The sequence below is a fragment of the Legionella dresdenensis genome (genome assembly GCF_042649825.1).
In the GTDB taxonomy this organism is placed as follows: Bacteria; Pseudomonadota; Gammaproteobacteria; order Legionellales; family Legionellaceae; genus Legionella_C; species Legionella_C dresdenensis.
In genome coordinates this window covers 17,280-132,622 of the sequence record NZ_JBHSAB010000023.1, presented here as the reverse complement: position 1 = coordinate 132,622, position 115,343 = coordinate 17,280, and the positions used below count along the sequence as shown (strand labels likewise).

Genomic DNA, 115,343 nt, shown 5'->3' with positions numbered 1-115,343 from the left:
GATAACCGCCTAAATCATGCGCTACCCAGTGCCCATTATGGAGGGTTTCCACGTAGGTATGGCAATCATTATCTACAATTCGTGTTTGAATTTCCGGATATTGCTTGTTTAGCAGATGGCAAAAGGCAAGCGCGCGATGACGGCAAGCGCCCGCTGTCTGTTGCTCAATGGCATCGAGATATTGCTTGCCTGTTAGCGAATGGGAGGGCAGCTTTAGTTCTTTTTCATGATACTTTCTGATTTTTTTCGCCAGTGTTTTTACTGCATTAGGCACTGCAATGTTAGTGTTGGGAACTTCTATCAGAAAATCAAGTACAGTCTCGACTGGTTTTCCTTTGGTACGAATATAATATAAATTGTCTCGTTGCGAATAGGCTATTTCTACAGGCCCGGGATCGACATGATAATGAGTCATGACTTCATTAGCTGACCGGGAACCAATAGCCTGCCATTCATGAGTTAGGTTTAAGACTTGTTTGCCGTAAAAACGCTGGCCGTATTTAACTTTAGGAAGCGATTTACCGAAGAAAAAAACATCTTCCTGACAGGCAGCCATTGGCCGTTCAATAAGGTCAAGGCCACCCCTGTTAAATAAATTGAAAGCATCTTTAACTACGCAGGGATCGGGGTTTAAACTATAGGCATTAAATACAGCTCTGCGATCGTGATTCACCGAAGGCGCTGGACTGCCATCAAGGGTATGAAAAATACGTTCTACTTTAAATGTTTTATTCGGATCGGGTTTGGTATCTGCATCGAGCTTGTGCTGGTTGTTTTCGAGTATTGGCGATGTTTCTGAGGAAGAATATACCTTCGGCATCCAATCTTTAAATTTATTTACTAAATAGTCAATGTTGTCGTAACTATATCCTTGCTTCTCAATCTTTGCACTCAGTTCGGCAGAGATACCAGGGCATGACATAATCTCAATTTTATATAATTTGGGCGCTTTAGCCAGAATAGTTAATAAGGCTTCGTCATTGATATCACAGCCGTGGAGGGTGAGCTCTTCCAGGTTACCAAGATCGAGATTGTTTAACATTTCCGAGGCTAGAGCGACCTTGTTGAGGTCAAGTCTTTTGAGACGTGTTGTGCCAATCAGGATATTTTGCAGATTTTGTATGGAAAGATTGGTTTCGCTAATTGTTAACTGCTCTAATTTTTGCAGGTTTAAAGAGTTAAAATTTAAATCTGGCGCCTCTATTTTTTCTAAGCTAAGTACACACAAATTAGAAGCCTGGCTCAATATCTTTCTTAAGAGATCGGGTGCAATAGGAGTATTTGTAATCTGGAGTTCTTCAAGCTTATTTAAAGAAAAATCGGTAAGCTCTGCCTCTGCCAAACCTCGGCATCTGGAGATATCCAGACGCTTAATATTGGGAGCGGCGCGTAAAAGAAGCTGTAAACTCATTGCAGGAATAAGGCAGTCCTTAAATGATAAACGGTTGATCGCGGGCCGTTCAGTCAGTGATTCTATTAATGGAATATTCGTGGATAGCCATTTATAAGCCTGAATATCCGGTAAAAAAAACTCTCCTTCAGCTGTAGTTAGTATTCCAGTTGTAGCCAGTACGTTCGGGCCTCTAAGTAAAGGTACTAAATTCAAATTATTGGCGCTGAGATTGGCTTGTGTGAAAGCAGTTGCTTCCAATATTTCTTGTTCGCTCTTAAGCTGCGCGCAATGCAGGAGATTAATCTTTTTAAGCTTTGGGCAGTCTGTCAGGAATGTCTGAATTTGAGCCCGATTGATGACGCTACTTTGAAAATTTAATTCTTCCATATTAGGTAATGAAAGAATGGTATTTCCATTGGTTTTAACCTCGCAATCAGGAGCCTTGAATTTTTTAAGGCTCTGAGCGTTAGGCGCAACCAGATTATCAATAAAATTATCGTTTATTGTACCGCCGTTTTTGAATATAATGTTTTCAAGGCATGGAAGAATAGTGCGTTCTGTTAAATTAAAATCATCTATCTGTATATTGAAAATGAGTGTCTTTAGTTTTGGGGTTTTTAGTAGAAGCTGAGTCAGGTCTGGCATTGCCTCACTGTCCAAAAGCGACAGCTTTAGCTGTTCAATATCAGCAAGCTGTTCAAGGGTAAATGTCGAGCCATGGTATACAAGAGTCCCTGTTTGCAAGAGGATTATTAAGCTAGTCTGGTTAAGCTCAAGGCTTTTAATTTGCGTCAGGCATTCTGCCTGGGGAAGTAATCCATTTAGTTGCTTGATTAGGTCATTTGCATTATCGCTAAACTGACTATGGATTATTGTGGTAACAGGAGGGATGCTTGCAGGTAATACTGCCGCCAGGTTTTTACTTAAATCAGTTTTAAATCTGCTATATTCCTTGGGGGGGTTATGGTTCAGAACATCCTGAACGTCAAGATTATGCTTCGCGGGATCATCCTGTTCTTCAAGCAAGTAATCAAGCCAATAATCATTAATAATATGAACCTGATCGTGACCAAGCTTATAATCGGCCGCTGTTTTTTTTATAATGTCTTTATTCTGATCAGGTGTAATATTTTTCCTGATGCGCTTGTCATCCAGCAGGTCTATGTTATCCGTGGTTATTTTTAACAGATGGGATCCTTGCCAGATATAGATGGGAAATTGTTTTTCCAGTAGTATTTTAACCAGGTGCTTGGTTTTTTCTATTTTATCTTCAGACCAACTCCCAGCGCGCCAGTCAGCTAATACCAGAGCCTTCGGTTTTAATTTGGTCGCCGGCGAATTAGTACGCCAGTAACTCAGCCCTCTCAGCAAGCGGTCAATGTCGATGCTTCCTTTTGGTGTGGCACTGTATTTTAATTTGCTGGTTTTTTCTTTTAAATATAAGCGTGTCAGGTCAGTCATTTGATTGGATTAAATAATTATCACTTTGTATATTATATACCAATTACGCCATCATCAGATAAGCTTTGTTAAATAAATCAATATTTGGCAAAGCCTGCGAGAAGAATCAGATTAAGAACCCTTACAAGTCTCTCCAGTAATCCCTTTCCTCTAAAGGCTTTTTGCAAACCCTCAGATGCCAGGGATGGCATCTGGGAGCGTCAGGATGACATCATGCGTGTTTGCAAAAAGCCTTTAGAGGAGAGGGATTACTTGCTCTGAACTTGCAAGGCATGAGTGCATGCATGCGCGATAGAAACCTTGATTACGCTCCGCTGCATCAAGGCTACTTTTTATTCAACAAAGCCATATGGGAGAGAGAGAGCTGCCAGAGAGATATACATCCGCCGCTACCTATTGCAATTATTACGTAAGCTGTTTAATATAAAAGCTGGTCATCAGCTATATTTTCGAGAATTACGCATGATAAATTGCCATAATTTGCCTTATCAAATTTATCAAAGCCTTCTGCGCCTCATCCTCCGCTAAGGCGGATACTACTTTTCTTTTAAAAAAATTAGCTTTTACTTAGAACCAATTATTAATAGAGAGTTTATTATGCCTGTATCAAATCCCGTTGCCTGGGTTATATGGATGATCGCTTCCTTGTTTTATGCCTATCAATATATTTTGCGGGTAATGCCCAATATCATGCTTAACGATATAATCCAGCAATTTCATATCGATACGACTGTATTTGGACAGTATTCAGGCATTTACTACATTGGCTATTCTTTAATGCATTTACCCATAGGGATTATGCTCGACCGATTCGGACCGCGCAAGGTAATGACTGGTTGTATCCTGCTTACCGTAATTGGTTTGTTACCTATCCTGTTTGCAAGTCACTGGGTTTATCCGGTGATAGGACGATTGCTGATTGGTATGGGATCGTCAGCGGCAATTTTGGGCACTTTCAAAATTATTCGCATGATTTTCGCAGAAAACCGTTTCACTCGTATGTTAAGCCTGTCGGTGACAATCGGTTTGATTGGAGCTATCTATGGCGGCGGGCCTTTAAGTTATATGTGCAGTACTTTAGGTTATAAACCCGTAGTCCAGATTTTTGCCATATTTGGCAGTTTATTAGCGCTGGTAACTTATTTTACTGTTCCTGATTTACCCGGTAACAGCAATAGCACCATAGTTGCCGATATCAAAGAAGTATTTACTAATAAAAAAGTTATCTTCCTTTGCCTGTGTGCCGGCTTAATGGTGGGACCGCTGGAAGGCTTTGCCGATGTATGGGGCTCAGGCTTCTTGCATCAGGTATATGGTTTTGATACCACAGCCGCAAGTTATTTACCCTCAATGATTTTCGTTGGTATGTGCTTTGGCGCGCCTGCGTTAAGCTTTGTTGCGGAAAGGCATGGCAATTATCTGGCTGTTATATTTGCCACGGCATTAATCATGGCCAGTGTCTTCTTTGCTCTGGTTTTCAAGTTGTTGTCAATGGATAGCATTATTATCAGCTTCATTGTTGTCGGCGTTTGCTCTGCTTATCAGATTCTCGCTATTTATAAAGCATCAACTTATGTTTCCGAACAAGTTGCCGGATTGACCACGGCCGTTGCCAACATGATCATCATGAGCTTTGGCTATGCGTTCCATTCAACTATTGGTTTCGTGGTTGATACCTTTGGCGGTACAACAGTAACTAAGGCTTATGTTTACGGCGTAGGTATTATCCCGGTAACGCTGGCATTGGGTGGTTTGGGGTTCCTGATATTAATGTGCAGAGACAAGTAGGTTGGGTCGTTTGACCCAACAAGGGTTTCTCAAATTACTCATACAAACAACGGCTGACACAACGGATAGGCGTACCGCTCCAGCGATCGACAAGACAACTTCGCTGACATAGCATGCCATGGTTGTAATAAGGGCTCCATCCACCCCAGAACGTACCATGACGTGGGCCGTAATACATATAGCCCGGCCGGTAATAATAAACGCCGGCAGGCGGCGGATGATGCCAGGCGACCTGTGGCGGTTTCAGCTGAGGAGGGCCGGCATACGTTTTATCTGACCAGATAAAAGCAGCTGCAAACAATAGAAGAATGCTGGCAAGGGTTGTTGGCAAGGTCAGTCTTTTTATAGAATGCGTTTCCATATGCTTGTTCCAAAATAGATCAATAGTCTAAATTATAGACAAATCCATGTTGTTTTGCCGAGAGCCGGCCAATATTTTTAAGAGGAATACCCATGATAAATTTTCAGGAAATGACGGTTAATGAATTTTTAACTGAATATTGGCAAAAGAAATTTCTGGTAATCCGTAACGCGCTTCCTGACTTTGTAAATCCAATCAACGCTGATGAACTGGCAGGCCTTGCTCTGGAAGAAGAGATAGAAAGCAGGCTGGTATTACAACAACCGGGCAAAAATTTATCCTGGAACCTGAAACGTGGGCCGTTTGAGGAGCGGGATTTTCAAAAATTGCCGGCAAGCCATTGGACTTTACTCGTGCAGGGCGTGGATCGGTTTGTTCCTGAGGTCGCTGATTTGCTTGGGTATTTCCATTTTTTGCCGCAATGGCGGTTTGATGACGTTATGATAAGTTACGCGGTAACTGATGGCGGAGTAGGGCCGCATTATGATCATTATGATGTTTTTCTTTTTCAGGCGCAGGGGCGGCGCAAATGGCAGTTAAGCACAAAAAATTGCCGCCTGGATAATTATCAGGAAGGGCTTGATTTACGGATTATGAAGCAATTTGATATCGAGCAGGAAATTATTCTCGAGCCGGGCGATATGCTTTATTTGCCGCCGCACGTTGCTCACAATGGCATTGCGCTAAGTGATGATTGTATGACCTATTCTTTTGGTTATCGCAGTTATGAGGGGCAGGAGCTATGGGATAGTTTTGGCGAGCATCTGGCAGGCAACGCCAATCAGATCTGGTATCGTGATCCGGATTGGTCAGGAATTAAATCCAGTGCAGAGTTGCCGCAAACCGCGTGGCTACAGGCAAAAAATGCCCTGCAACAGCTTCTTGATGATGAAGAGAATTTAAAAAAATGGTTTGGCTGCTTTGCAACCAGTATTGATCGCCATGCTGAATCGATATTGCCTATGCCGCTGGAGGCGGATGAAATTATCCCTATTGAAGAGTTCAGAACCGGCTTGCTGCAAGCCGAGGAAGTGATAAAAAGCGCTGTCTGTCGATTTGCCTTTATACCAGAAGGCAGTCAGATGAAATTGTTTATTAATGGCTGTGAGTGGGATAATAACAATATCACAACCGGGCTTGTCAGACTGGTTGCTGAGCATAATACGATAGCGCCTGTTGAATTAAAACCATATCTTGGCAATGACGCCGACCTTGAATTTCTTTATGAGTTATGGAAATTACAGTGGCTGGAGATTGTTGAAAAATAATCACGGCATAATAATTGCATTTCTCGTAATGAGGACTCCGCAAGCAAGGATGCTTGATGATAATTTAAAACGAGGGATTGCCAAATGGTCACTAAAAGTTTGCTTACTTCTATACTGTTGGGAATGACGGCTTTTTCTACATGCTATGCGGAAGTAAAAGAAATCGCGATAACAATCGATGACCTACCGTTTGTCGGCTCAACTAATAATGATCCTAATAAATTGCGCCGTGAAAATGAGCGATTTATGCTAATCCTGCAGGCGTTAAAAGATCATAATGTACCTGCTACAGGTTTCGTTATTGCTGGTTCCATTGAAAAAGATCAATGGCAATTACTGGAAAAGTTCCGGGATGACGGCTTTGTCCTGGGAAACCATACCTATACCCACAAAAGCCTGAATAACGTCAGTGCAGAAAAATATATTGATGATGTGGACAGGGCGGATAGCAAACTGGCGCCGTTGATGACTGGCCAAAAATATTTCCGTTATCCTTATCTTGCTGAAAGTAAGGGCGAGAAAAAACAGGCTGTCTATGATTATCTGGCGCAACACAATTATAAAATCGCTCCAGTTACCATTGATAGCAAAGACTACCGTTTTAACGAGCAATTGTTTGCCATACCTTACCGTTTACGGCCGCAGAATCTGAACCAGATTAAAAAACGTTACCTGGGATATATCTGGAGCCAGACCTTAAGGGCTGAAGCGAAAGCGAAAAAAAATAACGGCGAAGGCAGCAGGCAGATTTTATTAATCCATGCCAATTTGCTCAATAGCCATTTCTTGGGCGATATTATCGAGATGTATCAGAAGAACGGGTATAAGTTTATTACATTGAGTGAAGCTCTGGAGGGAACGGCGCCTTCAATCGAAAAGCCAATTAATGATACGCCAAAAAATGAAGATATCAGTGATATGATGAGTTTGTTACTGGAGTCTAAATAAGGTAGGTTGGGTCGTTTGACCCAACACTCCCAATCTTCAAGCATTCTTAAGCGGTTTTGCACGTAGCAACCAGGACGTGCTCGCCATTATTGACCAATTCAACTTTAGCAGCAGATTCGGCTTTCAGTTTCAACACTTGATTGTTTCGGACCAGTACATCCAGCTCTTCATTGGTTTTAAGCTTGATGTTATCAATTTCACCAGAACGGTTTAATGCTCGAACGTGAATAATATCAGCGTCATCTTCAGTGTTGATTGTGCACTCAGCGTTAATAGTCCACAGGGTGAAGTTGGTTAAAACCTCTGGTTGACCTGGCTCAAGAGTATATTTTAACGTCATACGCGGTGCCAGTTCGTGGACTCGGGCTACTGCTGTATCGGTGGCCAGTAAAGCTCCCGCGCATAATAGTCCCAAACCAATTTTTCGCAACATGTAAGTCTCCTAATGTGTAGAAATAATGCAATAAGATACAGATAAATTTCCTATGAGGCAAATTTTAATAAAGAAAGAAATAGTAATGTATTGATTTTTTTATAAAAAGTCGAGGAAATAAATTTACCAATATGAAAAAAACACTCGTTACCTGGATTCGTTCGGCCTCTCCGCCAGTAAGTTAAGAAATTTGTCATCCTCGCGAAGGCGGGGATCCATCCATCAAACAAGGTAAGGAGCCAACTTGAGAAATGGATTCCCGCCTTCGCGGGAATGACAGGATTCTTAACTTAATGGCAAAAACCTATAACGCAGCTAGCGCCTTGGTAATCGATTCTGTCATTACCTTGGCATCGCCAAATAGCATATACGTATTGTCCCGATAGAATAAATCGTTTTCAACACCCGCATAACCGGCTGCCATACCCCGTTTAACAAACAAAACGGTTTTAGCTCTTTCAACTTCTAATACCGGCATACCGTAAATGGGTGAAGAGGGATCGGATTTAGCAGCTGGATTGGTAATGTCATTCGCTCCAATCACAAAGGCTACATCACAAGCTGCGAAATCCTGATTAATTTCACTTTGCTCAAATACAATGTCATAAGGAATATTGGCTTCCGCCAACAAAACGTTCATATGCCCCGGCATCCGTCCGGCAACCGGGTGAATCGCAAAGCGAACGCGAATATCACGTTTTCTGAGCGCATCAACCAGTTCCTTCACGGCGTGCTGCGCATGCGCTACCGCCATACCATAACCGGGAACAATAATTACGTCTTTGGCATTACTTAATAAAAATGCTGCGTCTTCGCCATTAGCCTGATGCACCTGCTGGCCTTCACGGCTGCTGCCGGCCTGGCTGGCGCCACTGCTTTGGATACCGCCAAAGATAACATTGAAAATAGAGCGGTTCATCCCAACGCACATAATATAACTTAAGATAGAGCCGCTGGCGCCGACCAGAGCGCCGGTTATTACCAGCAGATTATTACTTAAGGTAAATCCGATGCCTGCAGCCGCCCATCCTGAATAGGAGTTCAGCATTGAGATAACCACCGGCATATCGGCACCGCCAATAGGAATAATCAGCAATATCCCAATTAAAAATGATAACGCAGCCAGGATTAAGAATAAGGTAATGCTTTGTTGCAGGATGAAAGTAATTAACAAGGCCAGTATCGCAAGGCCAAGAATTAAATTCACGATACTGTGCCCTGGAAAACGTACTGGTTGTCCTGACATAATCCCCTGCAGTTTCATAAATGCGATCACTGAGCCTGAAAAAGTAATGGCTCCGATAATCAGACCAAGACTCATCTCAACCAGACTGGCAGTCTCAATCGCTCCAGGCTCGCCGATATGAAATGCAGAAGGGGAGAGGAACGCACAAAATGCTACCAACACTGCTGCCAGCCCCACCAGGGAGTGGAAAGCCGCAACCAGTTGCGGGATAGCGGTCATGTTGATTTTTAAGGCGATAAATGTTCCGATTATGCCGCCTGCAATGATTAGCGCCAGCAGTTGAAAGTGATGATTCATGTTCGGCATCATAAGCGTGGCGCCGACCGCAATCACCATTCCGGTAATGCCGTATAAATTACCTCGCCTTGAAGTCGAGGGGCTGGCCAGACCTTTAAGAGCAAGGATGAAGCATACAGCGGCAATTAGATAAAAATAAGAAACCATTGTCATCATGACTGAATCATCCTTAATTATTTTTTATACATACGGAGCATGCGTTGAGTTACCACAAACCCGCCAAAGATATTAATCGCTGTAATGAAAATCGCCAGTCCGCCTAAAATGCCGATTGAGCTATGATAAGTGGTACCTACGGCGATTAACGCGCCCAGAATGATGATACTGGAAATGGCATTAGTGACCGACATGAGCGGTGTATGCAATGCAGGTGTGACTTTCCACACAACATAATATCCTACAAAGCAGGCCAATATAAAAATCGTAAGAATTGTTACATACATGTTATCCTCCTTGACCATGTTGGAAAGGCATATATTGGCCATTATGAGTAAGCATGGCCTGTTTGATGATTTCATCTTCCGGATTAAAGACCAATGCACCGGGCGCGGATACCAGTAATCTCACCAGATTAACCAGGTTGGTTGCGTAAAGTTCGCTAGCTGTAGCTGGAACCAGTCCTGCCATATTACTGTAACCGACAATCGTTACCTGATTAAACTGACTCACTTGATCCTTGACGCTGACTTCGCAATTACCGCCGCGCGAAGTTGCCAGATCAACAACAACTGAGCCGGGTTTCATTTGTTCCACAACCTGCTTCGGCAGCAGGACAGGCGCTTTCCTACCGGGAATAAGCGCTGTACAGATTACGATATCTGACAGTTTTGCGTATTTGGCAATTAATTCGGCCTGCAATTTTTTATATTCTTCACTCATTTCACCCGCATAACCGCCGCTGGTTTCGTTATCCTGTCCTTCGTCTACCTCAATAAATTCAGCGCCCAGACTCTCAACCTGTTCCTTGGCCGCACGGCGGACGTCGAATGCATACACTACCGCGCCAAGACGTTTGGCCGTCGCAATCGCCTGCAACCCGGCAACGCCGGCACCCAATACCAGAATCTTGGCAGGGTGGATCATACCTGCGGCAGTCATCATCATCGGCACTGCACGGTGAAAATGATTAACGCCTTCAAGAACCGCACGATAACCGGCAAGGTTAGCCTGAGACGACAGGCTATCCATGCTTTGTGCGCGGCTGATGCGTGGAATTAACGTCATTGAGAATAAATCAACCTGTTGCTTACACGCCCAGGTGAGAAGTTCGCTTTCCGGATTATTATCAATATGGGCAACAACCAGTGCACCGGCAGGCAGCGCCGACAACATGGCTGGAGTAGGCTCGTTAACGCAAGCTACAATATTAGCCAGATGCAGAACTTCGCTGCGATTGGCAGTGATTTTCGCGCCAGCCTGCTCATAATCTTCATCAGAGAAGCCTGAGCCATTACCAGCGCCTGATTCACAGAATATCTCAAATCCAAGCTTGCTGTATTGTTTGACAGCGCCAGGCGTAATTGCCACGCGTGTATCTTCTGGGCTTTCATTAAGTGCAACTATAATCATAGGTAATTGTCCTTTTTACCGGGGATAGATCTATCCTATTGGAATATGACAGATTTTTCTATCTTTTTTATACTTGTATCTCAACAAGCTTTCCTATAAATTACCGCCCACATTACAAGTCCAACTGAAAATTTATGGAAATTCTCTGTTATCTGGCAGGGACAATCTTCTTTTATACCAAGTCGGTTTATAGCCTGATTTTTGTCTGTCTTTGCCTGTTTTTCAAAGCCAACTGGAAAATTATCATTTGGTTCGCTCTGGCATGGGCTATGGCATTTATCCATCAAATTATTATCGCCGATCAAGGAATGCCGGAATCAAAGGTGATTCAAAAGGCCGAAATTGAAGGCAGCGTTACATCAATTCCTATCGACAAAACGACCAAAACCCAATTTGAATTTGCACTGGATAATTTCAACGGCAAACCAGCGCAAGCCGCCATTTTACTCTCGTGCTACCAGAAATGTCCGGTATTCAGGATTGGCCAGCGCTGGCGATTCATGGTTAAACTGAAACAGCCTGAAAATCTTGGTAATCCAGGCCATTTTGACTATCAGGGATTATTAGCTTCACGGCATATCCAATGGACCGGTTATTTAAAAAATGGTAAATACTGGCAATTGCCCGCATCCGACTCAACATTTAATCTTCTTGCCATCCGCAACAAACTGGCAGGCTCCCTTACCGGAGGGTTCTCATCAAAAGAAGCGTTAGGCATAACTCAGGCGCTGACCCTGGGAATAACCACCAATCTTGGCCAGAAACAATGGGATTTATTTCGCCGGACTGGCACGACCCACCTGATGGTAATCTCCGGTTCGCATATTGTTCTTGTTGCAGGATTACTTTATTGGCTTGTTTATTGGCTATGGTCGCGTTCAAGCCGTTTATGCCTTTATAAACCCTCGGCGCAGGCTGCCGCTCTGATTGCGGTTTTAGCTGCTATTGCTTATGCGCTGATTGCAGGTTTTGCGGTACCAACCCAGCGTTCACTGATCGCTTGTCTGATTGTATCTGTCCGCCATTTTGTCAGCCGCCGCTATACAGGCTGGCAGGCATGGCGTTATGGTTTGTTAATTATTCTGCTGACAGAGCCGCATGCTGTGCTCTCGGCTGGATTTTATCTGTCGTTTCTGGCAGTCGCGATTTTATTTGCTATCAGTCAGCGTCTTGATTGCGGCACAGTTAAAAAGGCAATCGGAATTCAGGCAGCCTGCCTTTTCGGACTGATGCCGTTTACGTTGTACTGGTTTTCCTATGGGGCGCTTAATGGTTTTTTCGCGAATTTGGTCGCAATCCCGTTGGTTGGGTATATTATTGTGCCTTTTGCCTTGTTCGGTTTATTGGTTAATCAGATTGTTACCCTGCCTGTAGTGTTATTGCCTGTTGATTATGCAATTAAGTGGCTGATGATTTTTCTGCAGTGGATAGACCAGTATGAAAAGTTGAATTTTAATTATCCTGTAACCACCGTTTTCTTGCTGTTTGCTTTAATGACTGCAATGGCGGTTTTATGTTTTTTACCGTTACGGGCATTCATTCTGCCAGCATTAATTACTCTAGGCGCTGCCGCCATGCCGGCAAAGTTGAGCATAAGGCCCGGGGAGGCAAGAGTCGATGTGCTGGATGTAGGGCAGGGCCTGGCCATCGCTGTTAGTACAGCGCATCATACTTTGATTTATGATACCGGGGTGAAGTTTTACCAGGGCAGTGATATGGCGCAGTTGGTTATCCTGCCTTACCTGGAGAATATCGGTATCAATAAGGTTGATAAGATTGTTATCAGTCATCCCGATCTGGATCATCGCGGCGGCCTTTCTTCACTGCAGCAAAAATTTCCTAAGGCGGAACTGGTTGTCGATAATGTGGCGTTTTATCGGCAGGGCAGCAATTGCCACCAGTATCCCGCCTGGCAATGGGATGGCATACATTTTCAGTTTTTACCGATTAAACAGGCATTCAGAGATAAGAATAATTCGTCATGCGTATTAACAATTTCCAATCAGTCCGGCAGCATCCTGTTTACTGGTGATATTGAAAAATATGCTGAAAACTATCTTTCGGCAACCTATGGCCAGAAATTGGCTGCCGAAGTGCTGGTAGTTGCACATCATGGCAGTAAAACCTCTTCGACTCCCGCATTCATCCATAATGTCGCGCCGCGCTATGCAATTATTTCCGCAGGTTTTGATAACCGTTACCATTTCCCCCATGCCCAGACCATCACGACACTACAGGAGCAGGGCAGTGCAATCTATAACACCATGGACTGTGGAATGGTAACGGTCAGATTAACCCGCGCCTCTATTGAAAAACCAAAGTGCTATAAGCAATTACGCGCTATCAAACCAAAACTGCCCAACTACCTGATAAAAAAAGTTTACTGATTCCGCTACATCCTGTATAATGTGCAAAATTTACTCAAGTCCACTCCTGCTTATGCGCTTAATTGCTTTGTTATTTATTCTTTTTTCCTTTGCTGCGCCACTGCAAGCATCTGTAACAAAATGTGAACAACAATACTGTGTCGCCATTGTCGATGTCGGCAGTACCGGCAGCAGGCTGCATATATACTCTTACGATTTGGACGCGACAAGTTCTCCCGTTGCCATCACTGAGCGATGGTCAAAAAAAATCAAGCCAGGTTTTGCAACAATTGAAGCAAACGCTGGATCAGTAGACGCATATTTATCAACTCTGTTTGCCGGCGCTCCTGATTATTCATTACCAGTTTATTTCTACGCTACAGCCGGCATGCGCCTGTTACCCCAACCGAAACAGCAGCAATACTATTCTCTGGTGCAATCGTGGTTTAAAAACCGTCAGGATCGCCAGTTAATAGAGGCGAAAACAATTACCGGCAGCGAAGAAGGGTTATTAGGATGGTTGGCAGTCAACTACCAGTTAGGCAATTTTACCAATACAACCAATCCAACCGGCGTGCTCGATATGGGCGGCGCATCAGTCCAAATTGTTTTGCCAGTCACTAATCCCGAAAATATCAATCCGCGCGATTTAAAACAATTTCAGCTCTATGGCCGTAAAATAACCCTGTTTATTCATAGCTTCCTGGGATTAGGCAGTACTGAAGTAACGCATCAATACCTGGATACCCCCAGTTGCTTCAGCACTGACTATCCTTTACCTGACGGGTTCGGTGCACAAGGAGATGCCTACCAGTGTGAAAGTGAAATCGCATCGCTCATGAACGCGGTACACCACGTTGATACAACAGTACAACCCGTTATTCAGGCCAATCCAGTCAAACAATGGTACACTCTTGGCGGCATCAATGATCTTGCTAAAAACCAGCCCTTAAATTTCGCCCAGCAATTTACTAATCAGGCATTGCTGGATGAGGCAAACAGCCAAATCTGCCAGCAACCATGGACAATATTAAGTACGGCTTATCCCAGTAATGAATACCTTTACAGTTCCTGTCTGTCGTCGGCTTATTACTACGCCTTGATAGTAGAAGGCTATGGCATTAGTTCTCAACAACAAATGAATTACCTTTCCGATGATAAACCGGGAGACTGGACGCTGGGAGTGGTTTTGAATCAGTCTGTGCAACTGTAGCAAGATTGGAATAATGGAACATTGGGCTAAACAAAGTACAACCCAACAATACCAGAAGACGGTTGCCAATATTTGTGAAATTTGAATAATATTTAATCTATGCTAATATAGAATAGTTTTAATACCGAGAATTCAAATGCCCAGGTTTTTAATGTTTGATCATGGCGGCGTGCTTGACGGCAGTATTGTTGAGGACAAAAATACTATAACCGCTAATGATCTTATATTAGAAGAATACGATTGGGGCGGCGCTCAGGTATTAAAAAATGGTGTCGGGATTTTTAGCACCATTAATAATCTTATTGAATATCATGATTATGAAGTTGTTTTCCATTCTAAAAATGACGAAAAAGATCAAATCAAAATCCTGGAGCAACTCCAACAAGCCTGTAAGAACAAAGGGTTGAAGTTCCCAATCATACGAGCAATGGCTGTCTATGATCCATCCCTTTATAACAATATACCAAGTTCAGCCCCAACAATAGCAGTTAACCAATATGGCATTTACATAGCTAATTGGGGGGCTGATGACTTAAACGGGAAAGCATCGGTACGGCGTGCATTAGAAAATTTGCTTGAAATCAATACAAAGGATCGAATGAATCATATTGTGTTTGATGATGGAGAGCCTAATGTAACCACGCCTATACAAGAAGGTTACCGGGCTTTTTTAATAGGATCAGGGGATAACTGTCTGCCGCTTGATATGGCTTTGCAACAGGTACTGGTGAAACATATTCAAGAACATAACGATAGCGCAGGAACTATAAGCGATTTAAAGTTAGCAAAAATCAAAGCGCTTTGCGCTCAATATTTAGGCCATGTCCAGGATGTCCGTCAAGGTGATTCAGCGCCATACTCCGCCGAGGATTTAAAAAACAAAGAAGCGGTATTTTGCCAGCTTTATCATGCTAAAAATATCCAGGAAGCCAAAACCATATGGCTTGCCAATCAGGGCATCCTTAATAAAAACAGAACGCCCTGGTCTATTTTAATTATAAAAGCGATCGCGGTAATTTTGACATTACCGGTATCGCTTCCAGCGCTACTAATTTACTCCGGCGTTAAAAGAGGTACGTGTAATTTTTTTAAGCCGGATAGTCAAATAGCGTCGGATAAAATTGCTGTTGAGTTTTCGAAAAAGCAGGATAATAATTAATATCAAATAATGGAGGTAAATAAACATGAGTACTGATGCAAGAAAATATTTAGAGAAATCAGTAGGGCAGAGGTCAAAGCAGCATAATATGATCACGATACCCAACTTAAACTAACACATATTTTATCATAGTATGCCTGTAAAAAAGACGAAGGCGATACAAAAAAATGTATTACATGAAGAAAGTTATAATGCATATAGCAAATACTATAATCTTTCAAGCACCGCTTTTTTATATTTCACCCAAGTTGAAGTTGGGAACAGAAAAACCACTGTTTTAAAACGCTTTTCCATTTCCAATTTAAAACTGGTTCAGGCTGAAAAACGGTTAGCAGGCTGTTATCGTCTTTTGTGTATATTTGATGATGGCGCTATCTTACTCCATAAAGAAGGTGATGGTAAGCAGCCTTTAATTAAGCTTTGCCCTGACACATTAAAGATATTGTCTTTTCAATTCTGGGAGCATCAAGGGGACGTGGCAGCTATCGGGAATAATCGTTTTTTTGTAATCACACATCAATCGTCGTTCCTTAGCAATAAACAAATACCCTATGATGTGGTATTTTATGAACAGCAAGAAAAGGTTTTTATTGAATCGCATACCGCTATGTTGCCATTAAAATCTCGTACCGCATGCGCCTTCATCAAGTCCGTGATAAATCTAGGGAAAAACCGGTATGGCTGTCATCTGTGCGGATACAATACCGATGAATTTAGCATTCAAATATTTGATATTCATTTTGATAATAAAACAATCACGCCTATAGGCATGATACAGCCTGTGAGGCAGTTTAGATCGGCGAGTTTCGTGGCGACAGGATGTATTGAACTTTTACCCAAAGGAAAAATATTAACTTATCATGAGCACGATAATAATGCGCAAATTTGGGATTCTCAAACCCTTGAATGTATACACGACTGGTCTTGGCCTGAATTAGGCTCCAAAATGCAAGCATTTTCTGTCTCGAACTTAAAGGCGAAACCTATTTTGCTCACAGGCAATGTATTACTGTATCAATTCGATAAGCTTTATCTGTCTAATATATATACCGGTATTACAAAAGCCATTCAATTAAATGGCAAGCCAAGTTATTATGGACCGCTTCATGTGTTGCCTAATGGTGAAGTATTAGCCTTTATCTATGATTATAATACTGTTTTACACTTTGATACGAAAGAACTAGCGGCTTATCGTGAACGTATGGGCAGCTATAATCTTAGCAAGCACCGCGCTTATCGATTTTTTGATAAGACTATCGAATTACCCGAGGAGTTAACTGAGCACATCATGTCTTATGCATTTACAACTGAAACATTGTCTGCCGCCTCTCAACAAGCCTCACAGGAAGCATTTGAAAATGACCATAACACTTGTGTAATCTTATAAACAGTTGAGGCAAAAAAATTAAGAGCACTCCCCTGCTATAAGAGGGGGGTTAGCACCTTCGAATAATTTAGCTAACGTCCTTAAAGTTATTTTTTTTATTTAAAGCACAGATTTTTAAATTTACCCATATCTGCCCCCTCTCCCGCGAAAGGAATTTGAATAGTATACAGATGGTTCATCGCGGGAGAGGGTTGGGGAGAGGGAAGTGGACAAATCGATACTGAGGCAACGCGCAAAGAAGTTACGCAGGCAAAGCACCCTTACAGAACAGCATCTATGGAATTACCTTCGACTCTTCTGCAGCGCTTAATTTTTTGAAATAAACATTCAACGATATTTCTCTCTTTATAGATATGTGGATCATGCTCTATTGGGTTTAGCCCATTACTCTGACTTGGGATAACAGGCCCTCTCCCCAACCCTCTCCCGCGAAGAACCATCTGTATACTATTCAAATTCCTTTCGCGGGAGAGGGGGCAGATACGGGTAAATTTAAAAATCTGTGCTTTAAATAAAAAAATAACTTTAGGCACGTTACCTATTGTTCCTGTCAGAAAATCCTGGAAAAATGGAATCAGCGCTATGCATTAAAGGTTTTTAGAAAAACTCTCGTAGGTTAGTTTTGTGTCGAAGGTTGAAATTAAATTTTTAGGTTTCTTTAATATGATTAAAAAAGCATTAGATTATGATACGTTAAAAGAAAATAATTTTCGAGTTATAGAAAACAATCAACTATTAGTAGGTGCTTTTAAACCTATAAACTTAAATTATACAAAATCGCTTGCTCAACATGATGTTGCGACAAGTGTGATTTTTGGCTTGACAATGCATCAACCTCAAGTACCTGAAATACGTTTGGTTATGAAAAATAACCAGATTGTAGGTACTTTTCGAATAGATGAACGACGTGAGTTAGCTAATACGGTAGCTAATACCATACAAGCCGCTTAAATAAGATTTATAATAAAAAAATATCCCTTCTTACTGAGGTTTGACACCTTTTTACTCATCTACTACATCCTCAATAATTCTTTTTTGTATAAGCGCCTCAGGACTGTTTTTATCTGTTATTTGGCACAACTCGAAAGTTGCCTTCCATAAAGCCCAGGCTTTTGCACGAAGCCAAGTGTTTTCATCCAGGCCCATCTCCCGGAAAAAAATGTCGCGCGCTTTTCCGTTAAGAAAAGTCCATGCAATCACCAGATCGCAAGCAGGATCACCTAAAGCCATCCCGCCAAAATCAATAATAGCGGATAGTTTACCCTCATTAAGCAGCATATTACCGATGGCAAAATCACCATGAATCCATACAGGAGACTTGCTCCATTTTGTCTTACAGGCCCGCTCCCACAATTTTATCGCGTTATTCCCATCAATAATAGTTGATAGCTCTGAAATTTGATCGCGGGCGCCTTTATCATACACGCTGACATGATCGCCTCGCCACCAATTATGCTGGCCTGGAACTGGTCCTGAAACATCGGTGATATTTTGCAGTTCTTTTAAAAATCTCGCTAAATCAAATGCAAGTTTTTCAATGCATTCGTTATCCAACATGAGAAGATTAATACTCACGCCCTCCAACCATTTGTAAATGGAGAATGGATAGGGATATCTACCTGAAGCAGCGCCCATTTTGATTGGAGCTGGAATACTGACGGTTAAGCGGGGCGCGAGCTTGGGTAACAGGGATTGTTCTTTAGGCACTTTCAACGCATAAGATTCAGCAGTTGGCATGCGGATTAACATCTCCCGCCCTAAACGATAGGTGCGATTATCGTGTCCTTGTTTTTCAACCGGCTCAATGGGTAAATGAGCAAATTCGGGAAATTGCTCAGCGATGAGCTGACGTGCAAGATCGATCGTGATGTTAAATGGTTTATCGTCAGACTCAGCAGGTTCAAATCTTCTAATTAACAAATGATGTAATTTACCCGCACCAGAAACATCGCCAGACATTATGAAATCAGCCACGTGCTTAAAACCTGCTTTCATGTAGACATTTTTTGCTCTGGGATTATCGCTAGCCGGGTCGATTAGGAATGTATCTGCTGATACGTCGAATTCTTTTCTGAAAAAATCAAGAAATTCTGATAATGTTTTAGCGCCATAACCTTTGCCAAAATAATTTTTATTGCCAATCATGAAGTCAATGCCATAAGTATGGCCTGTTTTAGAAAGGTAGTTTAATTTAATGTCATCAATATGATCTTCTGCAGTTTCTTGAATCGTCATGAGCATTGCAAATGGATGACCATTACAGCTTGCTACCCAATAAACATACATGCCGTCACAATAATTCGAAGGTTCTTTTCTGCCATTTACAAAATTTAGAATATCGTCTTTATGTCCCTGCGTATTATCCCAAAACTCCTGAACAAAAGACTCTGCAAGCCAATCAAAAATAATTTCAATATGTTGCAGACCCATTTTCTCAAAGCTCAGTGTCATAACGGATTCCTCAAATAAATTCTCTGGATGATGCCATCCATCAAAGGCTTTTCGCTTGTGTAATAATTACCAAGATTACCAGAAACATGGACTTAATTATTAATAGTTTTTGAGTTATAGATTGTTTTTGAGTGTACTTTGGAGGAGGAAAATTCATATTACTGCTTCTTTAAAAAGCATTATTCTACCATATCAAGGGATAAGTTCACCTCAGGCGGTGATACATTTCTCAAGTTGGCTCCTTACCTTGTTTGATGGATGGATCCCCGCCTTCGCGGGGATGACAAATTTCTTAACTTAATGGCATTGGGTTAGAGAGTGCCATATTTCATCTGGTTGGTTGCTTATCTATAAAAGTGAAGACCAACTTAAATTGTTACGATTGGCTCGTACAGGCTCACATTCTGAGTTATTTCAATAGAGTAAGTGATAGGTCGTATTCTTTATGCCATTCAATCGTCAATGATTAAGTGATTACCTTTGAATTAATTCAAGAAAACAAAGAAATATGAAGGCTAAAATAATGTCATTGATTCAAAATAATGAGCAATGTATACTAAAAAGATTTGATTGTAAAAAGGTTCAAGATGTTCTTTTCTTATCAACTCCCTTTAAGCGTTGTCAATAATATTACCAGATTTCTCGATAAAGACAGTAAAGCACAACTTGGTAAAGTTAATCGGGCATGGAACAACTTTCCCTTTGGGGCTCAAAATCTTACCGTAAATTGTGACGATGAGGTTCCTGTTGACCAGTTGATGCCGCATTTGTTGAAGGTGTTATCAAAAAAAACAAATTCAGTATCGATTGAACGTCTGACCGCAGGATGTTCTCCATGGGCGATAAGTTATAAGGTAAACACTGGGAAAGAGAGTTTTGTTGTTCGTCAAATTCATCATGGCAGTGGAAGGCATCATGAGATTCTTGCTTCATTATTTTTTTCTGAGTCTGGGGTTGCCCCAAAAATAGAATATTTTGATTTTGCTTCTGGCATTTTTATCATGCGGTTTGTCGACAATGATCCAAATTTGTTGAGGAATCTTAATACAAACCAGCTAGAGGATTTAGCCGCCAAACTAAGACAGATTCATAAAGGGCCAAAATTAAAACGACCCTCGGAGGTTGAAAGTTCGACGCTGATATCTTTAAGGCGTACTCAACTTGAAGCCATGATTCAGAAGTATTCAGAATTTTATTTGTTAGCTTATGCCCTTGAGCAGCTCGACTATTTCGCTGCGCTAACCAGGGAGGATGCCCTTTGTCATAATGATATCAATCCTAATAATTTGTTAGCGCAACAGGATAATATTTTCTTTATTGACTGGGAATGTGCCGGTGTTAATGATGCTTTATTGGATTTGGCTACCATTGGATCGACCCTGCGTTTGAGTGTGAATCAAAGCGACATTTTGCTAGAGAAATATATTGGAAAAAAACCATCTGAAGAGCAAATGAAGCATTTTAATTTGATGAAACAGCTTGCTCTTCTACGCTTTGCGATTAGTTTTGCAGCAAATATCAAAAATCCTGAACATGTACGAATGATGGATACCAAATCTATTCCAGCATTTAATCAGTATCGACCTGACCAACATGGTGTTGTTGACAGAGGAAGTGATGCCGGTCGTTATTTCATTAGCATTATGCTAATCAGACAAGCCATGCTTACAATAAATGATTATCACTTCAAACAGGTCAATTTGTTAGAAGAGACGCCTCGAGCGCAACTGCATTATTTACCCTTACCCTATATTGTCTGGAATAAGATTTTTAACCTGCTATCGCCTATTGAACTTGCTAAATTAAAATCAGTGAGTCGAGATTGGGCGGCGATGGTTCGTTCCCTGCATAGTCAGGAGCAAACCTTTAGTCAAAAAAACGTAATGGCTTTAGCTAAATCCGAGGATATAGGTCGAAGATTATGGAATGCTTTAGTAAGCTTTATGCCTGAACCAAGAGGAACCTTGGGGCTGCTAGCAGGTGGATTATCTCCTTTTTGTCAGAATTTTTTCCTTGATACAGGCTTACACAAGTTTGTAATTAAAGTGGTGGCAAATGGTGATGTTTCATTCACTCCAGAGTGTGTAGTTAATAGTCTTGCCAGTCAACAACAAGTAGGTCCACTTGTAGAGCGCGCTGATTTTGCCAACAGAGTTCAAATTAGTGAGTTTGTTGAGAATGACATGAGCTGGTTAATCCAGCGTAAACCGTCTCATCTGGCTGAACTGGCGGCAGCATTAAGAACATTTCATTGTGCACCGCAACCCAGAATCACGAGTTTCTTCAAAAAAGATAAATTCGATGAAATGGTTGATACTGTCCTGAGACAGGCTGTAACCATGCCGTTTTTAGCGGAGTTTAAATGGGCGATCTCCCTTATTCGTCAGATTGATCCCGTGTTGGGAAAAGATATTAAGCAGGTTATTTGTCATTTTGATATTAATCCCTGGAATATTCTTTATAGTGCTAAACGACATCAGTTTAAACTGATCGACTGGGAGTTCACTCGGGTAGGTCAACCGCTTATTGATGTGGCCACTATCGCCAATTTTCTTCGCCTGAATCCGATTGAAGAAGCATTTTTTTTAATGGCGTACATCAATCAAGGCGTCAGTGTACGTGACGAGGCAACCTATCAATTGGCTAAACTATATGCGTATCTTCGCTATGCTATTTGTTCAGTGGCTATTAATGGGGATGCATCGTACACCATTGATCCAGCTATTGTAGAAAATTTACCGCGGTTTAGTGAATTTAATCCAAAATTGCATAAGATTGACAAAGGCACGGCAGAAGGGCGTTACTATATCGCCAGGATGTTTTTAAAATCTGCTGACGCATTGCTCAAGGAAGTTAACTTTGTCGAACAATTAAGAATTTTACGTGACACCGCTGCTAAGGAAATATTGGAAATTCCTCAAGTGCCTCTCCTTGAGGATGTAAGTTGTAATGGACGAGGATGTAAGTTGTAATGGACAAAACAAGCCCCCATTCTGAAGTAGTTGATGTTACAGATCCTTGTGTTGTAGTTGCAGCCAGTGTTGAATTGCCTTCAATTCATACACTGGAAGCTCTTTGGGAAGAATTGTGTCAAAAACGGGAAAGGAATTTAACCCCCAGCCAGCACCGCCAACGCTGTGATGAATTATCGTTAACCAATGCTAACTTGTTAAATGATTGGGGATTTGTCAATCAATATGGAATTTCTTCATCAGAACTATCGCAGGTTGATCCACAGCAATATCTTGCGATTCATGTGATTGATAAAGCAATAAAGTCTGTCAATCTCTCGGCAGAAATCTTGCAATCTTTCAACACGGGAGTGTTTGCCGGGGTGATGTCTGTTGATCACTTACATCGTATGATCGAAGATGGCGTCCAGGTAGATAGTCGTTTTTTTTTAAATCATTGCGAAGCCTCCATTGCTAATAAAGCCTCTCATTTTTTCAATTTTACAGGCTCGAGTAAAACGGTTAATGCGGCTTGTGCTTCTTCCTTAATTGCTGTTCAAGATGCTTGCCTTAGCCTTGAAGCGGGAGTATGTGACTGGGTGTTTGTGGTAGGTGTAAATCATATTGGCAGCAGTCACCGGTATCGCAGTTTTAGGCAAGCCGGAATGATATCTCGTTCTGGCAGTTGCAATACTTTTGCGATGCACGCAGATGGTTACATACCATTGGAAGGAGCTGTATGTCTTTTACTGACACGACAAAGTCTGGCCAAGCAACTGTATCTGAAACCAATGGCAAAAATTATTGGTATTTGTAGTAACCATAATGGTACAACGCCCAGTATGACTGCTCCCAGTGTTAAGGTTCAATCTGATTTATTAGCTAGAACAAAGGAGATGGCGGCATCACTTGATCTGAACTATGTTGAAACCCATGGTACAGGTACAAGTTTAGGCGATCCTATCGAATTAGAGGCGATTCAACAGCACTATCCGAATGTGTACATCGGTAGTATCAAGGCCAATTTAGGACATTTGGAGGCCGGAGCAGGTTTGTTGGGGATGCTAAAAGGCATTCTTGTTTTACAGCATCAACAAATTCCCCCACATCATATGACAGGGCAAGCTAACCTCCTTATGCCGGCCAACCTGCAGATTAATGAGACGATGTTGGACTATCCGCATCGACATGTCGCAGTGAGTTCTTTTGGTTTTGGCGGCAGTAATGGGCATGCTATTCTGGAGAGTGTTGCATCACCAGACATTAACATATCGTGTGATAGAAAATTACCTTTGTTACTTGCTGCAAAAGATAAAGATAATTTGCAGCTTCTTAAAACCCGGTTGAGGCAACAATATCAGCATCATGACAATTTCATAACGCATTTTGCCCTTTCCCAATTACAACAACGACATTTGCCAGAACAGAGGACGATGCTTTGGCTACTGCCAAATGGTGATTTAAGCGAATGGCAAGATACACCTGAAAAAGAGTACTGTATTGAATTGGATTTTGCTAACGAAGCTATATGCTTAGAATTGTATAATATTTGTCTAAACTATTTACCCGCACCTGTTTTAATCGAGGCCTATGGTACAGCATGCCAATTTGCTTTAAGATTTTCCCATACTGAAGGAACAATGATTCGTTTAAATAATCAGGATTATTGGTCTTTCCAGTCATTGGATAAATACATTAAAGAATTGTCTGATTTACCCCAATTACATGACGAGCAGTTTTCACAATTTATAAAACAATGTCAGTCTATCTATCAATACCAATATACATTCAAAGCATTTGCTCATGCATCGAATAACTCCCTGTTGATAAATTGTCTTCAACACGCCGCTATTCCGGCTCAAACCGAAAGCCTGATATTGCAGTTGCTGTGGTTGCGTGTTCAGTTAACGCAGAAATGGTCCTTGCAAGCTGCTGAAGAGGAGACTTTACAAACATTCCCATGGCAATATCGAGAGTGGATAGCTTTGTTTAAACAAGAGATTTGTTCTATAGAGGACGCAATTTCTATTATAAATGGTGATGTAGCGATTCAGGCATTATTATCGAATCGGTTGCCAAGTCGGATTAAATCCATTGACTATCGTCAGTTGCCCCGGCTTGCCGAATTAAAAGTTCAGCGTCCAAATACTCAGGATTGCAATGATGGGAAAGCCCATTGCCTTATTCACCTTAATGAATCCTGTATCATCCAATTGGTATCAGCTAATCAGAACAGTTCCTCAATTGACCATGCCCGTTTGTTGCAATTTTGCTGGCTGAATGGTGTTGACGCACGTTGGGACAAAGATTATCAAGACATGCCCTTTTATCGTCAGGGAATTATTGCTATGAAACAATCCGAAGCTTCGCTTTATACCGTCTGCCATCATTATAAAACCAACTCCATTGCCAAGGATATTCGGCAAATTCAATTTGAAGAGAAGGTTGGATTAACCCATTATCAACAGTTGTTATCAAACTTACACCAGTTGATAAATGAAAATAAAAAACCGGTTTTATCAATCTCCCATCCTGATAAACTCTTTTTACAACATGCCGAGTTACTGGGTAAGGCAATTTCCTTAGAGTTTGGTGATTCAACAATCTGCTGTTTTGATACTGCCGGGCATCAGTATCATCATTCTTTAGTAGAACTAAAGCCAAATACCAGGTCAGAAGCTTTCAAGACAAAAGGCCACTATGTCATTACCGGCGGTACTGGCGGCTTGGGTTTGGAGTTATGTAATTTTCTTTGTGAGAAATATGAAGCAACTGTTATCCTGATTGGCAGAAAAGCATGGTCGGAACTATCAACGACGGTAAAAGAGCGCATTGATTCGCCGCAAATAAATTATGTTCAATGTGATATCAGTAATACTCATCAATGGCTCCGTCAATTGCACTCGTTATCTGAAAAACAGCCGATTGATGCTTTATTTCATCTTGCGATTGCCACCAATGATCAACTGTTTGTGCAAATGACTGCTGAAGAATTGCAACGTGCACTGAAAGAACGTTGGGACGCTAATGCCTGGCTTGCTTCTGATCAATTAACAAGTTCTGTTAAAGCGATACATGTTTTCGCTTCGATTCAAGCGTACTTTCCTAACCTGGGAGGGAGCATTTATTGTTACGAGTCATTAATCAAGTCGACTTTACTGCGTCAAAGCCCCCATCCTGTAAAAACGCTTAGTTATTTAGGGGTTATTGATGGAATTGGCCTGGCTGCCAGAAGTGATTATCGTCAATACTTAAGCCAATATCATATGCGGCCGATTCGCTTTGATGAACTGGTGAGTCAACTTGCATGTCAGATAGCTCATCATGTCCCGGAAGCAATTATCACAAAAATTGACCGGGATGACATATTGATGAGTAAGCTTAGCGATAATCTCGATAATAATCTTGCAGATTACGTCATCTTAAGTGTGTTTTGTCAATTATGCCAGGCTACGGAATCTTTTCAGGGCCATTTCCAATTATTGTATGCTGAATTAAAGAAATTATGGCAAGAAAAAGAATTGTCATTAGATGATGTTGAGAATTACCAAAAGGAAATACTCAGGTTAAGGCAACTGTTATTGGCAAGCGACTATCGCGGAAGACTCAGTTTATTTGATACGGTAATTAACCAATACAGCCAGATAATGAATCGAAGCATTCCTGCCCATCAGGTTATTTTTCCATCTGGCCAGACCGATTTAGTTGAATCGTTTTATAAGGGACATAGTAGTGCAGATTTTGCCAATATCGCTTTGGCAAGAGAGTTAAGGGAGCTCATTGATCGGAATAAAAAGTTACGTATTTTAGAGGTTGGAGCGGGAAGCGGGGCGACTACTCTGGAACTATTGTCTCAGCTTAAACCCCAGGATCAGATTGAATATACCTTTACCGATATTTCACAGGCATTGGTTAATAAGGCACGAAGCAAATTATCTTCTCCATACGCCCATATGAACTTTTGTGCGCTAAATATTGATGATATAAAAAGCGGACATCCCTTTGAAAAACAATTCGATGTAATTATCGCTACTAATGTTATTCATGCCACGCCGTCTATCCTCGAAACCTTACAAAAATTAAAGCGCTGCCTAAACGATCAAGGAACTTTGTTAGTTAATGAATTAATTGAAAAAACGCCTTATACCACGGCTATTTTTGGCCTTTTTGAAGGGTGGTGGAAAACGCAAGACAGTCAATATCGTATCCAGGGTTCGCCTTTATTATGCTCATTTTCCTGGTTGAAACTTCTTAAAGAGGTTGGACTCACCCAGATAAAAACGATAGCTAGCCCTCTTCATAGTTTTAATCCTCAACAACAAGTTTTTGTGGCTACAATGCTTCAGGAAAAAGACACGAACGAACTCAATCCTTCTTGCTCATCACCTGATGGATTCAGCCTGGAGGATCTAAAGAGCAGGATTGCTGCTACTCTGCATATTGATTCAAATGGGATATCTGCATCAGCAAAACTGTCTGAACTGGGATTTGATTCTTTAAGTTTAAGTGATTTATACCAAAAGTTACGTCCTCATTTTAATAGCCTTAGCATTGCCGATTTATTTGCTGATCACAGTGTAGCCTCGCTTGCCGGTTATTTGGGTGTGTCACAGCATCAACAAGAGGAAAGAAAGGGTGAAAAAGCCGGGGCGCCCGTTGCAGAAAAGGATATCGCAATTATTGGTTTAAGCTATCAGTTACCTCATGGTGGTTATGAAAGTTTTGAAGCTATGCTGGAAGCAGGAGGCACTGCTTTTTCCGAAGTGCCTGTCAGCCGTTGGGCGCAAAAGGACTATTTCCATAAAGAACCTATGCCAGGGCATAACTATGCAAGTAAGGGAAGCTTTCTGGAAAACATTGATTGTTTTGATGCTGCTTTCTTTACTATTTCTCCACGTGAGGCTCGGTTAATTGATCCCCAAGAGCGATTGCTGCTGCAAAATGCTTATCATGCTTTAGAGGCGGGAGGGTGCTTGCCTGTCCATGATAACAATCAAATTGGTGTTTTTATTGGGTTAAGCGGTAACTATTATAGCTGGTGTTACGAGTGGCAAAATCAATCTCATGCAAATTCAGCCTGCAGTTATTGGTCTGCTGCAAATAGAATCTCTTATGCGTTAAATTTACATGGACCCAGCCTGACCGTAGACACCGCATGTTCATCTTCCTTAACGGCGTTACACTTGGCTTGCCAATCATTATTATCTGGTGAAACCGAGATTGCTTTGGCGGGCGCCGCAAATCTGATTGTACATCCTCGTCAGATGGTGGAGTTAAGTGATCTCAGAATGCTTTCCCCGACTGATCAAAACAATAGTTTTGCTGAGAATGGAGATGGTTTTGTTTATGCCGAAGGAATAGTGGTACTTTGTCTAAAAAGATTGTCGCAGGCGATAGAGGACGGAGATTATATTCATGCAGTAATTAAAGCGACGGCGCTTAATTCCGGTGGTAAAACTCATGGATATACAGTACCCAATGTTCATTTGCAAGAAGAGGTTATTCAAAAGGCTTTAACGAAAGCCAATATTCAGCATGAACAAGTATGCTTTGTTGAAACCCATGGCACCGCAACAAAATTAGGCGATCCGATTGAGACGAAAGCCTTGTCCACAGTGTTTACTCATTCACTTGGCATTTCATCTGTCAAAAGTAATATGGGGCATAGCGAGGCATGCGCTGGATTTGCGGGGCTTGTTAAACTTATTTTGCAATATCGAAATAATTGCCTTTATGGCAATGCGCATTCTTTGCCGTTGAATCCTTATTGTGACTTTGATCAAAATAAATTACGCGTATTGCAGAGCAAAGAACAGTGGTCAGTTGCGGCTGGCTCTCGTTTATGTGGTTTGAGTTCCTTTGGTGCTGGTGGAAGTAATGGTCATGCAATCCTTAGCGATTATGTTAATCAACCAAAAGCAGAAACTCTTCTTTATCCCTTCGCCAGAACCCGTTATTGGTATACTGAGACAAAGACGCAAGCCATTATCCTTGATAGGCAAGAGTACTATTTTTCTCAGCACCAATTGTTTGGAACCCCCATTCTTCCTGGGGTAGCTCATATATACTATATGGCGCAGTTTGCCTTTAGTAAATTTAACAGCCAGGTTTTGCAGTTGAATGACATACAGTGGTTATCGCCTATTTTCTGTGAACAAGAAGAGGATAATGTTGAAATCAAGCTGAATCATGAAATAAAAGATAATCAGCTGAAAATCAGTTTAGATAATATAAAACCTCATTCCAGACTTATTGCCCAGCGAATGGAGCTAATGGAATTATCTCTCAATGATAAAATGAAGGGCTGTGTCCACGCTTACCCTGTGGCGTCTATTTATCAAACGTTTCGTGAAAAAGGATGGTTTCATGGACCGGCATTCCAAGGTATTAAAAGCCTGTTGATCGATCAAAACAAGCAATGTTGTGTTGCAAGCATCCAGCTTGATAGTGCTGTAGCAGATGAAAATTATACCCTTGCCCCTGGATTGTTCGACTCGGTTCTGCAGTGTGTATCAGTGCTGCAAGGAGAACTGCCCGCCAATCAAGTGTATATCCCGCAGTCCATTCAGCAACTTAAGTTGTATCGACCGTGGCCTAAATCGTTTCAAGTATTTTGTGAAACCATTGAAAACAGTGTTAATCAAGTGCAATACCATATCACTTTGTTTGATGAAAATCAGAGAATCATCACGGCAATTCATGCCTTTCGCATGGTGCCTATTCATCTTCAACAGGTGGTTTCAAAGAGTCAATTAAATTATTTACAACCAACATGGCAAGGATTAGTAATACCTGATGCGGGGACACTCTCCCAAGGCAGCGTTCCTTATTCGCAAATAGAGATCCTGGATTATAACCAGCTGAAACAGTGCATGCTGCAGATGAAACGCGATATTGATATCTATAGACGCCATAAATACATTGCTGTTTTTAAGTTAAATAAGAGTAATCAAGTCTTTGCTCATGCCTGGAATGGATTTTTACAGACCTTAACTGCTGAATATTCCTGGTTTAATTATCTGTTTTATGTCCTGGATCTTGCTAAGCCTCCAGTCTCTCCTCATCCGGCCACGGGGCATCTCCCCGTGTCTGGGGAGATGGGCAAAAAAAGGGCGGTTCTTTGGGAGGAAAATGATCTGGGGAACTTGCCATATACCGCCAATTTATCAGGCATGGTCATGGTTAATTCATCTAACCAGTTAATGTCTCGTCACTATCAAACCATAAAGCCGGATGTATCATCCAACCCCTTCAAATCCAATGGACATTACATCATTACTGGCGGACTAGGGGGTATAGCAAAGCAAATTGCTGCCTATCTTGCTGAACGCTATCAGGCAAAAATATTACTGCTGGGGCGGAGGGAAGCGAAGGACCAATCCTCATGGCTTGCTGCCCATGCTATTGATTATCAACAAGTCGATGTATGTGATCAAGAACAGCTGGCTGAGGCTATTAGTAGGTTTAAAAAACAATATGGCGTTATTCATGGAATCATTCATGCTGCCGGATGGCAGCAGGACAAGCTGCTTTGCAATTTGGATGCTTCAGATATTGATGCAGTAATGCGGGTAAAAATTGAGGGTGTGATTCACCTTGATAATTTATTGTCCTCGGAAAAGCTCGATTTCTTTCTCTTGTTGTCTTCTTACGCTTCTATTCTGCCTAATCCGGGACAAGCTCATTATGCAGCAGCAAATGCATACCTTGATTCCTTCGCTCACCAACGGGAATATGCACGTCTTTCAGGAAAACGGTATGGCAAAACCATTGCCTTGAATAGTCCGTTCTGGACAACGGCAGGAATGAGTATTCCGAAGAACATACAAGCCCGTATGATGCAAGAATGGGGCATGGGGGGACTGAGCGCGCAGCAAGGAATAAATCTGCTATCACAGACTCTTTCCTGTGATTCCCCACAAGTTGTTGGCATTAACGGAAGCAAGGAGCGCTTAATAGCATCATTAGTAAACAAAAAAATTCCATTAAGCACCCATTTGGCGCAGCCAGTTGACACGGTGCCTCCCTTCACTTCCAAGATAGCTGATAGTAATATGATTGAACAAATAATAGCTGAGATTATTGAGCAAGCACTCCCTCTTGACCGTAGTAAAAGTTTTGGTGATTTAGGTTACAACTCCATTACCTTATCGGAACTGGCCGTGCGTTTGAATGGAGTAGTCAATGAATCGCTTACTGCGGCTTCTTTTTATGATTACCAAACGGTTGGTGAATTTTTGGATGCTTTTCAAATTCATCCATTAGAAAAATTACCCATTTCACAAAATCAACCACAATCCGGGTCGCGGATAGCCATTGTTGGTTACCATGCATTGTTGCCGGACTGTAAAGATTTAAATGATTTTTGGCAAATTCTTACCGAAAAGAAACAGATAATAAAAAAGACACCGGCGTTTAGAAAAGCATGGATGAAAACACATGATGCCGCTTTTATTGATAAGGTAGAATGTTTTGATGCAGCTTTTTTTAACGTTTCGCCAATAGAGGCAAAGGTGATGGATCCTCAGCAACGCTTGCTATTACAAACCGTATGGCATGCGCTTGAGCATAGCGGGATTGAACCCTCCACATTAAAAGGAAGCAATACTGGCGTGTTTGTAGGCGCTTCGACGTTTGATTATTATAGTCAGTTAATAAAGCATCATTGTGATAATCCTTATATTCCATTGGGGTCAGTCCATTGTTTGTTTGCCAATCGAATTTCCTATTTTTTTGACCTGCACGGGCCAAGTGAGTCCATTGATACGGCTTGCTCGAGCGGATTATATGCACTTCATAAAGCATCGCAATCTATATTAAACGGAGAATGTGAGACGGCCATTGTTTGTGGAGTGAACTTACTGCTTGCCGATACTTTTTTTGAATCATTTACTGATTCAGGTATGTTATCTGAGAAAAAACGGTGCACTCCTTTTGATGAGCAAGCGGATGGTTATGTACGTGGCGAGGGTGTGGTTGTTGTTATTCTGCAAGCAGCATCAACTGCATTAGCTCAGAATAATACTATTCATGCGTTGATGTTGCAGAGTGCTGTAAACCATGGAGGAAAAGCCAACACCTTAACATCTCCCAGTTCTAAAGCGCATCGTCAGCTCTATGAGAAGGCCTACGCAAAAATTGATAAAAGTCAAATATCCTATATTGAAACGCATGGTACAGGTACACCAATTGGCGATCCCATCGAAATTAATGGGATAAAATCCTTCTTTAAAGAGACAGAGCAGGTTATTCATTTTGGATCATTAAAGGCTAATATTGGTCACTTGGAACCTGCGTCCGGATTAGCTTCAGTAATCAAGGTCTTACTGATGATGCAGAATCAATTGATTCCAGGTCAGGCGGGTTTTAACAAGTTAAACCCACAAATTTCTTTAGAAAATTCATGTCTTAAAATAAACACCGAAAACCAGGAATGGCGTCATTATCCAGATGCCCCATTGACTGTGGGTATTAACTCTTTTGGTTTTGGCGGAGTAAACGTGCATGCAATCTTGCAAGCACCCCAGGCTAGCTTAAATACCAGCGGAGCTGCCAAACGACCATTGTATCCATTTGCGAGTACATGCTATTGGTTTGCAGAGCAACAAATCGACGTTTTTTATCACCAACAACGGCAATCTTGCGATACGTCAATCGTTGGTCATCGAATTGAAAGAGAAAAGCTATTAGTCATACATACAGATGCTCTCAAGCCAATGAATGAATTAGAAGCAGCCAATACTGTGTCGGTAGTCAGGTTGGGTGAAGAAATTAATCCATCCTTTATGAATGGTACTTTTGACCGTGTCATTCTCATATTGAATGAAGCTGCTTGCCTGGCAATTGATGAAGTATTTTTGGCGGCAAATAAGTTGGCAATAAGTTTTCAAACCAGGCCTTTGACTGTCCAGGTTTTTATTGCTTGTCAGCATATAGCTAAAATTACGCCAATGGCATCTGCTGTTGTCGGATTATTTGAATCCTTAAGTAAGGAACATCCAGGTTGGAAATGCCAAATTTATTGCCACAACAATGGAGACATTCAATCCTTAATGGTTAATTTTCATAGTTCCTATCAAACCCTATATGTTCAGGATGGGCAATATTATCAAGATGTTTTGGCGAAAAGCACATATCAGTCTAATGGTCCTTTTCTACAGTCAGCCCCCACGATAATGGTAATGGGGGGCTTTGGCGGGATTGGAAGCTGCTTGTGTGATTATCTAGTGCAGCGATATGCCGCGAAATTAATAGTCATTGGTAGAAAGTCATTCGCAGAGAATGATCATCCACTCTTAAAAAAATATCCTGATGCCATCGACTATTTGCCGGTGGATGTGACTAGTCCCAATGAGGTGGCTTTGGCGCTACGTTACATCGAGGAAAAATATACTTGTTTGGATGCTATTTTCAACTGTGTTATGCAACTAGAGGATGCATCGGTTGCTAATATGTCTCTATCCTCTTTTAAACGCGTATTTGCAACAAAACAAGCTTCTATCTTGGCAGTTAAACAATTTTGTGAAAAATTGCAATGCCGAAAGATCGTGTTGTTTTCATCAGTACAGAGTTTCGCTTGTCTTGCTGGACAAGCGAATTATGCTGCCGCCAGTAAGTTTTTCGATGCCTATGCCCACTTGAATTTTCAGGATCCAGAATATGATCTTCGCCTGTTAAACTGGAGTATCTGGCAGGATGTGGGAGCGGTGAGTAACCCCTATTACATGAATCAGGCGAGGGCATTAGGCTATGAACCCATTCCGACTGATATGGGGTTAAAATGGCTGGAGCTTGCCTTGGAAGGCAAGGCCACCCAAGTCATTATTCAACCACGCTGTGAGCCCTCTCAAAGTCAAAGCATTCCTGCCTTATTGACCGGTTATGATAGGGCGAATGCATTAGTGAGTAGTTATATACACACCTTAAAACAGCAGTCCTGTAATAATCTGAAACTCTTTGATTATTTAAAGATGCAGTTGTTCTCTGAGGTACTCGCGAACTCTAAACAGGATTTAAATCTGCAATACCAACAAAATTGCCAAGAGGATCCTGCCTATCAGGCTTTATATGAACTTTGTCATTATTGTTTTCAGCATTACCCTCGATTGCTGGAAGAAAGCATTAGTGCCAATGAGATACTGTTTAGCCCGGAAGGCAGTCTTTTATTGGAAAAGGTTTACAGCAACTTACCGGAATCGACTGCATGTAACGAGGCCATTGGTTCTTATCTGCAAGAAAATTTAATGGATGTTGAGCAACCAATACGAATATTGGAGTTAGGCGCTGGTCTGGGGGCAACTACTAAGGCTATTAGCAAATATTTAGCAGATCTGTCGATTCAGTACTGTTATTCCGATGTGTCAGCATACTTTCTGGCAAAAGGGGAAGCCGTAGCTTCTCAATTGCCGTTCCCATTACAAACTCAGTTTATCAACATCAATGAGTTAAGCGCTTTATCATCGGATAGTTATGATGTGGTGATAGCCTCGAATGTCCTGCATTTGGCAGATAATTTAAACGATAGTCTGCACCATATAAACCGTATTTTAACATCTGGCGGCAGATTGCTGATTAATGAAGGCACAAAGCAGCAACTGGCTTTAAACTTCATCTTTGGGATGTTTGAACTATGGCGTGAGAGAAAAAACCATGCATCGTTTTCCCACTGTCCATTATTAGAGAAAAATAGTTGGCTTCATAACCTCCGTTTGGCGGGATTTGAAAGTGCGAATCCTTTGTATGATCATAATGGCAATCAGGTAGTATTACTGGCGCAAAAAATAAAGCAGGCGGCTACACGTCCATTAACAACCAATGTGCCTATGGCAAGTCACAATGGCCTTATGAATACCTTAAAAGATACATTACGCGCCAGTTTGCAAATGCAGCCCACACAACCGATTGATGAATCAAGGCCTTTGGCAGAACTGGGTTTAGACTCTATTACCGGGGTTAGCTTTATCGCAATACTGAATGCCCAATATAGTCTTTCTTTAAAAGCGTCTACTATCTTCTCTTATCCAACCTTACACGCTTTGCATCAATTGATTTCTGAAAAGATTAAAGAGGATAAGCCATCAGAATTAGAGGTGGATGATGTATTCCTTGGAGAGTCGGTTTATGAATAAGATAAAACGTCAATATCAACTGTCTCCACAAAAGAATATCTTCTGGCGTGAGCATCGGGTGAATGGGCGTATGATACTGCCCTTAGATAACTATTTGATGATGATATTGAAAGCCTTTCCTGCTTCTCCTGCGGCCTATCTTCATCTTGAGCAACTAAATATTCATCGTCCTTTGATTGCGGATAGGGAGGATTATGAGGTCCGTTTACAACTCGATTGTGATGAGCAAGGCCGGTGCTCTATTCACTTAATTCATGCTGATAGCAGCCTGGAATTATTACTGAGTTGTGTATTGCATTTCTCGCAAGAGGAATTGAAAGTATCGCCATTCTCTGCACCCTCTCTTTCAATGCAGCAGGGGAATTTTACTGCTTCGGACAAGCATTATTTAGGTAAAATTTATCATTTATCAGATAGCTATCAGCTAGATAAAGGTAAGTTGACTGCCATCTTATCCTCATCTTCCAATATTACTGCCAAAATAGCAGGGTTACTACATGGTCCCATGCACTGTCAGGATGCTCACATAGGCAGCAATAGCCAACCCGCTTTACCTCAATACATTGAACGTATAGTTTTAAACATGCTGGATCTTGATAGTGCTCATATGCTTTGCGCGGATGCCGCAAGTGCAAGTCTGTGGGATAAACAAGGGAGATGTTTGGCGCATTTAACAGGATTTAATGCCAATCCTAAAAAAGCAAATGCTGATCCTCAAGATATTGCAATCATTGGCATGGCAGGAATCTTTCCTAAAGCTGAAAATGTGGTGCAGTTTTGGCAAAATTTGTGTGAAGGCGTCAGTGCGATAGAGGCTAGAAACCATAGAGGGAACTTGTCTTTTAAAGAAGAGCGGTGGGCCGGTTGGTTAAATGATATATTTCAGTTTGATCCCGCTTATTTCCATCTCTCTGAAACCGAAGCTAATGCGATGGACCCGCAGCAGCGATTATTTTTGACGGTAGTCGATGATTGTTTACTAGATGCTAATTATGATAGAGAGCGATTAAGTCGGGAACAGTGCGGTGTGTATGTCGGCGCCTGCCAAAGCAGCTATCGCCAACACGCAAAAGATAAAATACCCCCACAAAGTTTTTGGGGTAATGCTCCTTCGGTGATTGCTGGCCGGGTAGCTTATCACTATGATTTGCATGGTCCTGCGATTGTATTTGATACCGCTTGTTCATCCTCACTGGTAGCTTTGCATCAGGCTGCACAAAGCATTCGGAGTGGCTCTTGTTCGCTGGCGATTGCTGGCGGTGTTTTTTTGATGCTGGACGAGAGTTTTATCGAAGGTGCCGAAAATGCTTCCATGTTATCTCCAGACCATGCTTGTAATGCTTTTTCTGATCACGCGAATGGTTTTGTTCCTGGAGAAGGAGTCGCTTGTGTTTTGTTAAAATCCTTTTCGCAAGCTCAAGCGGATGGAGACAGGATTTATGCCTGTATTTCGGCCAGTGCCTTGAATCAAGATGGCTTGTCAAATGGGATTACTGCACCCAATGGTGGTGCACAAACGCAATTAATTCAACAACTCTATAGATCAGAGAACATCGATTTATCCCAGGTCGCAGCTATTGAGGCGCATGGCACTGGAACACACTTGGGTGATCCTGTTGAAGTTAATGCCTTAATGGAGTCATTCCGCAATGCAAACTTGCCAGTAGGCGCTATCGCCATCGGCAGTGTGAAATCAAATATTGGTCATGCGATTCATGCGGCAGGTATGGCAGGTTTTATTAAAATGGTGCTGGCTGCGTATACCCATAAAATTCCACCAACCTTGAATTGTAAACCCCTCAATCCTCATATTGACTTTGATAAGATACCATTTAAGCCAGTTGATGAACTGATGTCCTGGCCTGAGAATAAACCTTATGCAGGCATCAGCTCCTTTGGCTTTTCTGGCACCAATGCGCATGTGGTTATTAAAAAAATCCATAATCAACCCCAGCAATTGAAGCAGCAGCCCAACTCGCAACAAAAACAGTATTGCTACTGGAAACAGCCCCATACTGTTTACCTGGAAAATAACGCTCGTTATTTTGCAGGACATCAAGTGAATGGAAAAGCTATTCTTCCGGCAGTAGCCAGTCTAGCGGTAGCCCAGCAAGCAGTATCTTCGCTACCTTGCTATCTAAGCCAGATTAAATGGTCCAGGCCGCTAATAAAAACAACGGATGCTAAACAAACGGTTCACATACGCAAATCAGAGGGAATGATATTCCTGGAATCTGATAATCAGGAGATTTTTTTCCGCGCCAGGATTGAGCAGATATCAGAAGAATTTCCTGAATTAAGTCATTTCCCGCGTCATCCTCTTGAAAAAGAAATATCAACTGCCAAGTTATATCAGCGTTTCCAGGAATGTGGTATTTGCTATGAGAGTTCTTTGCAAAACATTGTGCATTTAAGTTGTAATGACTCATTTGCAGTGGCAGAAATTCATACCACTGAGCATGTTGAAACCTGGGGCATTAATCCCTATGTATCAGATTGCGCTTTACAAACCATAGCCTGTTTTACATTAATGCGCAGTGATGACTTATCAGTACCCAGTCATGCTGACGCCCTTTCTTTTTATCAGCCAATGGCAGCTGGGAAGTTCTTTGCTGTTAGTCATCAACGTGGAGAACTGCTATTTGATATTGCAGTATGGAATGAACACAAGCAACTTTGCCTATTCATTGAAGGTTTGCATGCTACGATTATTGAGTCTTCAATAGCTAATGAAGTGCAGCCACTCCCTAAGCAAGAGCCTGAAAAGGATACCTTGGCACTCATATACTCAGTATTCGCCCATCGTCTGGAAACGGGCATTGAGCGCTTAAGTTCAATTGAGACTTTTGGTGAATTAGGCATTGATTCATTGATGGGATTGGACATTATCATGGATTTGGAAGTCCATTTCGGTAATCTGGCAAAGACACTGTTAATAGACTATACCAATTTTCAAGATTTAGCGGTTTATCTTTCTGGTATTAATCTTCCCAAAGATATCTCTATTGAAACAACCAGAGAATCCCTCACTGTTGATAGGGGAATGCAAGAAGATATAGCTATCATAGGTATGGCAGTCAACTTACCCGAAGCTGGCAATCTCAGGATGCTGGCTGACACTCTAAGTTACGGGAAAGATTGTGTAACGTATGATGGCAGTTGGGTATATCCTTACGCAGCACGACTAAAGGATGCGAATCAGTTTGATGCCTTATTTTTTAATATTGCCCCTAACGACGCACTCATTATGAATCCCCAAGAGCGTCTGATGCTGCAAAATGCCTGGCATTGTTTTGAGAGTGCAGCCATTGCTGTTGATGGCAAGCCAAAAGCGGTATCCGTTTATATCGGCGCAATGAATAATGATTATCAGCTAAATGGTCTTGAGCTAAGTCTGGAACAATCCAGGCCCGTTCTTGCCAACTCAACCAGTGCCAGTATTGCGAATCGTATATCCAGTGTTTTTAATTTGACAGGACCAAGTTTATGTTTAGACACTATGTGTTCTTCATCACTGACTGCTGTTTATTTGGCCTGCCAATCTCTACGTCAAGGACAAGTAGATTTGGCTTTAGTGGGCGGGGTAAACCTTATCACGCATGATTATAAATATTATGAATTGTTGCATCGGAATATGCTGTCGCAACAGGGGCATTGCGCTGCATTTGGCGACAAAGCTGATGGCTATGTTCCTAGTGAAGGGGTTGTCAGTATTTTATTGAAACCATTATCTGCAGCCAAGCGGGACAATAATAATATATTTGCCGTGATTAAAGGATCGGCCATTAACCATAATGGTCGCACCTCGGGTTACACAGTTCCTCATGCTTCTATGCAAGCAAAAGTAATTGAGGATGCTCTTAAGGATGCTTCAATTCAGGCACATCAAATAAGCTATGTGGAATGTCATGGGACAGGCACTCGATTAGGCGACCCCGTTGAGATTAATGGTCTTAGCCAGTTATTCGATACCAACACGTCGGTGTGCATTGGTTCATTGAAATCAAATTATGGCCATCTCGAAGCAGCCGCTGGTTTGGCTGGTATAGTAAAAGTCGTTCTGCAAATGCAAAGGAGACAACTATTTCCTTCGCTACACGCGCAGCCATTGAATCCTGAAATTAAATTGCCAGTTGGCATGCAAGTGAATGATTGTTTGCAACCATGGAAAGAGGCGGAAAGCGGAAATGCGTATGCTGGAGTATCCAGTTTTGGTGCGGGGGGGAGTAATGCCCATGTGATTCTCGCCAACTATCCATCTCAACCCATTGGAGAGGTTCCCCAAGGTCCCTATTTATTTCTTTTTAGTGCCAAAAGTAAAGAGGCGCTTCAGAGGAATATTGAGGTTATCACCCAGTGGTTAGGGAATGAAAATCACTTAAACCTTTATCAGCTTGCTTATACACTTGCATTAGGGCGTACGCATCTAAAAGAAAGATTAGCGGTGTTTGCTTCCAATGCCCAACAACTAATACAGGCATTGGAAAATGAGCAACATAGCGCTTCTTCACATCCTGCAGCAACTCCGGAAATGATTGGCTTAGCCCGGGAATTTCTAGCGGGAAAAAATAGTAATTTTAACGGGATTTTCAGCACAAAAGTTCCGATGCTTTCCGATTTGCCTGGCTATCAATTTGCAGCTAAATCATTCGAATTATCAAAAGGTAGAGCAAAATTAATTCAGGATTTAGCTTATAGCAGTTTTGATTTTGTGCCAGAACCGTTAACACCTGGTACTTCTAAACAACCTTCTCTTTTGCTGTTAACAGATGACAATACACAACAAAGCAGTTTGTCATGGGGTATATCGCCTGAATCTATCTATCTCTGGAAAGGTAATGATAGGTGGCAAAATCATAAAGGCGAGTTTGTAAACACCGCTGATTTAGAGGTAAAAGAGGTTGAATGTGTTGTCGATTGTTTAACCGATTTATGCTCTTTGCAAGATCACTTAAGCTTGCTGCAATATTTGATTGTGACGAGGAAAGTTAAAAAACTGGTGCAGTTAACTGTTTTTGAAAAGGGCATTGATGCCCAAATGATAGCTTACTATTTACAATGTCAAAGTAATTTGCGGCATGGATTTAAAGCGGTTAGTGTCTCAATGGATATCCGAGGAGATCAGGCACGCACGCACTTAAATAATGAAATCTCGGCATTAACAGATTACCAGCGCATACATTATCAAAATGGGGAACGCAGGGTATGGAAGCTTCAGAGCCTGGATCTTTTGAGTTCCCAATCTCTACCGATATCTTCTGAAAAACTGCATATTGTTACTGGTGGAACCAGTGGTCTAGGCGCCGTATGCGCAGAATGGTTAGTCACGCAGGGAGCTAAATATCTGGTACTTTGCGGCCGTACCAACTTACCACAAGAACATTTATGGCCTCATTATTTGACGAATCATAATACTGATAAAACGGCTGATATCATCCAATTAATTACCAGACTAAGATCAAAAGGTTGTACCGTCTATTATTACCTAAACCCACTGGACGATTCTGATCAGTTTGAACAATGGCTGGATGTAGTGCTGCAAAATGGATATTCCATAGGCTACGTTTTACATTGTGCGGGAATAACGCCAAAGGATTTGTCGGATAATGACTGTCTGAATATTCCATATCTTTGGGATATGCTCATGACCAAGTTGCATGCGGGTAAACGCTTGCTCTCTACCCTGAGTAGACTCGGTTATGATAAGTATGTGCTTTTTTCTTCAGTATCAAGTGTTTATCCAACTTTGGCCAGTGGAGTATTAGAATACAGCTTGGCAAATATGGCATTAAATGCACTGGCTGAACAAAACCAGGATGGAAAAATCATCTCGGTTATTTGGCCAGCATGGGAAAATAGTGCAGCAAACATTAACCAGAACAAACACTATCAGCGTTCAGGTCTTGGAATATTTAATAATGAACAGTGGTTTTCAGTTCTGACAACCGTATTGGCTAATTCAAATGTGCCTGCTTTGGTATTACCAAGTAAGGAGAAATTGGTTTATCAATCATCTCAAGAACCATTGTTAGTGAATCATTCGGCGCTCATGCCGGCACTTAAACAGATTTTTATTGAAGTAGTTGGTTTGACTGAAGAAGAGCTTGATCCATCGCTTCCTTTCGAAAGTTACGGGATTGATTCAGTGCTTGTAGTGAGCATTCTAAAAAGAATAGAAGCTATGTTACAAAAAGATTTAGCGCCTGAAATCTTATTGAAACATAACTCCCTGGAAAAATTGGATGCTGCATTGTCGGATATTCCCTTATCTGTTCCGATATCAGAACAAACTCCAAGTCAGCCAACTGAAAAGGAGGCTGAACAAATAGCAATTGTTGGTATGGCTTGCCAATTCCCTGGTAGTCCTGATTTACAAGCTTACTGGAAACTCTTGGCAAACGGGGAGCGAGCTATAGATCGTATACCTGAATCACGTTTGGATAATTCGGATTTTGCCCATTTCCGTGGCGGATTTATTGATGATCTTTTTAGTTCTGATCACCGTTTCCATTTCAATGAGGTTCAATGGGTTAAGTTACATCCTTTGGTCAAATTAGCTTTGAGCTTAACTGAAAAAGCACTTAAAGATGCTGGATTAAATCAAACGGATATCAAGGGAAAACATATTGGCGTTTATGTGGGTAGCCGTGTTCCTGATAATAATGCCAATGCATCCCTGGATGCTTTTAGCCTGATAGGCAGAGGTCAAAACTTTGTGGCGGCGCACATTAACCATTTTTATGACTTGAAGGGTCCCTCCGAATTAGTAGATACCGCCTGTTCCTCATCTCTGGTTGCTATTCAACATGCTGTTTCAGCCCTGCAAGACGGTGATATTGATATGGCTTTTGTGCTTGGCTGTGATTTCATTGAAAATACCAAACCATTTGCTTATATGAATGAGGCAGGTGCTTTGTCGCCCGATTTTCAATGTAAGCCATTTGATGCTCGTGCAAATGGTATTGTTCTAGGTGAAGGGGGAGGCGTTCTCTTACTGAAACCGCTGGCGCAGGCCTTGTCGGATAAAAATAAAATATACTCGACTATTGAAGCCGTCGCTATCAATAATGATGGATTTACCATGGGATACACTACCCCCAATCCAGTCATGCAGAGTCAAGTGATTAGCAAGGCTTTGCAGAAAGCAAGTTTGCAGGCCAGTGATTTAACTTATGTTGAAATGCATGCGACCGGAACGGAATTGGGCGATCCTATTGAACTACAGTCATTAAATGATGTTTTTGATAATCAGTATGGGCAACAGATCTGCTATGTTGGTAGTGTCAAAGCCAACATTGGTCACTGTTTAAGTGCTGCAGGCATGGCCGGAATAATCAAAACGGTTTTATGTAGTTATCACCAATATCTGGTAGCGCAACCAGGCGACCTTCAGCTTGCCAGACGGTATCGTTTCCAGGATTCTCCACTGTCGCCGCTAAGCCATAACCGGGCCTTGGAAAGAGGGGTTCATCATTTCGGTATCAGTGCCTTTGGATTTGGTGGAACAAATGCTCACGTCATTATAACTGATGCTTACAATACCAGTATTGAGAAAATAACTTCTGAAGTTGATAAAGATGACGAAGCAATGCGGGTCTTTTTTGCGGTAGAGGCTTTATGAAACGATTTAAACATAGGATAACTAGCGATAATCCCCTGGTACGCGACCATCGTATCGATGGTTGTTATGTGCTTCCTGGTGTGACTTATTTGGATATGTGTGCCCGCTGTTTAGGGCAAGAAACCTTTTCACTTAGCCAAATTCGTTATCCAAATGCGTTAACAGTACCGGTTGATGGTCATGTCGAGGTTTATCTTGATTACGACGAGCCGCAGTCTGCGATTAGTATCTACCATTGGCAGGATCAGGACAAAATTATCCATTTTAGCGCTTATTATCATCCCACGCCATTAAGGGCTGCCCCCGATTATATTGACCAGGATTCAGGCAATCAATCGGTATCAATGCAAACGATTTATCAATCAGCATCTAAGGCTGGCATCCAACATGGCCCATTTATGCAGGTGAGCGGCAATACTTCGGTGGATAGTTCAAGGATAATGATGCAGATATGCCTTGGTCAACAAGGCTCCTCTTATCTAAATCGTTTCTATTTGCATCCTGCACTCCTGGATGGCGCAACATTTGGCATTGCTGCATTGCATTTTAGCCAGGTATCTCAATTGGAAAAAGATCATCTCTATTTGCCCCTTGCCATAGAACGGGTTGAGGTCTTTCGGCGTATCGATAAAGCGGAACTTTGGGTGATTGCTGAAAAAAAACCGGCTCCAGCAGGGTTGATAAGCTGTGATTTACTGTTGTGTGATGCCAATGGAAAGCCTTATGTGCGTGTTATCGGGTTGTCTAATAAATGTTTTCATATTCGGCAGTTATTTGAACGCCATGTCTACCAATCAGAAATAACGGTGTCCAATAACAATCAGTCTCTTGAACAAAAAGTATTATCGGTGCTGTCTGAATTCATTGAGCAGTCTGTTCTGACGTTATCCCGAAAAGTGTCTTTCTTTGATTTAGGCTTTGACTCTGGTCAGTTGATGGCCTGTTCCGCAAAATTAGAGAAAATACTGGCGATTTCAGTATATCCAACACTATTGTTTGAATACAACACCGTTGACAAGTTGGTAGATTATCTGGCGCATTCGGTTCAGGATGATTCAACGTCTTCGTCCAGGTTACTACAAGAACAAACGTATGCCTTATATCACCCAAGCCTGGCACTTTTTTCCAGTGATGAATCAATAAACCCACCTATCCAGCTGTTACAACGGAATAAAGAGCAAAATATAAATAGAACTGGCCCGATTCTGGATACCAGTTATTTTAATAACACAGCTTCAATTGAGGAGGTCATTGCTGATATATCGCAATGGCTAAACCCGATAAAAAATGAATCCTTTTGTGTAATCATCCAGATTTCTAGCGCACAGCAAGCATTATTTGCCGCATTAAAAGGTTTAGTTTTAAGTTTTAACAAAGAGTCCAGGACGCTCAAACTTAAATTGTTGATGTGTGATGAGGTTGATCAAACTATTGCAGCGCGCCATGTCTCAAGTAAAGAAAGTATCTTTCAATATTATAATGGACAATGTTACATCCCGACTCAGCAGGCTATAGAATCATCAGTTAATAGTCCTGGCTTACAAACAGGAGGGAGTTATCTAATCGTAGGCGGCGGAGATGGTTTGAGTAAACATCTGCGAACTTATTTACAAAATACCTATCAGGCAAAAATCCGGGTAATAGGTCATCGCCCGTCTTGTCAATCATGCCAGGTCCAAAACATTCCTTATCAACAAGTGGATGTGTGTGATGAACAAGCATTACAACAGTATCTGCAAGGAAAATCATTTGATGGTATCTTTTTTCTAGCGGCTTATAAAAATGATGGTTTATTAATCAAGGCAAAAAATGAAGATATCCAAAAGGTATTTTCGGTTAAACCACAGGCCTTTGAACGTTTGCTCAATGGTATCTCCGCTGAGCAAGTCCAATTTGTTTGCGCCTTTTCTTCTTTATCCGCGGAAATTGGTCAGCCTGGACAAACTCTCTACGCTGCAGCAAATAGCTTATTAAATCATATTGCCCAGCAGGCTGAACGCCGACGATTATATACCGCTAAAGGTCCACGTGTTATTAGCGTCAGCTGGCCTTACTGGCAAGATGGAGGAATGCAGTTAGATCCGGATTTGGTGGCTTACTTTAGTCAACAATACAGCACCTCGCCATTGGAAACCAGGCAAGGTATGGACTTATTAGCGCAAATCATCCAACAGAATCATGCTTGTGTAACTGTTGCTAATGAGAAATTGTTAGGCGTAAATACTAATACACTTGATATCAATTCAGAGGTACATCAAAAATCCTTTCGTCCGCCTGAGGGGCCTGAGATAAGTGACGATGATATCGCTATTATTGGCTTGTCTTTTCAACTTCCAGACGCCAATACACTTCTCCAATTACATCACAATCTGGCAGCAGGGAAATCGTCAATCAGGAAAGTAGAACGGCCATGGTCTGAACAACCCTATTCCTGGGGAGGGTATTTGGAGGGCATAGACCAATTTGACCCACTATTTTTTAACATCTCTCCTAATGAAGCAAAGCTGATGGATCCACAGGAACGACTTTTTTTAAGTCATGCCTGGCATTGTCTGGAAGATGCGGGATATGCCAATAAACGAGGCCAGAATATCGGGGTCATTGCTAGCGCGATGTTTAACAGTTATCAGAATATTGCTATTAACAAAAAATTACAATCACCGAAACCACAATCAATTTTGGCCGCTATTGCAAACCGGGTATCCTATGTGTGTAATTTCTCCGGACCAAGTTTTACCATCGACTCGATGTGTTCCTCCGCTTTAAATGCGCTGGATTTGGCTTGCCAAACCCTCAAAACCAAACCTGTCGATGCCATGCTTGTTGGTGCAGTGAATATTTGTTCTCATCCCTTTAAGTTGTCTGCTTTAGTAGAAAATAAATTTTTATCTCCAACCGGCGAAAGCAAGCCTTTTTCTATGCATGCCAATGGGTATGTACCTGGAGAAGGGGTTGTTGTTTTAATGGTGAAGAAAGCGAAGCAAGCATTGTTAGATGGGGATTCCATTTATGCAGTGATCAAATCCATTGCAAGTACTCATGGCGGGCATGGCCAGGGTTTTACGGTACCTAATGCTACCGCCCAGGCCAATACTATTCGCCAGGCGCTCACTCTTGCCAATCTGACTGAAGAGGATATTGATTATGTAGAGGCACATGGTACCAGCACGGCTTTAGGGGATCCCATTGAAATGGAGGGTTTGCATCAAGTCTTTTTCGGGCGTCAGCGGAGTCTGCCTGTTGGCAGCGTTAAAAGTAATATGGGGCATTTAGAACCTGTTGCTGGCTTTGCCAGTTTGATGAAAGTGATCGCCCAATTTCATTATAGTGTTATTTATCCCTCTATTCATGCAGAGCCATTGAATCCAAAGCTCACGCCGTCTCTTGGTGTTTTGAGTGTGGCCTCGCAGTATCAGGAAAATGTTACTTTTAACAATGCCGGGATCAGTTGTTTTGGGGCAGGCGGCAGTAATACTCATTGCATTGTAGGAAATGTCCAAAATAATTTAATTCAGCGCGAGAAAACAAGTTATGATTTGCAATCTTATTGGCTGGAAGAGGAACATCAATTTTCGTCCGTGCAATGGCTCCATAAAACACTAAAGCCTATACCGGCGTTACACGAGCCTAAGCAGGCATTTACTGTTCTTCAGCCTATAAGCTCTGTACTGCCGCAATATTTCAGTGAAGCATCCGAAAATCCATCAGCCTGTTTATTGTCGGTTACGGCCATTGAATGCCGGGATAATCGTATTTTATCACTCTTAACTGAATTACTCTCTTGCCATCCTTCTTTGCGAATTATCTTGTTGGCCCAGGAACATCATGCCTGGATGATGGCGCATGCTTTAATTGTTTCCAATGTCAGGCTAACGCAATCGCAGATAAAATGTATTTATCTACCACAGGCCTTATCCTTGCCTTCACACCAAATGAAGACATTGATGGAGTTGGAATTTGAAAATTTTGACTATCGACTGGTGTATTATGATTCATACATGCAACGTATGACTCCAGGGTTTGATTCTTTACCTCTAAGCAGTTCTCCGAGTCATTTAGCGCAGCAAAAAATTGCTGTTTTGGGTGGATTGGGTGAGTTAGGAATGCAATTTTGCTTGACCCTAAATGCATTAGGTATTTCTCAATATGATGTCTATGGCCGCAGCCCTGCATCGCAAAAGCAATCACAACTTGCCAGTCTTTACCCGCATGTACGCTACATCGAGCATGATTTTTTATCATCGACTTATCAAACTGGAGGCTATGACGTCATTATTAATTGTCTTGGCCTAATGCCAGGGCAAGCGGATAACTCTGCAGCTCGAATAACATTAAAAGAGAATTACAAGCGATTTGTGGAGTTGGCGCAACCAAAAAAAATCATCACCATTTCTTCTTTATCTGCATGGGCTGGTTTTGGCGATGAGCCTGCTTATGCTGTCGATAACGCATCGGTTTTGGAGTTTTCTAACTCCAATTGTGAACATGTTATACTCTATTGCCCATTAATACTTACTGCCGCTTTGGAAGCAAAAACAAGTCGAGAGTGGTTCAGCTGGAGCCAGCAAAACCAAGGCTTGGCTTTGTTTTCGCTGGGCTCATTTAAACGAGCATGTTCAGAGATATTATCATTAAGCGGAGGTGAATATTTACCATTTATTGGCAATGAACAAACTCTGAAAAGTTACCTGCAAGCTCGCTTACAGTTGCCAAAAGAAATAAATTTTCAATCGGATAAACAAACGCAGACTGATCCATTATTGGCAATGATTGAGGATATTTTAGGGATTCCATCGGATAAAATTGATGCAACAAAATCCTTTCAGGAGCTGGGTTTTAATTCTTTGACCCTTGCCGGTTTTGCTGAAAAAATAACCACATATTTCAATCAGAACTTTAATCCCAGCCGATTTTTTGAAATTCAAAATCTAAATGATTTAAGAGGGTTACTGAATGTCTCACCCGTTTCAGACATAACATCCTCTAAAGATCTTTCTAAAAGCGATGAGGATCCCATTGTTGTATGTGGACATGCCTGTCAATTTGCTGGTAGCGAAAATGCCGATATATTCTGGCAGAATCTGGCGGCAGGGAAGGAATGCACTCAATCTATATTACAACAGCGCTTTGGCCCTGGCGTTCCCGAAACCAGAATAGGACTCCTGGAAGGTATAGATCACTTTGATCATCTATTTTTTGGAATTACATCCCAGGAAGCCAAATGGCTAGATCCGCAACAGCGATTGCTCTTACAGTTAAGCTGGCATTTGTTTGAGAATGCAGGTATAGCGCCTTCTTCATTGAAAGGCGGAGCGGTAGGGGTGTTTGTTGCCATTCAGTTTGATGATTATGCCCGTCTCTCTGATAGAGAACAAAGTTTGGATATTTATCAAATCACCGGCTGTGCAAAAACGTTTGCTGCCAATCGATTGTCTTACTATTACGATTTTCATGGCCCCAGTGAAACCATCGATACGGCTTGTTCCAGTAGTATGTCGGCAATCGCCAGAGCAGTTCAGGCTTTAAGAAATGATGAATGTGACTATGCCCTGGTTATGGGAGTAAGCCTATTATGCGATTTCAAAACGGTTGAATTAACAGAGCAACTTCATATTATTTCGCCCAAAGGACAGTGTCGGCCTTTTGATAAAGAGGCTGATGGTTATGTCAAAGGGGAGGGAGTTGCCGGCATTTTATTAACAAAAAGGTCTATTGCCGAGAAAAGAACATTACGCATTGAAGCAATCGTTTCAGGAATTGCGGTCAATCATGGCGGCCGTGCTCAGTCAATCACTGCGCCCAATGGTAAAGCAGAGCAAGAGGTGATGCGTCGAGCCTATGCCAAATCCTCAATTTCTCCTTCTGAGATTGATTATCTGGAAGCGCATGCAACAGCTACAAAATTAGGGGATCCCGTCGAATATCAGGCGATTACTGTAGTGTTTGGGCAGGGAAAAAGCATTGGTTTGGGATCAGTTAAAGCCAATATTGGTCATACAGAACCGGTTTCAGGCCTTGCCGGCATTATTAAAGCTCTACAAATGTTTGCTCATCAATGTATCCCTCAACAAATTAATTTTACTGAGATTAATCCTTATATTGAATTACAAGCGCCTTTTTATATTGAATCCAACACGATATCCAAAGAATTGCGGCACATTGGGGTGAATTGTTTTGGTTTTGGCGGCAGTAATGGCCATTGTGTTTTAAGCCATGTTCAGCAACAACACCCAACTTACTTTTTGCCATATCACTTATTTGTATTGTCTGCACACAATCAACAGACATTGGACGAGCTATATCAACGCTGGTTAGCCTTTGTCATAAAACACCCGGATATTGATCGAACAGCGCTTTGTAAAACGCTGTCTCTAGGACGTGATCATTTACCCTATCGAGCCTGCTGGATTCTGGATCCTGATAAGGATCTCTTACAGCAACTGCAAACTAAGAGCTGTTTGTCGACAATGGATTCCGATAATGTGAGTTATCAGCCTTTTCTTAATGTAGAAATCAGCGAGCTTGGAAATTATTTAGCGAAGATTGCTGCTTCTTATATGAATGGCAAGGATATTCCATGGTCTACATTATATCAGGGTATTGAATGTTTCCCTTTAATATTATCTGAGTATCCATTTGCGAAATACCGCCACTGGATTAGCAATGAGCTGACTTCCTATCCTAAGCCGGAACTCAATCAACCTCTGGAATGTTATAAGGAAGAATGGCAGCCTTGTGCCTTAAACACATTTAAATTCACTTATCCTGAAACGATATTGATCATAGGATATGAGAAGCATCATGCATTAATGACGGCGTTAGTAGATGAATTTCCACGAGATAAGGTCAGCATCATTCTGATAGATGAAGACTATCCAATACGTTTAGTCGATGCATTGCAGGCAAAACCACAGAGAATCTATTATTTTGGCGGTTTAAGTCGAATGAGCGATAATTTATTAGAGTCTCAAGACAATCAATTACAAAAACCATTGCTGCATTTGCTGCAATCCATTCAAACCAGTTTAAAGGATATGGCGATTGATTTACATGTCATTGCCAGCAGGGTTATGCAAATAAGATCTAAAACTATTGATAATGCGCCGGCGGCAGCCATGTATGGTTTGGTACAGTCATTCAGTAAAGAAATAAATAACTGTCGATGTCATTGTATAGCGATTGCTGATCTTGATTTGCTGGCAGATGCAATGAAGATAAATAGTCAGGATGCAAACCTCTATTATTTTGATGGTTATCAATTATATATACGCCGGCTGGTAGCGGTTGATCGCTCGCCTCAGAAAGTAAACCTTGAAAATAAAATTGTTGTTTTACTAGGGGGAAGCGGGCAGGTTGGGCAGCATTTACTACCCCACTTGTTAGCCCAAAATCCTGCCCAGTGTATATGTATCAGCAGAACCTCTACTGATTTAGGAGAGGGAGTAATACATTATGCTGCGGACTGCACCGATAGGCTTGCTTTTCTGGAAACGATTGAGAAAATTATCGAGAGTTATGATCGAATCGATTACCTTATTCATTTGGGATCAACGTATCTTGAAACTGACATTGTCGCTTTAAAGTATGAGGACTACCTGGAGCAAATACGGGCTAAAGTCTGGGGGACACAATACTGTTTAGAGGCTGCCAGACTACCACAAGTACAATCGATTTTGATCTGTTCATCGGCACAAGTTTATAGTCAAAATGAAAAACGTGGAGCTTATAGCGCCTCTTGTTATTATAGTGATGCCTTGGTGCAGCAATTTGATTCCGACAAAGTTAATCTGCTCCATTGGGGATTTTGGCAGCAAAAAGATGAAGCGATGAATCAAACGATGCGCTCAGTCGGCATTCACCCCATTAACGGCCAACAAGGGTGTGAGGCATTGCTATCAGTAATGACAGGCGTTAGAGCAAATGTAAGTTGTTTTTTAGTTGAGGCAGGTATGAAAGCATTTATGCCTATTGCTGAAGAGTCGCAGCAGCCTTTACTTCAAGTGATTTATTTTCATCAACTATTACAACAACTTGAAATCTATGCGGCAGATTTAATCTGGTCAACTTTGGTAAGCAGCCAAATTATTTTTACTCAAGATAGTCAGCCATGTCTTAATCATCAACATGTGGTACAAGCATATCACCTGTATTTACAGAATTTAGTCGAGCATCTGTTTAAAGTAGCAAACAGTCATAATCATAATTTAGCCGTATTAAATGATAATCAGCTTTTAACCAGGCGCTGGCGACAGTTTAAAGATACTCCTGATTTGCAACCTTTTCTAAATCTGCTTGAACGTTGTGTATCGTTATTACCAAAAGTTCTTTCTGGACAACTGAGTCCTCAACAAGTTCTATTTCCAAATGGATGCGAGGATTTAGTTAGAGGGGTCTATCAATTTAATCCTCTGGCTCAGTATTATAATCGAGTGGTTGCGAAGGCTGTGCATGAGATCTGTGAAAAAAATCACACATTGCCAATTTTAGAAGTTGGAGCCGGAACCGGAGCGACAACAGCAGAAATTTTAGTGGAAGGTTATCTGGATTTGGATTATACGTTTACCGATATTAACCCTGATTTTCTCGAACAGGCAAAACAACGATTTTCTGAGGCAACCAATCTGCATTTGCAACAATTTGATATCAATACAAATCAGGCTTCAAATGCTTATGAAATTATTATCGCCAGCAATGTTCTTCACACTTGCGAGGATTTGCCGCAGACACTTATTCGACTTAATCAGAGCTTGTCTCTTGGCGGTCATTTGATCATTAATGAAGCCGTTGCATCAAGTTTATTTTTAGATGCAACTTTTGGATTATTTCCACAGTGGCACAGACAAAAGCAAGATGATAGAATTAATGGCAGTCCGCTGCTAGGTAAAGAACAATGGGTTGCCTGTCTGGAAAAGGCAGGATTTAGCGTTTCGTTTTGCAATACGCCTGAATGGGTTGAACAAGTGGTAATCATTGCATGCGTAACCCAGAAAAAAGCTCACTTGAAAGAAGTGCAAACTCGAAGAGTAAAATTAACTGAAAGTCCCAAATTACCAGTAAGGGAATCAAAGCAATTTTCAACTTCTTTGACTGACATCCTTGCTGAAGCTTTAAACATTTCACCAGAGTCTTTACAAAAGAATCGTTCGCTGCAAAGTTATGGTCTGGATTCAATATCTGCTATTCATTTAACCCAAACCATAAAACAACTCTATGGCCTTGATATACAGCCTACGCGTTTATTACAGGATGAAACCATAGCGTTATTTCTTAAGGAATTTGATTTGGAGTGTGAATTATGATGGGTAACCAAGAGTACAAGGAAATTCGTCAACAGCTGAATTTTACAAGAGGGTTGGGTAGTGCCTTTGGATTTTTAATAGTCGATGGCATACTGTTGTGTCTTGCATTGCATTGGATTCAAAGTGCTTCAGCGACCATGTATGTATTGTCGCAACTCGCACTAGCTATAGTAATGCTGCATGCATTTTTATGGGTACATGAATGTGGGCATAATACTTTATCTAAAAGTAAAGCGATTAACGCACTGGTTGGTCATTTTTACAGTATTTTTTGTTTTATGCCTTTTTATACCTGGAAATTTATACATGAAGAACACCATAAATGGACTGGTCATATTGATAAAGATCCGGTTTTTGCCTTGCTTAAGGACGCCAAGAAAAAGAAAAAACTTCCCTGGATATTCCACTTTGGTTGGCGGACCCTTATCCCATTGAATGTGTTTTTTCTCTATGTTGTTTATTGGCGATACCCTCTGACTTTAAAGCGGGAAAATAAACTAAACCGATTTATCCTGAAACATTGCTTGTTTTCCATGGGTGTATTAGTTGTCTCTTATGCACTACTTTATTGGTTAATACCAGCCAATGTTCATTTCTATTCCTTCTTGCCAGCGCTAGTTCTTTATGCACTGATGTGGGAGACCTTATCCACACCACAGCACCTTGGTCTGGAACCAACTACCCATAAACCACAACTGAAGGATCATATAAATACCACTCGCAGCACCTGGTTTCCCATCTTATTACAGCGTTATCTTTTTTTGAATTTCGGCTACCATATTGAACACCATCTGTTTCCAGCGCTGCCGTGGCACGAACTTGAAAAAGCACATGGCTTGCTGAAAAACAAGCTAGGCAATCATTATAACATGGTGACTGGTGGAAAATGGAATGTTCAAATGCGCAGCCAAAATATGGAAATCGCCATTGGAGTTCATAACAGTGATAGCTGATGTGACTCAAGTGAATCACTACTCTTACCCTGAGTTTGTGAATGACCTTCACTTTAAGCAAAAAATCGTTCTATGCGACAGTCATTCTGTTAAAAGTAGAACGGATTGCTTATCTTATTTTAATTGGCAGAATCTTACTTTTGATTTTTTAGCTGAACAAGACGGTACTTTGTTGCTTTATAAAAATAGCGAGATCATCAAACAACTGAAAGAACCCAAGTCTTTTGTAGTGAGTTCATTATTTAAAAAGAGTGAGCTGTTATCACATTTTTTTGAAGGTGAGATGCAATTTAACCAGTGGTGTTTTGATAATTTTCTTACTCATAAGATATCGAAAAAGCATATTCAACTATATGCATATTATGATGCCTTTAGCCGCCATCCTGTTACAGGCGAGTTAAGTTTGCCGCCTTTTCTATACGCCAAACAGCATCCAGAACTTGAATTATCTGCGTCAATGGCCGAAATCGCTAAGGTAGAGCCTAAAACTATTAATATCAAACAAGGGCAAAGTATTCATTTTGATAAATATCTTTATCAGATCCAATATTTGCCAGGACTACAATGGCTAGGAGAGAGCTTTGCAGGTTGAGCTGATAAAAACAAAACGCTTTAGTTTTATCAACTATTGTCCGCTGATATTTGATCAACAAAGTAATACTGCAATACTAATCGATCCAGCATGGGAACAAGCGTCCTTTAAACAAAAACTCGAAGAGTTGGGAGTTCAATTGCGTGCTGTATTGTTGACCCATCACCATCTTGATCATAGTCATTTAGCCTATGCTTTGGCAAAAGAATATGATGTTCCGGTTTATATGAGTCAACGAGAAATTGATTACTATGATTTTGACTGCTATCGGTTACAAGGCATTTTACCCCAGCAACAAACCATTACTCTAGGTACCAATATAACGGTTCTAGTGCATCATACTCCTGGCCATACTATGGGTGGTGTTTGTTATCAAATTGAAGATAACCTGTTTACCGGGGACACTTTATTTAATGAAGGTTGCGGTTTTTGTCACACTCGCGGTGGATGCCCTGGCATGATGTATGAGTCATTGTCCCATTTAAAGCGCGTCATTGACGACTCCATTAAAGTATATCCAGGTCATCAATATCATAGTGAACTTGGACTGACATTTGCTCAAGTGAAGCAGCGTAATATTTATTTGAATATAGATAACAAGCAAGATTTTATTGCATTTCGCATGCAGAAAAAATCTGGTGTTTTGAAATTTAGGTGATTATGAGTGTATTTATTTTTCCTGGACAAGGCGCCCAATTCAAAGGAATGGGAAAAGCCTTATTTGCACAGTTCCCAGAAAAGGTGGAACTTGCTAATGATATACTTGGATATGATATTCGTAAGCGAGTAGATAGCGATGACATTCATCAAACAGAGGTCACACAACCATTAATATACTGTGTTTCTTGTCTATCGTGGTTGATATTACGTGAGCACTATCAGCCTGAGATGGTTCTGGGACATAGTCTTGGTGAGTACGCGGCATTGTATGCAGCTCAAGTTTTTGACTTCGAAACGGGTTTGGAAATCGTCAAAAAAAGAGGCGAGCTGATGCAATCCGTGAAGGGGGGAGCGATGGCTGCAGTGATTGGAATAAAGGCCGCTGATGTTGCCGATATTATTAAAAATAATCAATTACCGCTGTATATTGCTAACTACAATAGCCCAGAGCAAACAGTTATCGCGGGAACTCAGGATGCAATTTCAGATTGCTCGCAATTTTTCAAAGAGGCTAAATGGATACCCCTTGCTGTTTCTGGTGCTTTTCACTCCCCATTGATGAGTGACGTGAGCCAAAGGTTTAAATCTGTATTGGACGCCTATACTTTTGCACCAGCAAAACTCCCCATTATTCTTAATGCTACTGCTCGTTGCCACGTTGATTGCCCAAATCCCTGGACAACAGTATTGAGTTCGCAATTAGTGAATCCGGTTTATTGGAACCAAAGCATTCAATACTGTCTATCATTGGGCTTTATAGATTTTATTGAAGTGGAGCCGGGAAAGCGGCTATCGGGGTTGATTAAAAACATACTCTTTCCCGTTGCCTGATTGGAACCAATAGTAACAGATCCCATCCACCGAATGCATAGTGGCGGTGATGTTGTGTTGGGAGCGATATTGATCTACTGCACGTTTACAATCATCAAAACCGCCATAGTCATCGATGATACAAATACCGCCTTCACTCAATTTTGGATAAAAGGTAGTTAGTGCATGTAAGGTAGATTGATAGAAGTCTGCATCTATTCTTAACAATGATAGTTCCTTAATTTGTTTTTCCAGGTCAGGAAATGTCTGGTCAAACCAGCCTTGAACCAGGTTTACCCTTTGATCATAAAGATGGTATCGTTTGAAGGCCTCTATAACATCGTCATAGCTGGTGGGATTGATGTCTTTTTGCGGTATGTAACTTAGTTGACTACAAAAATAACGAATTTTAGATTTTGTTGTTTCACTGTATTCTTCATTTGGGAATGCCTCAAGAATATAGCTAACCAGCTTCTTTTGTAAGGTTTGGGGAAAAATGGGCAAGCAGCGCATCAATATTTTCAAAGTCTGTAATTGAAAACGGTTACTGACATATGATTTTGATTGCGGAAACAAATCTGCGCCATAAACTGTACGCTGGTATTCTTTCTCATAGACGTTTAAACATGCTTTAGCATACAGAAGGGCGCCGCCACGCCAACATCCTGCCTCAAGTACGTCGCCTTTAACCTGATGATCGCAAATATGTTGAATGGCCAACTCAATATTATCCAGCCTCTTGGAGCTTAATAAAGTTCTGATATTGCCATTGGTCATGAGCCGCTTGAAATCATCATTCGATTGAAAGAAAAATTGCCAATCGGGATCACATTTTGTATCTAGTAATCCCCTTAGACTTTGTTTAATGATAGATAGTCTGTATTTAGTGTAGTCATGATGGTTCTTTTACTTGTATTATTCAGGTTGCGTATTGTACTGTATGAAATCAGTGGTACAAGACCAGCTGATAAACTGGCGGCTATGGAGTACAAAATTGACAAAACAGTACAGCGTGATTTAATAGTAAACATCGCCGATAATATCACAAGAACTGTTGGATAATAAGCTATGCAGGAATTTCACTACTTTTGGGTTTCAGGAACAATGCCATAGAGAGTAGCCTTGATGCAGCGAAGCGTAATCAAGGTTTCCATCACGTGTTCAGGCACCTATGCCTTGTAAGTTCAGAGCGGGTAATCCCTTTCCTTTAAAGGTTTTTTGCAAACACGCATGAAGTCATCCTGACGCTCCCAGATGCCATCCCTGGCATCTGGGAGTTTGCAAAAAACCTTTAAAGGAAAGGGATTACTGGAGAGATTGATAATGGCTGGGTAAAATCGCGCCTGTTTTTCTGAGGGATTTTTGAATAACATGAGAGAGACTAACATAGATTTTTACAAACAGCGCTTGAACCTTTCTGACGCCAGGTTTGTTCGCATAGAGCATGAAGATGCCATTGTTGCTGTTGCTTATAAAGTAATATTGCCCTCGGGTGAAAATTTCATTTTAAAAATAGCAGCGAATACGCAAGATTATTGGCGTGAAATTCATTTTTTAAATTTCTTTGCCGGTAAAATTTTGGTGCCGGCGATTAAAGCGGTTGTGCCGCCAGAAACAGATATTAAGGGTGCAGTCTTGATGGAGTATTTGCCAGGCACACTGCTTACAAAAGAGGACTTCAGAGACTCATTAGCTTTTGAAATCGGTTCTCAGTTAGGTCTAATCCACTCCAATCGCGTAAAAGGATATGGCGACTTAACCCATTCTGATAAATTATATTCCGACCCTCGAGTTCCTTTCACAGCCAAATTTGAAGAGGGGATAGCCGAGTGTAGCGGCCATTTATCTGACGATCTGCTTAAACAGTGTCGACAATTTTATGACGAGCATATTCCACTTTTATTATCAGCAGATGGACCTTGCATTATTCATCGTGATTTTCGACCTGGCAATCTAATAATACAAAACAACAGGCTGAAAGGTATAATTGATTGGGCATCAGCACGAGCCAGTTTCTCCGAAGAAGATTTTTGTTCTATGGAGTTTGGAGGATGGCTTAACGATGCGACTATCAAAGAAGCCTTTCTGCAAGGCTATTCTACTGTCAGGCCGGTTCCTGATTATCAGAGGCTTTTACCGCTTTTAGGATTGAGTAAAGCAATAGCTACCATTGGTTTTACGGTAAAACGCGGTACATGGAATAATGTTAATTCGGGTTTGTATCAAATCAATTATCAATATCTTACAACTACCGGATTTTAATGGTGCCTTGCCAACTTGGCATGTGATTTAAAAGGATTACCTGGACATGATTTTTTTTCTATTGCACTGTTAAAAGCATCATCAAACCCAATTAAGCTGAATTCAATATCATATTCAGGAGGCCATTTTAAGTTTGGGTTTTCTTCTTTTATATCTCCGAATGGAAGAATATCTAAATAACCAAACTTAGGCGATATCACTCGGTGCTCATGTTTATAGTCTGGAATGAATTCAGCGGTATGGATAAAAGCATTTTTGATTTTATAAAATTCATCCCAGTTTTTGCAGCAGATAGCTATATCAGTATCCAGGGTTGCTCGCTGTGCTGCGTTTTTACCAAAGCATTCTAGAAGTATGTCACGAGCTTTAGCGCCAATTAGAAAATAAGCGCAATTATTTGCAATAGCAACTTCATTAATGAGTTTAAATAACTCTATATCGGAAGGATAAAAATTATTCCATTTCATTTTTTATATATTGCTCATAAATAAGACTCGCAGTTTCCTGATTTCTTTCATCAAGCGAATTTAATAAATCTGCATATACCAGAACATGTGGCACAACAGTAGCATCTTCACTGTTAAAATCCCAGAATTTTTTCAAGAGCTCAATATTGCCATGCATATCGTTCTTAAGCCGAAATTTTAACTGTAACTTAGGCAAATCATTCTCGGCATACAAAGTAATGATTTCAGGTTTTAGATAAGGTGTTAATTGGCTGGCTGCAATTTCATTGCCCCAAAGGAAATTAAAGTCATAAGGTTTCGCTTCTTTTAATTTATCAATCATATCGGTAGAAAATTTTCCTTGCATTAATTTAGGGCGTAACTTTTCGGCATACGCAATACACCATTTATTCAAAAGTTCTTCTTTGTTTGTCAAAAAACGATTGCCATTTCGTTTTACGGTAAGGTAATTATATTTTTGGAGCATAAGAAAGGTTTTATTAATACTGCCAAGCGCAACATCACTCATTCTGGCAATCTCTCGATAAGTAAGATTGATAGCCTCTTTAAAAGCTAATAAAACGAAAATAATTTTTATATTGGTGCTATTAAGATTAAAGGCAAGTTCAGGCGCAGATATTTTTTGCGGGCGCTCACCTTTAACAAAGATAAATATTGGTGACTCATTTATATATGCATTTCCAGAATAATCAATGAAGCGAATATTAGCTTGTTGTAATTGTTCTGCAAGTATTTTATTAGCATGGTTAGTAATCAGGATGCTATTTTTATCGCAATGTTTCATATGATTAATCACTGCAGCAATATTTGTCTTATCAATATTTGCAATTAATTCAGGTTTGAAAAAGAGCTCGTTATTTTCTTTAATAGTAATGCCAAGCAGATTTGTCTTCTTATTATATCTACATTCAAAACCCAACTTATTTCTTATAGTCAGTATTAATTCATTAATATTCATTATGCTCACCCAAGGCCTATTGTTCATAATTATAGTATGTTCATGGAAAATGAACAACATGAAAAAATGAACAAATGTTATTTGTTTTTGAAATGCCTGCCCCCACGAAGAGAATTAAACGATATAGGAAAAGTTAACTAACAAAGAAGCTAGAGTAGCCCGTTTCCTTGCAAATGGGATCTAACATTTTATTCATTTGAAAAAACGTAGGGCTTTAAAAGTTTGAAGAGTTGATGCCTATCCGCCGCTCCAGATGCTGCTTGCTCAATAATATCAGGCAAATCATCAAATTCTTCTAAAGCATAACCATTCAAGTCAAGAAAATAAGTTGCCTCAAAAAAGCAGTTCGTTTATTCCCATCAGGAAAAGCATGTGCTTTAGCAATGCCAATGATATAAATAGCTGTTAACTCAGTAATATCACTGACGTTTCATAATAATGATACTGTTCAGCTCGTTTGAGCGCCGACTCAAGTTTACCTATATCCGTTATAGAAGCACTAGATAATATTTCGCCTTGAATAAATACCACATCTTCTACAGTTAAAAAAATTAATTCCATTACTTATCCGCTAAAGCCTTAATGGTCGCAGCATGTCTTTCTTTTAATTTAGCAACTGCATGAGCACGTTTTTCATGTTTTGCTTCTTCAAGCTGAGCCTCTGTTGGTGTACCAACCTTTCCTATAATAAAAGGCTTTTGCCCTTTGCGAGTAAAGCAAATTTGTTCACCATTGGCTATTTTTTCCATGATTTCACATAAATGTTCGCGCATATGAGTATAAGATACTGTTTGCATGATTTTCTCCGTATTTCATGTACATGTACAGTATAGGCATGATGTATGTTTATTTCAAGAAAAGATTTAATTTTTAAACAAAATGGAACGTTGCTTATCTATTTAGAATTAAAAAACGCTCTATCATAGCATTAATTTGTTCGGGAACCTCTAAAGTAGCCCAACATTTTGAGCCTATTACTTTCCCAAGTTCAAATTGAGGCGCTTCTTTTTTTAATTTACTGAATTTGCAATGATGCTCATCAGTTAAGATGCATAATGTGGGAAAAGTGATGTTTTTTAATTTTCCAGCTATTTGCGCATCCCATTCAATAAGTCCTTTAAAAATATTCTGTAAGGCTTTTTTATCAACACTATTAAAAGCCTTCATTGCTATGGATTTGTTCTCGCTACAGGTATGAATAAACAAATCATTTACTAAAGAAGTTACAAAGCTGTTATAGTCATTATTCTCCAATGCATTAATAAAATTATTTATTTCTGCAACAAACGATTTTTCCATAAATATTGGTGGGTCAATCAGGATGATATTCTTAACAGGAAGAGAAAAATTAAGTGCAATATCAATAATAATATCAGCACCATTATTTAACCCAACCAAACATACATTTTCCAGAGATAAATTTTTGCAAATTTGATTTACTATTAAGGATAAATCACTCATTTGATAACCAGATATACCTTTGCTTTGGCTATGCCCTGGTAAGTCAAGCCAAATAACATCACCATATTTTTTTAGCAATTCAATCTGATGAGTAAAAAAGAGATGATTACCGCCTGCATTATGAACCAATATGAAATTAAGAGTTCCATTTCCTGGAAGTTTTTCAAAATAAATTTCTTTAATATCCAATTTCAATCCTAATTTGGCGCTCGCACGTTCTATTATCATTCTAGATCAAAGTGGGAAGTTTTATCAAAGACACCTGATTTAATAATTGTGATCTCATCGGTCGAGATAAAAAATTAATAACACTACTGCCATAGAAAGGAGTTAACACCGACTTCCAGATAGGCTCTTCCTTTTTCCAATCACACGTAGGTTGAATAGAGTGACCCAACAATACCAATTTACAATTGTGATTTGTTCTGATAACCAACTTTGTTGCGTCAAAACGGCTATTGCCTATACAGAAGTTACAAATTAAGAGTATTATTTTGCTTGATTGCCTAATCGGCAGTGAGAACCCTACACGCTAATAAGCCAATATTTACCCCATTTTCTAAGCGCCTATACGGCAGTGAACATTGTCTGGATTAAATGGCGAAACCCGCTGTATTTCTAAGCTGTCTATACGGCAGTGAACCATTCGTTTTGAATAACTTAAGGACAGATGATTTTCTAAGCTACCTATACGGCAGTGAACGCGTACCAGGTGAACGCCTGGTTTATCAAATAATTTCTAAGCTGCCTATACGGCAGTGAACGCGGATACCATCATCAAAAATGGCGGTTGCCTTTTCTAAGCTGCCTATACGGCAGTGAACTTTAAACCACATCGCTAATGTCGTGGCGTACTTTTCTAAGCTGCCTATACGGCAGTGAACGTAGAATGATTCCAGTCTGTTGCCATTCAGCATTTCTAAGCTGCCTATACGGCAGTGAACGATTGTTTGAACAATGGCGGTTAACGCTTGTATTTCTAAGCTGCCTATACGGCAGTGAACGATGTGACCACCAGTGGCGCGAGTTTTGAAGCTTTCTAAGCTGCCTATACGGCAGTGAACGTAACACACAACGCTATAAAATGCTAGGTAATTTTCTAAGCTGCCTATACGGCAGTGAACTTGATAATCGTAGGAGAGTGTATAACATTAAATTTCTAAGCTGCCTATACGGCAGTGAACCAGCGTTACAACTGTCGATAAATTACTGCTAATTTCTAAGCTGCCTATACGGCAGTGAACTCTTATAATCCTTCAATAACAACTCTGTATAATTTCTAAGCTGCCTATACGGCAGTGAACTGTGTTGGATTTTGTCCAATCCTTTTTAGATTTTTCTAAGCTGCCTATACGGCAGTGAACCCGTAATAATTAAATCCTAGAATACTTTCATCTTTCTAAGCTGCCTATACGGCAGTGAACGATTTAAGTAAATCATTATATATCTCAGTAGATTTCTAAGCTGCCTATACGGCAGTGAACGAAATGTATTCCGAACATAAACAGATTGATTGTTTCTAAGCTGCCTATACGGCAGTGAACTTGCATCCAAGATATCAATTATCAACAAAGAATTTCTAAGCTGCCTATACGGCAGTGAACTGCAATGAAAGTATAGCGATAACCGCGAGTTATTTCTAAGCTGCCTATACGGCAGTGAACTATTAAAATAGTTGATAACATCAGCGTACGCTTTTCTAAGCTGCCTATACGGCAGTGAACATCATACAGAGGACTTGAATGTAATTGAGATATTTCTAAGCTGCCTATACGGCAGTGAACATTCCCCAAAGCATAAGAGTGCTATTTTGTTTTTTCTAAGCTGCCTATACGGCAGTGAACCATCACTAGCATCAATTTAACAGCAGGGGGTTTTTCTAAGCTGCCTATACGGCAGTGAACATAAGTAAAAAATTGACGTTCTTCACGTTGTTTTTCTAAGCTGCCTATACGGCAGTGAACATGAACAAAAGGATTTTATCTGTGCTGAGATTTTTCTAAGCTGCCTATACGGCAGTGAACATCACAAAGCGCAAAAGCCGCATTTTTGCTTGTTTCTAAGCTGCCTATACGGCAGTGAACGATTTCTGATGCTGCACAATCGGTTGCCTCTTTTTCTAAGCTGCCTATACGGCAGTGAACGATTTGGTGCTAATTCTGATTTCTTTGAATAATTTCTAAGCTGCCTATACGGCAGTGAACTAGCTGTAAAAACAAAAGTAGTAAATTCTAAATTTCTAAGCTGCCTATACGGCAGTGAACCATAAGTAGCGCGAGGCCGGGGAATCCGAGAATTTCTAAGCTGCCTATACGGCAGTGAACAAACAGGGGACGGGTATCGCTATCGTGGTCGATTTCTAAGCTGCCTATACGGCAGTGAACATTTAGTTTAACGTCGGCGTTTACGACTCGACTTTCTAAGCTGCCTATACGGCAGTGAACTTGTCTACTGCTGCATTTCCTCAGTTTCACCATTTCTAAGCTGCCTATACGGCAGTGAACCAACACTGAAACTTCTGCTGTGTTTCTCTTGCTTTCTAAGCTGCCTATACGGCAGTGAACAAAAGCCGACGGGTTTTGGAATAAATTATACTTTTCTAAGCTGCCTATACGGCAGTGAACAAAGAATGTTTAGAATTGCCGCAGTACCATTCTTTCTAAGCTGCCTATACGGCAGTGAACAATTCATGTTTTCAACAATCGGCTTCATTTCATTTCTAAGCTGCCTATACGGCAGTGAACGCAGAATCGCAGCACGTCGAAACGGAAATCACTTTCTAAGCTGCCTATACGGCAGTGAACAGAAAGCGAAGCCGATTAATCTAGGGTTTCCGTTTCTAAGCTGCCTATACGGCAGTGAACTGCGTTTGTTTAGTTGCAAGACTTGTCGAATATTTCTAAGCTGCCTATACGGCAGTGAACGCCGGTACGGGCGTTTCGCTTGCCTTCGTTGGTTTCTAAGCTGCCTATACGGCAGTGAACCTATAAATGGAATTTTACACCCGCTGCCAGCATTTCTAAGCTGCCTATACGGCAGTGAACGTAGACGCACCGCCCTGAGAAAACGCCAAAATTTTCTAAGCTGCCTATACGGCAGTGAACTCGTTCTAATTATGCTCAGTCTTTGGATATTTTTTCTAAGCTGCCTATACGGCAGTGAACAAAATCTTCAAGATTCTGTGCCTGTTCCTCGTGTTTCTAAGCTGCCTATACGGCAGTGAACAAGCAGTTTTAAATCAAGAGATTTATGCGCAATTTCTAAGCTGCCTATACGGCAGTGAACACAGCCGCGTTCTGTACAAACCGTCAGTACTTTTTCTAAGCTGCCTATACGGCAGTGAACAATTGCGTGCAGCAGTCGAAGCAGCAACAAAATTTCTAAGCTGCCTATACGGCAGTGAACTTAGAATATCGAGGTAAGCAATGAAAATATTATTTCTAAGCTGCCTATACGGCAGTGAACGTATCCCGATAAATTAAATTGTTTGCTTATTGTTTCTAAGCTGCCTATACGGCAGTGAACAACTTAATCGATGCTTTCAAGACTTGGTTAATTTTCTAAGCTGCCTATACGGCAGTGAACTAACAGACTTAGTATTTGATGCGCTAGATAAATTTCTAAGCTGCCTATACGGCAGTGAACCTGAATCAAAATCATTTATTTGCTGTGAGCTATTTCTAAGCTGCCTATACGGCAGTGAACAAAACGTGAACGTGTCGATATCGATTAAATCCGTTTCTAAGCTGCCTATACGGCAGTGAACTATTGGCCCGCGTTAAGTCACATCGGTGAGCATTTCTAAGCTGCCTATACGGCAGTGAACGAAAGGAATTCGAGCCATACCCGGCACTCAATTTTCTAAGCTGCCTATACGGCAGTGAACATCTGCTGTCCAATTGGTATTGAAAACTGTTTTTTCTAAGCTGCCTATACGGCAGTGAACTGGATTTTTTTGATTACGCTTATAAAAATATTGTTTCTAAGCTGCCTATACGGCAGTGAACAACCGCGATATTGTGAGCCGGGCGAGGCTGACTTTCTAAGCTGCCTATACGGCAGTGAACCAAAGGATATCACCGGCTGATGACGCATGTTATTTCTAAGCTGCCTATACGGCAGTGAACATTGCCGGTTGGCATCAATTCTGTCCCGTCCATTTCTAAGCTGCCTATACGGCAGTGAACTTATTAATTGCAAACCCTGCGGCATTTAAAGCTTTCTAAGCTGCCTATACGGCAGTGAACGTTATAACGGCCAAAGAAGAGACGCTAATACATTTCTAAGCTGCCTATACGGCAGTGAACTTTAATATTGATTGGGGGGTGCCAAACACAATTTTCTAAGCTGCCTATACGGCAGTGAACGCAAGCTGTATTAATTCTTGAATGTCCACATTTTTCTAAGCTGCCTATACGGCAGTGAACGGATCGGCACCTACCAAGGTCGCTGCGCCTGATTTCTAAGCTGCCTATACGGCAGTGAACTAGGGCAGGTGGGCAAGGCGCACACTTATTTTTTTCTAAGCTGCCTATACGGCAGTGAACGCAACAAAATGCATTGAGCAATATGTCCAAAGTTTCTAAGCTGCCTATACGGCAGTGAACTATACTTAATATCATAAAAAAATAGTTACAACAAAAGGTTAGTTAAAAAATATCAATTTATCCAGTATTTTTAGTCATTTTTTAACTATTTGATTTATATTTAAATTTTAAAAGAGCTAAAATTATTGGTTAATAAGGTGGTTTTGTTCATAATTTCATTTCCAGAATGAAACGAACTTTTGACTCAACCTAAAAAACCATTTTCTAATACTATCAAATTCTACTTGGCTTACAGTAATTTGGCTTAATCAAACCAAGGAACGGTAGCTGTTTTTGAAAAACCAAATGCATCAAAGCTACCAGAAACCGGTTGTTCAAGAAGCTCACCAAATTCAATATAACGCCGATATCTTTGCCCACTGGAAGTACTTATCAACTCAATATAAGGGTTATCAAATTTTTTAGAGTGCATTTTTGTTTCGTAGGGTTGAATTTCTTCCTCTAATATAGAGCCACGGCTAATCAAGCGTCTCAATTTTGATGGACTCATTGTGGGTTGCTTACGTGAAATATTTCGGAATTTTGAGTTCATGGGTACACGCATAATCATACTTACTTTACAGAGGTCATTCATGCTGCCTATCCAGTTCAAATTTAATAGATTATGCAAAACTGCTTGCCCGCTATGAATACGTATAATGTTTCCCAATGTAATTTTATATTTTGGGAAACTCACACCAACATTTGTGGCAGCTAAGTCATATAAGGCTCTATGAAGTTTTGTATAAAGAGCATTCAATAAAACTGTCTCCGGGAACTCTGGAGTAGGCAAGATTGATATATCTATGTAGTGATCCATAATTACCCCTGTTTCTCGCTTTCGCCAAAGACCCCACCCCGGACTAAAACTGCCATGACAAAGTGTTCGTCTTCAAGCCGGTTAAGTTTATTGCCCCGCGCCCAGTTATCAAAAAAACTATAAAAATCTTGCTTATCTTTGGGGTTTCGGTAAGCTTTTCCCATATTAGTGACGGCTCCATATGGTTCAATAGCAATTGGTCCAACTGATGTTTCTGGATTAGTAAATTCCGGGTACCATGTATCAATAGTTCGTAAGGCGTTGCCAAGCTTTTGCGAATGCATCGCAGCAATACCATCAACATGATAAAGTATCTTACTCTTGTTGCCTTTTCCTTTATCCATTACAAGCTCTTCACTAGGATAAATATCCTGGGCTTTGCCTACTTTAGCGTAACAAATGATTTCTAACATCAGGAAATCATCTTCACTAGCTAGTGTTTTAGCTATGTGCCCGGAGAGACTATCAATTTGCTCATCACGTATGGCCATATTTCGTGGATTATATTCCAAAGCATTAAAGTGCCATTCTTGCTCAGAACCTTTATTTAAAATTTTTACACAAACCTCTATAAATTCTGCTCCCAAGCGATTACGCCACAAAAAACGAGCATTAGCAATATTGAGCGTATAACGGCGTGCAAGCTCTCTAAAGTTATCTTTTTCTATATATTGTTTTACTGCTTGGGCATAAGTTTGCTTAAAAGTTGCATTATTACAGGCTGATGGCTGATGAATACCACCTAATATTTTGAGTGTAAAATGCAATTTCAATGTGTCCTGATTGGTTTCAAGTGCGCAGGTATCAACTGTTTGAAGATTTGGCTTTTCTACTTCTTTGTTTAACTTAAGTGGATCGCTCTGGATCGCTGGTTTTAAACGATTTGAAATTGTGCCTCGAACAGATTTTTCTTTTAATTTTAATGGAGTAACCTTGCTACGATCATCCCATTGAGTTCCATACAGATAGCCATCAGAAGGAACAAACTTCTTTTCAAAGGCTAATACAGAGACAGTACTTTCATTTTTAGACATGTTATTTCTCCTTAATAAACTGGTAATTAAAAACCATCTTTTTCAAATAATGTTTGTGAATCTGATAAAGTTTGTTGGCAAAGATATAGATGATTTTCAGCATCGTAATGATAATGCCAAAACAATTCATCAAAGCTCTGTAGCTTATAGATCATTTTGAATTCACCCAGAGTAACAATAGCTTCCGCAAAACGATGGGGTGTTTCTGGATCTCGTTGATTTTTGACCTGTCCAAGCTCACTGATACCTTGAAAACCTGTAGCAATAGGGACAATCCAGCCACGTTCACCATTTTGGCCTGTTGGCTTACGAGTGCTTCTCCAGGTTACAATGGTTTCTTTATGTTGTACGTTTTGCTCGCAGGAATGGTGGATAGCTAGATAATCAAGTAATGCATCCAGCGCATCTTGCCCTTGCTTCATTGCTTCGACCATCAGTTCGCGCCGCTCAATCAGAGCATAACCAGGCATCAGTTTAGGTTTGATTAGACTGAAATCTCTATAGAAAGCAGGTGGCTCGAACTCTAAAATATCACCACCAGCTATTTTTATTCGGGTTTTAAGATAATGGCTAATTTTTTTAATTAGTTCTGACTCGTCGGGTTTTTTAATATTGGAGCATTGAATAATAAGACTGACCTCTAAATGACATCGCGCCTCTTCAATAAACGAAGTGCGCTCGCCATTTTTGTCTAAAGGATTACCTGTACCAATAATTGAATATTCAAAATCTCCTGGCCCTTTGTATGTTTGCAGATTAAATCGGTGAGATACAATGCCTACACCATCAAAATTTACTGCTATCCCTACAGTATTTAATTCACGTTGTAACGCATGTACCGCACCTAACCATGCGGTAATAGCGGGAAAACCAATAGTATAAGCACTTGATAAAGCATTAGCATTCTGAACGTGTATATGTGGAATTAATAGTGCGGTGTATGTCATCTCAAAGCCTCTCTGTTAGTGATGAGTATCGCTTTAATATACTCATATTCTGCTGAACCCAAAGTAACTGCTTTTCTAATAACTTTTTTGTAGGCTGCAAATATCCAATTGGAGATCTCTTCACATAATTCATCTAACCATTCTTGCTGTTCTATACGTTCTATTTGGTACTCGTTACATAGCCAGATTTTTTGATGCAATGGTAAATTACAAGTTTCTTGTCTATATTGCGCAGCTACAGTAAGTATTGCACTCCTTCGTATAATTATTTTATCCAGAATTTCTTCTAAACGATGATCTCTGCCAATTTCAAGATTTTGACGCGGAATAGCACTATCCAAGCCAGTTTTAAAAATACTATGTAGCTTTTGTAAGGGCTCACGAATATCATAAAAGCGGATAGCATTGATGAAAAAATTTTGGCGTGGAAAATGAATGTTGCGCTGTTCTAATTGAGGAGGAGATGAATCAAGCAAATAAATAGTCTGGTATTTATTGTTGAGGGCGCTTATGTTTTTAGGGTGGTCGCCTCCATGTTTAGTTATGGTTATGTTTGTTAATGTAGAGAACCCTGGAGAATAAAGAATGGATTTTTTTAGTGCTTTTCTACCCAGAAAGGCATGTTTTGATCTCTTATTTAAATCTTCAATTTTATCTTTCAGAGAAAAAACTAAACCAGAAGGGCTAAGTATTGAGAGAAGATGATACATAGAGCCTATAGGGAAATATACTTGCTTTATATGTGAGCTTGTATTTTTATTTTGTGAGGTTAGGCATTGATTAAATTTTTCGATCCATTCCATTGCTTTTTTTTCAGGAACATTAAACACCCTTGCTAAGGAAAAAGAGTCTTTATTCTTAATGTAATCCAACATAGGTAGATCATTTATCATTAACGACAGGAATTTAAATACAATTAATTTATTCGCATTAATATGCAAATCAAAATTAACTTTGATATTCCCTGTTCTGACAAAGCCATCTGGTTTTATTATACTATTATCAAAAAAAAGTTTGGGGTTTTTTAAATATGGATTTGTCATTTTTGCTGGGTGACTAATTATAGTTCCATGTGTGCTGTTTATGGATATTTCATCAATCTTTTTTGTGATTTTAGTTGTTGTAAAATCATCTAAATTCGTACCGTCATCTGTGGTTTTAAATAGATGAAAATAGTCTAAGTAATTTCCATTAAAATTTTTTATAAGGCTAACTAATTTCTCAGTTTCGACATCTGATATGCCCAGCATACTTGGAATATTACAAATCGACGGGTGATTTATATCGCAAGCATATTTGAATGATTTCTCATAAGAAAATGTAGATTTTTTTTCAAGCTCATGAGATGAGCTTAATATCATGAGCGCTTCACAATCCCTTTTTGATTCAGGAAAATATCCAGATGTGGGTTTTTTAAGTAATTCCTCTAAAAATTTAAAGACGTCAATAACCGTTTTGCCTTCAACTGTTTTGATTGGTAGTGAAGCATTTTGCGAATGTGATTTAATCAATTTGTCAATATACGATTTTAATTGAGTTTTATTTTTTTCCATTCATCACTCCTGGTTTTCTTTAAATAATCCAATCTGGTCGTTGTATCGGTAGTTTGGAGTGGGGTCAATTTCAGTTGGCTCTTGAATCACTAGCTCTCCGTATCTCAGTGCAGCATTTAGCAAGCTTATAGAGAGCTGAGCTGCATACATAGATAATATTTGTTTATAATCGCGCAATAGCCAGATGCGTTCTAATTGTTTTTCCGTCAAAGAAAGTTGTCGAATTTGGTGAGCAGAGCGCATATTCACTGGTTCATGATAGACTGCATCACGGATAATATAACCTTGTTCATCTTTCTGTATAAAGCAGGGTTCATCATTATTTTTAAAGTATCGAAATAATCTAATAACTCGTTCCTGGCTGCGAAAGCGATTAAGAGCTTGGGGTAGAGCAGTGAGGTACCAATGTTGAGTCAAATATCCTTGCAAAGTTTCAGGACCTTTTGCATCATATCGTTTAAGCCAATGAGATGTGACAGCATGCTCTAATAGTGCTAGACCAAATTTTATAGGTGCATCTGCATCGATTCGAGGAATAGCATCAAGTCGCTCAGAGATAGATTGCTCATTAACTAATTCTTTAAGGTTGTGAGTATAGCAGGAGGCTCTTCGTTCTTGTCCATTAACAAGGATTTTGCCATTGAACTCGTATCCTGGGCGTGAAAAATAGCAGGCATATTCTTTCTCACCGGATTGAATAGTTTTCCAATTATACTGTAGTAGTCCAATGTTAGGTGCATACACTTCTTCTTTACGATGCCTTCTTACTCGTCCTCCTAACTGTATAATAGAGCGATAGGATGAAGGTTCCACAATAGCCCAATCAAAATCATGATCGCGTCCTACTTCCTCCACTGGTGTTGCTACCAGAATAAATAGTACATGACTTGGTGGTGTATTTTGTATTGCCAAAAGATCTAGATGATTACGTATGGTTTGGTCCTCAAAAGCTACCGGGAACTGCCCGGGTTTTTCCTTATGTTTGAGAACATGATCGAGATGTTTTTCTTGTTCATGCCTTAACAGTAACACTTGTTGGCTATGATAAGGCATTACTCGTAAAGCAATATCCGAAGGGCAATCATAATCCAGAAAAAAACGAGTCAATGCAATGCAAGGTGCTATATTGGCAATACGTATAACTCCAAAAGATACTTGAAGACCAGTAATATGATCAGTTTGATAGTGTAATTGATGTTTGGCCAGTGCGGCATTAAATATCACATTAAAATAAGCAGATTGTTTTGTTTTCTTACTACAGGTGGCCGGCTGATTTAGTATCGATTGACAGTCAATAATGTCTGCTTTTCTTTTTGGAAATTGCCTTGAAAGCTGATCTACTCGTTTTTTAATGAATGTTTGATGGGCGCGTGAGTATTCATTATTTGCCTGCGTTTGCTCTTCTTCATTGTTAACAACAACTGTATTGAATTCATCAATCCAGGCACACGCAATTGTCGTATGGGCATTGCGTGTTTTGGTATACAGCTGCCAACCTTCCCGATAACAGTTAAAATAACCCTCAGCTAGAGATGGTGGTATAGTTGCAGAAGAAATCATTACTTTACGTCCAAGCATGCCGGCCAAATGAATTAATCGGCCAATTGCAATCGCATCTGAATCTGTAAAATCGTCTACTTCATCAATTACCAAATCGGATGACATTAATCGAAGGCAAGGTAAAATGTAACGACCACCTCTTGTGGTTTCAGTAGCAGCAATAACGTGGTCAATTGTACATACAAGAATTGGAGCATAGAGAAGTTTACGGGCTTTATTGTCTGGTAAGATAGTATCCAAACCGTCTTCAGGTATATTGCCATCATAAAAAAGCTCATTCTCTGCCTCGATCAGGCTTTCTCGAGAGTCTGAACCTTTCTCGTGATTATCGACAGTTTTTTCCTGTATTATTTTATCCTGATTATGTAACTCCACAATGGCTTTTGAGCCAATAAGAACTGCTAAGTCACTACCATCTGAATGGTGAAAAATACGCTCTCGGTATTCGTTACCTGTTTGTAGAGTCAATGTACGTAAACCAAGTGCCAGAATATAACGTAAACCACCATTATTTTCAGAAAGTGCGAGCATCATCTTGGCATTGGCAAAAGTTTTGCCACAGCCAGTGCTGGCCATATTGACGGCAAAAAAACCACATTTTTTTTCTTTATGTGAAGATGCCCAGTCTCGTATTTTATTTGCTGCTATATCCTGCCAGCTATATTCTTTGGGGCTTTTCTTTTTAAGGAGAGCAGTATTATCCGTAATAGGGAGTCCTTGCTCTAATTGCGGCAATTTTATTGCATTACGTTTAGTTTGGTGACAGACACCAACAAGATGTTGATCTAACATTTGTTTAGGCAAACCATCTTTTTGAGTATTAGCGATAAGCTCAACGGGGCTTTGCCATACACCTGAGTCTTGTAATGACAAAGATGAAAAATAATGATCGCCTAACATTAAGCAAAGTCGGGCATGATGAAGGATAGGACGATAACAGCCTTTTTCTATAATTTGGTCAATAAGTGATTTTTGTTCAATTAGTTTTTTTGCCCAACGCTTAATTTCTTTAAGCCAAGGACCAGAATTAGTAATTAAACCGTATGGAAAATGTAAACATTCTTCGAGTGTATCTTTAGCTAGTTTATTCCAATAACCCCAATCGTGAGAAATATGCGCCAAAATATCTTCAATATGATTAGCTTCCTCTCCGCTCCATTCGTTTAATAATTCCTTCGTGCTCCATTTTTGTAAAGGTAATCGATGGTGAGTAACAATCAGCCATGTTATCATTTGAGCAATAGGGGGCAAATTTGATAACGGATTTTTAATTTTCTTTAAATCAACTTGTGCAAGTACTAACTCATCAATCACTCCATTAGCAAGCATATTGAGCCAGTTTAGATCTGAATCCGCATCTTGAATAAACGCTTTTAGTAACAAGCAGGATATCCATTCATGTCGTAAAGCATCACCTTGTGATCCTTTGTAGTTTATGCTCAATTTTTTTTGAAAACGAGCAGTTGTTTTGCCCCAGTCATGCAGTAATGCTGCTAGAGATGCTAACGATTGAATTACAGGTAAATAGTGCCAATCAGCTAAATCGTCTCTTAACGTTCTATGTACTGTTGTGCTATTCACTGGTACAATACCTCGCAGATTAAACTTATTTTTATTTCCCACCACCCAAACCAACTCAGTTCTTGCTCGACTTCGTATCCAATGGCAACTCACGGCCGTATTCTTACTGGCGGTTTTACGCAGCAGTTTTTTAACAGCAAGTAAACCCTCCTGAGTAATCACAGTCTGCCAGGTATTGTCACCTATGCGATCAGCAAACGCATCCAGGACACGACGAGTTCTGGCAAGTGCTTTTTTCTCGCATTGTGAAACGAAGACAACCATCATAGCGAATTTTCTCCGTTATTTTCGGTTTCCCAATTGGTATTTAAGGCGATTGCTTTTACCTGATCAAACATAAAATCTAATGCTTTGTGATCAGTAAATGCTTGTAAACACTGCTGGCGAAACTCTTGTTCTGTGAGGTTTTCTTTTGCGCAAATAAAAGCCCAGGGGAGAATCAGGGTATCTTTAATTAAATCTGCTACATCAAATACCAATGCGCCACGCCTGGTTTTGCCGTGCATTACTGCGAAACCGTGAGGGATTCCGAGCACCCATAACGTTGTCGCGGCTAATCCATAGGCAAGATAGTTGCCATGATTCAAAAAAGTGTTCGCTTTATCAGAGGCTTCTCGTTCACGGCTAAATTTGCCGTACTCTGTTCGGTTTGCAGCATAACGATATAGTTGTTTTGTTAGCTCTGCTTCTGCTTGCATCAGGAAGTTAACATCTTTGGCATTTTTGATTTTTGTCTCGCAAATTGTTAGCTCCTGTTCTAACTCATTACAATTGAAACCTTCTGCAGTTAGATCCCGACTTTTAGACCAGTGAGTTTTTAGATATTCAATTCGAGATCTCTGAAACTTTTTAGCAGCATATAAACGTTTTTGGTCATCAAACCAAAATTGCATCCATCCTTGCATATATTCTGTAGGACGGTATTCACTTTGAGGGGTAAGCCATTCTATTTCAGTAGCCATTAGTAAAGGTGTGCCGCCGCCTCCACAGAATCCAACTAATACACCAGCTTGAGCTAGCATTCGCATTGCTGCTTGAGTAATCGACGTCCCAGTACCGAGTAACAGGCATGTTGTGTTAGCAATAGGGATGTTCCAATATTGATTTTCGTCTTTTGCTTCTGTCAGATATAACACTCGACCATCTTTTTGCATAACACGGCACTTTTCCAAATAATAAATGTTCGCGCGTTTTGAATGCAGGATAGCTTTTAGGTCGGTTAGTATTTCCATTCATAGTCCTTCATTATTTTTCTCATTGGTGCTTGCTCAGCTTTGTAGCTTTTGATGAGTCCATTTAGTGTTGCAGAGTGAGTATAGTCTATGCATTCAAATATATAAAGAAACACAAGCTGGAATAATAATCATAAAGCTGGATAGCGGCTTGAAATCAAGGCTACAAAAGCCTTTCATTGTTAATAAATTAATTTTTAATATAGAATATTAAACCCGTTCCCCGCCAGTTTATTAAGAAAGTAAACACAGCAAAGGATTTGCAATGAAAAAGAATAGATTATATTCCCGTTTGCTTTACTTTATATATTTCCTGCCCACAATACTTTGTTCCCATGTAAACTCAGCGCCAGTATTTACATTTACGCCAACTACACCCACAACGATCCAGGTTCCTGCAAATGGCACGGCTATTGTTCAATACCTTGTGACCAATCTATCTTCCCGGGCTCACACACTGATGATGGTTCCGGCAAATGGCATCGCACAAATGACAAGCCCGCAATATTGTACTAATCCGTTTGTTCTTGGCGCCCGGCAATCGTGTCTGCTTACTTTGCAGGTTTCTGGCAGTCAAATATCATCTCAGGCAGTGGGCGGGCCGCAAGTGTGCGAGCAGGGGCCTAATGGAAATCCCAGTCCGTTTTTATGTTACCAACCAAGTCCGGCGAATATTTTAAATATTACGGTGAATCAGGCGTTGCAATCGACTCTTTATGCTGGGGCGCAAAATGGTAATGTGTATTATTCAGCAGATAATGGCTTAAGTTGGGCGGCGTTAACTCCGCCTGCTGGCGGCAGTGCGATTAACAGTGTTGTTGCAACGGGAACGGTATTGTATGCCGGCGCCGCTAATGGCGGCGTTTATTCGTCATTGAATAATGGCGCTAGTTGGTCATTGATTGCAGCGCCTGCTCCAGGCTTTGCTGTAAATGGTTTATATGTGTCGGATAAGCTTTATATCGCCAGTGCATCAGGTATGGTTTTTATCTGTGCTGTGGATGGAAGCGGTTGTGTATCAACTGCGCCTCCTGCTCCGGGCGTTGCGGTTTATGGGGTTTTTGCTACGCTGAATGCGTTGTATATCGCCAGTGCAGACGGCAATGTTTATTTTTCGCAAAATAATGGTGTTGGCTGGACAGCGATTAATGGTCAGCCTGATACCAGCCCAGTGAAAACAGTGTATGTTGCCGCAAATACTTTATATGTTGGAACTGCAACGGAATATGTATATACCAGTACTGCGTTGACCGGGGGCGGTAGTTGGACAACATATGGTCAATCAGCATATAGCCTGTTTGTTAATCCAGACAGCTCAACAGTAATTGCCGGAACACAGGGAGGCTTTGTGTTTTCATTAAGCACTGGAGATACGCTGGGGTTTATTACTTATACGTTGGTTAATAGCGTATATTCTTTTGGAGGTAGTTGATGTTTGCTATTCGTCAAACAATTTCTATTGTTTTCTGTTTACTGCCGATATTTTCAGTTTATGCGGCGCCTGTAATGAAAAAAACCGATTTTCATAATATTGAGTTATCGAGCTTACAACAGGCCAGGTTGCTTGGACCAATTAACCCGCAACAGGAAATTACTTTTACCGTTTGGCTTAAACTCAGGAATAAAAAACAGCTCGATCAGTTTGTTAATGAGTTATACGATCCGCATAGCGCTAATTATCAAAAATTTTTAACAAAGGAAGAATATGAGGCAAATTATGCTCCTGCAGCAAAAGCAGCGCATGAGGTAGAAAATTATTTTATTGCCCGGGGCATGACAACCAGGAGGGTAAATACCAGGATACAGGTGACTGCAAAAGCAAGTCAGATTGAGCAGGTATTGCAGCTGAAACTTAATAATTATTCCTATAATAATAAACCGGTCTATGGTAATGTCTCTGAGCCGAAAATCGATCCTGCTATTGCGCAATACATCGCGGGGATTAGCAATCTGAGTAATATTCCTTATGCGCATCCTAAACTCTTCAAGCAGCCCTGGAAACCCCAAGGCAATAAACAAGTAGAGGCGCTTAATCTTGTTTGGGATTCGTTTACTCCGCAAGCAATCCCCACAACAACATCATTACAGGGCATGACTGGCAGTAATATCCGAACTGCCTATAATCTTGCTGGCGTTACGCCGGTGAATGGCCAGCCTGTCGATGGTACTGGACAGACGATAGTGATTATTGATGGGTGTACCACAGTAACGCCAACCGATATTATGAATGATGCGAACATTTATAATACAGCCAACTCACTGCCGCAATTGGATTCCAGTAATTTTATTGTAGTGGATTATCAAGGCCAACCTTATATCCCGGGGGCATGCTCTGGTAGTGGTTGGGATGGTGAAATAGCGCTTGATATACAGGCTTCTCATACAACGGCTCCCGGGGCAAATATCGTTTTAGTTGTGACGGATGATGTTGATAACACGCAAGTGGCAACGACCATTGATACCATTATTAACAATCAGTTTACTATTGGGGGTTTTTCTAATGCGTATGTGGTATCCAATAGCTGGGATAATGATTTTGATTTAAACAATGAACCTTTGGATGCGACTTTACAGACTGCTGCGGCAATGGGTTTAAGCCTTAATTTTGCTGCTGGTGATTGTGGCGATCAAACGTATAATAGTAGTTGGACTTGCAGCAGCTTTGGGGTTACGCCTTCTATCCAATATCCAGTTAGTTCTGCTTACGTTACCGCAGTAGCCGGCACTAGCCTGTTTGTTGACGCTAATCATAATTATGCGTTTGAATCGGGATGGGGTAATTATAGGAATGGCCATCCTTACTCAGGCAGTATGGGAGGAATCAGCAACTGGCGTGCTTTTCCTGCCTGGCAAGCTCCGATTAGTAATTTTGTAGCTGGCGGTTATGGAATTGTCGGCAATACTAACCGTGCGATTCCAGATATAGCAATGGATGCAGATTATTATACTGGGCTAGTAATTTACCAGGGCGGTTCATTTTATCAGACTGGCGGTGCCAGCCAATCGACTCCTTTATTCTCTGGCGTGCTTACTTTGGTTAATCAGGCACGGAACTTGTTAAATAATGGAGTACCCAGACCGATTGGTTTGGCCGCACCGTATTTTTATACGTTTAATAATCAGCTAAATACTAGCAGGGCATTAAATTTAATTACACCGCCGCATCAAATCATCAGCGGCGCAACGCCAGTGGACAATCCGCCGCCTGGTAAAACTCCGCCAGATTCGGCATTTAATCTCCGAGTCGGTGCGGATATTATTACCTTTAACTGGGATGGCGAGTTAAGTATTATTGAAAATCAATTTTGGAATGATGTGGTAGGTGTCGGCTCACCGAATGTTCCTAATTTTGTAAATGTAATGGCGAGATTATAGGAAACCCGGCGCAGCATCAAGTTTCACTGGCTGGCAACATTCTTGTTGGGTCAAACGACCCAACCTGCATTTTAATTAAACCATAATTATGTTGCGTGTTCTGGTTACACTATACTTGGAACGTTTTGATTTAGGTACTGAGATGACAACAACAAGGCTCGCTGAACTCAGGGGTGCCGGTATCTTTACTTTTTCCTATAGATTCGAAATCACAAGCAAAGATATATCCAATTTTTCTGATATCTTGTGGGCTCATATCGCTTAGCATTTCATCATCGCGAAAAACTAGCGCTGCAGCTGTATGTATTATAATGTCTTCTTGTTTGTCCTTTATTACCAAGACGCATAATCCGTGGGGTAATTTAAAACGTTGCGCAATTAGTTTATATCGGTATTGTTTTGTTGAGGTTCCAGTTTCGTAATTTTTATTATTCATAACCCATATTCCTTATTAGTTCAGTAACTCATATGCAACTTTAAATAGATTTGGCCATTTGAAGTTACTGTAACTTAAACTAAAAGTTACAAAAATGCAACTTAAAATATAATTTCATTTTTTGTTCTATATTTTTGAACAAGTTGATGCTATTGATATTTAAATGTATACTTTCCCCTAACAAATTATTGGAGATTCCGTTTGGAAAGAGAACATTTTGTTCAGGGTTTTTCGCAACGATTAATCATGCTTATGAAAAAAGCTAATTTGATCTCTTCTGCGTCTAAAGCTGGAGTCAAAATTAGTACATTAGCGGAAGTTTGTGGTTGTTCTCACCAAATGGCCAGGCGGTATGTATTAGGTGAAGCCCTGCCAGAGATCGATGTTACTTACAAAATAGCAAACTGGCTTAAAGTCTCTCCTGGCTGGCTTTTGTTTGGTGAGGAAACCAAAATTCCAAGTAATATTACTCAAGAGAATATAATTCAGATTGAATCAGATTTATTTGAATATATCCTGATGAAAAGCACATTATTACTTGAACTCACAAAAGATCCTAAAGAATTAGTTCATTTTATTATCGACAGCGTGCGTGATGCTACTCATATTAAAGCCGATAAAGAAGAGTTGATGAAAATTGTTGATATTTCTGTAAATTCTGCCATGCGTTTTAATGGAATTAAAAATGATAGAAAAACTAAAGTTAGTTCGTAGTCAGCAAGTGCAAGAAAAAATGGTTTCTCTACATCCACATATCACTGATATTTTATTTGAACATCGGCGTTATGTTAAAAACGTTTTTTTACAAATTAAAGGGCATTATGACATAGCATATTTTAGTATTAATATCATTAATCCTTCAAATGAACTTGTATCATTTTCATCCATGCCCCACATTGAGTATAATCTGATTCAGCAAGGATTGTGGAAACATGATCGTTGCTTCAGTAGAAAAGGGTTGAGCAAAAATACATTACTATGTTGGGATAATATTAATGCTGATAATCTATTTGTAGATCAAATTAAAGAGATAAAATTAACAGCTAACCATTTTAGTTTTGGCATGAGCTTACTTAGAGAAATTGATGGATTCAGTTTTTTATATTCTTTTGCAACAGAATCAAATAAAACTGATTTAAAAAAACACTACGATGCACAGATTTATAATTTAATTGATATTGGTGATTACTTTTGTACTTCTGTTCTGAATTTATATGCAGAATATTGTAATGGACACTCTTTACCGCAATTAAATAAATTTAATTCAAAAGCTTCAGATCCTGATATTCGCTCTGTTCTTAAACTTGTAGTTAATAATTTATAATCATAGGTGGTACTATGGGAGCAACGATAATACAGTTAGGCAATCCCCTTCTCAGAATAATATCTAAGCCCATTTCAGAAGATCTTTTTGGTTCTGAGGAGTTGAGCTCGTTAGAGTCTATGCTTTTTAGTGTGTTAGAAAAGGAAAAGGGTTTAGGGCTTGCAGCTCCTCAAGTTGCTATCAACAAACGAGTAATAGTTTTTGGTATGGAGCAGCATCCTGTATACACTGATCTGGCTCCAATCCCCTTTACCGCGTTATTTAATCCATCATTTGAACCTCTTTCAGATATGATAGAAGACGGATATGAAGGATGCTTAAGTGTGGGTCAGCTCAGAGGAAAGGTTCCCCGCTATAAATCGATTGGTTATCGCGGATACGATGTCAATGGAAATTTAATTGAAAGGGAAGTCTCAGATCTTCATGCGCGAGTAGTACAACATGAGTTCGATCATTTGGATGGAGTAATTTTTCTAGATAAAGTTACTGATCCCAGCTCTCTAGGTTTTCATGAGGAATTAATTCGGTCAGGAGCAATTCCTTCAAAAAAGGTAGATTAATGCTTTCTGTATCTAAAAGAACTATTATTGCCGGGGCAATAGGTAATGCCCTGGAAATGTATGATTATGTGATTTGGGGTTTGTTTTCCGTTTATCTAACCAAAACGTTTTTGCCGCCAAATTCCAAATTATCTGATATTTTCTTTTTATTTTTGCTTACTTATATATTACGTCCCATTGGCAGTTTAGTAGGGGGGGTTCTTGCTGATCAAGCCGGTCGAAAAAAAATCTTGACACTTAGTATTTTTCTTATGGGTATTTGTACAACTATTGTTGGCCTTTTACCCTCATATGCACATATAGGTGTTATATCTGTTTTTCTTTTGCTTTTCATCCGATTAATCCAGGTATTTGCTGTAGGCAGTGAATATATCAGTTCTATTGCTTTATTAATCGAAAGTTGTGATCAGAAAAAAAGAGGTTATTATGGTTCATGGGCGGCATTTGGTGTCAATTTTGGCGTGCTAATTTCATCGTTATTTGGCGCATTAATCCTTCAATTGGTTGATTTACATATCCTTCCTGAATGGGGATGGAGATTTGCTTTTATATTGGCTTTTCTGACCATGCTTATAGGTTTTTGGATTAGAAATTCTTTACCAGAAAGTCTTGAGTTTATTATTGACAATGCCAGATCTGAAAAAAAAGCATTTAATGATATATTATATGAAACGTTAAGGGTTTTTAAATATCAAACTTTCGATACATTGGTTGTATTTTCTTTAGTTTGCTTCGGAGTTTCTACCACGATATTAATATTTATATATGTGCCTATACACATAAGTACAATTAATCACATGCATAATACAGAATCATTTATTATTAATTCATTCAGTCTGGCATTACTTATTGTACTTATTCCTGTTTTTGGCTTAATTTCTGATTATGTAGGACGAGCAAAAACGGTGTTTATGGGATGCGTTACAATGTCCTTATTTAGCTTGCCCTATTTTAGCGTCATATCATCAGGAGGTTTCTATCAGGTTTTACTGGCACATATATTAATTGCAATTCCCTGTGCCTGTATTTTTGCTGTAACTCCGGTACTAATTACTGAGATATTTCCCTTATCTATAAGATGTTCTATTACCAATTTAGTTTACTCATTGGCAGCTTGTTTAGGAGGAGGCGTTACTCCGATGATTGCATTCAAATTAGTTCCTTATGGAAACAGTTTGCCAGGTGTAGTTCTGGTTGTGTTAGGGATAATTAATATTGCTCTGCTTAAAGCATATCAGAAAAGGGTGTTGCAGCGAAAATCGGAGCTATTTGTTTATATTCGACAGTCATAAGAGTATTAATGGGCTCCTTGACAAAAATATCATGTACAATTAGCATGCATATTGAATGCTATGTGGATAATTCATTATGGCAGTTTGTTGCATGGAAGCAAGAATAATAAAAAGGAGGATATTAATTATAAATTGGTGAAAAATTAAAATGAAAAAATACTTATTTCTTGCTGCATTGTTAGGCAGCTCTTCGTGCATGGCATTCCCTGATTATAATGTTGTTGGTTGTAGTGCAAATATTAACGGTCACTTTACTTACCTTGAATATAATCGCGCAAATCACATATTTTCCCTTAGTATTGATGGCAGCTCAGGTGCCAGTTATGCAAGCGAAGCTGGTAACCGAATCATTACAAACCCAGAATATGATGAAGATGGAAATTTGTTAGTGGGTGAAATCTTAAGTAATGATTATAATTGGAAAGCCAATTTTAATATTTACCTAAATAACAGATTAGTCATGTCAAATCCGGTTTATTGCGGGAAAGTCGCAATGAAACTTAGTTCTGTACAACAAAAATCCCTCGCAGCTGAGCTATCTAAATTGAAGCCAGCAAACTAATTTTCTTTGCGCCCTGCTAACAAACAGTCTTTAGGAGTAGGGTGCAATGCAGTTTCTTATATAAATATTTTCTTTAATATGGTTAACTGGGATACAAACAAAGTCTGAGCATACAAATGGCTTTAAATATTCAACCCATGCAAGGTTCATCGATTCAATTGGAACCTGTCGTGTCTGAGCATAAAGATGCATTGCAAAAAGCCGCAGATAATCCTGAGTTATGGCGCTATATGCCACTTATCGCTGCAGGTTCCGGCTTTGAACACTGGTTTAATGAATGTCTTGCAAAACAGGCAAGCGGCGAGCAACTTACCTATGTCGTACGTGATAAGAGCAGCAAAAAAATACTTGGTTGTACCGCTTATTATGATATCAGTTTAACCCACCAGCGTCTGGTTCTTGGGTTTAGCTGGTATATTAAAGAGGCATGGAATACAATTGTAAATCCGGAAGCAAAATTGCTTATGTTACAACAGGCTTTTGAGCAGTGGGATATCCTGCGCGTAGAAATGGGTACCAATCCTGAAAATCAACGTTCATACCACGCGATTGTTGCTCTTGGCGCTCAGCAGGAAGGGTATCTGCGTAGTCATATGAAAGATCATGAAGGTCGATTGACCGATACTATTTTGTTTAGTATTTTGCAGGTGGAATGGCCTGAAGTTAAGCAGAAATTATTAAAGCGCATCGCTTGTAGGTCGGGTCGTTTAATTATTTCTTGACAATAGACCACATTTTACAATAACAATCTTTAGGGCTATTATTAAATAATAACATTAATTACAAGGAGGAGATTATGTTATATTGGGCACTAATTTTTCTTGTTGTAGCTATTGTTGCGGGAGCATTTGGATTTAGGGGTGTCGCTTCAACTGCTACAGGAATTGCAAAAGTACTTTTTTTCATATTTATTGTTATGTTTATCGTATTTCTGGTACTTAACCTGCTAGCACCCGGTACAGCTCCGGTAGTTGTTGCCCCCGGGCCATAATCTGAGTGTGTTGATATCGGGTCGATGTTTCGACCCGATATTATTTCTATATTACAATCTATCGCGAAAATCTTTTACCGCTTTTTCAGCTTGATCGCGAGTGTAGCCATAATGTTTTTGCAATAATCCGTAAATTTCCTGGTGTTCGCCTTCGATTGTTTTCAGATCATTGTCTGTCAATTTACCCCAGGCTTGTTTCATTTTGCCTTTAACTTCTTCCCATTTTCCTTCAAAAATATCTGAGTTCATCATAGCTCTTCCTTGTTCTAGTTGATCTTGAAATTACAATAATCTTACGCCTTTAATTGGGTGTAAATTATTGTTACAAAATAGTATGGTTCATGATTTTTTAATTGCAAGATTTTTTTTGTAAATTACCATATAAACAAAAAGTTATATTTATAAATTTTTATTGCAAATATAAATAGTCTATAATTATAAACTGATAAGTAATTATATGGTTTTTTACTAACTAAAAAGTGGTATATTAATCAGGAGAGAGTTTATAAGGAGATTAACATGTTAAAATATATCATTGCATGGTTATTAGGTGTTCCAGCGGGTGTTTTAATATTAATCTGGTTGATTTCCCATTTATTTTAATTTTATGCGTGTTTATATAAACACGCATCTTCATACTTTCCAATTATTAGCCCATAAAACAAGATCATTGCTAATTGAATAGCGGTGATATAGAGTCAATCAGACTTGATTACGAGAATATTGATGCACATTACATTTCTTTTTTATGATGGGATGACAACCCTTGATATTATTGGCCCTCATGAGGTGCTTGCGCGTTTACCGGGTGCGATTGTCCAGCGTGCTGCAAAGCGAGCGGGCGAGGTTCAGGATGGTTTGGGGTTGAAACTGATTGCTGACTATAGCCTGTCAGAGATAAAGCGCACCGATATTTTGGTCGTTCCCGGTGGCGGACGTGCAACCAGCCTTTCTCATGAGCCGGAAATTCTGCAATGGATTAAAACGATTCACCAACATACGCAATGGACTACTTCAGTATGTACAGGCAGTTTGATTCTGGGAGCCGCGGGGGTTCTGCAGAATAAGCACGCGACCACTCATTGGGCAGTTATGGATCGACTTAATCATTGGGGAGCAGTACCGGTATCGCAACGTATTGTTGAAGATGGTAAGTTAATGACAGCAGCTGGCGTTTCAGCGGGTATTGATATGGCGTTATTGCTCGCGTCAAAAGTGGCAGGGCAGGCGGCTGCTGAAACATTACAGCTTGCGATTGAATATGATCCGGAACCGCCGTTTAATGCAGGGTCACCTGATAAGGCCAGTCCTGACATCAAAATTCCCTTACGCGAGCGTTTGCTGGGACGATTTGAGCGAATAGAATCGGGCAAGCAATCAGATTAACATCGCAGGGCATGACATAACTACTTATTTTATTTTTATACGATAAGCAGTTATGTTATAATTATAATTAAGGCGAAACCTTGGCGGTGGAGGCTGTATTTTCAGGTTCTTTACCCAAAATTGCATTGCTTAATGCTTCTCCACCTTCCAGACCTGCGTTTAATCCCAGATAATTTCCGATAATTCGACCCATGAATAATAAGCAACCACTATTGGAACTTTGAAGCGCTGCATTAAAAGATGCCAGATATAATGCCAAGTGATAATTTGGATATTTATTCATAACCATGCCTTGCCTGAGCAGCGGCTGCAGAACGCCAGCCAACAATCGGCTCGCTATCGTGAATGACATGAAGTTAACGTTTTTATTATCTGAAAGTTTATAACAGCTGTATAAACAGATTAATAGAGTGATAGCAATTTCGCTTAAATTTTGAGCTTTTTTCCCATAACCAAGATATCCCATAGTACGGCGAGCGACGGTACTGAAAAAAGAGCTGCCACAGGAAAAAAGCGCTTCCTGTTTTGCTGCCCGGCTACAAAGCGCCAGTTGGGATTGTGCTGCTGTAATCATTCCCTGCCAACGTGATGATTCAGCCAGAGCGCTATAAACCATTTGGTGGAGGTCATTACGTGTCTTGGCTACTTCATCCAGGGTTTTGTTTATCAAGTCGTTTGCAGATGTTACCGTATCTTGTTGGAGTGCACGGAGATTATCAGTAATGTGATCGGTTTGCTCTTTAATTTTGGAAACAATTTGGCTCAGATTATCTGAACCTTGATTAACTATAGCTTCCAGTGATTTTTGTAAATCCGCAAGATGATTTTTTATTTCTTCACTGAATGCGGCTATCTTCTTATCAGCTACACTCTCGAGCATAGCCTGCAATTCTATAAGGCGGTCTTTTATTTTTTCATTAATCGCCTTTATTTCTTTATTAAACATGTTGGACACCTCTCCCGATTTCTCATAAACGAAATATGGGTATGAATTTTAAAAGAGAGCGAATTATAGTATAAATTTCAACACGAGCAACAATTATTGTTTAAATTGGTTTCAATAAGGTCAATTTGAATGGGGCGGGATAAGATAGAGGCGGGTTTAGCGTGATACCGTAAAACCCGCCTTTAGCTGGATTATCTATAGCAACGTACTTCGCCAAGGTAATTGCGCCAGCAATCCGGCCGGCCTGGAATGATAGTTGCTCTTGGGCCTGGTTCGTTAGGTACGCAGCGTCCAAACGCGGTCATATGGTAGCCAAATCCACAGCCCTGAGCGGCATGCGACATGGATGAATAGCCAATTCCCACGGATAGTAGAGCTCCAATTGCGGCTGCACCGAGCACTTTTGAAAAGTACATGGCTTGTGTTCTCATTATTTTCTCCTTGTTTTACTTCTATTTCTTTGCAATGTTAAGTATAGAAGGATAAAAAATGTTCTGCATGTAAAATAATTGAAAATATATTTTGTAGTGAGTTATTTAAAATTTCAATGCAATGTGTTGCCATTAATTAGATCTGACTGTAATATGAAAAAGCATATTGGCTGTAAATGCCAAAACATGTGGCTTCTTTTAGCGTAGTTGGTATTTTGGAAAAGCTAAACTGTGTTAATAGTAATGGAGTCAAAATGCAGGGAATTTCTTTGTTGTGTCCATGGCGGCTACCTAGTGTTATTTCCATATATATATTTGCTCCAGGTATTGTGAATAAGTGCATACGTTGATTTATCAGCGCTTATTTGTAGTGCTCAGTTGTGTTGGGAGAAAGTTTTTTAGCGGAAATTTAATGGAAAATAATCAGGGTTGCTTAACCCTGAAAGGCAAATGACTCAATTTGGAAACAGGAAAGGAAATGACAAAATTTTATATTTTTCGTAGAAATACGCTGATAAATAAGAAAAAGCAATTAATTAATGAGCAGCAATTCTCGTTTATTTTGTCGGCAATTAGTTTGACAAGTCCGTGGGCAGTAGTAGCCTCAGGTACAACCAATGCAGATAAGGATGCCGCTTGCAGCAGAGTTTGCTCAAAACTGTCGCTTCCAAAATCAAACTATTATGTACAGATGATTGGTGGATTGGAAGGATTGAAATCATGTTTGTATGAAGTAGAGTATTCAAAGTTTAAAAATTTAAAGCAAACTGTACTGGATAAACAGCAGATTGCAGAAGCGGCTTTGGATATTGCATTACAGCAACCAACTCTTGAATTCCTTCCGAACAACAACGGATTCCAATGCAGTTCACCCCATTCAGGGCTTGAGTTTACTATGAAAATGAATGCCCTCGTAAAATTTAAATTGGGTAACACCATACTTACCATGAGCCTGTTGGGATTACGTCAAAATCGTGACAAATTGCTTTATCGGGGTAAGTTCAAGCTGTTTTGCATATTATCTGCTCTTGATAAAGCTGGTTATAAACTTGATTTAATGCGATGCCCTGGATTAATCAAGTTAGGTATAGTAGCAATAGACTCACCAAAAAATCACACAGTCATTGATTCCAGGGATATTGTTGTATGTCACGATAAAAAGGATTGCATTTCTTTTTTGAAAGAAGCCGGGTTTGCGACAATATATGCGGATATAGAAGGGCCAACCGGAACAGACAAGGCTAAAGTATATAACACCTATCTTAACACCTTGGCAGAAAGTGCGTTAACACCCAAAGCTATTCGATTAACGCTTAAACATCAATTAATTAATGGAATTCAAAAAGGTGATTTCAAAACGGGATATTTAGGATTAACCGGCAAGACCATCAATATTCAGGATGAAGGAGGGAAAATAATTAAGGCAAAAGTACCTCATCATATCCATTCAATTCTGGGTTTGCTGCAAACGACAAGACCGGGTAGCGATAGTGCAATAATAGCGAAATCGATTGAACTCGCCCGACAGGCGTTGAAACAAAGACCTGAATCTACCTGGTTTTTCCATCGCCCGTTAGCTGCGCAGTCGCTTTATAAAGCTATTCTGAACTTTGAACGATATTTGTTACTGCCAACACAGGTAAATCTCACTGCAACAGCTGCGATTACTGTCCGGTAAATCTTGTTAACTAATGTCGGATTACCTAAACTTCTCTATAACCAGACAGGATAGGTTGGCAGATGATGAAAATTGCAATTGTTGGTTGTGGTATAGCAGGGCCGGCTGCGGCCTTATTTGCCCGTCAACTGGATGCAGAAGTCACTATTTTTGATAAGGTAGAGAATTTAAAGCCTGTCGGTGCCGGTTTTTTATTACAGCCGGCTGGATTACATGTTCTCAATAAGTTACAACTTGCAGAAACACTCCTTACTAAAGGGGTGCCAATTGCAAGGCTGCTCGGTATCAATCATAAAAATAAAACTGTCCTTGATCTGAAATACAGCGAACTGGCAAGTCATCATACCGGTTTGGGTATGCATAGAGCTATACTCTATGAAGAAATGTATAAAAAAATGTTGGCTGCTGACGTTACGGTCATTAATCCATGCGAAATTGTTGTTGTTGATAACGGTGCAGAGGCGGTTATTCTTACTGACCGCAATGGGCAACAGCACGGCCCTTATGATTGCGTTGTCATTGCTGATGGCTGGCGTTCACAACTACGTGACAACTTGGGTCTTAAAGTAAGGGTAAAACCCTATCCATGGGGTGCCTTATGGGCAATAGGCCAGGATCGGGAACAGCGCTTCAGCAATGTACTTGAACAAGTTTACAAGCATACTGAAATTATGGCCGGCATCTTACCAATGGGGCATCAGGACAATAATCTCCTGGTCAGTTTTTTCTGGAGTATCCATAAAGACCGATTATCTCATTGGCAACAGACTCCATTTGAGAGGTGGAAACAAGAGGTTCTGACAATCTGGCCAAAATTAGCCAGTTTGTGCGCGCAGTTTAATTCTCATAATGATTTCGCTTTTGCTCGATATAGCGATGTGTGCATGTATCCCTGGCACAATAATCGAGTGGTGGTCATTGGTGATGCAGCTCATGGTATGAGTCCACAGCTGGGGCAGGGTGCAAATTTGGGATTGATTGATGCTTTAGTGCTTTTTGAGTGCTTAAGTAAATATCCGTTATTACAAGAGGCTCTATCAAATTATACTGCAAGAAGAAAGCGGCAACTGGCTTTTTACCAGACGGCAAGCCGTTTTGTTACGCCATGGTTTCAATCATCCAGTTTTTGTATGGGGTTACTGCGTGACCTGATGCATGACAAATTTTGCAAAGCGCCTGTTATTAAACAACAGATGTTGTTGACTTTGGCCTGCATGAAAACCGGTTATTTTTCGTCACTCCCCAAAGACCGCTATGCTGAAGACCTGTACATTACCAAGCCATTTTAATTAACTGTTTATTTATAAGGAAAACCGCAAGCTATACACAAGGTTATCCACAGTTTTTGGGGATAAGTGCTATAGCATGATTCATTTAACTGATGCGTAAAAATGCAGTACATATCAGGTTGTGCTGGAAATAAAGGGAAAAACTCTGGAGTAGAAAAATAAGGTTTCGAAAAGTTATCCACAACTTGAAGAGTCAGGAATAGAGATTAGCTACGGACGGATTCTAACAGATAACTATTAAATTGTAAGTCTTGACAAGAATAAATATTTTCTTTCTAAATTTTGGCATAAATCTTGCCTTATAAACGCTGTGATACCTAACCAGGATAATAATTATGTTAATTCAAGCACTGCCTGTATTAGCCGGCCTTGCAATAAATGCGTTGCAAGTCCGTAAGCCTGAGCCTGTTCCGGTGCAGATTGAATCTGGCAAGCCGCAGCAACTGGAAGGGAGTTACAACGTCAGAAATATGTCAGTCAATGATTTGACTCAGTTGATTACAGAATTGCATAATGCAGGTGAAATAAGCGATAAAGACAAGCTGCTGAATAACTTACACGCCAAAGCTGAAAGTGTATTTGGCAGTGATAAAGAAACCAAAATCGATATGCTGACATATATCGGCGACAAAATAGAACAGATGAAAACCGGTTCAACGAATGATATTCAATTATTGGAACGGCTACAAACTATTTTGCAGGGGGTGGATGCGAGAGATACAGCAGCGCTTCCTGTTACGGTATAAACAAAATTATTTCGGCTTTGGTGTTTCTGCCTCCATAGTTGCTTGAGAAGCAGGGGTATTGGCCTCTTGAGCCTTGTTGTCCCGTGTATGCGGATCGGGTATCGCATTGATGTTGACATTTACTTTGATGGTATTGTTTGCTGCTGACATTGCGGGAGGGTTATTAATGTAATTAATTCCTTTCGCCTGAAGGTGTTGAGCCAGAAGTGTGCTGAGTTCCTGAATTCTTGCTTCTTGCGCGCTCGCTGTATTTTGCGCTGCTTGAAGCGCGTCCTTTGTCGTTGCCAGTTCATCTTGCAATCTCGCTATGCCCGCGTGAAGCGATCTATGGCTATCCAGATCTTGCTTCATGCGTTCCATGTCATCTGAGAAGTATTTTTTTTGCGACTGCCCATGTTGTGTTTTAGCGTCAAAAGAATCAACGTGATTTTTAAAACTCGCGAGATTTTTTTCATAGTCAGCTAATGCTTTCGCACCTGGAGCGGGTGTCGGAGCGGTTGAATTTTTATTCTCAGGAGCAGTATTGGCAGATATCGGTGTCATTGCGGGCGGCGCTTGTCCTGAGGCTTCTTGTATTCGCGATAATAAACTGTCGATAGTAAGTTGATTCAACTTGACTTGATGTTCTGCCTTGGTAAGGTTATTTATCATCTGCGGCGTATCAATCTGAAGCTGGTTAAAAATCGGCTGATCTTCATTGCTATATTTCTCACTTAAAGCTTTTCTGTCATCATCGAGCTTCGAATATTCTTCATGTAATTCATCGGCTATTTCATTTTCCTCTGAATTATGAATTGCTATGCCAGGCGGTGGGGCTTCAGTAGCCGGTTTTTTTTTGTTGAGTGGATTAATCAGTTGATTAAAAAATTCCTGTAAACTTGCGATAAAGTTATCTTGATCCTTGTCTTGATTTTTAGATCCAGAATCACCTGCTATATTTGCCAGCATATCGTAAACTCTATTCAAAAAGCTGTCTTTTTTTGCCATTGAATTTCTCCACCCAATTGTGGCTTATCTAAACAAATAATAGCATATATGAGACAGTTTTTATGATTGTTCCAGGTTCGGCGCATGGATTCCCAAATCAGCCAATATGGTTTCTGCCGCCAGTTTATTAATCCCGGTAACGCGCTTAATGAATAAAGATTCAGAAAGCAGATCACCGTCATCGAGAACATAATTACTGGCCTGTTGTCCTTCCTTAACCGTGGGTTGAAGTCCCGCAATAACACACAAATAGTATTTATTACGCTTTTTTCCATAATATATATTCATATAAACTGTTCGCTTGCCGAAAACCTGACGCAATTTTTGATAATCACCATTACAATCCTCTAAAACGCAGGTGATCTGCTTTAGTTGATAAGAACGATATCGTTTTTTGCCATAAATACAGTCATAAACAAAATTTTTGAGCCCCTTTGATCCCATATAACGCCGCCCGGGATCGCCATAACGGTTAAATAACAGTTCTGAAAGCAGGGTAATCGGGTTTGTTTTGCTAACTAACACTGCGGGCCAGATAATGGTTTGAAATAATAAGAGAGCGATAAGCTTAATGTTTTTACCCTGCAAAGGCATATTCGCAAACGTACTGCGTCCAGCCATTTTCTGGTAAACATTAATTGCAATTAACAAATAAATTACAAAGCCGGCACAATAGATTACTGCCAACCAGTCCAGAAAGGTTGAATTAATTGTCCAATTCATAGTAATAGGGCATGCAAAAGCCAATACCATAGCAACTAATCGTTAACCGCTCAACTAATTTGTTACTATTTAAGTTGGGCTTTACAGCCCATAGCCGTCAAGTTAATTAAATTTCTACATCTCACAACATCGTTCGGGCTGAGGAAGCGCTTTAGCGCTGTCTCGAAGCCTGTGGTACAGTGCCAAGCCTTCGAGACAAATGCTCCGCATTTTCCTCAGGCCGAACGGATATGGCTTTTATAGCCCATAATTTGACGGCTATGGGCTGTAAAGCCCAAAATTCCATATTATAATATTCCACTTGAGATAACCTGACGAAGCCATCTAAAATAATTATAAACAGGCACAATAAGAGTTTGCCATGAACAGGACGATCATTGAGGTTGATTACCACCCTGATAATGCAAATGTAGATTTTCTAAGACAAAAAATTATTGATTTCAATAAGCGCTATTTGCATGAGAAAGCCAGTCAATTTAATGTGCTGGCTCGGGATGACAAAAATCATTGCATTATTGGAGGCGCTTCCGTCTGGCAACATAGCGATGCTTTATATATAGACATATTATGGCTGGAAGAAGGCTATCGCCGGCAAAAATTAGGAACAGAGATTATTAACACGATTGCTGAGCAGGCCAATAAAAATAATATTAAAAAGTTATATGTTGATACCTATGATTTTCAGGCGGTCGATTTTTATGTTAAACAAGGTTTTTTAATTATTGCAGAAGTTAAAAATTATTTATTGGAGCATGATCTGGTTTATCTGAAAAAAGAGCTCGTTTAAGAGATGGCTTATCCTTCACTGTCATTAAGTTAAGAAAATATGTCATCCCCGCGAAGGCGGGAATCCATCCATCAAACAAGGTAAGGAGCCAACTTGAGAAATGGATTCCCGCCTTCGCGGGAATGACAGCATCCCCAGACTGTATAAGAAATATGTCATCCCCGCGAAGGCGGGGATCCATCCATCAAACAAGGTAGGGAGCCAACTTGAGAAATGGATTCCTTAATTTCGCCGGAATGACAGTACAAGAGAAGGCACTTTCACGCGGAAGAGGCTAAATCAGTTACAATGAAACCATTTTACAACAGTATCCTCGCCCAGATTATCATATATATACGACAAATAATTCTGAAGTTCTGTTATATAACTCTCTTCATCCATAGCCGCAAGGTTTTTTTCTTTATCAAGGGGAACATGGTGGATATAGTGTTTAAAATATTGATCGCAAAAATCCATATAATCCTGGGTAAATAAAAGAAATGTATGCCATAAATCATCAATTTCTTTCATTTCAGGATGTATGGAGCAGACAAAATTAAGTGCCGGGTTATCCGGCACGTTAAATTGCTCATTTTTATGTTTTTCAGAAAGCCAGAAAAACTTTAAAAGCTCAGCTAGTGCGCTTTCCGGAGAAAGCGTATTGTTCGGGTAATCTTGCGTATAGCGATTTGTAACTTTAGTATTGCTGTAAGTAAGCAATTCATCAATTGGTATCATCACGCCATCCCTTTATCTTGAAAATCTGCAATAGCCATGACAGGCAGTACATGGATGACAAATTTCATTGGCTGATTGATTACCGGATTTATGCTTTAGAAAATTGGCTTTTTTCCTTTCAACGATTTTTTTTATTATTTTGGACTTCATAGTTATTTCCTTGTTATTTCCTTAAAATTTCCGCTGGCGATTATATCAAAACCGATCACAATAACAACTACTTTTTGTAGGCGGGTGGCAACGAGCCAATCTGCAGGCAAAAAAAAGCCTGCATAAAGCAGGCTTCTTACAACGTAATGGCGCGCCCGGAAGGATTCGAACCTCCGACCCCCTGGTTCGTAGCCAGATACTCTATCCTACTGAGCTACGGGCGCGTGTACTGGCGGAGAGAGAGGGATTCGAACCCTCGATGGGATTTCTCCCATACTCCCTTAGCAGGGGAGCGCCTTCGACCACTCGGCCATCTCTCCGGTCAATGGAGGCGAAGTATATCAGGTATTCAGAGGACGTCAACACTATTTTCAAAAAAATATTTAATAAATTAATTATTAGAATTTCCAAATAGTTACGAATACTGCTATCTTCTATATCCAATAGATCAAATAAATTGATATTGCAATGTCAGAGCAGGAGGACAGATGAAGCAAAAATCGAATTTGGGCAACCGGGATGTGTATGTCGTGGATGGCAGCAGGACTCCGTTTTTGAAAGCAAAAGACGTAGGGCTCTTCAGTGCCTCTGATTTGGCTGTTGCTGCCGGGACTCCTTTATTGAATCGCCAGCCTTTTTCACCTGACGCCCTGGATGAGGTAATCATAGGTTCAGCGATGCCTGGCCCCGATGAAGCGAATATTGCCCGGGTTATTGCCTTACGCCTTGGATGCGGCGATCAGGTGCCTGCGTTTACTGTCATGCGGAATTGCGCCTCCGGTATGCAGGCAATTGATAACGCTGCCCTGCAGATTGCCTCTGGCCGTAGCGATTTGATACTGGCCGGCGGTACCGATGCCATGAGTCATGCTCCCCTGCTGTTTAATCAAAAAATGGCCTCCTGGCTCGGCAAATGGTTTAGCGCTAAAAGTTTTGGCCAGCGGGCAGGTTTACTGACCCAGTTCCGGCCGTCGTATCTGGCGCCCGTAATTGCTTTGCTGCGTGGGCTGACTGATCCTATAGTCGGGATGAATATGGGGCAGACTGCTGAAAAAGTGGCTTTCCGTTTTGGCTTGACGCGTGAACAGCTGGATGCCTTTGCCAGTGAAAGTCATCAGCGTCTTGCCCGTGCTTTTGAAGAAGGACGGATGACAGAAGTTGTTCCGATGATCGATGCTAAAGGCCGGGTATATACTCAGGACGACGGTATTCGTCCGGATTCTTCGATTGAAAAGCTGGCGAAACTAAAGCCATTTTTTGATCGCAAATACGGTATGGTTACAGCCGGTAACAGCTCACAAATTACCGACGGAGCCTGTTTACTTATTCTGGCCAGCGCTGATGCGGTTAAAAAATACAATTTACCCGTGTTGGGGCGTATTGTTGATTCTCAATGGTCCGCGCTGGATCCGTCGCAAATGGGCTTGGGGCCTGTCCATGCTGCAACGCCCATCATGCAACGCCACCATATGAAACCAGCTGATTTTGATTGCTGGGAAATTAATGAGGCATTTGCTGCTCAGGTACTCGGTTGTCTGGCTGCGTGGAATGATGAAGAATATTGTGTGAAGCAACTGGGCCTGAAACAGCCTTTAGGAGCGCCATCACTTGCGCAGTTAAATAAAGACGGCGGTGCAATTGCTGCCGGACACCCAATTGGTGCGAGCGGGGCACGGATTGTATTGCATGTTCTGGAATCCTTAAAGCAGACTAACGGCAGCCATGGTATGGCGGCAATATGTATTGGAGGCGGGCAGGGCGGCGCCATGTATCTGGAAAGAGTGACAGAGGTGAAAGCATAATGAGTACCTACAAACATTGGAATATACAGACTGACGAACAACAAATCATCTGGTTAGCCATTGATCGTCAGGACATGGAAGTAAATGCAATCAATGCTGATGTCCTCGATGAATTAAACAGCCTGTTGCAGGATATTGCGAAGCAGACAAACGTAAAAGGACTGGTAATTTATTCTGCGAAAAAGAAGGGCTTTATCGCAGGCGCCGACATTAAAACGTTTACTCAATTTTCAACTCCGGATCAGGCTGTTGAGTTTTTACGGAAAGGGCAAACGGTATTTTCACGCCTTGAGGCATTGACTATTCCAACAGTCGCCATGATTGACGGCTTCTGCATGGGCGGGGGGCTTGAGCTGGCGCTTGCCTGTGACTACCGGGTTGCAAGCGATAGCAAAGACACGCGGATAGGCCTGCCTGAAATTTTGCTAGGTATTCATCCAGGTTGGGGAGGGACAGTACGTCTGCCGAGATTGATTGGCGGCTTTAATGCGTTATCGCAAGTTATCCTGACAGGCGCGGCGCTTGCGGCAAAAAAAGCGAAAGCGCTAGGCGTAGTCGATGATGTGGTACCTGTCCGCCAATTGAAACGTGCAGCAACCTGGTTTGTACTGAATAAACCGGCAAAACATAAACCGGGTATGATTCAGTCTCTGACTAATCTTGGTTTCGTAAGAAAAATGCTGGCGTCATTGATGCGGTCAAACGTAGCCAAACGGGTACGAAAAGAACATTATCCCGCACCGTATGCCGTAATCGATTTATGGGAAAAAGAAGGCGGGGTTGGTGAGCGCGCTTATCTGAAAGAAGCAGATTCTGTTGAACAGCTTATTACTCAGGGCGATACCGCCAAAAACCTGATTAGAGCTTTCCTGCTGCGTGAGCAGATGAAGGACTTTGCCAAGGCAAGCGATTTCAGAGCGCAGCATGTTCATGTAATTGGTGCCGGAGTAATGGGAGGCGATATTGCCGCCTGGTGCGCTTTGCGCGGCTTACGCGTGACCTTGCAGGATAAATCATATGCCCAGATTGCACCAGCCATTGGCCGTGCTTACACGCTATTCAAAAAGAAACTGAAAGAGCCGCGGCTGATTCAGGCAGCAATGGATAGATTGATTCCTGATCCGGATGGGCATGGTATCGCTCGAGCTGACGTTATCATTGAAGCAGTGTTTGAAAACCTGGAAGTGAAACAATCAATAATGAAACAGGTCGAGCAGAAAGCGCGTAAAGACGCAATTATTGCTACCAACACTTCAAGTATCCCGCTGGATGAAATCAGTGCTGTAATGGAGGAGCCAGGCCGACTGGTTGGCATTCACTATTTCAATCCTGTTGCCAAAATGGAATTGGTTGAAGTGGTCAGCAGCGCTAAAACCAGTAAAGAGGTGGGTGATCGTTCATGCGCCTTTGTTAATCAGATTGGCCGTTTGCCATTGCCGGTTAAATCGAGTCCCGGATTTTTAGTTAACCGGGTGTTAATGCCTTACCTGATGGAATGTGTTCAGTTGCTTGAGGAAGGCTATTCAGGTGAAGAGATTGACGAAGCTGCTAAAAAATTTGGTATGTTTATGGGCCCGGTGGAACTTGCGGATACAGTAGGTATGGACGTTTGCCTGGCTGTAGCGGAAAACCTGACCAAACACTACGGCGGCACAATACCGCAACGCCTGCGTGATATGGTTAAAGCCGGTAAATTAGGGCGCAAAACCGGCGAAGGGTTTTACAAATATAAAAATGGCAAACCGGTGAAGAAAAAAGAGAAAATCGAAAAGCCGGGCAAAGACATAGCCAATCGCTTAATCTTGCGTATGGTTAATGAGGCTGCCGCCTGTCTGCGCGAGGGGGTAGTTGCTGATAGTGATTTGCTTGATGGCGCAATGATTTTCGCCACAGGATTCGCCCCGTTCAGAGGCGGCCCTATGAACTATGCCCGCCAGTTTGGCAAAGATAAGCTGAATGAACTGTTTACCCAGCTTGAAACACAATATGGCGATCGCTTTAAAGTGGATGCCGGCTTGTAAACGCAGGTTCAGTGCTATTAAGTTAAGGATACTCAATTCTCCCATGCCGAGTACTTCACTTTCTTTGTGCCGGACAATTTTTGTAGGTTGGGTCGTTTTGACCCAACAAGATTTTTTATCAAGCACTCCAAGCCTGAAAACTGATTGTAGATTGGTAATGTTGGGCCGGTTGGCAACAGGAATAATAATGCGAAAAAAGATATACTCAATGAAAACCGCCCATTATCACCTTGAGCGTTTTTAAATATTACGATTGCCCTGTATCGTTGAAAATACTATGATAGACAACAAAAATTTTGGATTATCGCATGTCGCTGAAATCTTGTTTATCGCTGTATATATATACCTGCCTCCTGGTCTGCAATACCCATGCTGCTACCTATGTAATCCCTCAGCATGGCGATATAGTGGGCGAAGTGCAATACACCAACCCTGAACCAGGCGAAACTTTAAGCGATGTCGGGATACGTTATGATGTGGGTTATTATGAGATGGTCAGCGCCAACCCTCAGGTGGATCCATTACGTCCTTTATTACCGCGTACCAGGCTGGTGATTCCGTCACAATATATTTTGCCGCAAGGCCCAAGACAAGGGTTGGTCATTAACCTCGCTGAATATCGGCTTTATTATTATGTGCCGGGTGATAATACTGTAATCACCATGCCGGTCGGGATCGGCAGGGAAGGGTGGAATACACCGGTTGGTACAACTAAAGTAACGGCTAAAGAGCGTGATCCGATATGGCGGCCGACTGATAATGTCCGTGCGGAGGCCGCAAAGAATGGTACGCCTATTCCCAACGAGTTTCCTCCCGGCGCAGGAAATCCATTAGGCAGACATGTATTACGTCTTGGTTGGCCTACTTATCTTATCCATGGCACTAACCGCAAGGACGGTGTTGGTTCCAGGGTAAGCGCCGGTTGTATACGAATGATGCCTGAGGATATTGAATATCTCTACGATTTTGTTACGCCAGGCACATCCGTGCGCGTAATTAATGATCCCGTTAAGGTCGGGCATATGGGGAAAACTATCTATATGGAAGTCCATCAGCAATTGGCCGAGTTACGTAAGGAAAGTTTAACCCGGTTAGCAGCCAAGTATTGGTCAGGCTATAAAAATATTAATGCAGCTTTAGCTGCACAAGAGTTAAAAACACTAAGCGGGATACCACTAAAAATCTCAACGTAGGTTCACTACAAAATTCCTAAGTTCTTTTTTCTATCTTATCCAGCTACTTGGGCAACAGAGGGCACCTCTTCCGCTTGTTCACTTGTTGGCGTATCATCTGCTTGAAAAAGCTGACCAAAATATCTATTGCGTGAGTTACGGCAATCCTCTTGTAGGTGTTCTTCTGCTTTAATCGATATTTCTGAGCACTCTCTTTATATGGTCAATTTAAAATCAAATGGATCTATTTTTTTTAATTAATTCACATATACTTCATTTTTAAATTATCCGAGTGAATAGAATTAAGGTGAAAGTATGCAATCCAAATCCGAGACTTTTGATGAATTACCACCAGAACTTAAACTTAAAATTGTAAACGCTCAAAATTTATCTAACCGTGATTTAGTGAACTTGGCTCAGACATCAAAATATCATTTGGCTTTTTTTAAACCGGTGATTGGTGTTCGTAAATTTTTGCATCATGTGACCCGCGGGGAACATGATGCGGTTAAAGCGATGTTAAAGCAGGACATAAATTTAATGTTTAAACGGGGCAAAGTGACCGATTGTTCTGGGCGAGAATTTGAGAACATAAGTGGCTTTATATACGCACTGTGGGCTCTGGATAAACACATGTGGGCAGCAATGATTGCGAGCATCCCTCAGGATGAAGAAGGCAAAAAGGTATTCGCACGATTGTATGCTCAATACAACAAAGTGAACACGGACGGAGTCACTTATAGGCTTAATGCAAAAACAATCACTGAACAGCATTTTGATTTCGAAAATACCATCATTAAAGAACTGCAAACGCAAGTAGATTTAATCTACGTGCCAGGAGCTAAAAATCGGGAAGTCATAGAAAATCAGTGGCGAAGAGGTGTAGGTAGTGCCGAAAATCTTTTTCCTATGCATGTTGTCTATGAGTACTGCTCTGATGAACCTTTTTATTTTGTGCCAAAATTTACCTCGCAGCCTAAATCATCAAAGCAGTTTTATAATTTGATAACTAAAAAGTATGAAAATTGGTTTAGTGTTGGTTCTAAGTTGTCGGTTGATTTTGCTATATATAAGGGCGGCTGGACTTGGGCGCGGGGCGGGGAGGCGGACGGTTGGGGCGTTGGCACGAAGTTGGATTTGAATGCCATGGCAGCATTATGTAAAGTAAGAACAAACGATTTTATCGATCTAAAATCGCAACTTGAAGACCAGATGACGCTAGATAATCATCACCAAGTGTCTCAGATTTGACCGGATTGACATCATGTCGATTAAGCAGTCTTATAATTTTAAAAAATTATTAAATATATCGGACTGGTTTGAATCCATTATCTTTTTCATGGTTTCACGAAAAATTTTGTTATTAACGCTATGGCGCATATGACGGACAAGGCGGCTGAGCCTATAAAAGCTGGGCAGCTCATAACTGGCTTGCACTAATTGTTCAATGACTGCATTAACCGCGACTTGTCGGTGTTTGCAGCAAGGTTAATCATGTTGGCCTCATCATTGCGTAATGAGTAGCTGTTTAACTCGTCTGGCTTTATTTTTCTCTTTTTTGGAAAACGGGGGTAAGCGGTTTTTTCAATCGACGACATGGAGGACTCCGGAATTGTCCCAAAAACAGGTGTTTTTGGGGCATAAAAACTTAGTATTGCTTTTTAGGGCAAATCAAGTGAGAATTCCGTTCCAAAACTAGTTCCATAACAAAACGTGCCAAAGTACCCGATAGTTTATATTTTTGGAATAGATTTTAATGCCAGGAGGTTAGATTGAAGTTTGGTTATGCTCGTGTGTCAAAGAATGAACAAAGCCTGGATGTGCAATTCAAAAACTGCTTGCAGTTGGTTGTGATGAAATTTTTCAGGAAAAAATTTCAGGCGCAAAAGATGATAGACCTCAGTTAAAAGCATTGATGGGAAAGTTACGGCGAGGAGACACACTTTGTGTTGTCCGTTTAGATAGGCTGGGCCGGCGCATGATGAAATTAGTCGAGTTAATAAACGAATTTAAAGAAACCGGTATTGAATTTGTATCGCTTGAAAATAATATAGATACCTCCAATCATATTGGCATGCTGCTTTTTAATATCTGCGCCGCTTTTTCTGAAATGGAACGTGAATTAATACGTGAACGAGTAAAAGCAGGACTCGATTCAGCAAAACAGCAGGGTCGAAAGGGAGAAAGACCGAAGGCACTTACCCCTGATAAAGCAGCGGCCATAATTTGCATTACGACACGCAGGAAAAATGTCGGTAAAAAAAATCTGCGAAACGATGAAAGTCAGTCGGTCGGTATTTTACCGATGTATTACTCAGGATATTGAGGTATAGAATGGTACTCATTACTTGCCAACTTTGATGCCGCATTTTCTGGAGTTTGAAGTTAATATTTTGCCGTTAACAATTTTTGCCTAGCACGCAAGAATTAAAAATAACATTATACCATTAAAAATAAGTTAAATATTAAGGAATTGCCATGCCCATTAAGTATTCCGATAGCCCGATTACCATTTCATATGACTATTTAGACTTTATTCCAGAGAAAACAGTATGCAAGGGCAAGGTTAATCTTGCAGCTTTGAGCTTGTATGGTCTCTACAGAAATGCTGTTTATGATTCATATAAAGAAAAACCTGATTTAGCAGAGGATATCAAGACTAGAAAAAAAGAATTTGTTGAACAAGCTCTTTCCAACACAAATAACGAGCTATACAACGATCCCCTTTATCATTATTCGGTCGCTGCTTCTTTAGGAGCGATGCAGGAATGGAAAGATCCTGCTGAGAAAATGCATGCCTTTATGGCCTATGAAACAGTCAATGGAGTTAAGAATAGAATTGGTTTTGTTCATTTCAATGAAAAACTGGTTGATAGTAAACCGGTTGTGTATATTGCACAAGCGGGAGTTCAATTGCGCGGAACAGGAATTGGCCGGCATCTCATGGAATGTGTATTATCTCATTACCCAGCAGATACTGAATTTTATATTCTGACCCGTGTATTTAATTCAGATGCTAAAGGCCTTTATGAGAAAAGATTAGGCTTTAAGCCTATTGAAAATGAGGAAGTTAGAGCGCTTGGGTTTGATGATCGATATTGTGGATTTAAGCACAGAACGTCACTTGAAGAAATCGATGCTATTAAGACCAGGCAAATCGTTACTCAAATTGATGAACCTACGCTAGAAGCTTCCAGCTTTATGCCTTAGATCATTTATTGATTCACAAATTATTTATGATTTATTTATTGGATCTTGGTTTTCATTTAAATCTGCTGCATAATTGACTATAATTTAACCCTAAGTTACTTCTATGAAAAAAGGCTGCAGCCCATATGCGGCCTTGAAGGCTATGGGTCGTTTGACCCAACAGCAGTTTAAATAACATTGGTAATAGCAGTTGCATTAAAATAGCGCTGATAAATCCGATGGGTAAAAATAATGATCAGTATGCTCCCAAAAATATCTACCGGATAATGCCAACCTAAAAGCACGCAAGAAAAAGCTAATACACTGTTTGTTGTCAACAGGATTGCGAATAAAATGGCATAATCCCGCACAAGATAGGTACAAAACCAGGCCCATATAATATGAAATGACGGTAAGGCAATTAAGCCGCCGGCCAACGTTGAAGGCTGAATGTAGTTATGTATTTCATGAAATTTAATCCCTGTCGCATATTGTTCAATGCTGAATAGAGAACTTGCCATATTACTGGCAGGAGCTGTCGTTGGAAAAAAATAATAAAAACTAAATCCGATAATCGCACTGATAAGCACCAGACAACAGAACTCCTGTACCCGTTCCGGACGTTGTATGAGAGCCAGCGCGACCGGCACAAGCGTGAGTTGAAGCGGTAAAGAGTCATAAGCGGCACTCAGTACTCTTTTCAACAAATCATGGTTTGTGGTCCAGTATACGATTGCTGTCATATCGATGCCGATTTTTGAGCCTATTGCTATCAAAAACGGATCAATAGGGGCGAAAGGTGTATATTGCACAGCATTGGTGAGCAGAATAATGCTTATCAGAGTCGAATAATAAATGCACAAAATAGTTGTGAGTTGTATAAGATAATGATTATTACTGGTAAAAAGGACTTTAGCGCCTAAAACGCATAACAATAAAACAATCCCGGCTGATAGCCCGGCTTCCGGTAAATAATTATTTCCAGGAAATTGATAAACATAGTGATTAACTGCCAGACAGGCAATTGATATTAATAGCACAACCGCAAATAGATATAATACGGTTTTGGTATGGTCCGAACTCATTAAAATCATCCCTGATTCTCTTTGAGTCAGGCAGTTTCAGCTTCCTGCTCTTTCTGTTTTATGGCTTGATAAATTTCTTCACGGTGTACTTTTATGGAGCGCGGCGCTTCTACACCAAATTTGATATTGCCATGTTCAAGGGTTTTGAAAGCAATAACCTGAACAATTTCATCATTTATACGGATTACCAACGGTTCTTCAAAAGCTACATTAACAATATCCATGGAAAATCTCTTTTTTTTTAGTGAGTTATATCGCAAGACCGTATTAATTGCAATGGTTTTAATGGCAATTTTAGAACACGTGTATAATGATTTGCTTGAATAGGCAAAATACGTTAAACTGTGGCGTTTTTAAAAAACCTTGCCTTACTTTATTAGAATAAAGAAGGCTTTAATCCACAAGGAGAATCCATGAGACATTATGAAATAGTGTTTCTTGTTCACCCCGATCAGAGTGAGCAAGTACCTGCAATGGTTGAGCGTTATGAAGGTATTATTACCAAGCATGACGGTCAAATTCACCGTAAAGAAGACTGGGGACGCCGTCAATTGGCCTATCCAATCAAAGACCTTCATAAAGCACATTATATTCTGCTGAACATTGAATGTAATCAAGACGCTCTTAACGAGATAAAAAATGCTTTTAAATTCAATGATGCAATTCTTAGAAATCTGATCATTAGCCAAAAGCACGCTATCACAGGCGAGTCTCAGTTAATGAAGAAAGAAAAAGATAAAGATACCAGAGCAGCTTAAGGAGTTTATGAATGTCATCTCATTTTCGTCGTAAAAAAATGCGTTTCAGTGGTGAAGATTCAGCTGCGATTGATTACAAAGATATCGCAACTTTAAGAGAATATATTACTGAAACCGGTAAAATCGTTCCAAGCAGAATTACAGGAACTCAGACCCGTCACCAACGCCAATTGGCATTAGCGATTAAACGGGCGCGTTTCCTGGGATTATTGCCTTATTGCGATAGCCACCGTTAAGATCCATTAGCAATGAGCAATTTTTTGCACAGACAAAGCCAGTATTTGCTGCAGAATGAGAGGTACGCTCTTTTTGTAACTGCAGTTCTGGCTTTTGTGCCTTTAGGAGCCTGGGTTTCGCTGGCTATAGCAGCGCTTGTCACTTTGCGTCGTGGTTGGTACTTTGGCGCTAGGCTGACAATTGTTTCTGCAGTTTCAACATTGATTGCCGCAGGCATGACTGTCGATATGTTTCAGGCTGCGCCTGTGATTTTATCTACGCTTGTGCTGGTATACAGTGGAGCCATTCTGCTAAGGGCGACAGAAAGCTGGAAAATAACAACAACTGTTATGCTTTTTGCTGGTTTGTCGTCAATTGCTCTTATTCATCTGGCAGCACCCCAGTATATTGAACAGCAATATCAATTTATTGTGAGTGTTATTAGTAATGCCGGACAGGACGATGCCTTATCTCAGCTAATAAGCGAGGCGGGAATAAATAAACCCGCACTTGCCAGTTATATGTTGGGAGTCAAGGTCTTCAGTATCATTGTTTCGGCTCTGTCATCATTATTATTAGCTCGCTATGTTCAATCGATGCTTTTTTATCCGGAAGGTTTCCGTAAAGAAATGCTGGCTTTTCGTGCCAGTAAACTGGGCGTTATTCTCCTGATAGGCGTGCTGGCAGGTATTTGGCAGAAAAATGCAGCTGTCGTGAGTTGCCTGCCCTTGATTGTTACCTATTTTATGGCTGCAAGTCTAAGCCTTGGTTTTAGCATATTAAAACAGCGGAGATTAGTCTCTATTGTTCTGTTGTTTGCACCACTGATTGTTGTGCCTCAGATTATGCTTCCGGTTTATGTCTTCCTGGGGTCATTGGATAGTTTGGTTAATTTCAGATTACGCTTGCCTGCCAAGGCAGCGGAATAAAAAAGAGGTGAAGAAATGCAAGTAATTTTATTGGAAAAAGTGAGAAACTTGGGAAGTCTGGGTGACAAAGTTGATGTTAAACCAGGTTATGGCCGTAATTTCCTGATTCCACAAAGCAAAGCAGTTTTCGCAACGCCTGAAAATATTAAACTGTTTGAAGAGCGTCGTGCTGATCTTGAAAAGAAAGCGCAACAAAATCTTGCAACAGCAGAACAAAGAGCTGCAAAACTGAACGATACAACAGTTACTATCGCTGCAATGGCCAGTGACGAAGGTAAACTGTATGGCTCTGTCAGTGCCAGTGAAATTAAAGAAGCATTGAAAGAAAAATCAATCGAAGTCAGCAAGCGTGAAATCGTAATGCCGCAGGGCCCAATTCACTCTATCGGCGATTATGTTGTTGAAATTCACGTTCACAGCGATGTTATTGCCAAGCTGCAAGTTCAGATTGTTTCTTCCAAGTAAAAGTTCATCCCGTTTGTAGGTTGGGTCGTTTGACCCAACAAGCTTTTTTTCTCAAGCACTCCAAGCCTGAAAAATGATTGAAAATTCACAATACCGCTTTATTCTTTCCATTTAATATTACAACCTATACTCGGCTTCTGGTCGCTGGAAACAGCCTGCCCACTCAGTAACGCATCTAATGCCTGACGTATCGAGTCTCCAGTCACGGGGATCGCATTGCCGGGCCGGGAGTCATCCAATTGTCCACGATAGGCCAATCGAAGTTCTGAATCATAAATAAAGAAGTCTGGCGTACAAGCAGCATGATAAGCTTTAGCGACTTCCTGAGAGCTATCAAAGAGATAAGGAAAGCCAAACCCATGTGATTCCGCTAGTAACTTCATTTTTTCAGGCGAATCCTCGGGATAGTTTTCTACATCATTAGAACTAATTGCAATAAAATTAACACCCTTATCTGAATAATCCGCAGCAAGTTTTGGAAGTTGATCGATAACATGCTTTACATAAGGACAATGGTTACAAATAAACATAATGACCGTAGATTTATACGTATTTTTCTTGCTTAACGAAACAGTTTTACCAGTAACCACATCTGACAGACAAAAGTCTGGCGCTTCTGTGCCAAGTGATATCATTGTAGACGGAGTTTTTGCCATAATTCAGATCCTTAATAATTTTTAACAATAAGTTTAAAATTCCCCAGATAGTGATACAGGCGCTAATTGCGCCTGTAAAGAGAAAAATGCGATCTTTATTTACACTTCTCAAAAAATTACCAGCGTAAATAGATCCCTTTTGAAGCTGCATCGTTGATCACTTGCCGTTGAGTTTTATTGGTTGAAACCCAATAATTACCCATGTTGCTTAATGCAAATTTGGCGCGCGGGTATTGGCACACATCTAAAACTTCCCGGCAATCAACTTTTTCAGTATTTTCTTCCTGAATATAAAAACATTGAAAATGCTGATTTTCCACATCAGAAGCAAAAGCTGCCCAGTTGGCTGGCTGCAGTTTGGCTGTCAGGGGAGGACTCATAAAGACATCACGTGTTTCAACCCGCTGCAGTTCAATGGTTCTGTTAGTACGGTTCTGGATTAAATAAAACGCTTGATCACCATGATCATTGACGACCAGATTTGTTCCATTGTAGCCAAAACCAGTTACCTCGCAGCCGCGAGGAAAAGAATTAGCTTGACAATTGGCAGCCAAAAGCATGGCGGCCGAAAAAGGAATAATTTTTTTAGCAATAGACATAAGACCCTTAACTTAATAATTTTTTGGCTATTCTAATAATTTTAAAGTCAAAGTGAAATAGCTTTTTACTCTTTATATGCTGCAATTTTCGATATCAGCAGTGGCGAATAAGTTCGATAAAAACTCAATGCAAGATACATTACAATATAACCAAGCGATAAAGCCATACAAACAGCATTACTGGCAGGGTAGCTCCATAAAACGATTGCAGAACATACGCCATAGGTTATTGAAAAGACATGCATAAGCAATTTAAGGGATTTTGACTCTGTTAAATAATCCAGACGTGAGGGATAAACATATTTTATGGGGATAAAGATCAAAACGCACAGGGCAGACAGTATGATTGCATTGGTTTGCATGGAAGTATCAAATATAAACATATAGAAAACAGCAATATTCCAGTAACAGGGAAATCCTTTAAAGAAATGATCCGGTGTTTTGGCGTCTTCCTGGCAAAATTGATAGGCAGAGGTGATGATAATGGCCATAATAATTGGTAAGGCTAAAGATGAAGGCAGCATCTCTGTTTTTACAAACAGAAAGAAGCAGGGCGTGATAACATAATTTAAGTAGTCGACAATATTATCAAGCAGCGCGCCATCCATTTTAGGCAATACAACCTTTACCCCAACGAGCCTGGCCAGTGTGCCGTCAACTGCGTCAATAATTACTGCTATAGCCATAAACCAAAGGGCATAGAGATAATTATGTTGGTAAATTTCGACCAGAGTCATTAAACCAGCACAGGCAGCACTGGCAGTAAAAACATGCACCCCCCAAGCGAACAGATAGCGTAATGGGTGATAACCTGTTTTTTTATCCGTCATTTTTTATCCTGCAGTAATGCAAATAAGTCTTATGCATAAGTAATTGCATAATTGCATAGTTATACGATTACAAAATAGTAACAATAATTGAATGAGATACGCAAGAATCAATACTTAAATAAAATTAAAAAGGCTTACTGAATATATCTGTAGGTTGGGTCGTTTTGACCCAACAAGATTTTATTCAGCAGTTAAATTATATACTGCGATTAAAATTTAGTGACGTTGAGTAAAAACAATCCAGTCCGCGCCTTTTAATTGAAAAGATGTGTTTTTCTAATGATGGTATATAATCAATTAATATTTTAATCACCCGAACCTGAATTATGAACTACCAAACAATTAATCCGGCTACCGAGGAAGTTTTACAAACATACGAGGTTATGAATCAAAGCGCGTTAGATCAAGCGCTTCTGCAAGCTGATAAAACATTTAATAGCTGGAAAAAAACCGATTTCGCACATCGCAGCCGATTAATGCTTGCTTTGGCTGATTTGTTGATCAGGAAACGAGATGAACTTGGATTAATCATTACCCGCGAAATGGGAAAACCTGTTACTCAATCCAGGGCGGAAATTGAAAAATGTGCCTGGGTATGCCGGCATTATGCAGAACATGCGGAACAGTATTTAGAACCAAGATCTATTGCAACTAATATGGCTAAAACACTGGTTACCTATCGACCGCTTGGGGTTATTTTTGCTATTATGCCCTGGAACTATCCATTTTGGCAGGTATTTCGCTTTGCCGCACCTACTATAATGGCGGGGAATGCGGCGTTATTAAAACATGCGCCAATATCTCTGGGGGCTGGTGATGCCATTATGCAATTATTTATTGATGCAGGCTTCCCGCCGCATATTTTTCAACATTTGATTATAAATAATGATCAGGCAGCAACAGTTATTGCCCACGATACTGTGAAAGCGCTCAGTTTTACCGGAAGCGAGCAAACAGGACGGCTGGTAGGCAGTCTGGCGGCTGCAAATCTGAAAAAAGCCGTTTTGGAGTTGGGCGGGAATGACCCTTATATTATATTGCATGATGCTGACATAGAGCAGGCTGCAAATGCAATTGTCACATCCAGATTAAATAATTGCGGACAGGTTTGCATCGCCGCTAAACGCATTATTGTAGACGAGAATATCCACGATCAATTGGTTAAGCGTATAACCGCCCTGATGGCTAATTATATCCCGTCTGATCCTGCGTCAGATAGCTCCGCCATAGGACCTATGGCCCGTAAGGATTTAAGAGATAAGCTTCATCAGCAGGTAGTTGAGAGTGTATCTCAGGGTGCGGAGTTAGTTTGCGGCGGCGAAATTCCTTCTGGTGAAGGATATTATTACCCGCCTACTTTATTATTAAATGTAAAACCTGGTATCCCGGCATTTGATCAGGAATTATTTGGACCGGTAATTGTGATTATCCGTGCCGGCAATGAACAACAGGCTATTGAGCTGGCTAATCTGAGCCGGTATGGATTAGGTGCGGCAGTTTTTACCAGTGACATCGCGCATGGGGAATACATTGCAGCCAATCTTGTTGAAGCCGGAACCTGCTTTGTGAATTCGTTTGTTGCTTCAGATCCGCGCGTGCCTTTTGGGGGCATAAAATGTTCCGGACATGGGCGCGAGCTGTCACGTGAAGGGATATTGGAATTTGTAAACACTAAAACGGTTGCAATAAAATGACAAATAAACGCAAACAATCGCAATTTATTTTTATCTGCTCCACTACGCAGCGTATGCATTGTTTTGCCCAGGATAAAATCTACAAATCCTACGCAGTTTCAACCGGCAAGAATGGTATGGGTGAGCAGAAGGGCAGTGAAAAGACGCCTCGCGGCTGGCATCGCATTTATTCACGTATAGGCCTTGAGTCTGCCATTAACAGTGTTTTTGTCTCGCGGCAATGGACAGGTGAAATTTATAGCCCGGAACTGGCGGCAGCTAATCCTGACAGGGACTGGATCTTGACCCGGATTTTACAATTGGACGGTCTGGAACACGGACAGAATAAAGGCGGCGAAGTAGATAGTTTAAAGCGTTACATTTACATTCACGGTACGCCTGATACAACAGAATTAGGCAAACCAGGATCTCGGGGATGTATCCGCATGCGCAATAGCGACATCATTGAATTAGCGGACTGGGTAAAATGCGATACCCGGGTTTATATCGCCTGATAAAAAAAACGTAATATTAGCCAGCTAAGTTCTCGCTAAATTTGCTGAGATAGGTATATAATTCGCCCCAAATTATTTGGGCCTAATTGAGGTACTTGAATGTCATATAAATTCGAAGAAGGTAAAGATTTAGTCATTGAGGCAGTGGTTAATAAACTAAACCAGAAAATGAGTCCGGATCAAGCTCATTTATGCACTCAATTCGTGCGTCAGTTCTTCAGTACTGTTGCCATGGAAGACCTTTCTGAATGGGATATTGATGACTTATATGGTGCTGCGGTTAATTATTGGTCGCTGATCCAGCAACGCAAGCCTCATGAAACCAAAATCCGTATTTATAATCCCGAGTTTGAGCGTCACGGTTGGCAAACAACTCATACCGTAGTTGAAATCATTATGGATGATATGCCATTTCTGGTTGATTCTCTGCGGATGGTGATTAACCGTTTAGGTTTGGTATCTCACCTGGTTATTCACATGGGCAGTTTGTGTGTAACCCGTGATGAAGCCGGCCATGTTACTGAAATACTGCCTCGCGGCAGCAGTAATGCGCAATCCGTTTCGGTTGAAGCAGCCATTTTTATTGAAATAGACAGACAGACAGATCCGGCTGTTCTGGGAGAACTTCATCGTAGCTTTGAGCGTGTTCTTGAGGATAACAGGGTCGTGGTCGAAGACTGGCCGGCAATGCGCGCCAAAGTGCGCGAAGTGATTGGTGAGTTGAATGCGGCAAGGGCTTTTCTGGATAAAAGCGAAATTGATGAGACTATTGAGTTTCTGAACTGGATTGAAGACCATCATTTTACTTTCCTGGGTATCCGTGATTATGAGCTGGTTCATAAAGGCAAGGAAACCATACTGCAACCATTGCCGGAAACGGGACTTGGCGTATTACGCGCCTCGATGAGCAAATCCAGTGTTAAAAATATTTCAGCTTTGCCTGCAGAAGCGCGTGAACTGACTTTATCCGCACGTTCATTGGTAATGCTGTTTAAAACAAATACTGAGGCGACCGTACATCGCAGTGCCTATACCGACTACATTGGCGTCAAACGCTTTAATAAAGAGGGTCAGGTGATTGGCGAGCTTAGAATCATTGGTCTTTACACATCAGCGGCTTACAATACCAATCCCAAACATATTCCGTTTCTACGCCACAAAGTAGAGCGGGTAATGACTAATTCGCAACTGGCGCCAGGCGGCCATGCGGCAAAAGTGTTGCTGAACATTTTAGAAACATTGCCGCGCGATGATTTAATCCAGGCATCAGAAGAAGAGCTGCTTGAAATCGCCATGGGCATTTACTACGTGCAGGAGCGCCGAAGAATACGTCTGTTTGCACGAACAGATGTTTACCGCCGTTTTGTGTCCTGTCTGGTTTATGTACCTAAAGATCGCTTTAATACTGAGCTTAGGCAGGCAATGCAAAAGGTTTTAAGCGACAGTTTCCACTCTACGGATATTACCTTTACAACCTGGTTCTCTGATTCGGTATTAGCGCGTATCCACTTTATTGTGCGCACTGATCCTAAAGATAATACACAATGGGATTTTAAAGAGGTTGAGCAGAAGCTTATTGAGGTTGGCCGCTCATGGACTGATGATTTACAACATTATCTGGCTGAAAACGTCGGTGAGGAAACGGCTAACCGGTTGTTTGGCTATTATAAAGGGGCATTCCCAGGGGCATATCGAGATAATTTCTCACCCAGAACTGCTGTTTACGATATCAAACATATTGAAGCAATCGATAGCGAAAATCCGCTGGTTATCAATTTTTACCGTCCAATGGATGAACGGCCTGACAGTTTCAGGCTGAAAATCTATCAGCATGATAATACTATTCCACTGTCTGATGTGATTCCTATTGTTGAAAATCTGGGTATGAAGGCGATTAGTGAGCGTCCTTATGTCCTGAAATTTGATGACGGCAAAATAACCTGGATTAATGACTTTGCCTTACAGTACACCCATGCTAATGAATTTGAGATAGATGAAATCAAAGATCTTTTCCAGAACGCATTGGCCAGTATCTGGCAGGGCGATGCTGAAAATGACGGCTTTAACCAACTGGTTCTCGCTGCGGGTCTCAATTGGAGAGAAGTGGCCGTACTTCGTACCTATGCCAAATATTTTAAACAAATAGCCTTCACATTCAGTCAGGATTATATCGAAAAAGCATTGTATAATAATGCGGTTATTGCGCGTAAACTGGTACAGTTGTTTGAAATCCGCTTTAATCCAGCAGTTTCGACAAGCCGGGAAGATGATTTTACCAATAAGATTAATGAAATCTTCGCTGCGCTTGATTCGGTATCAAATCTGGATGAAGACAAGATTATCAGACAATACATTCATGCAATTTCAGCAACTGTCAGAACTAATTTTTATCAGACTGACAGCGAAGGCAAGCCTAAATCGTATATTTCTATTAAGCTGGTCAGCAAATCGATTCCCAAGCTGCCCAAGCCGCATCCGTTGTATGAGATCTTTATTTATTCCCCGCGTTTTGAAGGGGTTCACCTGCGCGGAGGTAAAGTAGCGCGTGGGGGTATCCGTTGGTCAGATCGCAGAGAGGATTTCCGTACGGAAATCCTGGGCCTGATGAAAGCGCAACAGGTTAAAAACGCGGTTATTGTACCTTCCGGGGCGAAGGGTGGTTTTGTGCCAAAACAATTGCCTGTTACTGGCAGCCGTGAAGAAATCATCGCTGAAGGTATTGCATGCTATCAGAATTTTATTCGCGGCTTACTTGATATTACCGATAATTATAAAGACGGTCTGGTCATCAAACCTGAAAAAGTTATCTCGTTTGACGAAGACGATCCTTATTTGGTGGTAGCGGCTGACAAGGGAACGGCAACATTCTCGGATATCGCAAACGCTATTTCGCTTGATTATGGTTTTTGGCTTGGTGATGCTTTCGCATCAGGCGGTTCAGTGGGTTATGACCATAAGAAGATGGGGATTACGGCGCGCGGCGCCTGGGAATCAGTAACGCGCCACTTCTATGAGATGAATGTTGACATTGCAACCACCGATTTTACCGTAGTTGGTATTGGTGATATGTCAGGGGACGTATTCGGAAATGGTATGCTGCTGTCACGTCATATTAAACTGGTCGGCGCCTTCAATCATATCCATATTTTTGTTGATCCTAATCCAGATCCGGAAACAAGTTTTACAGAACGCGAGCGCATGTTCCATTTGCCGCGCTCAAGCTGGTCTGATTACGATAAAGCTCTGATTTCAAGAGGGGGCGGCGTATTCAATCGTAATGCGAAATCAATTCCGGTCAGTGCTGAGATGAAAGAATGTTTTGATATTGCGCAGGATGAGATTGAGCCTAATGAGTTGATCCGGGCTATTTTACGAGCCAGGGTCGATTTGCTCTGGAGTGCCGGTATTGGTACTTTTGTGAAAGCGCAAAGTGAAACCCATACTGACGTAGGCGATCGTACTAATGACGCAACCCGTATTAATGCCCGGCAACTGCGTTGTAAAGTGGTTGGCGAAGGCGGTAATCTTGGTTTAACTCAGCTGGCGCGTATTGAATATGCTCAGAATGGCGGTCTGATTTATACTGATTTTATTGACAATTCTGCCGGTGTAAGCTGTTCGGATAAAGAAGTAAACATCAAGATTCTGCTCAACAGCGTTATCACTGCGGGCGACATGACGTTGAAACAGCGTAATGAGTTACTGGGCGAAATGACTGATGAAGTTGCTGCGATAGTTTTGCGGGATAACTTTGTTCAAACCAGAGCAATCAGCTTTACCGCTTCGCAATCATTGCGTTTGCTTGATCTGCATACCCGCTATATTAATGAGCTTGAGCGCAATGGTAAGCTCAATCGTGCTCTCGAATTTTTACCGGACGAAAAAGTCCTGGCTGAGCGTAAATTGCAAGGTCTTGGTTTGACTCGCCCTGAAATTGCAGTTTTGCTCTGCTACAGTAAGACAATTCTGAAAGAACAGATTCTGTCAACAGATGTTCCTGAAGATCCTTACTTTGACTCAGTACTGGTCAGTTCATTTCCAAAACCCTTGCAGCAGACATACAAAGCTGCGATGGAAAAGCATCCGTTGAAACGCGAAATTATTGCTACCAAATTAAGCAATATTATTATTAATGAAATGGTATTTTCGTTTATTTACCGTATGCAGGATGAAGTCGGCGCACCAGTTTCCGCAATTGTACGTGCCTACATGCTGGCAAGAGATGTACTTGGTATCGAAGGAATATGGAAACAGCTCGAAGCATTGGAAAGCAGGATAACTGCAGAAAAGCAAACTGAACTGGTCATGCATTATGTTCGTTTAATGCGGCGGGTTACTCGCTGGTTCCTGCGTACCCAGCGCTCAGGTCTTAATATCACCAAATCGGTTGAAATGTATGGCAAAGGCGTGACGGAACTCAAAAAAGCGATTCCGGAAATCTTTGGCGAACATAACCGGGCGAATTATGATGAGCACTATAATCAGTACATTGAACAGGGTATTTCTGCCGAATTTGCTCATGAATTGACTGTTACCCGCTCCATGTTCTCTGCAATGGATATAATTGATGTCGCGTGTGAGCAGAATATTAGCGTAAGCAGAGTTGCTGAGGTTTATTTTGGCATTGGTGAATATCTTGATCTATCCTGGATTAGATCACAGATTATTGCCCATCCGGTTGATAACACCTGGGAAATTCTGTCGCGTGAATCGCTGAGGGATGATTTGGATTGGCAGCAACGCCAGCTCACATCAGGGATTATCAGTCTTGATGATAATAAAAAAGACTATATGAAATGCTTCAGCGAGTGGTCGAGCAAGCACGCAGGGTTAATCGAACGCTGGCGTCATATTTTGACTGACTTAAAAGCAACAACTGTGTTAAATTACACAATGTTCTTTGTGGCAGTGAGAGAGTTGCTGGATTTAACCCAGACCACTCTGCAGATGTCAAAATGCGAAGAGCTCGCCGAGTAGGTTGGGTCGTTTGACCCAACAAAAAGATATTAGGAAGAACCCCTGTTATTCAGGCCAGCGCGAGAATAGCAGGGATATTTTAAACTTGAATAATTTCATCACACTTTTGTTTTAAGGAAAAAAATGATAGAAAATACGGAAATGACAAGCTACACAAAAGGTTCCAAATTTTTCCACTGGTTTATTGCTATCATAATTATTTTTATGCTGCCAATCAGTTTTTTTCTTTCCGATGTTCCCGAGCAATATATAGGTATGGCATTTACCGTGCATAAATCACTGGGTATTACGGTTCTATTTGCCATGCTGCTCAGAGTGCTCTGGATTATACGATATGGCAGGCCGGCATTACCGGTACATATGCCAAAATGGGAAAAGATTCTGGCGCATACCGTTCAAGGTTCATTGTACCTCTTTGTGATCCTGATGCCCTTATGCGGCTGGATTATGGCAACGGCAGAAGGATACATTCCAAGTTACTTTGGTTTATTCTCCTTGCCGTTCCCCGGCATCCCATTAGATAAAGAGCTGGCTTCTTTTATGAATCAGGCTCATACAATAATAGCCTGGATTATTCTTGGATTGCTGGTTCTGCATGTTGCTGGAGCATTAAAGCATCATTTTATTGACAAGGATGATGTTCTGCGTCGGATGTTGCCGAAATGTCCTTCTAAATCAAAATAGGATTGCCCAGCTTTACAGCCCATTTTCGTTCGGCCTGAGGAAAATGCGGAGCATTTGTCTCGAAGGCTTGGCACTGTACCACAGGCTTCGAGACAGCGCTAAAGCGCTTCCTCAGCCCGAACGATGTTGTGAAATGTAGAAATTTAATTCCTTAGCTTGACGGCTATGGACTTTACAGCCCAACCTGCATCAATTTTATTAATTCTGCACTGTTTTCTAACCTTGCCTCGGCTGGATGCTCAACTAAAATTGAAACAGCCATCAAATAGCGGTTGTTTCCTACAGGGCAGATATCAACAATCTCACCAACTTCAACATCAGCGCTATCAGGCGCAAACAACTTCATCCCAGCATTAACAGGTTCAGAGCTAACAATTTCAAAAGTCTTTAAGTCATGTTTTAATTTAGCTCGATAATGAGTTCGGGCAATAATTTCCTGGCCTTTATAGCACCCTTTATTAAAACTGATGTAATTATGCTTATGAAGATCAAGGCGATGCGGCAGAAATAATCCTCTGGTTGACGGGTAAATTTCAATGCGGGGCCGTTGTAGTTGCAGCATGTGCCATGCCAATGAGCCGCGTACTTCAGTGTCTGTATTGGTTGTTAAATCGACAGAATGTTCTTTTTTAACAGCCATGATATAAAAGTCATCAGCTATAGAATAACAGCACATACGGCCATTATCGTGTAAACAATAGGGTTCAGGCAGTTGCAGCTCTGGTAAAGAGATATTGTTTTTGTCAGGGCAGTACAGTCCCCAGATTGCATAATCGCCACATTGACTCATACTTACCCGCGATAACATGGCAGCAGTTGCCAGTGATTTATGCGTATCTGCGGCAAGATCAGCGGGTATAACCAGTTTATAACCCTGCCAGCTAATCACATCAGTTGATGCCAGAATACGTCCTTTCAGGTTACAGAATAAACCTTGTCGGATAGTATCAATGCCAACCTTGGTCACATCGCAGGTCAGCTGCCCCTGTAGAAAGGCCGCAGCATTGGCTCCTTCGAGAGCAATAATTGTCAGGTATGAAAGATCAAATAAATAATTCTTGCCCGCGTCGACAGCAAGTTCTTCTTCTATTGGTAAAATGGCAGAATAGTCTCGTCCGTTGATTGTATATTTATACATTGCTTATGATTACCCAATTGCTAAAAAAAGGCAGTTTAATGTAATATTACTCACTTTGACAATCGAGTTTATGATGATTGAAGCAGCGAGAAAAGCAAAAATTAAATGGCAATGTAGACGAGGGATGCTCGAACTGGATTTGATTCTTAACCGTTTCATTGACAATAAGCTCGATAATCTTGCCGAACCGCAAATACTGAGCTTTGAAAAACTGTTGCTTACACCTGATCCTGAGTTGTATAGCTGGCTGATTGACAGCCATTTTCCAACTGACAAAGAGATGCTTTCAATTGTTGAATTGGTCAAACTGCACAGTCACATTTAGTGATTCCGGCTATTACATCCGCACTTGCCTGTTTATTTATGGATTGGCAATAGCAGCGCTGCTTAATTCATCCTTACCTCTATCGGTTAAATTTGGATTAGGCTTTGTGCTAATGCTTTATCTGCTGGTACTATTAAAACGAAAAAAAACTTATCCCAATCTGGATAAGCTGGAATACAAAGGGAATAAATGGACCATGTTTGAAACAACCGGCATTGCCGCAGTATATACCACCCATCAGATATTGATTGATGGCGGTATTTTTTTTCTGGTGAAGTTGACAGGTGAAAATACCGCACGCAAACTTGTGATTTTTAAGGATCAAATCTCTGCAGATGATCGCCGAATTCTTCATATCCTTGCCAGATTAACAACGCATCAATTAAAGAATGAATAATTTGTGTCGATAATTTAATCAAGAGGATTAATGGAATGCCATCATGAATACAACAAATGATACCGAACTGGTAATTATGGCAAGAAATGGGCAGCGTGTGGCCATTGATAAATTACTTAAACGCTATCGGTTGAAAATCTACGCACAAATCTGCTCGCAGATTTCGGATTATAATGAAGCTAAGGACTTAATGCAGGAAGTATGCCTTAAGGTTTTTCGTTTTATAAAAAACTTTAATCAGACATCAAGTTTTAAAACCTGGCTCTATCAGATCACACAAAACACTATAAAAAATTACTACCGTTCTAAAAAAATTGAATTCAGCCAGGTAGAAACGCCAGAGCTATTTGATGACGCTAACTCCCCGGAAGCGAACCTGATAGGGCTGGAGTTAAGCGAAAGCGTATATAAAGTAGTGGAACATTTTTCACCTGAATCCCAACGCTGTTTCTATTTGCATGTGATAACCGGACTAAATTACGATCAAATCGCAAGCCGGCTAAAATGCCCGGCAGGCACAGTCCGTTCACGAATACACCGAATGCGGTCGCAAATTATGCTAAATGCCGTATAAAAAAACGTAGGTTGGGCTGTAAAGCCCATAGCCGTCAAGCTAAGGAATTAAATTTCTATATTTCACAATATCGTTCGGGCTGAGGAAGCGCTTTAGCGCTGTCTCGAAGCCTGTGGTACAGTGCCACGCCTTCGAGACAAATG

The 115,343-nt window shown here is 40.7% G+C and carries 81 protein-coding genes, 2 tRNA genes, 2 pseudogenes and 1 CRISPR repeat array (1 of these 86 only partly in view); of the genes and pseudogenes, 50 read left to right on the top strand and 35 right to left on the bottom strand.

Annotated elements, in window-relative coordinates; genetic code table 11:
* A protein-coding gene (locus tag ACFORL_RS09750; RefSeq protein ID WP_382343491.1) for a hypothetical protein crosses the window boundary here: on the bottom strand, positions 1-2,854 show its beginning. Its footprint begins 3,845 nt before the window's first position; 2,854 of the gene's 6,699 nt are visible here — the first part of the coding sequence; the start codon lies at positions 2,852-2,854; its stop codon lies beyond the left edge, outside the window.
* A gap of 597 nt (positions 2,855-3,451) precedes the next feature.
* On the opposite strand from ACFORL_RS09750, the gene ACFORL_RS09745 reads away from it, so the two are divergent.
* Positions 3,452-4,642, top strand: coding sequence for an MFS transporter (locus ACFORL_RS09745; RefSeq protein WP_382343489.1), 1,191 nt, complete (start codon positions 3,452-3,454; stop codon positions 4,640-4,642).
* 34 nt (positions 4,643-4,676) lie between these two features.
* Here ACFORL_RS09745 and ACFORL_RS09740 read toward each other — a convergent pair whose 3' ends face one another.
* The gene (locus ACFORL_RS09740; RefSeq protein WP_382343487.1) at positions 4,677-5,003 is read right to left on the bottom strand and encodes a hypothetical protein; all 327 of its coding nucleotides are present in this window, start codon (positions 5,001-5,003) and stop codon (positions 4,677-4,679) included.
* A gap of 92 nt (positions 5,004-5,095) precedes the next feature.
* Here ACFORL_RS09740 and ACFORL_RS09735 point away from each other — a divergent pair, with 92 nt between their 5' ends.
* Positions 5,096-6,271, top strand: coding sequence for a cupin domain-containing protein (locus ACFORL_RS09735; RefSeq protein ID WP_382343485.1), 1,176 nt, complete (start codon positions 5,096-5,098; stop codon positions 6,269-6,271).
* 84 nt (positions 6,272-6,355) lie between these two features.
* Positions 6,356-7,219: a polysaccharide deacetylase family protein gene (locus tag ACFORL_RS09730; protein ID WP_382343483.1), complete on the top strand. Its 864-nt coding sequence runs from the start codon at positions 6,356-6,358 to the stop codon at positions 7,217-7,219.
* A gap of 46 nt (positions 7,220-7,265) precedes the next feature.
* Here ACFORL_RS09730 and ACFORL_RS09725 read toward each other — a convergent pair whose 3' ends face one another.
* From ACFORL_RS09725 to ACFORL_RS09710, 4 genes are all read right to left on the bottom strand, one after another.
* Positions 7,266-7,652 carry a hypothetical protein gene (locus ACFORL_RS09725; RefSeq protein WP_382343481.1) on the bottom strand — a complete coding sequence of 129 codons (387 nt, stop codon included), beginning with the start codon at positions 7,650-7,652 and terminating at the stop codon, positions 7,266-7,268.
* A 304-nt stretch (positions 7,653-7,956) separates the two neighbouring features.
* Positions 7,957-9,351, bottom strand: a complete 1,395-nt coding sequence (locus ACFORL_RS09720) for an NAD(P)(+) transhydrogenase (Re/Si-specific) subunit beta (RefSeq protein ID WP_382343479.1) — start codon at positions 9,349-9,351, stop codon at positions 7,957-7,959.
* 17 nt (positions 9,352-9,368) lie between these two features.
* Positions 9,369-9,656 carry a proton-translocating transhydrogenase family protein gene (locus tag ACFORL_RS09715; RefSeq protein WP_382343477.1) on the bottom strand — a complete coding sequence of 96 codons (288 nt, stop codon included), beginning with the start codon at positions 9,654-9,656 and terminating at the stop codon, positions 9,369-9,371.
* Positions 9,640-10,764, bottom strand: a complete 1,125-nt coding sequence (locus tag ACFORL_RS09710) for a Re/Si-specific NAD(P)(+) transhydrogenase subunit alpha (protein WP_382343475.1) — start codon at positions 10,762-10,764, stop codon at positions 9,640-9,642. The genes ACFORL_RS09715 and ACFORL_RS09710 overlap by 17 nt, the downstream gene beginning before the upstream one ends.
* Before the next feature lie 134 nt (positions 10,765-10,898).
* Between ACFORL_RS09710 and ACFORL_RS09705 the strand changes: the two genes are divergently transcribed.
* The 5 genes from ACFORL_RS09705 to ACFORL_RS09685 all read left to right on the top strand — a co-directional run bounded on the left by ACFORL_RS09705 (position 10,899) and on the right by ACFORL_RS09685 (position 17,840).
* Entirely contained in the window at positions 10,899-13,151 is a 2,253-nt protein-coding gene (locus ACFORL_RS09705; protein ID WP_382343473.1) for a DNA internalization-related competence protein ComEC/Rec2, read from the top strand.
* Between the two features lie 52 nt (positions 13,152-13,203).
* Positions 13,204-14,343, top strand: coding sequence for a multidrug DMT transporter permease (locus ACFORL_RS09700; protein WP_382343471.1), 1,140 nt, complete (start codon positions 13,204-13,206; stop codon positions 14,341-14,343).
* A gap of 136 nt (positions 14,344-14,479) precedes the next feature.
* A complete protein-coding gene (locus ACFORL_RS09695) occupies positions 14,480-15,502 on the top strand; it encodes a hypothetical protein (RefSeq protein ID WP_382343469.1) in 1,023 nt (340 codons plus the stop codon).
* 133 nt (positions 15,503-15,635) lie between these two features.
* Positions 15,636-16,889 carry a hypothetical protein gene (locus ACFORL_RS09690; RefSeq protein ID WP_382343467.1) on the top strand — a complete coding sequence of 418 codons (1,254 nt, stop codon included), beginning with the start codon at positions 15,636-15,638 and terminating at the stop codon, positions 16,887-16,889.
* Between the two features lie 663 nt (positions 16,890-17,552).
* Positions 17,553-17,840: a hypothetical protein gene (locus ACFORL_RS09685; RefSeq protein ID WP_382343465.1), complete on the top strand. Its 288-nt coding sequence runs from the start codon at positions 17,553-17,555 to the stop codon at positions 17,838-17,840.
* Between the two features lie 51 nt (positions 17,841-17,891).
* On the opposite strand, the gene ACFORL_RS09680 is transcribed toward ACFORL_RS09685, so the two are convergent.
* Complete coding sequence (locus tag ACFORL_RS09680) at positions 17,892-19,340, bottom strand: GNAT family N-acetyltransferase (protein WP_382343463.1); 1,449 nt, start codon at positions 19,338-19,340, stop codon at positions 17,892-17,894.
* A gap of 313 nt (positions 19,341-19,653) precedes the next feature.
* On the opposite strand from ACFORL_RS09680, the pseudogene ACFORL_RS09675 reads away from it, so the two are divergent.
* The 9 genes and pseudogenes from ACFORL_RS09675 to fabD form a co-directional block, all read left to right on the top strand.
* Positions 19,654-19,761 (top strand): annotated as a pseudogene (locus ACFORL_RS09675) (type II toxin-antitoxin system mRNA interferase toxin, RelE/StbE family); the annotation flags it as partial.
* Positions 19,762-19,906: 145 nt separating this feature from the next.
* Positions 19,907-22,312 (top strand): phosphotransferase, encoded by a 2,406-nt coding sequence (locus ACFORL_RS09670; RefSeq protein ID WP_382343461.1) that lies wholly within the window; start codon positions 19,907-19,909, stop codon positions 22,310-22,312.
* Entirely contained in the window at positions 22,312-34,419 is a 12,108-nt protein-coding gene (locus ACFORL_RS09665; protein ID WP_382343459.1) for an SDR family NAD(P)-dependent oxidoreductase, read from the top strand. Before ACFORL_RS09670 ends, ACFORL_RS09665 begins: the two co-directional genes overlap by 1 nt.
* Entirely contained in the window at positions 34,412-42,040 is a 7,629-nt protein-coding gene (locus ACFORL_RS09660) for a beta-ketoacyl synthase N-terminal-like domain-containing protein (RefSeq protein WP_382343457.1), read from the top strand. The genes ACFORL_RS09665 and ACFORL_RS09660 overlap by 8 nt, the downstream gene beginning before the upstream one ends.
* On the top strand, positions 42,037-51,339 hold the full coding sequence (locus tag ACFORL_RS09655; protein WP_382343455.1) for a beta-ketoacyl synthase N-terminal-like domain-containing protein: 9,303 nt from the start codon (positions 42,037-42,039) through the stop codon (positions 51,337-51,339). Before ACFORL_RS09660 ends, ACFORL_RS09655 begins: the two co-directional genes overlap by 4 nt.
* A complete protein-coding gene (locus ACFORL_RS09650; protein WP_382343453.1) occupies positions 51,336-52,292 on the top strand; it encodes a fatty acid desaturase family protein in 957 nt (318 codons plus the stop codon). Before ACFORL_RS09655 ends, ACFORL_RS09650 begins: the two co-directional genes overlap by 4 nt.
* Entirely contained in the window at positions 52,282-52,884 is a 603-nt protein-coding gene (locus tag ACFORL_RS09645; protein ID WP_382343451.1) for a hypothetical protein, read from the top strand. Before ACFORL_RS09650 ends, ACFORL_RS09645 begins: the two co-directional genes overlap by 11 nt.
* On the top strand, positions 52,874-53,542 hold the full coding sequence (locus ACFORL_RS09640; protein ID WP_382343449.1) for an MBL fold metallo-hydrolase: 669 nt from the start codon (positions 52,874-52,876) through the stop codon (positions 53,540-53,542). The genes ACFORL_RS09645 and ACFORL_RS09640 overlap by 11 nt, the downstream gene beginning before the upstream one ends.
* 2 nt (positions 53,543-53,544) lie before the next feature.
* Positions 53,545-54,375 carry an ACP S-malonyltransferase gene (gene fabD / locus ACFORL_RS09635; protein ID WP_382343447.1) on the top strand — a complete coding sequence of 277 codons (831 nt, stop codon included), beginning with the start codon at positions 53,545-53,547 and terminating at the stop codon, positions 54,373-54,375.
* On the opposite strand, the gene ACFORL_RS09630 is transcribed toward fabD, so the two are convergent.
* Complete coding sequence (locus ACFORL_RS09630; RefSeq protein ID WP_382343445.1) at positions 54,334-55,131, bottom strand: TylF/MycF/NovP-related O-methyltransferase; 798 nt, start codon at positions 55,129-55,131, stop codon at positions 54,334-54,336. The genes fabD and ACFORL_RS09630 overlap by 42 nt on opposite strands.
* 594 nt (positions 55,132-55,725) lie before the next feature.
* Between ACFORL_RS09630 and ACFORL_RS09625 the strand changes: the two genes are divergently transcribed.
* Positions 55,726-56,616, top strand: a complete 891-nt coding sequence (locus tag ACFORL_RS09625; RefSeq protein WP_382343443.1) for an aminoglycoside phosphotransferase family protein — start codon at positions 55,726-55,728, stop codon at positions 56,614-56,616.
* Here ACFORL_RS09625 and ACFORL_RS09620 read toward each other — a convergent pair.
* The 11 genes from ACFORL_RS09620 to cas1f form a co-directional block, all read right to left on the bottom strand.
* The gene (locus ACFORL_RS09620; protein ID WP_382343442.1) at positions 56,613-57,083 is read right to left on the bottom strand and encodes a hypothetical protein; all 471 of its coding nucleotides are present in this window, start codon (positions 57,081-57,083) and stop codon (positions 56,613-56,615) included. The two genes, ACFORL_RS09625 and ACFORL_RS09620, sit on opposite strands and share 4 nt — an antisense overlap.
* Positions 57,070-58,041: a type IV toxin-antitoxin system AbiEi family antitoxin gene (locus ACFORL_RS09615; protein WP_382343440.1), complete on the bottom strand. Its 972-nt coding sequence runs from the start codon at positions 58,039-58,041 to the stop codon at positions 57,070-57,072. Before ACFORL_RS09615 ends, ACFORL_RS09620 begins: the two co-directional genes overlap by 14 nt.
* Before the next feature lie 310 nt (positions 58,042-58,351).
* Complete coding sequence (locus ACFORL_RS09610) at positions 58,352-58,459, bottom strand: Fic family protein (protein WP_382343690.1); 108 nt, start codon at positions 58,457-58,459, stop codon at positions 58,352-58,354.
* A 142-nt stretch (positions 58,460-58,601) separates the two neighbouring features.
* Entirely contained in the window at positions 58,602-58,838 is a 237-nt protein-coding gene (locus ACFORL_RS09605) for a type II toxin-antitoxin system Phd/YefM family antitoxin (protein WP_382343438.1), read from the bottom strand.
* 94 nt (positions 58,839-58,932) lie between these two features.
* Positions 58,933-59,691, bottom strand: a complete 759-nt coding sequence (locus tag ACFORL_RS09600; protein WP_382343437.1) for an alpha/beta fold hydrolase — start codon at positions 59,689-59,691, stop codon at positions 58,933-58,935.
* Positions 59,692-60,117: 426 nt separating this feature from the next.
* Positions 60,118-64,109: a CRISPR direct-repeat array (repeat unit 28 nt; unit sequence TTTCTAAGCTGCCTATACGGCAGTGAAC).
* A 244-nt stretch (positions 64,110-64,353) separates the two neighbouring features.
* On the bottom strand, positions 64,354-64,908 hold the full coding sequence (gene cas6f, locus ACFORL_RS09595; RefSeq protein ID WP_382343435.1) for a type I-F CRISPR-associated endoribonuclease Cas6/Csy4: 555 nt from the start codon (positions 64,906-64,908) through the stop codon (positions 64,354-64,356).
* Positions 64,909-64,910: 2 nt separating this feature from the next.
* Entirely contained in the window at positions 64,911-65,942 is a 1,032-nt protein-coding gene (csy3, locus tag ACFORL_RS09590; RefSeq protein WP_382343433.1) for a type I-F CRISPR-associated protein Csy3, read from the bottom strand.
* Positions 65,943-65,968: 26 nt separating this feature from the next.
* Complete coding sequence (gene csy2 / locus ACFORL_RS09585; RefSeq protein ID WP_382343431.1) at positions 65,969-66,889, bottom strand: type I-F CRISPR-associated protein Csy2; 921 nt, start codon at positions 66,887-66,889, stop codon at positions 65,969-65,971.
* Positions 66,886-68,442, bottom strand: coding sequence for a type I-F CRISPR-associated protein Csy1 (locus ACFORL_RS09580; RefSeq protein WP_382343429.1), 1,557 nt, complete (start codon positions 68,440-68,442; stop codon positions 66,886-66,888). Before ACFORL_RS09580 ends, csy2 begins: the two co-directional genes overlap by 4 nt.
* 3 nt (positions 68,443-68,445) lie before the next feature.
* Positions 68,446-71,850, bottom strand: coding sequence for a type I-F CRISPR-associated helicase Cas3f (gene cas3f / locus ACFORL_RS09575; RefSeq protein ID WP_382343427.1), 3,405 nt, complete (start codon positions 71,848-71,850; stop codon positions 68,446-68,448).
* Positions 71,847-72,815, bottom strand: coding sequence for a type I-F CRISPR-associated endonuclease Cas1f (cas1f, locus tag ACFORL_RS09570; RefSeq protein WP_382343425.1), 969 nt, complete (start codon positions 72,813-72,815; stop codon positions 71,847-71,849). The genes cas3f and cas1f overlap by 4 nt, the downstream gene beginning before the upstream one ends.
* Before the next feature lie 265 nt (positions 72,816-73,080).
* Here cas1f and ACFORL_RS09565 point away from each other — a divergent pair, with 265 nt between their 5' ends.
* On the top strand, positions 73,081-74,247 hold the full coding sequence (locus ACFORL_RS09565) for a WD40/YVTN/BNR-like repeat-containing protein (protein WP_382343424.1): 1,167 nt from the start codon (positions 73,081-73,083) through the stop codon (positions 74,245-74,247).
* Complete coding sequence (locus ACFORL_RS09560) at positions 74,247-76,190, top strand: S53 family peptidase (RefSeq protein ID WP_382343422.1); 1,944 nt, start codon at positions 74,247-74,249, stop codon at positions 76,188-76,190. Before ACFORL_RS09565 ends, ACFORL_RS09560 begins: the two co-directional genes overlap by 1 nt.
* 130 nt (positions 76,191-76,320) lie before the next feature.
* Here the strand turns inward: ACFORL_RS09560 and ACFORL_RS09555 are convergent, their stop codons facing one another.
* The gene (locus ACFORL_RS09555; RefSeq protein ID WP_382343420.1) at positions 76,321-76,626 is read right to left on the bottom strand and encodes a hypothetical protein; all 306 of its coding nucleotides are present in this window, start codon (positions 76,624-76,626) and stop codon (positions 76,321-76,323) included.
* A 201-nt stretch (positions 76,627-76,827) separates the two neighbouring features.
* Here ACFORL_RS09555 and ACFORL_RS09550 point away from each other — a divergent pair, with 201 nt between their 5' ends.
* From ACFORL_RS09550 to ACFORL_RS09520, 7 genes are all read left to right on the top strand, one after another.
* The gene (locus ACFORL_RS09550) at positions 76,828-77,340 is read left to right on the top strand and encodes a helix-turn-helix domain-containing protein (RefSeq protein WP_382343418.1); all 513 of its coding nucleotides are present in this window, start codon (positions 76,828-76,830) and stop codon (positions 77,338-77,340) included.
* Entirely contained in the window at positions 77,312-77,950 is a 639-nt protein-coding gene (locus ACFORL_RS09545; RefSeq protein WP_382343416.1) for a hypothetical protein, read from the top strand. The genes ACFORL_RS09550 and ACFORL_RS09545 overlap by 29 nt, the downstream gene beginning before the upstream one ends.
* Positions 77,951-77,964: 14 nt before the next feature.
* Positions 77,965-78,510, top strand: coding sequence for a peptide deformylase (gene def, locus ACFORL_RS09540; protein ID WP_382343414.1), 546 nt, complete (start codon positions 77,965-77,967; stop codon positions 78,508-78,510).
* The gene (locus ACFORL_RS09535; protein ID WP_382343413.1) at positions 78,510-79,802 is read left to right on the top strand and encodes an MFS transporter; all 1,293 of its coding nucleotides are present in this window, start codon (positions 78,510-78,512) and stop codon (positions 79,800-79,802) included. Before def ends, ACFORL_RS09535 begins: the two co-directional genes overlap by 1 nt.
* A 148-nt stretch (positions 79,803-79,950) precedes the next feature.
* Complete coding sequence (locus tag ACFORL_RS09530; RefSeq protein ID WP_382343411.1) at positions 79,951-80,364, top strand: hypothetical protein; 414 nt, start codon at positions 79,951-79,953, stop codon at positions 80,362-80,364.
* Positions 80,365-80,480: 116 nt separating this feature from the next.
* Entirely contained in the window at positions 80,481-81,086 is a 606-nt protein-coding gene (locus ACFORL_RS09525; RefSeq protein WP_382343409.1) for a GNAT family N-acetyltransferase, read from the top strand.
* A gap of 74 nt (positions 81,087-81,160) precedes the next feature.
* Complete coding sequence (locus ACFORL_RS09520) at positions 81,161-81,355, top strand: DUF1328 domain-containing protein (protein ID WP_382343407.1); 195 nt, start codon at positions 81,161-81,163, stop codon at positions 81,353-81,355.
* Positions 81,356-81,406: 51 nt separating this feature from the next.
* Here the strand turns inward: ACFORL_RS09520 and ACFORL_RS09515 are convergent, their stop codons facing one another.
* Positions 81,407-81,604 (bottom strand): CsbD family protein, encoded by a 198-nt coding sequence (locus ACFORL_RS09515; RefSeq protein WP_382343688.1) that lies wholly within the window; start codon positions 81,602-81,604, stop codon positions 81,407-81,409.
* A 477-nt stretch (positions 81,605-82,081) separates the two neighbouring features.
* On the opposite strand from ACFORL_RS09515, the gene ACFORL_RS09510 reads away from it, so the two are divergent.
* Positions 82,082-82,741, top strand: a complete 660-nt coding sequence (locus tag ACFORL_RS09510) for a DJ-1/PfpI family protein (protein ID WP_382343405.1) — start codon at positions 82,082-82,084, stop codon at positions 82,739-82,741.
* Between the two features lie 67 nt (positions 82,742-82,808).
* Here the strand turns inward: ACFORL_RS09510 and ACFORL_RS09505 are convergent, their stop codons facing one another.
* The gene (locus ACFORL_RS09505; RefSeq protein ID WP_382343404.1) at positions 82,809-83,687 is read right to left on the bottom strand and encodes a hypothetical protein; all 879 of its coding nucleotides are present in this window, start codon (positions 83,685-83,687) and stop codon (positions 82,809-82,811) included.
* 191 nt (positions 83,688-83,878) lie between these two features.
* Entirely contained in the window at positions 83,879-84,118 is a 240-nt protein-coding gene (locus tag ACFORL_RS09500; protein ID WP_382343403.1) for a GCG_CRPN prefix-to-repeats domain-containing protein, read from the bottom strand.
* 478 nt (positions 84,119-84,596) lie between these two features.
* Between ACFORL_RS09500 and ACFORL_RS09495 the strand changes: the two genes are divergently transcribed.
* The 3 genes from ACFORL_RS09495 (at position 84,597) to ACFORL_RS09485 (ending at position 87,831) form a co-directional block, all read left to right on the top strand.
* On the top strand, positions 84,597-85,796 hold the full coding sequence (locus ACFORL_RS09495) for a hypothetical protein (RefSeq protein ID WP_382343401.1): 1,200 nt from the start codon (positions 84,597-84,599) through the stop codon (positions 85,794-85,796).
* Positions 85,797-85,858: 62 nt separating this feature from the next.
* A complete protein-coding gene (locus ACFORL_RS09490; protein WP_382343399.1) occupies positions 85,859-87,085 on the top strand; it encodes an FAD-dependent oxidoreductase in 1,227 nt (408 codons plus the stop codon).
* A 335-nt stretch (positions 87,086-87,420) separates the two neighbouring features.
* Positions 87,421-87,831 carry a hypothetical protein gene (locus ACFORL_RS09485; protein ID WP_382343397.1) on the top strand — a complete coding sequence of 137 codons (411 nt, stop codon included), beginning with the start codon at positions 87,421-87,423 and terminating at the stop codon, positions 87,829-87,831.
* Between the two features lie 6 nt (positions 87,832-87,837).
* Here the strand turns inward: ACFORL_RS09485 and ACFORL_RS09480 are convergent, their stop codons facing one another.
* Positions 87,838-88,818 (bottom strand): hypothetical protein, encoded by a 981-nt coding sequence (locus ACFORL_RS09480; protein ID WP_382343395.1) that lies wholly within the window; start codon positions 88,816-88,818, stop codon positions 87,838-87,840.
* A gap of 60 nt (positions 88,819-88,878) precedes the next feature.
* The gene (locus tag ACFORL_RS09475) at positions 88,879-89,541 is read right to left on the bottom strand and encodes a hypothetical protein (RefSeq protein ID WP_382343393.1); all 663 of its coding nucleotides are present in this window, start codon (positions 89,539-89,541) and stop codon (positions 88,879-88,881) included.
* A gap of 361 nt (positions 89,542-89,902) precedes the next feature.
* Here ACFORL_RS09475 and ACFORL_RS09470 point away from each other — a divergent pair, with 361 nt between their 5' ends.
* On the top strand, positions 89,903-90,328 hold the full coding sequence (locus ACFORL_RS09470) for a GNAT family N-acetyltransferase (RefSeq protein ID WP_382343391.1): 426 nt from the start codon (positions 89,903-89,905) through the stop codon (positions 90,326-90,328).
* Between the two features lie 279 nt (positions 90,329-90,607).
* On the opposite strand, the gene ACFORL_RS09465 is transcribed toward ACFORL_RS09470, so the two are convergent.
* The 3 genes from ACFORL_RS09465 to ACFORL_RS09455 all read right to left on the bottom strand — a co-directional run bounded on the left by ACFORL_RS09465 (position 90,608) and on the right by ACFORL_RS09455 (position 91,515).
* Entirely contained in the window at positions 90,608-91,045 is a 438-nt protein-coding gene (locus ACFORL_RS09465) for a hypothetical protein (protein ID WP_382343686.1), read from the bottom strand.
* Positions 91,046-91,342: 297 nt separating this feature from the next.
* Positions 91,343-91,419, bottom strand: a tRNA-Arg gene (locus ACFORL_RS09460).
* A gap of 6 nt (positions 91,420-91,425) precedes the next feature.
* Positions 91,426-91,515, bottom strand: a tRNA-Ser gene (locus ACFORL_RS09455).
* A gap of 168 nt (positions 91,516-91,683) precedes the next feature.
* Here ACFORL_RS09455 and ACFORL_RS09450 point away from each other — a divergent pair.
* From ACFORL_RS09450 to ACFORL_RS09435, 4 genes are all read left to right on the top strand, one after another.
* Positions 91,684-92,997: an acetyl-CoA C-acetyltransferase gene (locus tag ACFORL_RS09450; protein ID WP_382343390.1), complete on the top strand. Its 1,314-nt coding sequence runs from the start codon at positions 91,684-91,686 to the stop codon at positions 92,995-92,997.
* Positions 92,997-95,018, top strand: a complete 2,022-nt coding sequence (locus tag ACFORL_RS09445) for a 3-hydroxyacyl-CoA dehydrogenase NAD-binding domain-containing protein (RefSeq protein WP_382343388.1) — start codon at positions 92,997-92,999, stop codon at positions 95,016-95,018. Before ACFORL_RS09450 ends, ACFORL_RS09445 begins: the two co-directional genes overlap by 1 nt.
* 308 nt (positions 95,019-95,326) lie before the next feature.
* A complete protein-coding gene (locus ACFORL_RS09440; RefSeq protein WP_382343386.1) occupies positions 95,327-96,211 on the top strand; it encodes a L,D-transpeptidase family protein in 885 nt (294 codons plus the stop codon).
* Between the two features lie 294 nt (positions 96,212-96,505).
* Positions 96,506-97,441: an F-box protein gene (locus tag ACFORL_RS09435; RefSeq protein ID WP_382343384.1), complete on the top strand. Its 936-nt coding sequence runs from the start codon at positions 96,506-96,508 to the stop codon at positions 97,439-97,441.
* 185 nt (positions 97,442-97,626) lie between these two features.
* On the opposite strand, the gene ACFORL_RS09430 is transcribed toward ACFORL_RS09435, so the two are convergent.
* The gene (locus ACFORL_RS09430) at positions 97,627-97,788 is read right to left on the bottom strand and encodes a hypothetical protein (protein ID WP_382343382.1); all 162 of its coding nucleotides are present in this window, start codon (positions 97,786-97,788) and stop codon (positions 97,627-97,629) included.
* 227 nt (positions 97,789-98,015) lie between these two features.
* On the opposite strand from ACFORL_RS09430, the pseudogene ACFORL_RS09425 reads away from it, so the two are divergent.
* From ACFORL_RS09425 to ACFORL_RS09415, 3 genes and pseudogenes are all read left to right on the top strand, one after another.
* A pseudogene (locus ACFORL_RS09425) lies at positions 98,016-98,306 on the top strand (recombinase family protein); the annotation flags it as partial.
* Positions 98,307-98,439: 133 nt separating this feature from the next.
* A complete protein-coding gene (locus ACFORL_RS09420; RefSeq protein WP_382343685.1) occupies positions 98,440-98,523 on the top strand; it encodes a hypothetical protein in 84 nt (27 codons plus the stop codon).
* A gap of 145 nt (positions 98,524-98,668) precedes the next feature.
* On the top strand, positions 98,669-99,400 hold the full coding sequence (locus ACFORL_RS09415; RefSeq protein WP_382343368.1) for a GNAT family N-acetyltransferase: 732 nt from the start codon (positions 98,669-98,671) through the stop codon (positions 99,398-99,400).
* Positions 99,401-99,567: 167 nt separating this feature from the next.
* Here the strand turns inward: ACFORL_RS09415 and ACFORL_RS09410 are convergent, their stop codons facing one another.
* On the bottom strand, positions 99,568-100,464 hold the full coding sequence (locus ACFORL_RS09410) for a phosphatase PAP2 family protein (protein ID WP_382343361.1): 897 nt from the start codon (positions 100,462-100,464) through the stop codon (positions 99,568-99,570).
* Between the two features lie 26 nt (positions 100,465-100,490).
* Positions 100,491-100,688 (bottom strand): carbon storage regulator, encoded by a 198-nt coding sequence (locus ACFORL_RS09405; protein ID WP_382343359.1) that lies wholly within the window; start codon positions 100,686-100,688, stop codon positions 100,491-100,493.
* 189 nt (positions 100,689-100,877) lie between these two features.
* On the opposite strand from ACFORL_RS09405, the gene rpsF reads away from it, so the two are divergent.
* The 4 genes from rpsF to rplI are packed head-to-tail and all read left to right on the top strand — an operon-like array spanning position 100,878 to position 102,832.
* Positions 100,878-101,222 (top strand): 30S ribosomal protein S6, encoded by a 345-nt coding sequence (gene rpsF, locus ACFORL_RS09400; RefSeq protein ID WP_382343357.1) that lies wholly within the window; start codon positions 100,878-100,880, stop codon positions 101,220-101,222.
* A gap of 11 nt (positions 101,223-101,233) precedes the next feature.
* On the top strand, positions 101,234-101,458 hold the full coding sequence (gene rpsR / locus ACFORL_RS09395) for a 30S ribosomal protein S18 (RefSeq protein WP_382343355.1): 225 nt from the start codon (positions 101,234-101,236) through the stop codon (positions 101,456-101,458).
* A 24-nt stretch (positions 101,459-101,482) separates the two neighbouring features.
* Positions 101,483-102,367 carry a hypothetical protein gene (locus ACFORL_RS09390; protein ID WP_382343353.1) on the top strand — a complete coding sequence of 295 codons (885 nt, stop codon included), beginning with the start codon at positions 101,483-101,485 and terminating at the stop codon, positions 102,365-102,367.
* Between the two features lie 15 nt (positions 102,368-102,382).
* Positions 102,383-102,832 (top strand): 50S ribosomal protein L9, encoded by a 450-nt coding sequence (gene rplI / locus ACFORL_RS09385; protein WP_382343351.1) that lies wholly within the window; start codon positions 102,383-102,385, stop codon positions 102,830-102,832.
* Positions 102,833-102,930: 98 nt separating this feature from the next.
* On the opposite strand, the gene ACFORL_RS09380 is transcribed toward rplI, so the two are convergent.
* From ACFORL_RS09380 to pcsA, 3 genes are all read right to left on the bottom strand, one after another.
* Positions 102,931-103,488, bottom strand: a complete 558-nt coding sequence (locus ACFORL_RS09380) for a thioredoxin family protein (RefSeq protein WP_382343349.1) — start codon at positions 103,486-103,488, stop codon at positions 102,931-102,933.
* Between the two features lie 116 nt (positions 103,489-103,604).
* Positions 103,605-104,087, bottom strand: a complete 483-nt coding sequence (locus ACFORL_RS09375; RefSeq protein WP_382343347.1) for an enhanced entry protein EnhB — start codon at positions 104,085-104,087, stop codon at positions 103,605-103,607.
* Between the two features lie 65 nt (positions 104,088-104,152).
* Positions 104,153-104,917 (bottom strand): phosphatidylcholine synthase, encoded by a 765-nt coding sequence (gene pcsA, locus ACFORL_RS09370; RefSeq protein WP_382343345.1) that lies wholly within the window; start codon positions 104,915-104,917, stop codon positions 104,153-104,155.
* Positions 104,918-105,243: 326 nt separating this feature from the next.
* On the opposite strand from pcsA, the gene ACFORL_RS09365 reads away from it, so the two are divergent.
* From ACFORL_RS09365 to ACFORL_RS09350, 4 genes are all read left to right on the top strand, one after another.
* The gene (locus ACFORL_RS09365; RefSeq protein ID WP_382343343.1) at positions 105,244-106,611 is read left to right on the top strand and encodes an NAD-dependent succinate-semialdehyde dehydrogenase; all 1,368 of its coding nucleotides are present in this window, start codon (positions 105,244-105,246) and stop codon (positions 106,609-106,611) included.
* Positions 106,608-107,105 carry a L,D-transpeptidase family protein gene (locus tag ACFORL_RS09360; RefSeq protein ID WP_382343341.1) on the top strand — a complete coding sequence of 166 codons (498 nt, stop codon included), beginning with the start codon at positions 106,608-106,610 and terminating at the stop codon, positions 107,103-107,105. Before ACFORL_RS09365 ends, ACFORL_RS09360 begins: the two co-directional genes overlap by 4 nt.
* Positions 107,106-107,204: 99 nt before the next feature.
* Positions 107,205-112,082, top strand: a complete 4,878-nt coding sequence (locus tag ACFORL_RS09355) for an NAD-glutamate dehydrogenase (RefSeq protein WP_382343339.1) — start codon at positions 107,205-107,207, stop codon at positions 112,080-112,082.
* A gap of 123 nt (positions 112,083-112,205) precedes the next feature.
* Complete coding sequence (locus ACFORL_RS09350) at positions 112,206-112,766, top strand: cytochrome b (protein ID WP_382343337.1); 561 nt, start codon at positions 112,206-112,208, stop codon at positions 112,764-112,766.
* Between the two features lie 172 nt (positions 112,767-112,938).
* On the opposite strand, the gene ygfZ is transcribed toward ACFORL_RS09350, so the two are convergent.
* Complete coding sequence (gene ygfZ, locus ACFORL_RS09345) at positions 112,939-113,904, bottom strand: CAF17-like 4Fe-4S cluster assembly/insertion protein YgfZ (protein WP_382343336.1); 966 nt, start codon at positions 113,902-113,904, stop codon at positions 112,939-112,941.
* A 70-nt stretch (positions 113,905-113,974) separates the two neighbouring features.
* Between ygfZ and ACFORL_RS09340 the strand changes: the two genes are divergently transcribed.
* The 3 genes from ACFORL_RS09340 to ACFORL_RS09330 are packed head-to-tail and all read left to right on the top strand — an operon-like array spanning position 113,975 to position 115,200.
* Positions 113,975-114,229 (top strand): FAD assembly factor SdhE, encoded by a 255-nt coding sequence (locus tag ACFORL_RS09340; protein ID WP_382343334.1) that lies wholly within the window; start codon positions 113,975-113,977, stop codon positions 114,227-114,229.
* Positions 114,195-114,626: a hypothetical protein gene (locus ACFORL_RS09335; RefSeq protein WP_382343332.1), complete on the top strand. Its 432-nt coding sequence runs from the start codon at positions 114,195-114,197 to the stop codon at positions 114,624-114,626. The genes ACFORL_RS09340 and ACFORL_RS09335 overlap by 35 nt, the downstream gene beginning before the upstream one ends.
* 43 nt (positions 114,627-114,669) lie before the next feature.
* On the top strand, positions 114,670-115,200 hold the full coding sequence (locus ACFORL_RS09330) for an RNA polymerase sigma factor (protein WP_382343330.1): 531 nt from the start codon (positions 114,670-114,672) through the stop codon (positions 115,198-115,200).
* Positions 115,201-115,343 lie beyond the last annotated feature (143 nt).

Excerpts from the sequence above, each read along its gene's own strand:
- ACFORL_RS09450 (WP_382343390.1), top strand. The coding sequence starts at position 91,684 with ATGAAGCAAAAATCGAATTTGGGCAACCGGGATGTGTATGTCGTGGAT.
- ACFORL_RS09350 (WP_382343337.1), top strand. The coding sequence starts at position 112,206 with ATGATAGAAAATACGGAAATGACAAGCTACACAAAAGGTTCCAAATTT.
- ACFORL_RS09440 (WP_382343386.1), top strand. The coding sequence starts at position 95,327 with ATGTCGCTGAAATCTTGTTTATCGCTGTATATATATACCTGCCTCCTG.
- ACFORL_RS09510 (WP_382343405.1), top strand. The coding sequence starts at position 82,082 with ATGCACATTACATTTCTTTTTTATGATGGGATGACAACCCTTGATATT.
- ACFORL_RS09480 (WP_382343395.1), bottom strand. The coding sequence starts at position 88,818 with ATGGCAAAAAAAGACAGCTTTTTGAATAGAGTTTACGATATGCTGGCA.
- ACFORL_RS09435 (WP_382343384.1), top strand. The coding sequence starts at position 96,506 with ATGCAATCCAAATCCGAGACTTTTGATGAATTACCACCAGAACTTAAA.
- def (WP_382343414.1), top strand. The coding sequence starts at position 77,965 with ATGGGAGCAACGATAATACAGTTAGGCAATCCCCTTCTCAGAATAATA.
- ACFORL_RS09620 (WP_382343442.1), bottom strand. The coding sequence starts at position 57,083 with ATGAAATGGAATAATTTTTATCCTTCCGATATAGAGTTATTTAAACTC.
- ACFORL_RS09625 (WP_382343443.1), top strand. The coding sequence starts at position 55,726 with ATGAGAGAGACTAACATAGATTTTTACAAACAGCGCTTGAACCTTTCT.
- ACFORL_RS09525 (WP_382343409.1), top strand. The coding sequence starts at position 80,481 with ATGGCTTTAAATATTCAACCCATGCAAGGTTCATCGATTCAATTGGAA.
- ACFORL_RS09500 (WP_382343403.1), bottom strand. The coding sequence starts at position 84,118 with ATGAGAACACAAGCCATGTACTTTTCAAAAGTGCTCGGTGCAGCCGCA.
- ACFORL_RS09545 (WP_382343416.1), top strand. The coding sequence starts at position 77,312 with ATGATAGAAAAACTAAAGTTAGTTCGTAGTCAGCAAGTGCAAGAAAAA.
- cas3f (WP_382343427.1), bottom strand. The coding sequence starts at position 71,850 with ATGATGGTTGTCTTCGTTTCACAATGCGAGAAAAAAGCACTTGCCAGA.
- ACFORL_RS09555 (WP_382343420.1), bottom strand. The coding sequence starts at position 76,626 with ATGAATAATAAAAATTACGAAACTGGAACCTCAACAAAACAATACCGA.
- ACFORL_RS09605 (WP_382343438.1), bottom strand. The coding sequence starts at position 58,838 with ATGCAAACAGTATCTTATACTCATATGCGCGAACATTTATGTGAAATC.
- ACFORL_RS09475 (WP_382343393.1), bottom strand. The coding sequence starts at position 89,541 with ATGAATTGGACAATTAATTCAACCTTTCTGGACTGGTTGGCAGTAATC.
- ACFORL_RS09445 (WP_382343388.1), top strand. The coding sequence starts at position 92,997 with ATGAGTACCTACAAACATTGGAATATACAGACTGACGAACAACAAATC.
- ACFORL_RS09710 (WP_382343475.1), bottom strand. The coding sequence starts at position 10,764 with ATGATTATAGTTGCACTTAATGAAAGCCCAGAAGATACACGCGTGGCA.
- ACFORL_RS09410 (WP_382343361.1), bottom strand. The coding sequence starts at position 100,464 with ATGAGTTCGGACCATACCAAAACCGTATTATATCTATTTGCGGTTGTG.
- ACFORL_RS09695 (WP_382343469.1), top strand. The coding sequence starts at position 14,480 with ATGCCCAGGTTTTTAATGTTTGATCATGGCGGCGTGCTTGACGGCAGT.
- ACFORL_RS09740 (WP_382343487.1), bottom strand. The coding sequence starts at position 5,003 with ATGGAAACGCATTCTATAAAAAGACTGACCTTGCCAACAACCCTTGCC.
- ACFORL_RS09490 (WP_382343399.1), top strand. The coding sequence starts at position 85,859 with ATGATGAAAATTGCAATTGTTGGTTGTGGTATAGCAGGGCCGGCTGCG.
- ACFORL_RS09420 (WP_382343685.1), top strand. The coding sequence starts at position 98,440 with ATGTCGGTAAAAAAAATCTGCGAAACGATGAAAGTCAGTCGGTCGGTA.
- ACFORL_RS09700 (WP_382343471.1), top strand. The coding sequence starts at position 13,204 with ATGCGCTTAATTGCTTTGTTATTTATTCTTTTTTCCTTTGCTGCGCCA.
- rpsF (WP_382343357.1), top strand. The coding sequence starts at position 100,878 with ATGAGACATTATGAAATAGTGTTTCTTGTTCACCCCGATCAGAGTGAG.
- ACFORL_RS09495 (WP_382343401.1), top strand. The coding sequence starts at position 84,597 with ATGACAAAATTTTATATTTTTCGTAGAAATACGCTGATAAATAAGAAA.
- ACFORL_RS09680 (WP_382343463.1), bottom strand. The coding sequence starts at position 19,340 with ATGACACTGAGCTTTGAGAAAATGGGTCTGCAACATATTGAAATTATT.
- cas1f (WP_382343425.1), bottom strand. The coding sequence starts at position 72,815 with ATGGAAATACTAACCGACCTAAAAGCTATCCTGCATTCAAAACGCGCG.
- ACFORL_RS09360 (WP_382343341.1), top strand. The coding sequence starts at position 106,608 with ATGACAAATAAACGCAAACAATCGCAATTTATTTTTATCTGCTCCACT.
- csy2 (WP_382343431.1), bottom strand. The coding sequence starts at position 66,889 with ATGACATACACCGCACTATTAATTCCACATATACACGTTCAGAATGCT.
- ACFORL_RS09735 (WP_382343485.1), top strand. The coding sequence starts at position 5,096 with ATGATAAATTTTCAGGAAATGACGGTTAATGAATTTTTAACTGAATAT.
- ACFORL_RS09515 (WP_382343688.1), bottom strand. The coding sequence starts at position 81,604 with ATGAACTCAGATATTTTTGAAGGAAAATGGGAAGAAGTTAAAGGCAAA.
- ACFORL_RS09530 (WP_382343411.1), top strand. The coding sequence starts at position 79,951 with ATGAAAAAATACTTATTTCTTGCTGCATTGTTAGGCAGCTCTTCGTGC.
- ACFORL_RS09650 (WP_382343453.1), top strand. The coding sequence starts at position 51,336 with ATGATGGGTAACCAAGAGTACAAGGAAATTCGTCAACAGCTGAATTTT.
- ACFORL_RS09535 (WP_382343413.1), top strand. The coding sequence starts at position 78,510 with ATGCTTTCTGTATCTAAAAGAACTATTATTGCCGGGGCAATAGGTAAT.
- ACFORL_RS09745 (WP_382343489.1), top strand. The coding sequence starts at position 3,452 with ATGCCTGTATCAAATCCCGTTGCCTGGGTTATATGGATGATCGCTTCC.
- ACFORL_RS09365 (WP_382343343.1), top strand. The coding sequence starts at position 105,244 with ATGAACTACCAAACAATTAATCCGGCTACCGAGGAAGTTTTACAAACA.
- cas6f (WP_382343435.1), bottom strand. The coding sequence starts at position 64,908 with ATGGATCACTACATAGATATATCAATCTTGCCTACTCCAGAGTTCCCG.
- ACFORL_RS09340 (WP_382343334.1), top strand. The coding sequence starts at position 113,975 with ATGATGATTGAAGCAGCGAGAAAAGCAAAAATTAAATGGCAATGTAGA.
- ACFORL_RS09465 (WP_382343686.1), bottom strand. The coding sequence starts at position 91,045 with ATGATACCAATTGATGAATTGCTTACTTACAGCAATACTAAAGTTACA.
- ACFORL_RS09690 (WP_382343467.1), top strand. The coding sequence starts at position 15,636 with ATGCCTGTAAAAAAGACGAAGGCGATACAAAAAAATGTATTACATGAA.
- ACFORL_RS09660 (WP_382343457.1), top strand. The coding sequence starts at position 34,412 with ATGAATAAGATAAAACGTCAATATCAACTGTCTCCACAAAAGAATATC.
- ACFORL_RS09520 (WP_382343407.1), top strand. The coding sequence starts at position 81,161 with ATGTTATATTGGGCACTAATTTTTCTTGTTGTAGCTATTGTTGCGGGA.
- ACFORL_RS09375 (WP_382343347.1), bottom strand. The coding sequence starts at position 104,087 with ATGTCTATTGCTAAAAAAATTATTCCTTTTTCGGCCGCCATGCTTTTG.
- rplI (WP_382343351.1), top strand. The coding sequence starts at position 102,383 with ATGCAAGTAATTTTATTGGAAAAAGTGAGAAACTTGGGAAGTCTGGGT.
- ACFORL_RS09615 (WP_382343440.1), bottom strand. The coding sequence starts at position 58,041 with ATGAATATTAATGAATTAATACTGACTATAAGAAATAAGTTGGGTTTT.
- pcsA (WP_382343345.1), bottom strand. The coding sequence starts at position 104,917 with ATGACGGATAAAAAAACAGGTTATCACCCATTACGCTATCTGTTCGCT.
- ACFORL_RS09405 (WP_382343359.1), bottom strand. The coding sequence starts at position 100,688 with ATGGATATTGTTAATGTAGCTTTTGAAGAACCGTTGGTAATCCGTATA.
- ACFORL_RS09355 (WP_382343339.1), top strand. The coding sequence starts at position 107,205 with ATGTCATATAAATTCGAAGAAGGTAAAGATTTAGTCATTGAGGCAGTG.
- rpsR (WP_382343355.1), top strand. The coding sequence starts at position 101,234 with ATGTCATCTCATTTTCGTCGTAAAAAAATGCGTTTCAGTGGTGAAGAT.
- ACFORL_RS09415 (WP_382343368.1), top strand. The coding sequence starts at position 98,669 with ATGCCCATTAAGTATTCCGATAGCCCGATTACCATTTCATATGACTAT.
- ACFORL_RS09330 (WP_382343330.1), top strand. The coding sequence starts at position 114,670 with ATGAATACAACAAATGATACCGAACTGGTAATTATGGCAAGAAATGGG.
- ACFORL_RS09430 (WP_382343382.1), bottom strand. The coding sequence starts at position 97,788 with ATGTCGTCGATTGAAAAAACCGCTTACCCCCGTTTTCCAAAAAAGAGA.
- ACFORL_RS09565 (WP_382343424.1), top strand. The coding sequence starts at position 73,081 with ATGAAAAAGAATAGATTATATTCCCGTTTGCTTTACTTTATATATTTC.
- ygfZ (WP_382343336.1), bottom strand. The coding sequence starts at position 113,904 with ATGTATAAATATACAATCAACGGACGAGACTATTCTGCCATTTTACCA.
- ACFORL_RS09705 (WP_382343473.1), top strand. The coding sequence starts at position 10,899 with ATGGAAATTCTCTGTTATCTGGCAGGGACAATCTTCTTTTATACCAAG.
- ACFORL_RS09685 (WP_382343465.1), top strand. The coding sequence starts at position 17,553 with ATGATTAAAAAAGCATTAGATTATGATACGTTAAAAGAAAATAATTTT.
- csy3 (WP_382343433.1), bottom strand. The coding sequence starts at position 65,942 with ATGTCTAAAAATGAAAGTACTGTCTCTGTATTAGCCTTTGAAAAGAAG.
- ACFORL_RS09470 (WP_382343391.1), top strand. The coding sequence starts at position 89,903 with ATGAACAGGACGATCATTGAGGTTGATTACCACCCTGATAATGCAAAT.
- ACFORL_RS09505 (WP_382343404.1), bottom strand. The coding sequence starts at position 83,687 with ATGTTTAATAAAGAAATAAAGGCGATTAATGAAAAAATAAAAGACCGC.
- ACFORL_RS09580 (WP_382343429.1), bottom strand. The coding sequence starts at position 68,442 with ATGGAAAAAAATAAAACTCAATTAAAATCGTATATTGACAAATTGATT.
- ACFORL_RS09560 (WP_382343422.1), top strand. The coding sequence starts at position 74,247 with ATGTTTGCTATTCGTCAAACAATTTCTATTGTTTTCTGTTTACTGCCG.
- ACFORL_RS09485 (WP_382343397.1), top strand. The coding sequence starts at position 87,421 with ATGTTAATTCAAGCACTGCCTGTATTAGCCGGCCTTGCAATAAATGCG.
- ACFORL_RS09630 (WP_382343445.1), bottom strand. The coding sequence starts at position 55,131 with ATGACCAATGGCAATATCAGAACTTTATTAAGCTCCAAGAGGCTGGAT.
- ACFORL_RS09720 (WP_382343479.1), bottom strand. The coding sequence starts at position 9,351 with ATGATGACAATGGTTTCTTATTTTTATCTAATTGCCGCTGTATGCTTC.
- ACFORL_RS09665 (WP_382343459.1), top strand. The coding sequence starts at position 22,312 with ATGGACAAAACAAGCCCCCATTCTGAAGTAGTTGATGTTACAGATCCT.
- ACFORL_RS09730 (WP_382343483.1), top strand. The coding sequence starts at position 6,356 with ATGGTCACTAAAAGTTTGCTTACTTCTATACTGTTGGGAATGACGGCT.
- ACFORL_RS09380 (WP_382343349.1), bottom strand. The coding sequence starts at position 103,488 with ATGGCAAAAACTCCGTCTACAATGATATCACTTGGCACAGAAGCGCCA.
- ACFORL_RS09655 (WP_382343455.1), top strand. The coding sequence starts at position 42,037 with ATGAAACGATTTAAACATAGGATAACTAGCGATAATCCCCTGGTACGC.
- ACFORL_RS09725 (WP_382343481.1), bottom strand. The coding sequence starts at position 7,652 with ATGTTGCGAAAAATTGGTTTGGGACTATTATGCGCGGGAGCTTTACTG.
- ACFORL_RS09715 (WP_382343477.1), bottom strand. The coding sequence starts at position 9,656 with ATGGTCAAGGAGGATAACATGTATGTAACAATTCTTACGATTTTTATA.
- fabD (WP_382343447.1), top strand. The coding sequence starts at position 53,545 with ATGAGTGTATTTATTTTTCCTGGACAAGGCGCCCAATTCAAAGGAATG.